Source organism: Pseudomonas sp. zfem005, from assembly GCF_032621735.1.
Taxonomy (GTDB): Bacteria; Pseudomonadota; Gammaproteobacteria; order Pseudomonadales; family Pseudomonadaceae; genus Metapseudomonas; species Metapseudomonas solani.
Genome location: NZ_JAVYJE010000001.1, coordinates 395,820 through 508,609 on the forward strand (window position 1 = coordinate 395,820; position 112,790 = coordinate 508,609).

The 112,790-nt window shown below is 67.0% G+C and carries 103 protein-coding genes and 1 other RNA gene (2 of these 104 cut by a window edge); 45 read left to right on the top strand and 59 right to left on the bottom strand.

Annotation, left to right across the window (positions count from 1 at the left end):
- Positions 1-563: the 5' portion of a substrate-binding periplasmic protein gene (locus tag RTW82_RS01805; protein WP_316924081.1), read on the bottom strand. 106 nt of this gene lie to the left of the window's left edge; 563 of the gene's 669 nt are visible here — the first part of the coding sequence; its start codon is at positions 561-563; the stop codon falls past the left edge of the window.
- A gap of 136 nt (positions 564-699) precedes the next feature.
- On the opposite strand from RTW82_RS01805, the gene RTW82_RS01810 reads away from it, so the two are divergent.
- Entirely contained in the window at positions 700-1,134 is a 435-nt protein-coding gene (locus RTW82_RS01810) for a DUF4399 domain-containing protein (RefSeq protein ID WP_021218285.1), read from the top strand.
- A gap of 308 nt (positions 1,135-1,442) precedes the next feature.
- On the opposite strand, the gene serA is transcribed toward RTW82_RS01810, so the two are convergent.
- Positions 1,443-2,672 (bottom strand): phosphoglycerate dehydrogenase, encoded by a 1,230-nt coding sequence (gene serA / locus RTW82_RS01815; RefSeq protein WP_021218284.1) that lies wholly within the window; start codon positions 2,670-2,672, stop codon positions 1,443-1,445.
- A gap of 177 nt (positions 2,673-2,849) precedes the next feature.
- On the opposite strand from serA, the gene RTW82_RS01820 reads away from it, so the two are divergent.
- The 4 genes from RTW82_RS01820 to RTW82_RS01835 all read left to right on the top strand — a co-directional run bounded on the left by RTW82_RS01820 (position 2,850) and on the right by RTW82_RS01835 (position 6,396).
- Complete coding sequence (locus tag RTW82_RS01820; RefSeq protein ID WP_021218283.1) at positions 2,850-4,241, top strand: FAD-binding oxidoreductase; 1,392 nt, start codon at positions 2,850-2,852, stop codon at positions 4,239-4,241.
- 62 nt (positions 4,242-4,303) lie between these two features.
- Positions 4,304-4,969 carry a fumarylacetoacetate hydrolase family protein gene (locus tag RTW82_RS01825; protein WP_021218282.1) on the top strand — a complete coding sequence of 222 codons (666 nt, stop codon included), beginning with the start codon at positions 4,304-4,306 and terminating at the stop codon, positions 4,967-4,969.
- Between the two features lie 68 nt (positions 4,970-5,037).
- Positions 5,038-5,955: an SdiA-regulated domain-containing protein gene (locus tag RTW82_RS01830; protein ID WP_148304384.1), complete on the top strand. Its 918-nt coding sequence runs from the start codon at positions 5,038-5,040 to the stop codon at positions 5,953-5,955.
- A 93-nt stretch (positions 5,956-6,048) separates the two neighbouring features.
- Entirely contained in the window at positions 6,049-6,396 is a 348-nt protein-coding gene (locus RTW82_RS01835; RefSeq protein WP_021218280.1) for a NirD/YgiW/YdeI family stress tolerance protein, read from the top strand.
- Positions 6,397-6,574: 178 nt separating this feature from the next.
- Here RTW82_RS01835 and RTW82_RS01840 read toward each other — a convergent pair whose 3' ends face one another.
- The 7 genes from RTW82_RS01840 to RTW82_RS01870 form a co-directional block, all read right to left on the bottom strand.
- Complete coding sequence (locus RTW82_RS01840; RefSeq protein ID WP_316924082.1) at positions 6,575-7,606, bottom strand: histone deacetylase family protein; 1,032 nt, start codon at positions 7,604-7,606, stop codon at positions 6,575-6,577.
- 39 nt (positions 7,607-7,645) lie between these two features.
- Positions 7,646-9,004, bottom strand: a complete 1,359-nt coding sequence (locus RTW82_RS01845; RefSeq protein WP_316924083.1) for an APC family permease — start codon at positions 9,002-9,004, stop codon at positions 7,646-7,648.
- 277 nt (positions 9,005-9,281) lie between these two features.
- On the bottom strand, positions 9,282-10,325 hold the full coding sequence (locus RTW82_RS01850) for an extracellular solute-binding protein (protein ID WP_316924084.1): 1,044 nt from the start codon (positions 10,323-10,325) through the stop codon (positions 9,282-9,284).
- A gap of 17 nt (positions 10,326-10,342) precedes the next feature.
- Positions 10,343-11,131: an ABC transporter permease gene (locus tag RTW82_RS01855; protein ID WP_316924085.1), complete on the bottom strand. Its 789-nt coding sequence runs from the start codon at positions 11,129-11,131 to the stop codon at positions 10,343-10,345.
- Entirely contained in the window at positions 11,128-12,042 is a 915-nt protein-coding gene (locus tag RTW82_RS01860; RefSeq protein WP_184488352.1) for an ABC transporter permease, read from the bottom strand. Before RTW82_RS01860 ends, RTW82_RS01855 begins: the two co-directional genes overlap by 4 nt.
- Positions 12,039-13,088: an ABC transporter ATP-binding protein gene (locus RTW82_RS01865; protein ID WP_316924086.1), complete on the bottom strand. Its 1,050-nt coding sequence runs from the start codon at positions 13,086-13,088 to the stop codon at positions 12,039-12,041. Before RTW82_RS01865 ends, RTW82_RS01860 begins: the two co-directional genes overlap by 4 nt.
- Before the next feature lie 204 nt (positions 13,089-13,292).
- Positions 13,293-14,126, bottom strand: a complete 834-nt coding sequence (locus RTW82_RS01870; RefSeq protein ID WP_021218273.1) for a MurR/RpiR family transcriptional regulator — start codon at positions 14,124-14,126, stop codon at positions 13,293-13,295.
- A gap of 197 nt (positions 14,127-14,323) precedes the next feature.
- On the opposite strand from RTW82_RS01870, the gene RTW82_RS01875 reads away from it, so the two are divergent.
- From RTW82_RS01875 to RTW82_RS01895, 5 genes are read left to right on the top strand one after another with little or no spacing between them, the layout of a single operon-like run.
- Complete coding sequence (locus RTW82_RS01875) at positions 14,324-15,382, top strand: spermidine/putrescine ABC transporter substrate-binding protein (protein WP_316924087.1); 1,059 nt, start codon at positions 14,324-14,326, stop codon at positions 15,380-15,382.
- Positions 15,383-15,425: 43 nt separating this feature from the next.
- Positions 15,426-16,541 carry an ABC transporter ATP-binding protein gene (locus tag RTW82_RS01880; protein ID WP_021218271.1) on the top strand — a complete coding sequence of 372 codons (1,116 nt, stop codon included), beginning with the start codon at positions 15,426-15,428 and terminating at the stop codon, positions 16,539-16,541.
- Positions 16,542-16,552: 11 nt separating this feature from the next.
- Positions 16,553-17,458 carry an ABC transporter permease gene (locus tag RTW82_RS01885; protein WP_316924088.1) on the top strand — a complete coding sequence of 302 codons (906 nt, stop codon included), beginning with the start codon at positions 16,553-16,555 and terminating at the stop codon, positions 17,456-17,458.
- Entirely contained in the window at positions 17,455-18,318 is an 864-nt protein-coding gene (locus tag RTW82_RS01890) for an ABC transporter permease (RefSeq protein ID WP_316924089.1), read from the top strand. The genes RTW82_RS01885 and RTW82_RS01890 overlap by 4 nt, the downstream gene beginning before the upstream one ends.
- Complete coding sequence (locus RTW82_RS01895) at positions 18,311-19,408, top strand: P1 family peptidase (RefSeq protein ID WP_316924090.1); 1,098 nt, start codon at positions 18,311-18,313, stop codon at positions 19,406-19,408. The genes RTW82_RS01890 and RTW82_RS01895 overlap by 8 nt, the downstream gene beginning before the upstream one ends.
- A gap of 179 nt (positions 19,409-19,587) precedes the next feature.
- On the opposite strand, the gene RTW82_RS01900 is transcribed toward RTW82_RS01895, so the two are convergent.
- Complete coding sequence (locus RTW82_RS01900; protein ID WP_316924091.1) at positions 19,588-20,517, bottom strand: LysR substrate-binding domain-containing protein; 930 nt, start codon at positions 20,515-20,517, stop codon at positions 19,588-19,590.
- Positions 20,518-20,890: 373 nt separating this feature from the next.
- Here RTW82_RS01900 and RTW82_RS01905 point away from each other — a divergent pair, with 373 nt between their 5' ends.
- The 12 genes from RTW82_RS01905 to RTW82_RS01960 all read left to right on the top strand — a co-directional run bounded on the left by RTW82_RS01905 (position 20,891) and on the right by RTW82_RS01960 (position 36,030).
- Positions 20,891-22,237, top strand: a complete 1,347-nt coding sequence (locus RTW82_RS01905; RefSeq protein WP_316924092.1) for an NAD(P)/FAD-dependent oxidoreductase — start codon at positions 20,891-20,893, stop codon at positions 22,235-22,237.
- Entirely contained in the window at positions 22,237-22,665 is a 429-nt protein-coding gene (locus tag RTW82_RS01910) for a RidA family protein (RefSeq protein WP_021218265.1), read from the top strand. Before RTW82_RS01905 ends, RTW82_RS01910 begins: the two co-directional genes overlap by 1 nt.
- A gap of 10 nt (positions 22,666-22,675) precedes the next feature.
- Positions 22,676-23,353, top strand: coding sequence for a DUF1028 domain-containing protein (locus RTW82_RS01915; protein WP_263400423.1), 678 nt, complete (start codon positions 22,676-22,678; stop codon positions 23,351-23,353).
- Entirely contained in the window at positions 23,346-24,509 is a 1,164-nt protein-coding gene (gene argE, locus RTW82_RS01920) for an acetylornithine deacetylase (RefSeq protein ID WP_316924093.1), read from the top strand. Before RTW82_RS01915 ends, argE begins: the two co-directional genes overlap by 8 nt.
- 1,158 nt (positions 24,510-25,667) lie before the next feature.
- Positions 25,668-27,158, top strand: a complete 1,491-nt coding sequence (locus RTW82_RS01925) for an aldehyde dehydrogenase (protein WP_316924094.1) — start codon at positions 25,668-25,670, stop codon at positions 27,156-27,158.
- A 146-nt stretch (positions 27,159-27,304) separates the two neighbouring features.
- Entirely contained in the window at positions 27,305-28,357 is a 1,053-nt protein-coding gene (locus tag RTW82_RS01930) for an ABC transporter substrate-binding protein (protein WP_316924095.1), read from the top strand.
- A gap of 123 nt (positions 28,358-28,480) precedes the next feature.
- Positions 28,481-29,914, top strand: coding sequence for an APC family permease (locus tag RTW82_RS01935; RefSeq protein WP_316924096.1), 1,434 nt, complete (start codon positions 28,481-28,483; stop codon positions 29,912-29,914).
- Between the two features lie 16 nt (positions 29,915-29,930).
- A complete protein-coding gene (locus tag RTW82_RS01940; RefSeq protein ID WP_316924097.1) occupies positions 29,931-31,313 on the top strand; it encodes an aspartate aminotransferase family protein in 1,383 nt (460 codons plus the stop codon).
- Between the two features lie 395 nt (positions 31,314-31,708).
- The gene (locus RTW82_RS01945; RefSeq protein WP_021218257.1) at positions 31,709-32,692 is read left to right on the top strand and encodes an ABC transporter substrate-binding protein; all 984 of its coding nucleotides are present in this window, start codon (positions 31,709-31,711) and stop codon (positions 32,690-32,692) included.
- An 11-nt stretch (positions 32,693-32,703) separates the two neighbouring features.
- Positions 32,704-33,507 (top strand): ABC transporter permease, encoded by an 804-nt coding sequence (locus RTW82_RS01950; protein WP_021218256.1) that lies wholly within the window; start codon positions 32,704-32,706, stop codon positions 33,505-33,507.
- Positions 33,495-34,331 (top strand): ABC transporter ATP-binding protein, encoded by an 837-nt coding sequence (locus RTW82_RS01955; RefSeq protein WP_316924098.1) that lies wholly within the window; start codon positions 33,495-33,497, stop codon positions 34,329-34,331. The genes RTW82_RS01950 and RTW82_RS01955 overlap by 13 nt, the downstream gene beginning before the upstream one ends.
- Positions 34,332-34,380: 49 nt before the next feature.
- On the top strand, positions 34,381-36,030 hold the full coding sequence (locus RTW82_RS01960; RefSeq protein WP_316924099.1) for a GMC family oxidoreductase: 1,650 nt from the start codon (positions 34,381-34,383) through the stop codon (positions 36,028-36,030).
- A gap of 101 nt (positions 36,031-36,131) precedes the next feature.
- Here RTW82_RS01960 and RTW82_RS01965 read toward each other — a convergent pair whose 3' ends face one another.
- From RTW82_RS01965 to RTW82_RS02005, 9 genes are all read right to left on the bottom strand, one after another.
- Positions 36,132-37,016: an ABC transporter permease subunit gene (locus RTW82_RS01965; protein WP_021218253.1), complete on the bottom strand. Its 885-nt coding sequence runs from the start codon at positions 37,014-37,016 to the stop codon at positions 36,132-36,134.
- On the bottom strand, positions 37,013-37,894 hold the full coding sequence (locus RTW82_RS01970) for an ABC transporter permease subunit (protein ID WP_316924338.1): 882 nt from the start codon (positions 37,892-37,894) through the stop codon (positions 37,013-37,015). The genes RTW82_RS01965 and RTW82_RS01970 overlap by 4 nt, the downstream gene beginning before the upstream one ends.
- A gap of 23 nt (positions 37,895-37,917) precedes the next feature.
- On the bottom strand, positions 37,918-39,060 hold the full coding sequence (potA, locus tag RTW82_RS01975; protein WP_316924100.1) for a polyamine ABC transporter ATP-binding protein: 1,143 nt from the start codon (positions 39,058-39,060) through the stop codon (positions 37,918-37,920).
- A 146-nt stretch (positions 39,061-39,206) separates the two neighbouring features.
- Positions 39,207-40,298: a polyamine ABC transporter substrate-binding protein gene (locus RTW82_RS01980; RefSeq protein ID WP_316924101.1), complete on the bottom strand. Its 1,092-nt coding sequence runs from the start codon at positions 40,296-40,298 to the stop codon at positions 39,207-39,209.
- Between the two features lie 74 nt (positions 40,299-40,372).
- Complete coding sequence (locus RTW82_RS01985) at positions 40,373-41,467, bottom strand: polyamine ABC transporter substrate-binding protein (RefSeq protein WP_410478740.1); 1,095 nt, start codon at positions 41,465-41,467, stop codon at positions 40,373-40,375.
- Positions 41,468-41,525: 58 nt separating this feature from the next.
- Entirely contained in the window at positions 41,526-42,626 is a 1,101-nt protein-coding gene (locus RTW82_RS01990; protein WP_316924102.1) for a polyamine ABC transporter substrate-binding protein, read from the bottom strand.
- 148 nt (positions 42,627-42,774) lie between these two features.
- The gene (locus RTW82_RS01995) at positions 42,775-44,145 is read right to left on the bottom strand and encodes an aspartate aminotransferase family protein (RefSeq protein WP_316924103.1); all 1,371 of its coding nucleotides are present in this window, start codon (positions 44,143-44,145) and stop codon (positions 42,775-42,777) included.
- A gap of 64 nt (positions 44,146-44,209) precedes the next feature.
- Positions 44,210-45,568 carry a glutamine synthetase family protein gene (locus RTW82_RS02000; RefSeq protein WP_021218246.1) on the bottom strand — a complete coding sequence of 453 codons (1,359 nt, stop codon included), beginning with the start codon at positions 45,566-45,568 and terminating at the stop codon, positions 44,210-44,212.
- Between the two features lie 42 nt (positions 45,569-45,610).
- Positions 45,611-46,363, bottom strand: coding sequence for a gamma-glutamyl-gamma-aminobutyrate hydrolase family protein (locus tag RTW82_RS02005; RefSeq protein WP_021218245.1), 753 nt, complete (start codon positions 46,361-46,363; stop codon positions 45,611-45,613).
- A gap of 276 nt (positions 46,364-46,639) precedes the next feature.
- Here RTW82_RS02005 and RTW82_RS02010 point away from each other — a divergent pair, with 276 nt between their 5' ends.
- Positions 46,640-48,016 carry a glutamine synthetase family protein gene (locus tag RTW82_RS02010; RefSeq protein WP_316924104.1) on the top strand — a complete coding sequence of 459 codons (1,377 nt, stop codon included), beginning with the start codon at positions 46,640-46,642 and terminating at the stop codon, positions 48,014-48,016.
- Positions 48,017-48,213: 197 nt separating this feature from the next.
- On the top strand, positions 48,214-49,272 hold the full coding sequence (locus RTW82_RS02015; protein ID WP_021218241.1) for a polyamine ABC transporter substrate-binding protein: 1,059 nt from the start codon (positions 48,214-48,216) through the stop codon (positions 49,270-49,272).
- Positions 49,273-49,277: 5 nt separating this feature from the next.
- Here the strand turns inward: RTW82_RS02015 and RTW82_RS02020 are convergent, their stop codons facing one another.
- The 9 genes from RTW82_RS02020 to RTW82_RS02060 all read right to left on the bottom strand — a co-directional run bounded on the left by RTW82_RS02020 (position 49,278) and on the right by RTW82_RS02060 (position 59,546).
- Positions 49,278-50,201 (bottom strand): CobW family GTP-binding protein, encoded by a 924-nt coding sequence (locus tag RTW82_RS02020; RefSeq protein ID WP_316924105.1) that lies wholly within the window; start codon positions 50,199-50,201, stop codon positions 49,278-49,280.
- Positions 50,198-51,943 carry an amidohydrolase gene (locus RTW82_RS02025; RefSeq protein WP_316924106.1) on the bottom strand — a complete coding sequence of 582 codons (1,746 nt, stop codon included), beginning with the start codon at positions 51,941-51,943 and terminating at the stop codon, positions 50,198-50,200. The genes RTW82_RS02020 and RTW82_RS02025 overlap by 4 nt, the downstream gene beginning before the upstream one ends.
- A gap of 84 nt (positions 51,944-52,027) precedes the next feature.
- Positions 52,028-53,209: a pyridoxal phosphate-dependent aminotransferase gene (locus tag RTW82_RS02030; RefSeq protein ID WP_184488319.1), complete on the bottom strand. Its 1,182-nt coding sequence runs from the start codon at positions 53,207-53,209 to the stop codon at positions 52,028-52,030.
- Positions 53,210-53,249: 40 nt separating this feature from the next.
- On the bottom strand, positions 53,250-53,939 hold the full coding sequence (locus RTW82_RS02035; RefSeq protein WP_021218237.1) for an ABC transporter permease: 690 nt from the start codon (positions 53,937-53,939) through the stop codon (positions 53,250-53,252).
- Positions 53,940-53,947: 8 nt separating this feature from the next.
- The gene (locus RTW82_RS02040) at positions 53,948-54,661 is read right to left on the bottom strand and encodes an ABC transporter permease (RefSeq protein ID WP_021218236.1); all 714 of its coding nucleotides are present in this window, start codon (positions 54,659-54,661) and stop codon (positions 53,948-53,950) included.
- 34 nt (positions 54,662-54,695) lie between these two features.
- The gene (locus tag RTW82_RS02045; protein ID WP_316924107.1) at positions 54,696-55,472 is read right to left on the bottom strand and encodes a transporter substrate-binding domain-containing protein; all 777 of its coding nucleotides are present in this window, start codon (positions 55,470-55,472) and stop codon (positions 54,696-54,698) included.
- A 39-nt stretch (positions 55,473-55,511) separates the two neighbouring features.
- Positions 55,512-56,315, bottom strand: coding sequence for an ABC transporter ATP-binding protein (locus tag RTW82_RS02050; protein WP_410478742.1), 804 nt, complete (start codon positions 56,313-56,315; stop codon positions 55,512-55,514).
- 14 nt (positions 56,316-56,329) lie between these two features.
- Positions 56,330-57,910 carry an amidohydrolase gene (locus RTW82_RS02055; RefSeq protein WP_316924108.1) on the bottom strand — a complete coding sequence of 527 codons (1,581 nt, stop codon included), beginning with the start codon at positions 57,908-57,910 and terminating at the stop codon, positions 56,330-56,332.
- 31 nt (positions 57,911-57,941) lie between these two features.
- Complete coding sequence (locus tag RTW82_RS02060; RefSeq protein ID WP_316924109.1) at positions 57,942-59,546, bottom strand: 5-guanidino-2-oxopentanoate decarboxylase; 1,605 nt, start codon at positions 59,544-59,546, stop codon at positions 57,942-57,944.
- 188 nt (positions 59,547-59,734) lie between these two features.
- Here RTW82_RS02060 and RTW82_RS02065 point away from each other — a divergent pair, with 188 nt between their 5' ends.
- Positions 59,735-60,664 carry a LysR substrate-binding domain-containing protein gene (locus RTW82_RS02065; RefSeq protein WP_021218231.1) on the top strand — a complete coding sequence of 310 codons (930 nt, stop codon included), beginning with the start codon at positions 59,735-59,737 and terminating at the stop codon, positions 60,662-60,664.
- Positions 60,665-60,714: 50 nt separating this feature from the next.
- On the opposite strand, the gene RTW82_RS02070 is transcribed toward RTW82_RS02065, so the two are convergent.
- On the bottom strand, positions 60,715-61,422 hold the full coding sequence (locus RTW82_RS02070) for a helix-turn-helix transcriptional regulator (RefSeq protein ID WP_316924110.1): 708 nt from the start codon (positions 61,420-61,422) through the stop codon (positions 60,715-60,717).
- A gap of 359 nt (positions 61,423-61,781) precedes the next feature.
- Between RTW82_RS02070 and RTW82_RS02075 the strand changes: the two genes are divergently transcribed.
- From RTW82_RS02075 to RTW82_RS02090, 4 genes are all read left to right on the top strand, one after another.
- Positions 61,782-62,054: a hypothetical protein gene (locus RTW82_RS02075; protein ID WP_021218229.1), complete on the top strand. Its 273-nt coding sequence runs from the start codon at positions 61,782-61,784 to the stop codon at positions 62,052-62,054.
- Positions 62,055-62,171: 117 nt separating this feature from the next.
- Positions 62,172-64,496 carry a tetratricopeptide repeat protein gene (locus tag RTW82_RS02080; protein ID WP_316924111.1) on the top strand — a complete coding sequence of 775 codons (2,325 nt, stop codon included), beginning with the start codon at positions 62,172-62,174 and terminating at the stop codon, positions 64,494-64,496.
- A gap of 128 nt (positions 64,497-64,624) precedes the next feature.
- Positions 64,625-64,927 (top strand): DUF2388 domain-containing protein, encoded by a 303-nt coding sequence (locus RTW82_RS02085; RefSeq protein WP_021218227.1) that lies wholly within the window; start codon positions 64,625-64,627, stop codon positions 64,925-64,927.
- Positions 64,928-65,149: 222 nt separating this feature from the next.
- Entirely contained in the window at positions 65,150-65,374 is a 225-nt protein-coding gene (locus RTW82_RS02090) for a hypothetical protein (RefSeq protein WP_316924112.1), read from the top strand.
- 45 nt (positions 65,375-65,419) lie between these two features.
- Here RTW82_RS02090 and gcvP read toward each other — a convergent pair whose 3' ends face one another.
- The 10 genes from gcvP to RTW82_RS02140 form a co-directional block, all read right to left on the bottom strand.
- Complete coding sequence (gcvP, locus tag RTW82_RS02095) at positions 65,420-68,296, bottom strand: aminomethyl-transferring glycine dehydrogenase (protein ID WP_316924113.1); 2,877 nt, start codon at positions 68,294-68,296, stop codon at positions 65,420-65,422.
- A gap of 129 nt (positions 68,297-68,425) precedes the next feature.
- Entirely contained in the window at positions 68,426-68,815 is a 390-nt protein-coding gene (gene gcvH, locus RTW82_RS02100; protein WP_316924114.1) for a glycine cleavage system protein GcvH, read from the bottom strand.
- 46 nt (positions 68,816-68,861) lie between these two features.
- Entirely contained in the window at positions 68,862-69,944 is a 1,083-nt protein-coding gene (gene gcvT / locus RTW82_RS02105) for a glycine cleavage system aminomethyltransferase GcvT (RefSeq protein ID WP_263400394.1), read from the bottom strand.
- A 190-nt stretch (positions 69,945-70,134) separates the two neighbouring features.
- Positions 70,135-71,754, bottom strand: coding sequence for an iron ABC transporter permease (locus tag RTW82_RS02110; RefSeq protein WP_316924115.1), 1,620 nt, complete (start codon positions 71,752-71,754; stop codon positions 70,135-70,137).
- A 68-nt stretch (positions 71,755-71,822) separates the two neighbouring features.
- The gene (locus RTW82_RS02115) at positions 71,823-72,824 is read right to left on the bottom strand and encodes an extracellular solute-binding protein (RefSeq protein WP_316924116.1); all 1,002 of its coding nucleotides are present in this window, start codon (positions 72,822-72,824) and stop codon (positions 71,823-71,825) included.
- A 115-nt stretch (positions 72,825-72,939) separates the two neighbouring features.
- The gene (locus RTW82_RS02120) at positions 72,940-74,157 is read right to left on the bottom strand and encodes a 2-octaprenyl-3-methyl-6-methoxy-1,4-benzoquinol hydroxylase (RefSeq protein ID WP_043244231.1); all 1,218 of its coding nucleotides are present in this window, start codon (positions 74,155-74,157) and stop codon (positions 72,940-72,942) included.
- A 9-nt stretch (positions 74,158-74,166) separates the two neighbouring features.
- The gene (locus RTW82_RS02125) at positions 74,167-74,649 is read right to left on the bottom strand and encodes a DUF4442 domain-containing protein (protein WP_263400391.1); all 483 of its coding nucleotides are present in this window, start codon (positions 74,647-74,649) and stop codon (positions 74,167-74,169) included.
- Between the two features lie 8 nt (positions 74,650-74,657).
- Positions 74,658-75,842, bottom strand: a complete 1,185-nt coding sequence (ubiH, locus tag RTW82_RS02130; protein ID WP_316924340.1) for a 2-octaprenyl-6-methoxyphenyl hydroxylase — start codon at positions 75,840-75,842, stop codon at positions 74,658-74,660.
- Entirely contained in the window at positions 75,842-77,176 is a 1,335-nt protein-coding gene (gene pepP, locus RTW82_RS02135) for a Xaa-Pro aminopeptidase (protein ID WP_271659622.1), read from the bottom strand. Before pepP ends, ubiH begins: the two co-directional genes overlap by 1 nt.
- Positions 77,177-77,220: 44 nt before the next feature.
- Positions 77,221-77,784 carry a YecA family protein gene (locus tag RTW82_RS02140; protein ID WP_263400390.1) on the bottom strand — a complete coding sequence of 188 codons (564 nt, stop codon included), beginning with the start codon at positions 77,782-77,784 and terminating at the stop codon, positions 77,221-77,223.
- 156 nt (positions 77,785-77,940) lie between these two features.
- Between RTW82_RS02140 and RTW82_RS02145 the strand changes: the two genes are divergently transcribed.
- From RTW82_RS02145 to RTW82_RS02160, 4 genes are all read left to right on the top strand, one after another.
- The gene (locus RTW82_RS02145; RefSeq protein ID WP_184488301.1) at positions 77,941-78,150 is read left to right on the top strand and encodes a TIGR02449 family protein; all 210 of its coding nucleotides are present in this window, start codon (positions 77,941-77,943) and stop codon (positions 78,148-78,150) included.
- The gene (locus tag RTW82_RS02150; RefSeq protein WP_111261123.1) at positions 78,147-78,461 is read left to right on the top strand and encodes a cell division protein ZapA; all 315 of its coding nucleotides are present in this window, start codon (positions 78,147-78,149) and stop codon (positions 78,459-78,461) included. The genes RTW82_RS02145 and RTW82_RS02150 overlap by 4 nt, the downstream gene beginning before the upstream one ends.
- A gap of 34 nt (positions 78,462-78,495) precedes the next feature.
- Positions 78,496-78,674: non-coding RNA, 6S RNA (gene ssrS, locus RTW82_RS02155), on the top strand.
- A gap of 8 nt (positions 78,675-78,682) precedes the next feature.
- A complete protein-coding gene (locus tag RTW82_RS02160) occupies positions 78,683-79,288 on the top strand; it encodes a 5-formyltetrahydrofolate cyclo-ligase (protein WP_021218213.1) in 606 nt (201 codons plus the stop codon).
- Positions 79,289-79,322: 34 nt separating this feature from the next.
- On the opposite strand, the gene RTW82_RS02165 is transcribed toward RTW82_RS02160, so the two are convergent.
- Positions 79,323-79,451, bottom strand: coding sequence for a hypothetical protein (locus tag RTW82_RS02165; protein ID WP_021218212.1), 129 nt, complete (start codon positions 79,449-79,451; stop codon positions 79,323-79,325).
- Between the two features lie 203 nt (positions 79,452-79,654).
- On the opposite strand from RTW82_RS02165, the gene RTW82_RS02170 reads away from it, so the two are divergent.
- Entirely contained in the window at positions 79,655-80,104 is a 450-nt protein-coding gene (locus RTW82_RS02170) for an EVE domain-containing protein (protein ID WP_316924117.1), read from the top strand.
- 23 nt (positions 80,105-80,127) lie between these two features.
- Here the strand turns inward: RTW82_RS02170 and RTW82_RS02175 are convergent, their stop codons facing one another.
- Positions 80,128-80,544: a flagellar basal body-associated FliL family protein gene (locus tag RTW82_RS02175; RefSeq protein WP_021218210.1), complete on the bottom strand. Its 417-nt coding sequence runs from the start codon at positions 80,542-80,544 to the stop codon at positions 80,128-80,130.
- Between the two features lie 189 nt (positions 80,545-80,733).
- Between RTW82_RS02175 and RTW82_RS02180 the strand changes: the two genes are divergently transcribed.
- Positions 80,734-81,711, top strand: a complete 978-nt coding sequence (locus RTW82_RS02180; protein WP_316924118.1) for an NADPH:quinone oxidoreductase family protein — start codon at positions 80,734-80,736, stop codon at positions 81,709-81,711.
- A 67-nt stretch (positions 81,712-81,778) separates the two neighbouring features.
- On the opposite strand, the gene RTW82_RS02185 is transcribed toward RTW82_RS02180, so the two are convergent.
- The 5 genes from RTW82_RS02185 to RTW82_RS02205 form a co-directional block, all read right to left on the bottom strand.
- Positions 81,779-83,239: an amidase gene (locus tag RTW82_RS02185; protein WP_316924119.1), complete on the bottom strand. Its 1,461-nt coding sequence runs from the start codon at positions 83,237-83,239 to the stop codon at positions 81,779-81,781.
- 64 nt (positions 83,240-83,303) lie between these two features.
- Positions 83,304-84,338, bottom strand: coding sequence for an extracellular solute-binding protein (locus tag RTW82_RS02190; RefSeq protein ID WP_263400385.1), 1,035 nt, complete (start codon positions 84,336-84,338; stop codon positions 83,304-83,306).
- A gap of 17 nt (positions 84,339-84,355) precedes the next feature.
- Positions 84,356-85,156, bottom strand: coding sequence for an ABC transporter permease (locus RTW82_RS02195; protein ID WP_316924120.1), 801 nt, complete (start codon positions 85,154-85,156; stop codon positions 84,356-84,358).
- The gene (locus RTW82_RS02200; RefSeq protein WP_316924121.1) at positions 85,156-86,082 is read right to left on the bottom strand and encodes an ABC transporter permease; all 927 of its coding nucleotides are present in this window, start codon (positions 86,080-86,082) and stop codon (positions 85,156-85,158) included. The genes RTW82_RS02195 and RTW82_RS02200 overlap by 1 nt, the downstream gene beginning before the upstream one ends.
- Positions 86,083-86,096: 14 nt before the next feature.
- Entirely contained in the window at positions 86,097-87,215 is a 1,119-nt protein-coding gene (locus tag RTW82_RS02205; protein ID WP_316924122.1) for an ABC transporter ATP-binding protein, read from the bottom strand.
- Positions 87,216-87,429: 214 nt separating this feature from the next.
- Here RTW82_RS02205 and RTW82_RS02210 point away from each other — a divergent pair, with 214 nt between their 5' ends.
- On the top strand, positions 87,430-88,326 hold the full coding sequence (locus RTW82_RS02210) for a LysR substrate-binding domain-containing protein (RefSeq protein ID WP_316924123.1): 897 nt from the start codon (positions 87,430-87,432) through the stop codon (positions 88,324-88,326).
- Between the two features lie 243 nt (positions 88,327-88,569).
- Here RTW82_RS02210 and RTW82_RS02215 read toward each other — a convergent pair whose 3' ends face one another.
- The 5 genes from RTW82_RS02215 to trxA all read right to left on the bottom strand — a co-directional run bounded on the left by RTW82_RS02215 (position 88,570) and on the right by trxA (position 96,476).
- Entirely contained in the window at positions 88,570-91,761 is a 3,192-nt protein-coding gene (locus RTW82_RS02215) for a PKD domain-containing protein (RefSeq protein ID WP_316924124.1), read from the bottom strand.
- 303 nt (positions 91,762-92,064) lie between these two features.
- Complete coding sequence (locus tag RTW82_RS02220) at positions 92,065-93,033, bottom strand: CDP-6-deoxy-delta-3,4-glucoseen reductase (protein WP_316924125.1); 969 nt, start codon at positions 93,031-93,033, stop codon at positions 92,065-92,067.
- Complete coding sequence (gene ubiD, locus RTW82_RS02225) at positions 93,033-94,499, bottom strand: 4-hydroxy-3-polyprenylbenzoate decarboxylase (RefSeq protein WP_184488293.1); 1,467 nt, start codon at positions 94,497-94,499, stop codon at positions 93,033-93,035. Before ubiD ends, RTW82_RS02220 begins: the two co-directional genes overlap by 1 nt.
- A 131-nt stretch (positions 94,500-94,630) precedes the next feature.
- Positions 94,631-95,890 carry a transcription termination factor Rho gene (gene rho / locus RTW82_RS02230; RefSeq protein ID WP_021218199.1) on the bottom strand — a complete coding sequence of 420 codons (1,260 nt, stop codon included), beginning with the start codon at positions 95,888-95,890 and terminating at the stop codon, positions 94,631-94,633.
- Between the two features lie 259 nt (positions 95,891-96,149).
- Complete coding sequence (gene trxA / locus RTW82_RS02235) at positions 96,150-96,476, bottom strand: thioredoxin TrxA (RefSeq protein ID WP_021218198.1); 327 nt, start codon at positions 96,474-96,476, stop codon at positions 96,150-96,152.
- A 363-nt stretch (positions 96,477-96,839) separates the two neighbouring features.
- Here trxA and ppx point away from each other — a divergent pair, with 363 nt between their 5' ends.
- A complete protein-coding gene (gene ppx / locus RTW82_RS02240; RefSeq protein WP_021218197.1) occupies positions 96,840-98,345 on the top strand; it encodes an exopolyphosphatase in 1,506 nt (501 codons plus the stop codon).
- A gap of 93 nt (positions 98,346-98,438) precedes the next feature.
- Here ppx and ppk1 read toward each other — a convergent pair whose 3' ends face one another.
- Positions 98,439-100,649, bottom strand: coding sequence for a polyphosphate kinase 1 (gene ppk1, locus RTW82_RS02245; RefSeq protein WP_316924126.1), 2,211 nt, complete (start codon positions 100,647-100,649; stop codon positions 98,439-98,441).
- Positions 100,650-100,668: 19 nt separating this feature from the next.
- Positions 100,669-101,682 carry a porphobilinogen synthase gene (gene hemB / locus RTW82_RS02250; protein WP_263400375.1) on the bottom strand — a complete coding sequence of 338 codons (1,014 nt, stop codon included), beginning with the start codon at positions 101,680-101,682 and terminating at the stop codon, positions 100,669-100,671.
- A gap of 235 nt (positions 101,683-101,917) precedes the next feature.
- Between hemB and RTW82_RS02255 the strand changes: the two genes are divergently transcribed.
- Positions 101,918-102,508: a DedA family protein gene (locus RTW82_RS02255; protein WP_162164732.1), complete on the top strand. Its 591-nt coding sequence runs from the start codon at positions 101,918-101,920 to the stop codon at positions 102,506-102,508.
- Positions 102,509-102,538: 30 nt separating this feature from the next.
- Here RTW82_RS02255 and RTW82_RS02260 read toward each other — a convergent pair whose 3' ends face one another.
- A complete protein-coding gene (locus tag RTW82_RS02260; RefSeq protein WP_316924127.1) occupies positions 102,539-103,774 on the bottom strand; it encodes a sterol desaturase family protein in 1,236 nt (411 codons plus the stop codon).
- 118 nt (positions 103,775-103,892) lie between these two features.
- Between RTW82_RS02260 and RTW82_RS02265 the strand changes: the two genes are divergently transcribed.
- The 3 genes from RTW82_RS02265 to RTW82_RS02275 all read left to right on the top strand — a co-directional run bounded on the left by RTW82_RS02265 (position 103,893) and on the right by RTW82_RS02275 (position 106,012).
- On the top strand, positions 103,893-104,726 hold the full coding sequence (locus RTW82_RS02265; protein ID WP_316924128.1) for a dienelactone hydrolase family protein: 834 nt from the start codon (positions 103,893-103,895) through the stop codon (positions 104,724-104,726).
- Between the two features lie 13 nt (positions 104,727-104,739).
- On the top strand, positions 104,740-105,405 hold the full coding sequence (gene elbB, locus RTW82_RS02270; protein ID WP_316924129.1) for an isoprenoid biosynthesis glyoxalase ElbB: 666 nt from the start codon (positions 104,740-104,742) through the stop codon (positions 105,403-105,405).
- Positions 105,406-105,541: 136 nt separating this feature from the next.
- Positions 105,542-106,012: a thioesterase family protein gene (locus RTW82_RS02275; protein ID WP_316924130.1), complete on the top strand. Its 471-nt coding sequence runs from the start codon at positions 105,542-105,544 to the stop codon at positions 106,010-106,012.
- Positions 106,013-106,024: 12 nt separating this feature from the next.
- On the opposite strand, the gene RTW82_RS02280 is transcribed toward RTW82_RS02275, so the two are convergent.
- The gene (locus tag RTW82_RS02280; RefSeq protein WP_021218189.1) at positions 106,025-106,477 is read right to left on the bottom strand and encodes a YaiI/YqxD family protein; all 453 of its coding nucleotides are present in this window, start codon (positions 106,475-106,477) and stop codon (positions 106,025-106,027) included.
- Between the two features lie 274 nt (positions 106,478-106,751).
- Between RTW82_RS02280 and RTW82_RS02285 the strand changes: the two genes are divergently transcribed.
- The 4 genes from RTW82_RS02285 to RTW82_RS02300 are packed head-to-tail and all read left to right on the top strand — an operon-like array spanning position 106,752 to position 109,870.
- Positions 106,752-108,146: a hypothetical protein gene (locus tag RTW82_RS02285; RefSeq protein WP_316924131.1), complete on the top strand. Its 1,395-nt coding sequence runs from the start codon at positions 106,752-106,754 to the stop codon at positions 108,144-108,146.
- Between the two features lie 9 nt (positions 108,147-108,155).
- Positions 108,156-108,515 (top strand): YcfL family protein, encoded by a 360-nt coding sequence (locus tag RTW82_RS02290; protein WP_316924132.1) that lies wholly within the window; start codon positions 108,156-108,158, stop codon positions 108,513-108,515.
- Between the two features lie 22 nt (positions 108,516-108,537).
- A complete protein-coding gene (gene lpoB / locus RTW82_RS02295; protein ID WP_021218186.1) occupies positions 108,538-109,131 on the top strand; it encodes a penicillin-binding protein activator LpoB in 594 nt (197 codons plus the stop codon).
- Position 109,132: 1 nt separating this feature from the next.
- Complete coding sequence (locus RTW82_RS02300; RefSeq protein WP_021218185.1) at positions 109,133-109,870, top strand: hypothetical protein; 738 nt, start codon at positions 109,133-109,135, stop codon at positions 109,868-109,870.
- Positions 109,871-109,914: 44 nt separating this feature from the next.
- Here the strand turns inward: RTW82_RS02300 and RTW82_RS02305 are convergent, their stop codons facing one another.
- The 4 genes from RTW82_RS02305 to RTW82_RS02320 form a co-directional block, all read right to left on the bottom strand.
- Positions 109,915-110,253: an enhanced serine sensitivity protein SseB C-terminal domain-containing protein gene (locus tag RTW82_RS02305; protein ID WP_021218184.1), complete on the bottom strand. Its 339-nt coding sequence runs from the start codon at positions 110,251-110,253 to the stop codon at positions 109,915-109,917.
- An 88-nt stretch (positions 110,254-110,341) separates the two neighbouring features.
- Positions 110,342-110,974: a homoserine/homoserine lactone efflux protein gene (gene rhtB / locus RTW82_RS02310; RefSeq protein ID WP_043244249.1), complete on the bottom strand. Its 633-nt coding sequence runs from the start codon at positions 110,972-110,974 to the stop codon at positions 110,342-110,344.
- A 79-nt stretch (positions 110,975-111,053) separates the two neighbouring features.
- A complete protein-coding gene (locus tag RTW82_RS02315) occupies positions 111,054-111,593 on the bottom strand; it encodes a mechanosensitive ion channel family protein (protein ID WP_184488287.1) in 540 nt (179 codons plus the stop codon).
- Positions 111,593-112,790, bottom strand: partial view of an ATP-binding cassette domain-containing protein gene (locus tag RTW82_RS02320; protein WP_316924341.1) — the 3' portion only. The gene runs 716 nt beyond the window's last position; only the last 1,198 of its 1,914 coding nucleotides appear in the window; the start codon falls outside the window, past its right edge; its stop codon occupies positions 111,593-111,595. The genes RTW82_RS02315 and RTW82_RS02320 overlap by 1 nt, the downstream gene beginning before the upstream one ends.

The window sequence follows — 112,790 nt, forward strand, 5'->3', positions numbered from 1 at the left end:
TTGCGCGACAGCTCGTCCAGACGCCCGCTACTCTTGAGCTTGTTCAGGGCATTGTTGAGGGCGCTGCGGAACGCCGGGTTCTCCTTGAGGAAGGGGATCGACTGCTCCTGCGGTTCCTGCTCGGTACTCTCCGTGCTTTTGTCCTGGGCCTGGCTGGGCGCCAGCGACTGGGTCAGCCCGCCGCTGTCGACGCCGCCGGCGATCTGCTGGCCGCCACCAACGCCATAGGGCTCGCTGAACTCCAGTTGCTGATCATCACGGGCGGCCTGGGCCTCGCGGCTAAGCACGATGTCTACACTGCCACTGCGCAGGCCATCGAGCAGCTTGTCGCGCGGCACGGGGATGAAATCCGCCTTGACGTTGAGCTCATCGGCCAGGGCGTGGCCAAGCTCCACCTCATAGCCGGTGAGCTTGTCGTCCTGTCGGAAGCTATAGGGCGGCGCGTCGTCCACCAGGGCGATCCGCAGGCTGCCACGCTCCCAGACATCGTCGATCAGGTCGGCCCGGGCCAGCGGCGCGGCGACCAGGGGAAGGAGAGCGAGCAGGCAGTGCAACAGGCGCATTTCAGGTAAACCTCTGGTTCTTCTTGATCGATGACCCGGGACGGTGGGTTCAGCGTAGACACAACCGGCAACGTCGGCCGCTGAACCTAACCCCCCATGCAGGGTCTGTGTGTTGCTTACCAACAAGGAGTCAGTCATGAAGCTTGCGTACGCTCCCCTGGGCCTTGCGGCCCTGCTGGCGGTGGTTTCCACCGCGTCGTTCGCCGAGATGCCACGTACCCCGGCACCCGAAGGCGCCAAGGTTTATTTCATCGAGCCCGCCGACGGCGCCACTGTGGACAAGACGTTTAGCGTCAAGTTCGGTTTGCAGGGCATGGGCGTCGCGCCCGCCGGGGTCGATTCTCCCGCCACCGGCCACCACCACCTGCTGATCGATGTCGACAAGGAGCCGGCGATGAACATGCCGCTGCCGATGACCGACAACCTCAAGCACTTCGGCAAGGGCCAGACGGAAACCCAGGTCACCCTGCCGCCGGGCAAGCACACCCTGCAGCTGCTGGTGGGCGACAAGAACCACGTGCCACTGGACCCGCCGGTCATCTCCGAGAAGATCACCGTCACCGTGAAATGAACGTGAAATCGCGGGCATGAAAAAGGGAGGCCAAGGCCTCCCTTTTTACTGTCCAGCTCCATCGTCAGGGCCCTAGGGCACACACTTACCCTGTCGAACCTCAGCTCGAATCATCAGATGAACCTGAAATCCCAGGCATGAAAAAGGGAGGCCAAAGCCTCCCTTTTCAGTGTCCATCTCCATCGTCAGGGCTCGCGAGCTAGAGCGAGACAAGGCGGGAATGGCCGAGAAGCGCGGAGTTCACATCTGTGAATGAGCACTTCGAGGCTGTTCCCAACGCCGTATCGCCGACGCGCAGCAGCCCTGGGTTAGAAGAGGACGCGGCTACGAATGGTGCCGTTGACGTGCTGCAGCTTCTCCAGCGCCAGGTCCGAGTACTCGGCGTCGACGTCGATCACCACGTAGCCGACCTTGGCATTGGTCTGCAGGTACTGGCCGGAGATGTTGATGCCATTGTCGGCGAACACCTTGTTGATTTCGCTCATCACGCCGGGAACGTTGGCGTGGATGTGCAGCAGGCGGTGCTTGCCGGGGTGCGACGGCAGGGCCACTTCGGGGAAGTTGACCGAGGACACGGAGGTGCCGTTGTCGCTGTACTTGACCAGTTTCTCGGCCACTTCCAGGCCGATGTTGGCCTGGGCCTCGGCGGTGGAGCCGCCGATGTGCGGGGTGAGGATCACGCGATCCAGGCCACGCAGCGGGCTTTCGAACTCTTCGTCGTTGGACTTCGGCTCGACCGGGAACACGTCGATGGCGGCGCCGATCAGGTGCTCGTCCTTGATGGCGGCGGCCAGGTGGTCCAGCTCGACCACGGTGCCGCGCGCGGCGTTGATCAGGATGCCGCCCTTCTTGATGGCACGGATTTCCTTCTCGCCGATCATCCACTGGGTGGAGGGCAGCTCGGGAACGTGCAGGGAGACGATGTCGGACATGCCCAGCAGCTCGTGCAGGTTGCCGATCTGGGTGGCGTTGCCCAGCGGCAGCTTGGTCAGGGTGTCGTAGAAGAACACCTGCATGCCCAGGGCCTCGGCCAGCACCGAGAGCTGGGTGCCGATGGAGCCGTAACCGACGATGCCGAGCTTCTTGCCACGGATCTCGAAGGAGTTGGCCGCCGACTTGATCCAGCCACCACGGTGGCAGGAGGCGTTCTTCTCCGGGATGCCGCGCAGCAGCAGGATGGCTTCGGCCAGAACCAGCTCGGCCACCGAGCGGGTGTTGGAATAGGGGGCGTTGAACACGGCGATACCGCGTTCGCGAGCAGCGTTCAGGTCGACCTGGTTGGTACCGATGCAGAAGCAGCCCACGGCGATGAGCTTCTTGGCGCAGTCGAACACTTCCTCGGTCAGCTGGGTGCGGGAGCGGATGCCGATGAAATGGGCATCAGCGATCTTTTCCTTCAGTTCGTCGTCCGAGAGCGCGCCCTTGAGGTACTCGATGTTGCTGTAGCCGGCGGCCTTCAGGGTGTCCACGGCGTTCTGGTGGACGCCTTCGAGGAGAAGGAACTTGATCTTGCTCTTGTCGAGGGAGGTCTTGCTCATCTGCGTACCTATTTGTCCCGGTAGAAAAGTTCAGAAGGCTGTGCTGCAGCTACCCCGCAAAACGCCTGTAAGGCATGATTCACGGGGTGCGTATGCTAGCATGTTCTCCTTTTTCCTTGCTCGGTTGCGACCTGAAACGTTCTCAGGGCGACCATGAATGATTCGAGAGTTCCCTTGATGACCAATGTTGCCCTGATCGAAGAGCTGAAGACCCTGGTTGAGCCTGGCAAGGTGCTGACCGACGCTGATTCCCTGAACGCCTACGGCAAGGACTGGACCAAGCACTTCGCGCCAGCACCTACCGCCATCGTCTTCCCCAAGACCACCGAGCAGGTGCAGGCCATCGTCCGCTGGGCCAACCAGCACAAGGTCGCCCTGGTGCCCTCGGGCGGCCGTACCGGCCTCTCCGCTGCCGCCGTCGCCGCCAATGGCGAGGTGGTCGTGGCCTTCGACTACATGAACCAGATCCTCGAATTCAACGAATTCGACCGCACCGCCGTGTGCCAGCCGGGTGTGATCACCGAGCAGCTGCAGAATTTCGCCGAGGACAAGGGCCTGTACTACCCGGTGGACTTCGCATCCGCAGGTTCCAGCCAACTTGGCGGCAACATCGGCACCAATGCCGGCGGGATCAAGGTCATTCGCTACGGCATGACCCGTAACTGGGTCGCCGGCCTCAAGGTCGTCACCGGCACCGGCGAGCTGCTGGAGCTGAACAAGGACCTGATCAAGAACGCCACCGGCTACGACCTGCGCCAGCTGTTCATCGGCGCCGAAGGCACCCTGGGCTTCGTGGTCGAGGCCACCATGCGCCTGGATCGTGCGCCGAAGAACCTCACCGCGATGGTCCTCGGCACCCCCGATTTCGATTCGATCATGCCGGTGCTGCACGCCTTCCAGAGCAAGCTGGACCTCACCGCCTTCGAATTCTTCTCCGACAAGGCCCTGGCCAAGATCATGGCCCGTGGCGACGTGCCGGCGGCCTTCGAGACCGAATGCCCCTTCTATGCACTGCTGGAGTTCGAAGCCACCACCGAGGAAGTGGCCAACGACGCCCTGGCCACCTTCGAGCACTGCGTGGAGCAGGGCTGGGTGCTGGACGGCGTGATGAGCCAGAGCGAGCAACAGCTGCAGAACCTGTGGAAGCTGCGCGAGTACATCTCCGAGACCATCTCCCACTGGACGCCCTACAAGAACGACATCTCGGTGACCGTTTCCAAGGTGCCGGCCTTCCTCAAGGACATCGACACCATCGTCGAAGCCAACTACCCGGACTTCGAAGTGGTCTGGTTCGGCCACATCGGCGACGGCAACCTGCACCTGAACATCCTCAAGCCGGACGCCCTGTCCAAGGACGAGTTCTTCGCCAAGTGCGCGACCGTCAACAAGTGGGTGTTCGAGACCGTGCAGAAGTACAACGGCTCGATCTCCGCCGAACACGGCGTGGGCATGACCAAGCGCGACTACCTCACCTACAGCCGCTCGGAGCCCGAGATCGCTGTGATGAAGGCCATCAAGGCGGTGTTTGATCCCAACGGGATCATGAACCCCGGCAAGATTTTCAATTGAGCAGGCAGGCGGTGGAGCGATCCCCCGCCTGTTTTGCATCCACACCGTTCAGGAGTCGGTAAATGAGCTATCAGCACCAGTACGTCGACGGCACCCGCATCCATTTCCCTCTCGGCAAGGTCGTGTGCATCGGCCGCAACTACGCCGAGCACGCCAAGGAACTGAACAACCCGGTGCCCACCGAGCCGCTGCTGTTCATCAAGCCGGCCTCCAGCGTGGTGCCCATCGAAGGCGGCTTCTCCATTCCCGAGGACCGTGGCGTGGTGCATTACGAAGCGGAGATCGCCGTGCTGATCGGCAAGCCGCTGTCGCGCAACCCCAGCCTGGAAGAAGCCCGTGACGCCATTTCCGGCTTCGCCCCGGCCCTGGACCTGACCCTGCGCGACGTGCAGGCCAAGCTCAAGGAGAAGGGCTGGCCCTGGGAAGTCGCCAAGGCCTTCGACGGCGCCTGCGTGCTGGCGCCCTTCGTGCCGGGCGATGCCATCGAGGAGCTGAGCGACATCGGCATCCGCCTGACCATCAATGGCGAAGTGCGCCAGGACGGCAACAGCAGCGACATGCTCAACCCGGTGCTGCCGCTGCTCCAGGCCATCAGCCAGCACTTCAGCCTGCAGCCGGGCGACGTGGTGCTGACCGGCACCCCGGTGGGCGTCGGCCCGCTGAACAAGGGCGATGCCCTGGTGCTGGAACTGGTCGGTCATTCTTCGTTCGACAGCGGCGTCATCTGAAGCCGCCAGGGAACTTCGGCGGTGGCAGACGATCTTACCGCCACCAGCCGAAGCCGTAGCCAATGGCCATGACCTTTCCCCGCCCCAATCTCCGCACCTGCACCCTTCTGGTCCTGTTCGCGGCCTGCGTCGCCTCCATCCGCTATCTGCACCTCGACGATCGCGCCTCCCTCTGGCTCAGCGAACGCAACCTGAGCAAGGGCGAGCGCGCCGCCAGCATCTGGCTGCCGGGCTACAAGGCGGTGCTGCAGGGCAAGCCCCTGGCGGGCCTGGAGAACGACGAAACCTCCGACCTGGCCTACAACCCGGTCACCGGCACCCTGTTCACCGTCACCGGCAAGGTGCCGCAACTGGTGGAGCTGACCCGTGAAGGCGACGTGCTGCGGCGCATTCCGCTCAAGGGTTTCTCCAACCCCGAAGGCGTGGCGGTGCTGGAGAACGGCAACGTCGCGGTGACCGACGAGCGCCGCCGCAGCCTGTCGATCTTCCGCCTCGACCCGTTGACCCGCGAGCTGGACGTGACCCAGGGCGACGAGTTCGACCTGGGCTTCCCGGATTCCGGCAACAAGGGCTTCGAAGGCATCGCCTGGGACCCGGCGCAAAGCCGCCTGCTGCTGGGCAAGGAACGCACGCCGGAGATGTTCAGCCTGAACAGCGACGGCAGCCGTCGCCTGGAAGGCGCCCTGCGCCCGCTCCCCGGCTACGGCCTGGGCATGCGCAACCTCTCGGCCCTCAGCGTCGACCCGCGCACCGGCCACCTGCTGGTGCTCTCGGCGCAATCGAACCTGCTGCTGGAGCTGGACGAGACCGGCGAGCCGGTGAGCTTCATCAGCCTGCTGGGTGGGCTCAATGGCCTGGCCAAGCGCATCCCCCGGGCCGAAGGCGTGGCCATGGACGAGCGCGGCGACATCTACATGGTCAGCGAGCCCAACCTCTTCTACGTGTTCCGCAAGGCCGACAACACAGACGCTCCTGAGCGTGGCTAACGGCATTCAGCTTCGCTTAAGGCTGTTTTAAGCCTGGCTTCAGCGCCGCGCCATAGCCTGATCCCGTCAACCACATCGAACGGGATCAACCCCATGAACGCCAAGTACCTCGCCCTGCTCATCGCCCCGCTGTTCTCCACCGCCGCCCTGGCCTCCAGCTACACCGGCCCCGGCTCCACGCCCCAGGTCACCACCGTGGCCGCCGCCATGGAAGCCGCCGACGACGCCGCCGTGGTGCTCCAGGGCCAGATCGTCAAACGCATCAAGGGCGATATCTACGAATTCAAGGACGCCACCGGCACCATCAAGGTCGAGATCGACGACGAAGACTGGCCGCCCCACGCCATCGACGACAAGGCCCAGGTCAAGCTCACCGGTGAAGTGGACCGCGACCTGATGGGCCGCGAGATCGACGTCGAGTTCGTCGAGCGGGTCAACTGATCCAACCCCCGCCCTCCAAACGGCCCCATTGCGGGGCCGTTTTTCGTTGGGGATTTGCTGTTGCGAAAGAGAGGAGGCGCATGCTGGGTAGGACCCAACGTGCCTGTGCATGATGGGTTTCGCTTCGCTCTACGCCATCCTACGAAAGCGGTCATCCGGGGCCCTAGCCGCGACGACCTCACGCCACCCCATCGAACCCCTGCAACACATTGATCGCGTTGATGCCAATCTCCTCCACCGCATAACCCCCCTCCATCACGAACAGGGTCTGCAGGCCGAGCTGGCCGATGATCTCGCCCATGCGCAGGTAGTCCGGGCTGTCGAGCTTGAACTGCGAGATGGGGTCCTCCTTGAAGGTGTCCACACCCAGGGACACCACCAGCGCGTCCGGGGCGAAGGCGGCGATCTGCCGGCAGGCGTCGGCCAGGGCCTGGCTCCATACCGCCCAGTCGCTGCCCTCGGCCAGCGGGTAGTTGAAGTTGAAGCCCCTGCCCGCGCCCTCGCCCTTCTCGTCGGCGAAGCCGAGGAAGTATGGGTATTCGAAGCGCGGGTCGCCGTGGATCGAGGTGAACAGCACATCGGCACGGTCGTAGAAGATGTCCTGGGTGCCGTTGCCGTGGTGGTAGTCGACATCGAGCACCGCCACGCGCTTGGCGCCCTTGTCCAGCATGGCCTGCACGGCGATGGCGGCGTTGTTCAGGTAGCAGTAGCCGCCCATGTAGTCGGCGGCGGCGTGGTGGCCCGGCGGGCGGCACAGGGAGAACACCCCGCGTGCGCCCTTGGCCAGTTCGGCCTGGCCGCTGAGGGCGACATTGGCCGAGCTGGTGATGGCCTGCCAGGTGCCGGCGGTGATGGGCGCGCCGGCGTCGAAGGAGTAGTAGCCCAGGCGACCGTCGATGTCGGTGGGCTCCACCTGGCGCAGGCGCCGGGTCGGCCAGGCGATGGGCAGCATGTCGTGGTGGCGGCCCTTGGCCTGCCAGTCGGCCCAGGCGTTCTGCAAAAAGCGCACGAAGCCTTCGCTGTGTACCCGCAGGATCGGCGCCAGGCCGAAGTCCTGCGGCGCCTGGATGGCGCCGAGCTGCACGGCCTTGGCGCGGTCCAGGACCATGTCGGCGCGGCTGGGCTTCTCGAAGCAGGGGGTGAACTGGCCGCCGATGAGTTCGTGCTTGCCGTGGTGCAGGTGATGGTCGTCGCTGTAGAGGGTCAGCATGTCCGGCTCCTTGGGAGGCTGGTGGGAGGGTCGGTTCAATCAGTGTTCGGAGAACTGCACCTGAGGCGCCGGCCGCCTGAAGCCGCCGGTGTGCCAGGCCAGGTAGATGAAGCCGGCGGCGAACCAGGCCAGGCCAATGCCCAGGGTCAGCGCCGAGAGGCTGGTCCACAGCCAGGCGATCAGGCCGAAGCCGATCAGCGGCATCAGCCCGTAGCGCAGCCTGTCGCCGAGGCCGTGGGGCTTGCCGTCCAGCAGGTGGCTGCGGATCACCGCCAGGTTCACCACCGAGAAGGCCACCAGGGCGCCGAAGCTGATCATCGAGGCCAGGGTGGTGAGGTCGATGACGATGGCCAGCAGCGAAACCAGGGACACCAGCAGGATCGACAGGGTGGGCGTGCGGTAGCGCGGCGAAAGGCGGCCGAACACGCGGCGCGGCAAGATGCCGTCGCGGCCCATGCTGAACAGGATGCGCGACACCGAGGCCTGGGACGCCAGGGCCGAGCCCGCGGCACCGGCCACATAGGCGGCAGTGAACAGCGCTTCGAGCAGGCCGCCGCCGGCCTTGAGCATCACCTCGGTGGCGGCCGCGTCCGGGTCCTTGAAGGCGCTGCCGGGGAACACCAGCTGGCTCACCAGGGCCAGGAGGATGAACAGCAGGCCGGCGGTGACGGTGGTCATGACGATGGCGCGGGGAATGTCACGGCGGGGGTCGCGGGCCTCCTCGGCCAGGGTGGACACCGCATCGAAGCCGAGGAAGGACAGGCACAGCACCGCCGCGCCGGCCATCAGCGGCGCCAGGCCGGGCTGGGTGCCATCGCCCAGCAGCGGCGCCATGAGGTCCACCTCGCCGCCGCCCAGGCTGCGCACGGACATCGCCAGGAACACCACGACGAACACCAGCTGCGCGCCGACGATGGCGTTGCTCATGCCCGACACCGAGCCGATGCCGCGCAGGTTGAGCAGGGTGACCAGGGCCACCGCCGCCACCACGAAGGTCCAGGCCGGCACGGCGGGGAAGGCGATGTTGAGGAACAGGCCGATCACCAGGTAGTTGATCATCGGCAGGAACAGGTAATCGAGCAGCAGCGACCAGCCGGCGAGGAAGCCCACCGCCGGCCCGAAGCTCAGGCTGGCATAGGAATAGGCCGAGCCCGCCACCGGGTACTTGCGCACCATGAAGCTGTAGGAGAAGGCGGTGAAGATCATCGCCGCCAGCGTGGCCACGTAGGCCAGCGCAGTGCGCCCGCCGGTGATCTCGGTGACCACGCCATAGGTGGTGAACACCGTCAGCGGCACCATGTACACCAGGCCGAAGAACACCAGGGCGGGCAGGCCGAGGATGCGCCGCAGGTGGGTGCCCTGGGCACTGTGGGTGAAATCGTCGAAGGCTTTGCTCATGGAAATACCTCGCGGGCACCTGCCAGGCAGGCGCTCAGGGGTGGATCGTCGGGCGCGTCGTGCGTCGATGGGCGGGCCGTATCGGCCCCGGGTCAGCTGGCGGGCAAGCGGCCGCTGCGGGGGATGGCGCTAAGGCAGGTGATGCGGGGCATGGCGGTTCACTCTCTTGTTCTTGTGCATGGGCGCCGGAGGGCGCAGGTGGCCGGCGCGTCGCTCCCGTCGACGCGCCAGGGGGCTCGGGGTGGTCCGGCCCGCCCGGCGGCGGGCCGGAAGCCGGTCATTTCTTCAGTTTGGTCCACACCTTGCTGCGCAGGCTCAGGGCCTTGGGCGAGCAGAGCTTGAAGGTCTTCAGGCGCTCCAACTTGTCCTGCGGGGTGTTGATCGCCGGGTCGTCGAACAGCTCCTTCTCCATGAAGGTGGCCGAGCCCTCGATGGCGTTGTTGTACTTGGCGAAGTTGGAGGCCGCGGCGATGTTCTCCGGCAGCATCATCCAGTTGATGAAGGCGTGGGCTTCCTCGACGTTGGCCGCGTCCTTGGGGATCACGAAGTTGTCGATGAACACGTGGATGCCCTCCTTCGGGTAGACGTACACCAGGCTGTCGCGCTGGGCGTGGGCGCGGTGGTAGGCGCCGTTCCACTGCATGTGCATGGCCACCTCGCCGGCGGCCATGCGCTCGATGGTGCCGTCGCTGTTGTACATGGCCAGCAGCGGTTTCTGCGCCAGCAGCAGGTCCTGGATCTTCTTCGCGTCCTTCGGGTCCTCGGTGCACTGGTCGATGGCCAGGTAGTGGGACGCGGCGATGTACAGGTCTTCGATGGAGTTGAGCGCCACCACCTTGCCCTTGAGCTCGGCCGGCGGTTCGAAGAAGGGCTTCCAGCTCTCCTCCAGGCTGCCGCCGGGCACCTGCTTGCTGTCGTAGCTGTAGCCGGTGGTGCCCCAGAGGTAGGGCACGCTGTAGTCGTGGCCCGGGTCGAAGTCGAGGTTCTGGAAGTTGGCCTTGAGGTTCTTCAGGTTGGGCAGCTTGGCCTTGTCGAACTTCTGCAGCAGGCCATCGGTGGCCATGATCTGGATGAAGCTGTCCGAGGGCACCACCACGTCGTATGCGCCGCCGCCGGCCTTGAGCTTGGCCAGCAGCGTCTCGTTGCTGTCGTAGGCGTCCAGGGTGGCCTTGATGCCGGTGTCCTTCTCGAACTTCTTCAGCAGCTCGGGCGGGAAGTAGTCCGACCAGTTGGCCAGGTGCAGGGTGCCGGCGGCCTGGGCGGTGCCGGACAGGCCCAGGGCGAGCAGCAGGGAGAGCGCGAGCGGTGTGGTGCGGGTCATGACGGGCTCCTTGGGGCTCAGCGCTTGCGCTGGCCGATGTAGTAGGACAACGCAACGAACGCTATGGAAATCACCAGGATGATCGAGGAAATCGCATTGATCTTCGGCGAGATGCCCATCCTGATGGAGCTGAAGATGTACACCGGCAGGGTGGTCGCGCCGGCCCCGGCGACGAAGTAGGTGATGACGAAGTCATCCATGGAAATGATGAACGCCAGCATCGCCCCGGAGAAAATGCCGGGCATCAGCAGGGGGAAGGTGATCTTCCAGAAGGCCTTCCAGGGCGAGGCGTAGAGATCGGCGGCGGCTTCGGCCAGGCGCGGGTCCATGCCCTCCAGCCGCGCACGGATCGGCAGGTAGGCGAAGGGGATGCAGAACACCACGTGGGCGATGAGGATGGTGAACAGCGACAGCTTCAGGCCGATGAAGGCGAAGAACATCAGCGTCGCCACGGCGGTGACGATCTCCGGCACCAGCAGCGGCAGGCCGAGCACGCCGCTCATGGCGGTCTGCCCATGGAAGGCGCGGCCGCGCATGCCCAGGGCGGCGAGGGTGGCCAGGGTGGTGGCGATCAGGGTGGCGAAGGTGGCCACCAGCAGCGAGTTCTTCGCCGCGCGGACGATCTCCGGGTCGTTGGCCACCACCGCGTACCACTTGAGGCTGAAGCTCTCCCAGATGGTCGCCGACTGGCCGCCATTGAAGCTCAGCGCCACCAGCACCAGGATCGGCACATAGAGGAAGGCGAAGAACAGCCAGGCAGTGGGGCGCACGCCGGTGAAGCGCCAGAGCGGGCCTTGCAGGTTCATGGGTGGCCTCCGGCGGTGCCCGGCTTGAAGCGCAGGCTGTAGAGCAGCATCGCCAGCAGCACGAAGCCGAGCAGGGCGAAGGACAGCGCTGCGCCCAGCGGCCAGTTGTGCGAGGCACCGAACTGCAGCTGGATGAGGTTGCCGATCATCAGCGACTTACCGCCCCCCAGCAGCTCGGGAATGATGTAGTTGCCCAGGGAGGGGATGAACACCAGGATCACCCCGGCCATCACCCCCGGCATCGCCAGCGGCAGGATGATCCGGCGCAAGGCCTGGAAGCGGTTGGCGCCCAGGTCGAAGGCCGCCTCCACCAGGCGCCAGTCGAGCTTCTCCAGGCTGGTGTAGATGGGCAGCACCATGAACGGCAGGAAGGTGTAGAGCAGGCCGATGATCACCGCGCCGTCGGTATAGAGGATGCCCAGCGCTTTGTCGGTCAGCCCCAGCCCGTGCAGGCCGCTGTCCACCAGGCCGCCGTTGCGCAGCAGCAGGATCCAGGCGTAGACCCGCACCAGCAGGTTGGTCCAGAAGGGCACGGTGACCAGGAACAGCAGCAGGTTGCGCTTGCGCTCGTTCTGCAGCGCCAGGTACAGCGCGGTGGGGAAGCCGATCAGCAGGCAGCCGGCAGTGGTCATCACCGACAGCCAGAAGGAGCGCTGGAAGATCTGCAGGTAGTCGGTGTTGAACACCAGGCTGTCGTCCAGGTCGCGCTCGTAGAGGAAGTTGACGTAGGCCTCCAGCGAGTACTGGCCCCACTTCACGCCGCCGTAATCCCCCGATTGCAGCAGCGAGACCAGCAGCATGATGCCCAGGGGCAGCAGCAGGAACAGGCCCAGGGTGAACATGGCCGGCGCGGCCAGCAGCAGGCGCCGGCGCAGCTGGCGGGCCTCGGCCTGGGCGCGCAGGCTGCTCATCGCGGCAGCACCCGCACTGCGCTGGCCGGTACCTGCAGGCGCACCCGGGTGCCGGCCTCCAGGCAGCCACCGGCGCCGTCGCGGTTCTGCCGGCGCACGCGGAAGCCGCTCTGCCCGGCCACGCGCAGCAGGTAGAGGGTGTCGGTACCGACGTAGACCACCGTCTCCACCTCCCCTTCGAGGTTGCCGTCCAGGTCGATGGCGATGCGCTCCGGGCGGATGGCCAGGGTCACCGGGCCACGGCGCTCGCCGGGGGCATCGAGCACCTGCCCGTCGGCCAGGCGCGCGCCGCTGTCCAGCGCCTCGGCATCGAGGAAGTTGGTCTCGCCGATGAAGTCGGCCACGGTGCGGTCCACCGGTGCTTCGTAGATCTCGGTCGGGCTGCCGACCTGGAGGATGCGCCCCTTGTGCATCACCGCGATGCGGTCGGACATGGTCAGGGCTTCTTCCTGGTCGTGGGTGACGAAGATGAAGGTGATGCCGGTCTCGTGCTGCAGGCGCTTGAGCTCGATCTGCATGTCCTTGCGCAGCTTCTGGTCCAGCGCCGAGAGGGATTCGTCCAGCAACAGCACCTTGGGCCGGCTGGCCAGGGCGCGGGCCAGGGCGATGCGCTGCTGCTGGCCGCCGGAGAGCTGGTCGGCGCGGCGCCGGCCCACGTCCGGCAGCTTCACCAGCTCCAGCATGCGCTGCACCGTCGCCTCGATCTCGGCCTTGGGGCGGCCCTGCATCTCCAGGCCGAAGCCGATGTTCTGCGCCACTGTCATGTGCGGGAACAGCGCGTAGCTCTGGAACACGGTGTTGACCGGGCGGCGGAAGGGCGGCAGGCCCTGCATCTCCTCGCCGTAGAGGCGGATGGCGCCGGAGCTGGGCTGCTCGAAGCCGGCGATCAGGCGCAGGAGGGTGGTCTTGCCGCAGCCGGAGGGGCCGAGAAGGGTGAAGAACTCGTTGGCGCGGATTTCCAGGGAAACCTCGTCCAGGGCGCGGACGCCCTGCCCCGGATCGCCGAATTCCATGCAGACACGGTCGATGCTGATCGCACTGGACATGCTTATCGCAAGCTCTAAGAGATTGTTCTTATTGGGCTTTTTCGCATGGCGCAAAGGCCCTCGACGCCTTTGATTCTGTCAGCGGGGGCGAAGGGGCAGAACGATATAAACGGACAAAAGGGGATAATTCCGGACAACTTGCGCAGCCACCTCCGGCTGGGCGCCAGCCGGGGTGAGCCGTGCCCGGCTCGGGCAACCGGGGTCTCAGGTGCGGTACAGCTGCAGGCTTTCCACCCGTGCGCGATAGGCGCCGAGGCGCTCCTTCAGCTCGCCCTTGCGCTGGGCGGCGACGCAGTGCAACAGCACGTTGAGGGCACTGGTGAGGCCGCCGGTGGATTCGAGGATCAGCCCCGTCTTGGTCTTCATGGTGACGATCCAGGGCGTGGAGATGTGCCGGGCGATGCCGTATTCGTCGGTGAACACCACCAGGTCGGTGTCTTCCTTGAGGGTGTTGGCGAAGGCGATGCCGACATCGGCATAGGGCGCGATATCGATCAGCACCACGCAGCAGCGCTCGTCGCGGCTGTCCACCCACTGGCCCAGCACGCCGCGGTAGAGGTCGAGGAACTCCACCCCCGAACGCACCAGGGACAGGCGGCTGGCGAAGTCCTCGGCCAGGCCGCGGATGGTCTGGAAGCCGCAGACGAACACGCGCTCGGCGCCGGCCACGCGGGTGACGATGTCCTGCCAGTGCTGGCTGTTGAGCTGGCTGCCGAAGCTGACCAGCGCATCGATCTCCTCGTTGAGGTGGGCGAGCAGGTCGTCCGGTTGCTTCTCCACCCGCTCGATCAGCGTGGTGTTGAGCAGCGACTGCACGCGGATGTCGTCGCGCAGCTCCTCCTTCAGGCTCTTCAGCCCCTTGTAGCCGAGGCGCCGCAGGAAGCGGCTGACGGTGTTGGGGCTGACCCCGCTCTTCTCCGCCAGGCTGGCGCCGCTCTCGAAGGCGATGGTTTCCAGGTTCGCCTGGATATAGGCCCACAGGGTGCGTTCGTTCGGCGTGAGCTTGCCGTCGATCTGCTCCACTTTGCTGTCCAGCATGCCCGGTTCCCTGTCGATTATTGGAAGATTAATGTCAACGTATTGATCAATGGAAGAAACATACTTTATGCTCCACGGCGAGGCAAAAAATAAAAACACCGATTCTTCCGCTTTCACTTCGGCCGCAAGGCCATGCAAGAGCTGCCCCAGCCAGGCCCGAGCCAAACCGCGCAGGGCCCAGAACGGAGAACAGGAACATGCCCGCTCCAACCTCGCGCCACTCCCTGCGACGCCTCGCGTCCCGCCTGCTCGCAGGCTCCCTGCTGCTGGTCGCCGGCAGCAGCCAAGCCGCCGAAGAACTGCACCTGTACAACTGGGGTGACTACATCAACCCCGAAGTCCTCAAGCGCTTCACCGCCGAAACCGGCGTCAAGGTCTCACTGGACACCTACGGCAGCAACGAGGAGATGCTCGCCAAGCTGCAGGCCGGTGCCACCGGCTACGACATCGTATTCCCCTCGGTGCACATGCACGACACCATGTCCGCCCTGGGCCTGCTGGAGAAGACCGACATCGGCGCCAGCCCGGCCTTCGCCAACATCGACCCGGCCTTCCTCCGCGCCAAGTCCGACCCCAAGGGCGAGCAGTGCCTGCCCTACGCCTGGGGCACCGTCGGCATCTTCTACAACAAGACCAAGGTGGATCGGCCGATCGAATCCTGGGCGGATTTCTTCGCCCTGGCCGAGTCCGGCAAGAAGGTCATCATGCTCGACGACATGCGCGAAACCCTCGGCGTCGGCCTGATCGTCAACGGCAAGTCGGTGAACACCACGGACGCCGCCGACCTCAAGGTCTCCGAGCAGTGGCTGCTGGAGCGCAAGCCGCTGGTCTCGGCCTTCACCTACGACAGCGTGCCCATGGTGCAGTCGGGCGACGTGGCCGCCGCACACTACTTCGTCGGCGCCATGATGTACGTGAAGCAGGACCCGAAAAACCTCGCCTACGTCATCCCCAAGGAAGGCGCGACGATGTACCAGGAAGACATGTGCGTACTCAAGAGCGCGCCGAACAAGGCCAACGCCAAGCGCTTCATGGAGTTCTTCCTCACCCCCGAGATCGCCGCCCTCAACACCCAGCAGCAGATGAACGGCACGCCCAACCGCGAAGCCCTGAAACTGCTGCCGGCCGAGCTGCGCGACAACCCGCAGGTCAACCCGCCGGCCGACGTCATGGCCAAGCTGCAGATCTTCAATGACCTGGGCAAGGACCTGAAGAAATTCGACCGCGCCTGGACCCGCGTGCGCACCGCCAACTGAGCCAGCAAGAGAGCGGGTGCGCCAGCACCCGCCGGAGTTCTCCATGACCTGCATCGTCAACAGTGCACCGGTGGTCCAGATCACCGCTGCGGTGAAGCATTACCGTGCCCCGGAGGGCCACGCCGTGCGCGCCCTCGATGGCGTCGACCTGTGCGTCGGCGGCAATGAATTCGTCACCCTGCTGGGCCCCTCCGGCTGCGGCAAGACCACCCTGCTGCGGGTGATCAGCGGCTTCGAGGCCCTCGACGGTGGCGAGCTGCGCATCCAGGGCCAGCTGATGAACGAGGTGCCCCCGCACCTGCGCCCGGTGCACACGGTGTTCCAGAACTACGCCCTGTTCCCCCACCTCAGCGTCGGCGACAACGTCGGCTACGCGCTGGACATCCGTGGCGTCGCCAAGGCCCAGCGCAACCGCCAGGTGGCCGACGCCCTGGAGCTGGTGGGCATGGCCGGGCTGGAGAAGCGCAAGCCCGGCCAGCTCTCCGGTGGCCAGCAGCAGCGCATCGCCCTGGCCCGCGCCATCGTCAACAAGCCGGCCCTGCTGCTGCTCGACGAGCCGCTCTCGGCCCTCGACCGCCAGTTGCGCCAGAGCATGCAGCGCGAGCTGAAGAACCTGCAGAGCGAGCTGGGCATCGCCTTCGTCTTCGTCACCCACGACCAGGAAGAAGCGCTGACCATGTCCGACCGCATCGTCGTGCTCAACGGCGGCCACGTGCAGCAGCTGGGCAGCCCCGAAGACATCTACGACCGCCCGGCCAACGCCTTCGTCGCCGGCTTCATCGGCGAGAGCAACCTGTTCGACGGCAGCGTCACCCGCCACCACGGCGACGCCGTGGAATTCCTTACCGCCCAGGGCGACACCCTGCGCCTGCGCCGCGCCGACCTGGCGCCGGGGCAGAAGCTCCAGGCCATGCTGCGCCCCGAGCAGTTCCACCTCGCCTGCCCGGGCGACCCGGCGCGCCACGCCTGCCTCGAAGGCCGCGTGCTGCAACAGGTGTTCATCGGCAAGGACTTCGAACTCAGCGTGCGCACCCAGCACGGCAGCCCGGTGAAGGCAGTGCTGCGCGCACCCTCGCGGGAGCTGATGGGCACGCTCGAAGCCGGTGCCCGGGTGCAGCTGTGGTACGCCACCGACGCCCCGCACCTGCTGCTGGCCTAGGAGAACCGCCCATGACTTCGCTTTCCCTCGCGGCCCGCACGCGCCTGCGCCTGGTCGGCCTGCTCAGCCCGGCGACCCTGGTGATCGTCGGCTTCTTCTTCGTGCCCATGGCCATCATGGCGCTCTACAGCCTGCTGGAACCGGGCATGTACGGCGGCGTGGAATGGTCCTTCTACCCGGACAACTTCGGCCGCATCCTCGGCTGGGCCGACGGCAGCAACGAAGAGTTCGACATCGTCTACCTGGAGATCCTGCTGCGCTCGTTCAAGCTGGCGGCGATGACCGTCGTGCTGACCCTCGCGGTCTGCTACCCGGCGGCCTTCTGGGTGGCGCGGCAGCCGGAGCGCCGACGCAACTTCTTCCTCTTCCTCATCACCCTGCCGTTCTTCACCAGCCTGATCGTGCGGCTCTACGCCTGGGTGCTGATCCTGCGCCCCACCGGCTTCCTCAACCTGGCACTGCAGGCCCTGGGCCTGGCCGACCAGCCGCTGAACCTGATCTACAGCGAAACCGCCGTGCTGATCGGCATGACCTACATCTTCATTCCCTTCATGTTCATGCCCATCTACGCCAGCGTGGAGAAGCTCGACCGCAAGCTCCTGGAAGCCTCCGCCGACCTCGGCGCCAGCCGCTGGCAGAGCTTCTGGCGCATCGTCTTCCCGCTGACCCTGCCGGGCATCGCCGCCGGCTCGATCATCGTCTTCATCCCCAGCCTGGGTAACTTCATCGTGCCCTCGCTGCTGGGCGGCGCGCGGGTGGTGATGATCGGCAACCTGGTGGAGCAGCAGTTCCTCGCCGCGCGCAACTGGCCCTTCGGCGCCGCCCTGGCGATGCTGATCATGGCCGCGATGCTGGTGTTCCTGCTGCTCCACGTGCGCTGGCAGTCACGCGCCCAGGGCAGGGAGGGTCTGGTATGAATGCCCTCATCGCCCGCCTGGGGCGCGGCCTGCTCGGCGGCTACAGCCTGGCCTTCTTCGCCTTCCTGTACCTGCCCATCGCCCTGATCGTCGCCTACTCGTTCAACGCCAACCCGGTGAACATGATGATCTGGAGCGGCGCCAGCCTGGACTGGTACCGCACCCTGTTCGGCTTCTCCAGCTCGCTGAACGAGAACGCGCTCTACGTGGAATCCACCGACCAACTGGTGGCCGCCCTGCGCACCAGCCTCACGGTGGCCCTGAGCACCACGGTGATCTCCACCCTGGTCGGCACCCTCACCGCCCTCGCCCTGGCGCGCTACCGCTTCCGCCTGCAGGGCTTCTACCGGGTGCTGCTGTTCCTGCCGATGCTGATGCCGGACATCGTCCTCGGCATCGCCCTGCTGATCTTCTTCGTCAACAGCGGCATCCCCCTGGGCAAGACGTCGATCATCATCGGCCACTGCACCTTCCTCATCAGCTACGTGTTCCTCATCGTCAGCGCCCGCCTGGCGGGGATGGACACGCGCCTGGAAGAAGCCTCGGCCGACCTCGGCGCCTCGCCCTGGACCACCTTCCGCCGCATCACCCTGCCGCAGATCCTTCCCGGCGTGCTCGGCGGTGCGCTGCTGGCCTTCATCATCTCGATGGACGACCTGGTGATCACCTACTTCATCTCCGGGGTCGACTCCACCACCTTGCCGGTCTTCATCTACGGAATGATCCGCCGCGGCATCAAGCCCGAGATCAACGCCATCGCCACCCTGCTGCTGATCGCCTCGCTGGTCATCGCTTCCCTCGGGCTCTACCTGCGCAACCGCAAGCCCGCCACTTCCCCTGCCGAGAATGCCCATGGCTAAACCACGCGCCCGTGAACTCGGGCTGGCCGTCCCCGGCCGGCCCGGCCCCAACAACGCCATCACCGACGTACCCGGCGTGCGCGTCGGCTACCGCACCCTCGACGGCGTCGCCGCCAACGGCAAACCCATCAAGACCGGGGTCACCGCCATCCTCCCCCGTGGCCTGGAGCCCGAGCCGCAGCCGGTGTGGGCCGGCTTCCACGCCCTCAACGGCAACGGCGAGATGACCGGCACCCACTGGATCGAGCACGGCGGCTACTTCGTCGGCCCGGTGTGCATCACCAACTCCCACAGCGTCGGCATCGTCCACCACGCCGCCACGCGCTGGACCATCGACCACTACGCGCAGGCCTGGGATGCCAGCCACCTGTGGGCGATGCCGGTGGTGGCCGAGACCTACGACGGGGTGATCAACGACATCAACGGCCAGCACGTCACCGAGGCCGATGCCCTGGCCGCCCTGGCCGACGCCCGCGACGGCGCCATCGCCGAAGGCAACGTCGGCGGCGGCAACGGCATGATCTGCTACGGCTTCAAGGGCGGCACCGGCACCGCCTCGCGGGTGCTGGAGATCGACGGCCAGGCCTACACCCTGGGCGCCCTGGTGCAGGCCAACCACGGCCAGCGCGACTGGCTCAAGGTGCTCGGCGTGCCGGTGGGCAAGGCCCTGGGCGAGCAGCCCCGGGGGCTGGACCGCGAGCGCGGCTCGATCATCGTCGTGCTCGCCACCGATGCCCCGCTGCTGCCCCACCAGCTGCGCCGCCTGGCCCAGCGCGCCGGCCTCGGCGTCGGCCTTGGCGGCACCCCGGGGGGCAACAACTCGGGGGACATCTTCCTCGCCTTCAGCGTCGCCAACCCGCGCGCCCTGCCCCAGCTCACCCCCGGTGGGCGCTTCAGCCTGGAATGCCTCAACGACGAGCACATCGACGCCCTCTACCTGGCGGCTGTGGAAAGCACCGACGAGGCCATCCTCAACGCCATGCTCGCCGCCGAGGATGCGGTGATGCAGAAGCCGCAAGGCATCTGCCCGGCGCTGGACGGCGAGCGGTTGAAGGCGTTGCTGGAGGATGCGGGGCGGGTTGAGGCGTGACGGGCGGCCCTGCGGGCCGCTTTCGCGAATGAATTCGCTCCCAAGCTCACCTCATGCCGGGTGCCTCGTAACCGCATGGGATTCGCTCCGCTCTTCCCATCCTACGAACTGGCTGGGACGAAGCTCCACGTAGGATGGGTAGAGGTACGAAACCCATCAATGCGGAGTACGCCCGGCCGTCAATCCGGGGCGGGCACCGGCGCGCTGCCGCCGGGCAGGTGTTCCTTGCAGTAGTCGACGAACATCTGCGCCGGCTTGGTCAGCTGGGCGCGCTTGAGCCAGGCGGCCACCAGGCCGGAGCCGGTCACGGCTTCGGCGATGTCCACCATCACCACCTTCTTGCCGTCGTAGGTGCATTCGGAATGGGGCCGGGTGACCAGCACCGAGAAGCCGAAGCCCTGGCCGACCATGCCGCGCACCATCTCGATGGAGGGCGAGCTGAAGCCGATATTCGGGGTCAGGCCGAGCTCCTCGAAGAGGCTGACGAAGTAGGTCCGGCTCGGCTGCACGTCCAGCAGGATCATCGGCTCCAGCACCAGGTCACGCAGGGAAACCTCGGCCTGGCGGGCGAAGCGGTGGTTCTCCGGCAGCAGCGCATAGGGCCGCTGCGGCGGCATCAGCGGGTCGGTCTCGATGGTGGCGTCCAGCTCGTGCTGGTAGAGGATCGCCAGGTCGAAGCGCCCGGCGGTGAGCCCCTGCACCAGCTCCTGCTGCTCGCCGTCGCCGATGCGGATCTCCACCCCCGGGTAGCGCTCGCGGAAGCCCGCGATCAGCCCCGGCAGGTACAGCGGCGCCACCGTCTCGAAGCAGCCGATGTCGATCTGTCCGGCCACCACGTCGTTCACTGCCAGGGCGTTCTGCTCGAACTCCCAGGCCATGCGCAGCAGGTCCTGGGCCTTGCGGTAGAAGCGCGAGCCGCTGGGGGTCAGCGACACGCCCTGGGCGTGGTGGCGGATGAACAGCTGCACGCCGAAGCTTTCCTCCAGCCCCTTGATGGCGGTGGAGATGGACGGCTGCGCGATGTACAGCTTGCGCGAGGCCTCGGCCACGCTGCCGCACTCCACCGTCGTCACGAAGTACTTGAGTTGTCGCAGGGTGTAGTTCGCCACGGGGCACCTCGGCATGTCGCTCGCCGCCTCGGTCATGGCCGTGCGGCTGGTTCTTATGGGTGGGAGCAATCCCTCGGTGAAACATACCCCAGGCGCCGCTGCGGAAGGGTCTGCCCTGCCGAGCTTTTTCTTATCCAGCGAGCATATTTTTAATAATTTTCCTCGGCACCGCTCTATCGCACCATCCACTGCACTCGACTCACAAAGCCTGGACCGCGCAGACGGTCGACGAGGACGTGCAGCATGCCCCACCCGCGCCCCGTCGCTCCTCCCGCCCCCGGCCCGCGTCACCGTCGAACCCGCTTCCGGCACTGAACAGCGTGCACGCAGCACCGCCCCGACAACCGCGAATCGCCTGCAGAAGGACAGAGACATGACAGTTGAAACCATAGAAATCGATACGCTCGTGGTTGGCGCGGGCCAGGCCGGCGTGGCCATGAGCGAACACCTGGGCAAGCTCGGCGTGCCGCACCTGGTGCTGGAGCGCAAGCGCATCGCCGAAGCCTGGCGCACGGGCCGCTGGGATTCCCTGGTGGCCAACGGCCCGGCCTGGCACGACCGCTTCCCGGGGCGCGAATTCGACGTCGGCCCGGACGACTTCCCCGGCAAGGAGCAGGTGGCGGACTACTTCGTCGCCTATGCCCAGCAGATCAACGCGCCGATCCGCACCGGCGTCGAGGTGAAGAAGGTGGTGCGCAACCCCGACCGCCCCGGCTTCACCGTCGAGACCTCCATCGGCGTGATCCAGGCCAACCGCGTGGTCTCCGCCACCGGCCCCTTCCAGCGCCCGGTGATCCCCGCCATCGCACCGGCGGAAGGCAGCATCCAGCAGATCCACTCGGCCGCCTACTACAACCCGCAACAGCTGCCCGCCGGCGCCGTGCTGGTGGTGGGCGCCGGCTCCTCCGGCGTGCAGATCGCCGACGAGCTGCAGCGCGCCGGGCGCCAGGTCTACCTCTCGGTGGGCGCCCACGACCGCCCGCCGCGCTCCTACCGCAACCGTGACTTCTGCTGGTGGCTGGGGGTGCTCGGCCTGTGGGACGCGGAAGCCGCGCAGCCGGGTCGCGAGCACGTCACCATCGCCGTCAGCGGTGCCCGCGGCGGCCACACCGTGGACTTCCGCGCCCTGGCCCAACAAGGCATCACCCTGGTCGGCCTGACCCAGTCGTTCGCGGGCGGCAAGGTGCGCTTCCAGGCGGACCTGGCGGAGAACATCGCCCGGGGCGACGAGAACTACCTGTCGCTGCTGGACGCCGCCGACGCCTACATCGCCCGCAACGGCCTCGACCTGCCGGAAGAGCCGGAGGCGCGGCGCACGCTGCCGGACCCGGAATGCATCACCCGGCCGATCCTCGAACTGGACCTGGCCGAGGCCGGCATCACCTCGATCATCTGGGCCACCGGCTACGCCGTGGACTTCAGCTGGCTGCAGGTGAACGCCTTCGACGACAAGGGCAAGCCCAAGCACCAGCGCGGCGTCTCCAGCGAACCGGGCGTGTACTTCCTCGGCCTGCCCTGGCTGTCGCGCCGGGGCTCCACCTTCATCTGGGGCGTGTGGCACGACGCCAAGCACATCGCCGGCCACATCGCCACGCAACGCAAGTACCTCGAATACCGCGACGCCTCGCAGCGCCAGGCAGATGCCAGCCTCAACGGCAGCAGCCAGGACGGCTACCGCGAGCCGCAAACCCCTAAAGCCAGCATCATGGGAGTCAGCTGATGCCCACCCATACCCGCATCCGCATGTTCAACACCAAGGACACCTACCCCAACCAGACCCTGGACAACGACCTCTGCCAGGCCGTGCGTGCCGGCAATACCGTGTACGTGCGCGGCCAGGTCGGCACCGACTTCGAGGGCAACCTGGTGGGCCTGGGCGACCCGCGCGCGCAGACCGAGCAGGCCATGAAGAACCTCAAGCAGCTGCTGGAGGAAGCCGGCAGCGACCTCTCGCACATCGTCAAGACCACCACCTACCTGATCGACCCGCGCTACCGCGAGCCGGTGTACCAGGAAGTGGGCAAATGGCTGAAGGGCGTGTTCCCCATCTCCACCGGCCTGGTGGTCTCGGCCCTGGGCCAGCCCCAGTGGCTGATGGAGATCGATGTGATCGCGGTGATCCCGGACGACTGGCAGCCCAAGGGCTGAGGAGCGAACCATGACCTTCTCCATCGTTGGCCGCTGCGCGGAAACCGGGCAGCTGGGCATCGCCATCAGCTCCTCCAGCATCGCCGTCGGCGCCCGCTGTCCCTGGGTGCGCGCCGGCGTCGGCGCCGTGGCCACCCAAAACATCACCCTGCCGGCCCTGGGCCCGCAGATTCTCGACCTGCTGGAGCACCAGCACCTGGAACCGCAGGCAGCCCTGAGCAAGGCGCTCGGGAGCAATGGCTGGAGCCAGTACCGCCAGGTGACGGTGATCGACGGCGCCGGGCGCACCGCCCTGTTCAGCGGCAAGGAGGCCCTCGGCCTGCACAACGCCGTGGCCGGCGAACAGTGCGTGGCGGCCGGCAACCTGCTCTCCGGCACCGAGGTGATCGACGCCATGGTCCATGCCTTCGAGCAGACCCCGGGCCTGCTCGCCGAACGCCTGCTGGCGGCCATGCACGCGGCGATGGCCGCCGGTGGCGAAGCCGGGCCGGTGCACTCGGCGGCGCTCAAGGTGGTGGACGACCTCACCTGGCCCATCGTCGACCTGCGCGTGGACTGGGCCGACGAAGACCCCATCGGCCAGCTCGACGGCCTCTGGCAGGCCTACCGCCCGCAGATGCAGGACTACGTGACCCGCGCCCTGGACCCCACCGCAGCGCCCAGCTACGGGGTGCCCGGCGATGAATGAGACGAACAGCCGCGACCTGCTGGAGCGGCTGATCGGCTTCGCCACCGTCAGCCGGGACTCCAACCTGGAGCTGATCGCCTTCATCCGCGACTACCTGGCCGCGCACGGGGTGGAGAGCGAACTGTTCCACAACCCCGAAGGCACCAAGGCCAACCTCTTCGCCACCCTCGGTCCCCGCGACCGGGGCGGCGTGGTGCTGTCCGGCCACACCGACGTGGTGCCGGTGGACGGCCAGGCCTGGACGGTGGAGCCGTTCCGCCTCAGCGAGCGCGACGGCCGCCTGTACGGGCGCGGCACCGCCGACATGAAGGGCTTCATCGCCTCGGTACTGGCAGCGGTGCCGCGCTTCCTCGAACGCCCGTTGAAGCTGCCGCTGCACCTGGCCTTCTCCTATGACGAGGAGATCGGCTGCCTCGGCGTGCGCCCCATGCTCGCGGAGCTGGAAAAGCGCCCGCACAAGCCGCTGCTGTGCCTGATCGGCGAGCCCACCGAGCTCAAGCCGGTGCTCGGCCACAAGGGCAAGCTGGCCATGCGCTGCCAGGTGCGCGGCGCCGCCTGCCATTCCGCCTACGCGCCCTATGGGGTCAACGCCATCGAATACGCCGCGCGACTGATCGGCAAGCTGGGCGATATCGGCACGCGCCTGGCCCATGTCGAGCACCATGACCCGCGCTTCGACCCACCCTTCTCCACGGTGCAGACCGGGGTGATCAAGGGCGGCCGGGCGCTGAACATCGTCCCGGCGGAATGCGAGTTCGACTTCGAGGTGCGCGCCCTGCCCGGCTTCGATGCCCAGCAGGTGGCGGACGAGCTGCAGCGCTACGCCGAAGGCGAGCTGCTGCCGCAGATGCAGGCGGTGCAGGCCGATACCGGCATCCAGCTGCAGCCCCTGAGCGCCTACCCCGGCCTCGCCACCCCGCCCGACAGCGACGCCGCGCGGCTGCTGGCGCGGATCGCCGGCTCCAGCGCGTTCGGCACCGTCGCCTTCGGCACCGAGGGCGGGCTGTTCGACCAGGCCGGCATCCCCACCGTGGTCTGCGGGCCCGGCAGCATGGACCAGGGGCACAAGCCCGACGAATTCATCAGCCTCGAACAGCTCCACGCCTGCGACGCCATGCTCCTGCGCCTGGCCGACTACCTGGAGAACCCGGGCTGATCCAACTTTCACGCACCCGCAACCGTAGGGTGGGCCGGGCGGCGCTCCGCTTCAGCCCACCGGCGAGCCCATCGCGGATGAATCCGCTCCCACAGTGCAGCCTGTAGGTTGCGGGCGAATGAATCAGCCACCTCCACCGCGTGGGTTTCGCTCCGCTCTACCCACCCTACGAAAAGCCGTGCGCACCACGTCGTGACGCGCTGGGCGAAGAAAGTTGGAGCAGCCGCCAACGCCCCTCCAGGAGGCCGAACGCAGTCGTTGCGCAGGGGGACGAGTGGCATGGATGCCACGAGAGGCGCGACTGGCCATGGATGGCCCTTCGCGCCGGCCCCTGGAGCGACGATGGAGTGAGGGCACCCGACGCAGTCGGGCCGGATGATGGGGCAAGCCCTTTTGGTTCCTTTTAAGTGGTTCGGCATTCCGACGATTGTTAAAAGGGACTCGCCCGGGTGGGCGAAACCAGAAGCACCAGCAAAGCTCGGCAATCAACTGGGCTTAAAGCCTTCTAGCAGCACTTATCGCCGACATAGCCAATGAGTCCCCTCCCACAGGGCAGCCTGTGGCTGCGGGCGAATGAATTGGCTCTGTCTGCGTTAGCTGTTGTGATTTTAACGCAGGCGCTCAAGCACGGCCCTTTTCGGGCGCCCGAGGGTTTGCGCTACCTCCACCGCATGGGTTTCGCTTCGCTCTACACCATCCTACGAAAGCCCGTGCGCACCTGCCCCCAGAGCAACGATGGAGTGAGGGAACCCCGGCGAAGCCGGGGCCGGATGATGGGGCAAGCCCTTTTGGTTTCTTTTGGGGCGACTGCCAAAAGAGACTCGCCCGGGAGGGCGAAACCAGAAACATCACCAGAGCTCGGCAATCAGTTGGGCTCAAATCCTCTAGCAACACTTAACGCAGACAGAGCCAATGAATTCGCCCCTACGGGCGCCCTTTTTTCCGGGGTTTTCGCACCCCTATGGCGCACCCTGCAGGCCCGCAGCCCCAGGCTGGAGCCAAGGGCGGGAGGGCGCTGCATGCGTGCTTCCGCTACCGAGCTTTTTCTTATCCAGCGAGCATATTTTTAATAATTTTCCTAAGCCGAACTCTGTCGCACCATCAAGCCCAGTCACGAATAACAACCAGACCGCGAAGACGGTCGAGTGGGAGTGCAGCGTGTTCGATCTCGATTACTGGCAGCAGCGAGCTGCCCGGCAGGCATTCATCGACAAGGCACTGATCGGCGGCCATCAGGTCTCGGCCGCATCCGGTGCCACCTTCGACTCCATCAACCCCGCGACCAACCAGCTGCTGGCCCGCGTCGCCGCCTGCGGCGAGGCCGAGGTGGACCTGGCCGTGCGCAGCGCGCGCCGCGCCTTCGACCAGGGCCCCTGGGCACGCATGGCGCCGGTGGAGCGCAAGAAGGTGCTGCTGCGCCTCGCCGAGCTGATGATGGCCCACCGCGAGGAGCTGGCCCTGCTGGACTCCCTCGACATGGGCAAGCCGGTGATGGACGCCTACACCATCGACGTGCCCGGCGCCGCCAACGTCTTCGCCTGGTACGGCGAGGCGCTGGACAAGCTCTACGACCAGGTGGCGCCCACCGCCCCCGGCAGCCTGGCCACCATCACCCGCGAAGCGCTGGGCGTGGTCGCCGCCGTGGTGCCCTGGAACTTCCCCCTCGACATGGCCGCCTGGAAGCTGGCCCCGGCCCTGGCCGCCGGCAACAGCGTGGTGCTCAAGCCCGCCGAGCAGTCGCCCTTCTCCGCCCTGCGCCTGGGCGAGCTGGCCCTGGAGGCCGGCATCCCCGAGGGCGTGCTCAACGTGGTGCCGGGCCTGGGCGAAAGCGCCGGCAAGGCCCTCGGCCTGCACCCGGACGTGGACTGCCTGGTGTTCACCGGCTCCACCCAGGTGGGCAAGTACTTCATGGGCTATTCGGCCCAGTCCAACCTCAAGCAGGTGTGGCTGGAGTGCGGCGGCAAGAGCCCGAACCTGGTGTTCGAGGATTGCCGCGACCTCGACCTCGCCGCCGAGAAGGCCGCCTTCGGCATCTTCTTCAACCAGGGCGAGGTGTGCTCCGCCAACTCGCGCCTCTACGTGCAGCGCTCCATCCAGGACGAATTCATCGAACGCCTGCTGGCCAAGGCCCGCGACTGGATGCCCGGCGACCCGCTGGACCCCGCCAGCCGCGCCGGCGCCATCGTCGACGCCGCGCAGACCGGCCGTGTCATGGGCTTCATCGAAGGCGCCCAGGGCGAGGGCGCACGCCTGCTGGCCGGTGGCCGGCGCCTGACCTTCAACGGTTCGAGCAACTTCGTCGAGCCCACCCTGTTCGCCAACGTGCGCGGCGACATGACCCTGGCCCGCGAGGAAGTCTTCGGCCCGGTGCTGGCCATCAGCGCCTTCGACACCGAGGAGGAGGCCATCGCCCTGGCCAACGACAGCGTCTACGGCCTGGCCGCCTCGCTGTGGAGCGACGACCTGCGCCGCGCCCACCGCGTCGCCCGCGCGCTCAAGGCGGGCACCGTATCGGTGAACACCGTGGACGCGCTGGACGTCACCGTGCCCTTCGGCGGCGGCAGGCAATCCGGCTTCGGCCGCGACCTCTCGCTGCATTCCTTCGACAAGTACAGCCAGCTGAAGACCACCTGGTTCCAGCTGCGCTGAGGTCGCGATGACGACCCGGCCGCGCCTCGCCGCGCGGCCGCCATGACAAGAAAACCATCCGCGCCCGTGCACGCGCGGATACCCGGCCCCAAGGCCACAACTGCCTCGACAACTGAACACAACTGAAAAGTAGTGAGGGAGTTCTCATGTCCAGATCCTTGCGTACCACCCTGCCCGCCACCCTCGGCCTCGCCCTGCTGACCACGGTCGGCGCGGCCCAGGCCCAGCCCGGGACGCTCACCGTGATCTCCTTCGGCGGCGCCACCAAGGCCGGCCAGGATGCCGCCTATTTCCGCCCCTTCGAACAGAGCGGTGCGGCCAAGGTGGTGGCCGGCGAATACAACGGCGAGCTGTCCAAGGTGAAGGCCATGGTCGACATCGGCCAGGTCAGCTGGGACCTGGTGGAAGTGGAAAGCCCCGAACTGCTGCGCGGTTGCGAGGAAGGCCTGTTCGAACCCATCGACCCGGCCCTGCTCGGCGATGCCGCGCACTTCATCCCCGGCACCCTCAGCGAGTGCGGCGTGGCCAGCTACGTGTGGTCCATGGTGCTGGCCTACGACGCCGGCAAGCTGGCGGCGGCGCCCACCTCTTGGGCCGACTTCTGGGACGTGCAGCGCTTCCCCGGCAAGCGCGGCCTGCGCAAGGGCGCCAAGTACACCCTGGAAGCCGCGCTGCTGGCCGATGGGGTGAAGCGCGAGGACCTCTACACCCTGCTGGCGACCCCGGAAGGCGTCAGCCGCGCCTTCGCCAAGCTCGACCAGATCAAGCCGAACATCCAGTGGTGGGAGGCCGGCGCCCAGCCGCCGCAATGGCTGGCGGCCGGCGACGTGGTGATGTCCGCCGCCTACAACGGCCGCATCGCCGCCGCGCAGAAGGAGGGCTCCAAGCTCGCCATCGTGTGGAACGGCAACCTCTACGACCCGGACCACTGGGCCATCGTCCGTGGCAGCCCGAACAAGGCCCTGGCCGAGCGCTTCATCGCCTTCGCCAGCCAGGCCGAGACGCAAAAGAGCTTCTCCAGCCAGATCCCCTACGGCCCGGTGCACAAGGACGCCCTGGCGCAGCTGCCCGCCGCCACCCAGGCGCAACTGCCCACCGCGCCGGCGAACCTGGCCGAAGCCCAGTTGGTGGATGCGGAATTCTGGGTCAACCACGGCGAGGAGCTGGAGGAACGCTTCAACGCCTGGGCGGCGCGCTGAGCCATGGTTCCGTCCGCGCCGGGAAAGCTGGGCGCGGGCGGGGCTGAACGACGGGTGCACCCCGTCACACCAGCCGGCGGCCCCTGAGCCGTCGGCGGATAACAAGAAGATCGGGAGAGCGTCATGAGTGCGAGTGTTTCCATCCCTGCCACGGGACAAACCAGCGGCCTGCGCCGCGTTCTCGGGCTGGGCCCGCTGGTGGCGGTGGCCGTCGGCCTGGTGGTGTCCCAGGGCGTGATGGTGCTGATGCTGCAAGGGGCCGGCCTGGCCGGGCTGGGCTTCATCATTCCCCTGGGCATCGCCTACCTGCTGGCGCTGACCTATGCCCTGTCGTTCTCCGAACTGTCGCTGATGATCCCCCGCGCCGGCAGCCTGAGCAGCTACACCGAGGTCGCCATCGGCCACTTCCCGGCCATCCTCGCCACCTTCTCCGGCTACATGGTGGTGGCCATGTTCGCCCTCTCGGCGGAGCTGCTGCTCCTCGACCTGATCATCGGCAAGGTCTACCCCGGCGCGCTGCCGCCGATGCTGGTGGCCTATGGCGTGCTCGCCCTGTTCACCGTCTTCAACCTGCTGGGCATCGACGTCTTCGCCCGCCTGCAGAGCGCCCTGGCCCTGGTGATGGTGGTGACCCTGCTGGCCCTCGGCATGGGCGCCATCAGCAGCGACATGGCCACCCTGGCCACGCCCCTGGACCAGGGCTGGAACCCGCTGGAAGCCGGCGCGCTGACCCTGGCGGCCATGGCCATCTGGGGCTTCGTCGGCGCCGAGTTCGTCTGCCCGCTGGTGGAGGAAACCCGCCGGCCGGAGCGCAACATCCCGCGCTCAATGATCATCGGCCTGACCCTGATCTTCGGCATCATCATCCTCTACTGCCTGGGCGCGCTGCTGTGCATCCCCCGCGAGCAACTGGCCGCCGACCCGCTGCCACACTTCCTCTTCGCCACCACCGTATTCGGCGAGGCCGGCAAGCTGTTCCTGGTGGCCGCTGCGGTGACCGCCACCTGCAGCACGGTGAACTCCTCCCTCGCCGCCCTGCCGCGCATGCTCTACGGCATGGCCCAGAACGGCCAGGCCTTCCCGCAGTTCAAGCGCCTCAGCCAACGCACCCGCACGCCCTGGGTGGCAGTGCTGTTCATCGCCGGCATCACCGGCCTGCCGATCCTCCTGCTGGGCCAGGACCCGGACTCCATCAGCCTGTTGCTGCTGGCCGCCGCGCTGGCCTGGCTGCTGGCCTACATCATCGTGCACGTCGACGTGATCGCCCTGCGCCGCCGCTACCCGCACATGGCCCGGCCGTTCCGCTCGCCCTTCTACCCCTGGCCCCAGGTGCTCGGCATCGTCGGCATGCTCTTTGCCATCTACCACGTCTCCCCGGCCCCGGAGATGACCGCGAGGATCTTCGGCACCGCCGGCGTGGTGCTCGGCCTGATCTCGGTGATCGCCATCGCCTGGATCAAGCGGGTGATGCGCAAGCCGCTGTTCGTGCCCGAGCCGCTGACCCCTTCCGAGCCGGCGCCGGTCATCCGCGCCGCCCTTTCCCCCGAACCCCTTTGACGAGCAGGAGAAGACCATGACCGCTCCCATCACCCCGCAGCGCAGCACCGAGGACTACCAGGCAGCCGATGCCGCGCACCACATCCACGCCTTCCTCGACCAGAAGGCGCTGAACGCCGAAGGCCCGCGCGTGATGGTCCGTGGCGAAGGCCTGCACCTGTGGGACAACGACGGCAAGCGCTACCTCGACGGCATGTCCGGCCTGTGGTGCACCAACCTGGGCTACGGCCGCAAGGACCTGGCCGCCGCCGCCAGCGCCCAGCTGGAGCAGCTGCCGTACTACAACATGTTCTTCCACACCACCCACCCGGCGGTGGTGGAGCTCTCCGAGCTGCTCTTCAGCCTGCTGCCGGCCCACTACAGCCACGCCATCTACACCAACTCCGGTTCCGAGGCCAACGAGGTGCTGATCCGCACCGTGCGCCGCTACTGGCAGATCCTCGGCAAGCCGCAGAAGAAGGTGATGATCGGCCGCTGGAACGGCTACCACGGCTCCACCCTGGCAGCCACCGCCCTGGGCGGGATGAAGTTCATGCACGAGATGGGCGGGCTGATCCCCGACGTCGCCCACATCGACGAGCCCTACTGGTTCGCCCAGGGCGGCGACCTGACCCCGGCGGAGTTCGGCCTGCGCTGCGCCCGCCAGCTGGAGGAGAAGATCCTCGAACTGGGTGCCGACAATGTCGCCGGCTTCATCGCCGAGCCCTTCCAGGGCGCGGGCGGGATGATCTTCCCGCCGGAGAGCTACTGGCCGGAGATCCAGCGCATCTGCCGCCAGTACGACGTGCTGCTGTGCGCGGACGAGGTGATCGGTGGCTTCGGCCGCACCGGCGAATGGTTCGCCCACCAGCACTTCGGCTTCCAGCCCGACACCCTGTCCATCGCCAAGGGCCTGACCTCCGGTTACATCCCCATGGGTGGCCTGGTGCTGGGCAAGCGCATCGCCGAGGTGCTGGTGGAACAGGGCGGCGTGTTCGCCCACGGCCTGACCTACTCCGGGCACCCGGTGGCCGCCGCCGTGGCCATCGCCAACCTCAAGGCGCTGCGCGACGAGGGTGTGGTCACCCAGGTGAAGAACGACACCGGCCCCTACCTGCAGCAATGCCTGCGCGAGGTGTTCGGCAAGCACCCGCTGATCGGCGAGATCCAGGGCACCGGCCTGGTGGCGGCCCTGCAGTTCGTCGAGGACAAGGCCACGCGCAAGCGCTTCGACAACGAGAACGACATCGCCTGGCGTTGCCGCACCCTCGGCTTCGAGGAGGGCGTGATCATCCGCTCCACCCTGGGCCGGATGATCATGGCGCCCGCCCTGGTGGCGACCCGCGCGGACATCGACGAACTGATCGACAAGACCCGCCGCGCGGTGGAGCGCACGGCCCAGGAGATCGGCCGCGGCTGAACAAGAACTGTAGGGGTGGGCTTCAGCACCGTAGGGTGGGCTTCAGCCCACCAGCGATGCATTGACCCGCGACGGAGCCACAGCCGTGCCCCGTCCTTCCAAACGGCTAGATAAACCGGGGCCATCTCCAGGCCCCGGTGCAGGAGGAAACGGTGGGCTGAAGCCCACCCTACGACCGAGTACAGCGTAGGTGGCGGCCCTCGAGGCCGGCGCCGCGATTGCCCGGTCCCGCTCCACGGCGATGCGCCGCATCAGATGCACCCAACGACACAGGGCCCATGGAAGGGGCCGCAGCAGAACAGGACCCCGAGCCCACGCAGGCCCGGGGCGCGGAACGAATTCGGCCAATGGCCCGTACTGCCCAGCAATTCCAACAACTAATGCGGGAGTGTTCCATGATCAAGTCCTTGCTACGTCGCTTCACCCTTCCCCTGACCTGCACCGCGTTGGCGGTCGGCGCCGCCGGCGCCCAGGCGGGCACCCTGTCCATCGGCCATACCACCTGGGTCGGCTACGGCACGCTGTACCTGGCCCGCGACCTGGGCTACTTCAAGGAGCTGGGCCTGGACCTAGAGCTGACCACCATCGAGGAGGCCTCGATGTACATGGCGGCCCAGGCCTCCGGGAAGCTGTCCGGCTCGGCCTCCACCATCGACGAGGTGCTCAAGTACCGCTCCAAGGATTTCTGCTTCAAGGCGGTCGCCGCGCTGGACGAAAGCTACGGCGGCGACGGCGTGCTGGTGGGCAAGGAGGTCACCAGCCTGAAGGACCTCAAGGGCCAGTCGGTGGCGGTGAACGAGGGCTCGGTCTCGCAGTTCTGGCTGTCCTACCTGCTCAAGCACAACGGCATGACCATGGCCGACCTGGATATCCAGAACATGACGGCCGACGACGCCGCCACCGCCTTCATCGCCGGTCGCGTGCCCGCCGCCGTGACCTGGGAGCCGCACCTGTCGCTGGTGCGCCAGAAGGGCGAAGGCAAGGTGCTGGTGGACAGCAGCACGACCCCCGGCGTGATCGTCGACGTGGTGGCGCTGTCCTGCGATGTGATCGACAAGCAGCCCGAGGACGTGAAGGCGCTGGTCAAGGGCCTGTACAAGGCCGTGCAGTTCACCCAGGACAACCCCGAGAAGGCCCACGAGATCATGGCCAAGGGCGTCGGCGGCTACCTGGCCGACCCGGTGGAGCTGGCCAACGCCGCCAAGGGCGTTCGCTTCTACGACCAGGCCATGAGCGAGAAGCTGCTTGGCGTGCCCGGCAAGCCCGGTGACATCAAGGGCGTGATCCGCCTGGCCAACGAGACCTGGAGTGCCCTGCAGGGCAAGCGCTACGAGGTCAGCTACGACGACCTCGTCGACACCCGCTTCGTCAGCCAGTAAGGGAGCCGACCATGCCTTCTCGACACTCCTGGCTGAACCGCTGCCTGACCCCCAAGGTCGAGCTGCCGGCGAAGCTGATACTCGGTGCGGGCAGCCTCGGCTGGCTGCTGGTGCTCGGCCTCTGGGCCGGGCTTTCCTACGGCGGCGTGGTGCCGGCGATGTTCCTGCCCACCCCGGGCGCGGTGCTGGAGGCGGCTGCGCGGCTGGCCGGCGACGGCACCCTCGGCAAGCACGTGCTGGCGAGTGTCGAGGTGGTGCTCATCGGCTTCGCGGTGTCGTCCCTGGTGGCGGTGCCGCTGGGGCTGCTGATGGGCAGCTTCCGCATCGTCCAGGCCTTCCTCGAACCGCTGGTGAACTTCGTCCGCTACCTGCCGGTGACCTCCTTCGTGCCGCTGTTCATCCTGTGGATCGGCATCGGCCTGGAGCAGCGGGTGACGGTGATCATCTTCGGCGTGTTCTTCCAGCAGCTGGTGATGATCGCGGACGTTTCCAAGGGCGTCTCGCGGGACCTGATCAACGCCTCCTACACCCTGGGTTCGAGCCGCCGCGACGTGGTGCTCCATGTGCTCGGCCCGGCCTCCCTGCCCGGCGTGCTGGACACCCTGCGGGTGACCATGGGCTGGGCCTGGACCTACCTGGTGGTGGCCGAGCTGGTGGCCGCCAGCAGCGGCCTGGGCTACATCAGCCTGAAGGCCATGCGTGGCTTCCAGGTGGACGTGATCTTCCTCGCCATCGCCATCATCGGCCTGCTCGGGCTGGTGACCGATCAACTGTTCCGACTCCTCCGACTGAAGGTGGCCTCATGGGCGCAGTAGCAGCCATGCACGATCAGACCCTGGCCGCCCCCGCTGCGGCCGCAACCCCCACTGAACGCCTGCGGGTGGAGAACGTCTGCCTGCGCTACCAGAGCCCGGGCGGCAAGACCTTCGCCGCGCTGGAGAACGTCTCCCTGAGCGTGCCGGACCAGCAGTTCGCCGTGCTCGTGGGCCCCTCCGGCTGCGGCAAGTCGAGCCTGCTGTACCTCACCGCCGGCCTGGCCGAACCCACCTCGGGGGAGATCTACGTCGGCGGCAAGCGGGTCGACGGGCCCGGCGCCGATCGCGGCATGGTGTTCCAGGGCTACACCCTGTTCCCCTGGCTCAACGTGCGCGAGAACATCGAGTTCGGCCTCAAGCGCAAGGGCATGCCCAAGGGCGAACGCCAGGAGATCGTCGACTTCTACCTGGCCGAAGTGGGCCTGGCGCCCTTCGCCGGGCATTACCCCAAGCAGCTTTCCGGCGGCATGATGCAGCGCGTGGCCATCGCCCGCGCACTGGCCAACGACCCGCAGATCCTGCTGATGGACGAGCCCTTCGGCGCCCTCGACAGCCAGACCCGCATGCAGATGCAGAAGCTGTTGCTGCGGGTGTGGGAGCACAGCAAGAAGACCGTGGTGTTCGTCACCCACGACATAGACGAAGCCATCCTGCTGGGCGACCGCATCTACGTCATGGGCGCCCGCCCCGGCCACATCAAGCGCGAGCTCGACGTGCCCATCCCCCGCCCGCGCGAGCTGGACATGGTGATGGACCGCGCCTTCATCGAGATGAAGCGCGAGATCCTCGGCCTGCTCCACGACGACCTTGAAGAGATGCACTGACCGCCCTGGGGCGGCGCGCCCGCCCCGGCACCATCGCAAGGAGGGCCCCATGCCCGCTTCGACTCCATCCCCCCAGCGTTACGACTACCTGGTGGTCGGCGCCGGATCGGCCGGCTGCGTCCTGGCCAACCGCCTCAGCGCCGATCCCGGCGTGCGCGTCTGCCTGATCGAGGCCGGCGGCAGCGACGCCAGCCCGCGCGTGCAGACGCCGGCCGGCACCATCACCCTGTACAAGAGCCGGCGCTTCAGCTGGAACTTCTTCTCCGCGCCCCAGCCACGCCTCAACGGCCGCCAGCTGCACTGCCCACGGGGCAAGGCACTGGGCGGCTCCAGTTCGATGAACTCGATGATCTACATCCGTGGCGACGCCTCCGACTACGACCGCTGGGCCGAACTCGGTTGCGACGGCTGGAGCTGGCGCGAAGTGCTGCCGCTGTTCAGGAAATCTGAGGGCAACCGCCTGGGCCAGGACCTGGCCTACCACGGCACCCGGGGCGAGCTGCTGGTGGACCGCGCCCGCGATCCCAACCCGCTGTCGTCGCTGTTCATCAAGGCGGCGGAAGCCATCGGCCTGAAACGCAACGACGACTTCAACGGCGGCCAGCTGGAAGGCGTCGGCATCTACAACCTGACGCAGAAGGAGGCACAGCGGCTGTCCAGCTACCGCGCCTTCGTCGCGCCGGTGCGCGAGCGGCCGAACCTGCAGGTGCTGACCGGCTGCAAGGTGCTGTCGCTGCTGCTGGAAGACGGCGCCGCCAAGGGCGTGCTGATCGAACGTGACGGCGTGGAGCAACGCCTGGAGTGCGGGCGCGAGGTGATACTCGCCGCCGGCGCCATCGGCTCGCCGCAGGTGCTCCTGGCTTCCGGCATCGGCCCCAGGGCGGAGCTGGAGGCCGCCGGCATCGAGGTGCGTCACGACCTGCCCGGCGTCGGCAAGAACCTGCAGGACCACCTCGACGGCCTGGTCACCGTGCGCTCGCCGAGCCCGCTGACCCTGGGCTTCTCCTGGGGCTCGCTGCCCAGCGTGCTGCTGTCGCCCTTCAAGTACCTGGCGCAGCGGAAGGGCTGGCTGACCACCAACTACGTGGAGGCCGGCGGCTTCGCCCGCACGCCCCTGGCCGGTGCGCTGCCGGACGTGCAGTTCCACTTCGTGCCGGGCTACCGCAGCCACCGCGGCCGCCTGTTCGAGTGGGGCCACGGCTACGCGGTGCACACCTGCGTGCTGCGCCTCGGCAGCATCGGCGAGCTGCGGGTGAAGGCGCGAGGGGAGATCGAGATCGACTACAACTTCCTCGCCGACCCCCAGGACGCCCGGGTGCTGGTGGAGGGCATCCGCCTGGCGCGGCGCATCCTCGCCGGTGCCGCCTTCGATGGCCTGCGTGGCCAGGAGATGCTGCCCGGCGCCGAGGTGCAGAGCGACGAGCAGTTGCTGGCGTACATCCATGAGCACGCCGCCACGGTGTTCCACCCGGTGGGCACCTGCAAGATGGGCGTGGACGCCATGAGCGTGGTGGACCCGCAGCTGCGGGTGCGCGGCGTGAGGGGCCTGCGCGTGGCCGATGCCTCGATCATGCCGACCCTGGTCAGCGGCAACACCAATGCGCCGTGCATCATGATCGGCGAGAAGGCCGCGCAGATGATCCTGCAGGGTGGAGCGGCCGAGATGGAAGCCGTGGAGGATGTCGCGGTGGCGGTCTAGGCCGTGCCGGTGGTTCCCGGGCTGAAGCCCGGGCTACGGCTGGCGCTGCGAACGGAAATGAAAAGGCCACCCGAGGGTGGCCTTTTCCGTTACCGCGAGGCTCAAGCCGGTTGGCTGGCCCCACCGCGCTTGTTGCTGGACGCGGCTTCGGCAGCCATGGATTCCATGGCCTCCTGGATGGCGCGCTTGCGGCGCTCTTCGGCCTGGCGGCTGAAGTACCAGGCGAAGAAGGTGAACAGCGACACGGTCAGCAGGATCAGGCTGGCCACGGCGTTGATCTCCGGTTTCACCCCCAGGCGCACGGCGGAGAACACTTCCATCGGCAGGGTGGTGGAACCGGGGCCAGAAACGAAGCTCGCCAGCACCAGGTCGTCCAGGGACAGGGCGAAGGACATCATGCCGCCCGCCGCCAGCGACGGCGCGATCATCGGGATGGTGATCAGGATGAACACCTTCCACGGACGCGCCCCGAGGTCCATGGCGGCCTCCTCGATGGACAGGTCCAGCTCACGCAGGCGCGCCGATACCACGATGGCCACGTAGGCCGAGCAGAAGGTGGTGTGGGCGATCCAGATGGTGACGATGCCACGCTCCTGGGGCCAGCCGATCAGTTGCGCCATGGCCACGAACAGCAGCAGCAGCGACAGACCGGTGATGACCTCGGGCATGACCAGCGGCGCGGTGACCAGGCCGCCGAACAGCGTGCGGCCACGGAAGCGCGGGATGCGGGTCAGGACGAAGGCCGCCAGGGTGCCCAGCGCCACCGCCGCGATGGCGGTGTAGCAGGCGATCTCCAGGGAGCGCATCACCGAGTTCATCAGCTGGGAGTTGTCCAGCAGGCCGACGTACCACTTCACCGACCAGCCGCCCCAGACCGTTACCAGCTTGGAGGCGTTGAACGAGTAGATGACCAGGATGAGCATCGGCAGGTAGATGAACAGCAGGCCGACCCAGAGCATCACGTTGGAGAAACTGAAGCGCTTCATACCTTGCCCTCCAGTTCCTTGGCTTGGTTACGGTTGAACAGGATGATCGGGACGATGAGGATCGCCAGCATCACCACTGCCAGCGCGGACGCCACCGGCCAGTCGCGGTTGTTGAAGAACTCCTGCCACAGCACCTTGCCGATCATCAGGGTCTCCGGGCCGCCGAGCAGTTCGGGGATGACGAACTCGCCCACCACCGGGATGAACACCAGCATGCTGCCGGCGATGATGCCGTTCTTGGACAGCGGCACGGTGATCTTCCAGAAGCTGTTGAAGTTGCTCGAACCGAGGTCCGATGCGGCTTCTAGCAGGCTCTGGTCGTGCTTCACCAGGTTGGCGAACAGCGGCAGGATCATGAACGGCAGGTAGGAATAGACCACGCCGATGTAGACCGCGGTGTTGGTGTTGAGGATCTGCAGCGGCTCGCTGATCAGGCCGATGCCCATCAGGAAGCTGTTGAGCAGGCCGTTGTTGCTGAGGATGCCCATCCAGGCGTAGACGCGGATGAGGATGGCGGTCCAGGTCGGCATCATGATCAGCAGCAGCAGCACGGTCTGGGCTTCCTTGCCGGCACGGGCGATGGCGTAGGCCATCGGGTAGCCGATCAGGAGGCACAGCAGGGTGCTGAAGAAGGCCATCTTCAGGGAGCCCAGGTAGGCGGCCAGGTAGAGTTCGTCCTCGCTCAGCATAAAGTAGTTGCCGAGGTTGAGGACGATCTGCAGCTGGTTGTCGGCCCAGGTGTAGATCTCGGTGTAGGGCGGGATCGCCACGTCCGCTTCCGCGAAGCTGATCTTCAGCACGATGGCGAAGGGCAGCAGGAAGAACAGGAACAGCCAGACGAAGGGAATCCCGATCACCGCGTGCCGGCCCGTGGGCAGGCGCTTCTTTATGCTGGATATTTTCATGAGCGCAGCACCACCCCGCTGTCGTCCTCCCACCATACGAAGACTTCATCGTCCCAGGTCGGACGCGCGCCGCGACGCTCGGCGTTGGCGACGAAGGACTGGACGATGGAGCCGCCGGGCAGCTTGACGTAGAACACCGAGTGACCGCCCAGGTAGGCGATGTCGTGGATCTTGCCGCGCGACCAGTTGTACTCGCAGGTGGGCTGCTCGGTGGTGACCAGCAGCTTCTCGGGGCGCAGGGCGTAGGTGATGCGCTTGTCCTGCACCGAGGTGGTGACGCCGTGGCCGACGTAGATCGGACGCTCCAGCTCGGGGCAGGCGATCAGGGCGTGGGCCTCGAGGTCTTCCACCACTTCGCCGTCGAACAGGTTGACGTTGCCGATGAACTCGCACACCAGGCGGCTGATGGGGGTCTCGTAGATGTCCACCGGGCTGCCGATCTGCTCGATGCAGCCCAGGTGCATGATGGCGATGCGCTGGGCCATGGTCATGGCCTCTTCCTGGTCGTGGGTCACCATGACGCAGGTCACGCCGACGCGCTCGATGATCTCCACCAGTTCCAGCTGCATCTGCGAACGCAGCTTCTTGTCCAGGGCGCCCATGGGCTCGTCGAGCAGCAGCAGCTTGGGCCGCTTGGCCAGCGAACGGGCCAGGGCCACGCGCTGACGCTGGCCACCGGAGAGCTGGTGCGGCTTGCGCTTGGCGTACTGGGTCATCTGCACCAGCTTGAGCATCTCGGTGACACGCTCATCGATCTCGGTGCTGGAGAGACGATCTTGTTTGAGTCCGAAGGCGATGTTCTGCGCAACAGTCATATGCGGGAAGAGCGCATAGGACTGGAACATCATGTTGATCGGCCGCTCGTAGGGCGGCATGTCGGTGATATCGACGCCGTCGAGGAAGATGCGACCTTCAGTCGGACGCTCGAAACCCGCCAGCATGCGCAGCAGGGTCGACTTGCCCGAGCCGGAACCACCCAGCAGGGCGAAGATCTCGCCCTTGTTGATGGTCAGCGAAACGTCGTCCACCGCAAGGGTCTCGTCGAACTGCTTGGTCACCCGGTCGATCTTGACCAGCACCTCTTTGGGTTGCTGGTTGCCCTCGAGGGCTTTCTTGTAGGCACCGGAGGCTATTGCCATTACCACACTCCCAATTCTTGCTAGCCGACCATTATGGCCGGTTGCGTTGAGTATCGCTCGTTAGGCGCGAGACGCGCGTCCTGACCCGCTCGTCGCCCGCTCTGGTGCGGGGCCGCGCAACCCCAAGCCGCGCGGCCCGCCCCCGATCATTTGCCCGACTTGACCTTGGTCCAGCTACGGGTCATCAGCCGTTGCACCTTCGGAGGCAGTTCCTCCGAGACGTACAGCTTGTCCAGCACCGCTTGTGGCGGGTACACGGACGCGTCGTCACGCACTTCCTGATTCATGAATTCGCCCGACTTGGTGTTCGGGTTGGCGTAGCCCACGTAGTCGCTGACCTTGGCGATGACTTCGGGGCGCAGCAGGTAGTCGATGAAGGCGTGGGCTTCCTTGACGTTGGCGGCATCGGCCGGCACGGCGACCATGTCGAACCAGAGGTTGCCGCCCTCTTTCGGGATCGCATAGGCGATCTCGACGCCCTTGCCGGCTTCCTCGGCGCGCGCGGCGGCCTGGAAGATGTCACCGGAGAAGCCCGCCGCGACGCAGATATCGCCGTTGGCCAGGTCACCGATGTACTTGGAGGAGTGGAAATAGGTGATGTAGGGGCGTACCTCCATCAGCTTGGCCTCGGCTTTCTTGTAGTCGTCCGGGTTCTTGCTGTTGGGGTTCAGGCCCAGGTAATTGAGCATGGCCGGAATCATTTCGTCGGCCGAGTCGAGGAAGGCCACGCCGCACTGGCTGAGCTTCTTGATGTTCTCGGGTTCGAAGATCACCGACCAGGAGTCGATCTTGTCGACGCCGAGCACGGCCTTGACCTTCTCGGCGTTGTAGCCGATGCCGTTGGTGCCCCAGAGGTAGGGGACGGAGTACTGGTTGCCGGGGTCGTTGGCTTCCAGGCGCTTGAGCAGCGCGGGGTCGAGGTTGTCCCAGTTCTTCAGCTGGCTGCGGTCCAGTTTCTGGAAGGCGCCGGCCTTGATCTGCTTGCCGAGGAAGTGGTTGGAGGGGACCACCACGTCATACCCGGTGCGACCGGCCAGGAGCTTGCCTTCGAGGGTTTCGTTGGAGTCGAAGACGTCATAGACGGGCTTGATGCCGGTCTCTTTCTGGAAGTCCGCCAGGGTGGTCTCGCCGATGTAGTCGGACCAGTTGTAGATGTGCACCGTCTGCTCGGCGTGGGCCTGTGAAGCCAGGGTCAGCACGGCGGCGGTGATCAGGGTTTTGCAGAAGGAAACTCGCACACTTTAATCCTCTTGATATGCCGGGCCGCTGGCGCACCGGGGCGCGCTGCGGAGTTTCTTATCGGGTTGTCGCTTCAACGACCGCTTTTTATCCGGGTCCAGTCACGGGTCAGCCAGCGCTGGACATCGCGCGGGCGCTCCCGGGCCACATAGAGCTTGGCCATCACTTCCGGCGAGGGGTAGACGCCGGGGTTCTCGCGCACGCTGGCATCCACCAGCGCGGTCGCATCCTTGTTGGCATTGGCATAGGAAACGTAGTCGCTGATCTTGGCGATCACATCCGGGCGCATCAGGTAGTTGATGAAGATATGCGCCTCTTCCACGTGCTTGGCGTCCCGGGGGATGGCCAGCATGTCCGCCCACATGGCGGTGCCTTCCTTGGGGATGACGTAGATGATCTCGTCCTTGCGCCCGGCCTCTTCGGCGCGGCTGGCGGCCTGGAGCATGTCGCCGGAGTAGCCGAAGGCGATGCAGATGTCGCCGTTGGCCAGGTCACCGATGGACTTGGAGGAGTGGAAGTAGGTGATGTACGGGCGCACCTTGAGCAGCTGGGCGGTGGCCTTGTCGTAGTCGGCGCGCTCGTGGGTGTGGGGCGAGCCGCCGAGGTAGTTGACCATCTGCGGCATGACTTCATCGCCGGAATCGATCAGGGCGACGCCGCACGGGGTGAGCTGCTTGACCACCTCGGGGTCGAACAGCAGCGACCAGGAGTCGAGCTTGGCATCGGCACCGAGGATGGCGCGCACCTTGGTGGCGTTGAGGCCGATGCCGTTGGTGCCCCACATGTAGGGCACGGAGTATTCGTTGCCCGGATCGCCGCCCGCGAGGTTCTTCAGCACGGCAGGGTCCAGGTGGGAGAGGTTCGGCAGCTTGGACTTGTCCAGCTTCTGGTAGGTGCCGGCCTTGATCTGCTTGGCCAGGAAGTGGTTGGTGGGGACCACCACGTCGTAGCCGGATTGCCCGGTGGCGAGCTTGCCATCGAGGGTTTCGTTGGAGTCGAAGACGTCGTAGACCACCTTGATCCCGGTTTCCTTCTGGAAGTTCTCCAGGGTGTCCGGTGCGATGTAATCGGACCAGTTGTACACGTGCACGACACGCTCCTGCGCCTGTGTCATGGACACGACGAAGAAACTGGCCAGCAACCCGTACAGCCAGGGGCGATTGCGCATGAGGAGGTCCTCTTGGGGTGGTTCACCCTCCGGCGAGCGCCGGAGGGTGGGTGGCGGCTTACTTGCCCGACTTGATGGTGGTCCAGGTACGGGTCATTACGCGCTGCACCTTGGCCGGCAGGTCCGGGAAGGCGTAGAGCTTGGCCATGGTCTCCTTGCTCGGGTAGATGCCCGGGTCGGTGCGGATCGCCTCGTCCACCAGCGGGGTGGCGGCGGCGTTACCGTTCGGGAACTGCACGAAGTTGGTGATCTCGGCCATCACCTCCGGCTTCATCAGGAAGTTCATGAAGGCGTAGGCGGCGTCCGGGTTGGCGGCGTCGGCGGGGATCGCGACCATGTCGAAGAAGGTGCCGGCACCTTCCTTCGGAATGTTGTAGGCGACCTTCACGCCAGCCTTGGCCTCGTCGGCACGGGACTTGGCCTGGTACACGTCACCCGAGTAGCCCACGGCCACGCAGAGGTTGCCGTTGGCCAGGTCGGAGATGTACTTGGAGGAGTGGAAGTAGGTCACGTGCGGACGGATCTTGAGGAACAGCGCCTCGGCTTCCTTGAGCTGCTTGGGGTCCTGGCTGACCGGGCTGTAGCCCAGGTAGTGCAGGGCGATCGGCAGGATTTCGGTCGGCGAGTCGAGGAAGGAAACACCGCAGGATTTCAGCTTCTCGATGTTCTCGGGCTTGAACAGCAGGTCCCAGGAATCCACCGGGGCCTTGTCGCCGAGCACGGCCTTGACCTTGTCGACGTTGTAGCCGATGCCGATGGAGCCCCACATGTAGGGGAAGGCGTACTGGTTGCCCGGGTCGGACACTTCGACGGTCTTCAGCAGGTTCGGGTCCAGGTTCTTCCAGTTCGGCAGCTTGGACTTGTCCAGCGGCTGATAGACCTTGGCCTTGATCTGCTTGGCCAGGAAGTTGTTGGACGGCACCACGATGTCGTAACCGGACTTGCCGGCCAGCAGCTTGGCTTCCAGGGTCTCGTTGGAGTCGAAGACGTCGTAGACGACCTTGATCCCGGTTTCCTTGGTGAACTTCTCGACGGTTTCCGGGGCGATGTAGTCAGACCAGTTATAGACGTGCAGCACCTTGTCTTCTGCCTGCGCCACACCAGCCACAGCGCCAGCGAGCGTCATGGCGAGCAAGGTCTTGCCGAAGGTTTTGAACATGCGGGTAGCTCCATTTGTTGTTTAAGTGTCCGAGCGGCGTCGCCACCGCCCGGTGAGCCTGGCCAACGCACTGGCGCAGTCTGGCAAGGTCAGGGGCGCGCTTACAACAGCTCGCGGGATGCGATTGTTTGCAAACTCGCCCAATTGCTCAACCCAGAACTGCACTCGCGGTGAGATCGAGGCATTTGCGGGCCTTGGTCACCAGTTCGTCGATCTCGTCCTTACTGATCACCAGCGGCGGCGACACAATCATAGTGTCCCCGACCGCACGCATGATCAGGCCATTACGGAAGCAGTGCTCGCGGCACTGCATGCCCACGCCCAGATCGGTGAAACGCTCACGGGTCTTCTTGTTCTTGACCAGTTCCAGGGCGCCAACCATGCCGACCCCACGCGCTTCGCCAACCAGGGGATGGTCAGCCAGCTCCTGCCAGCGTTGTTGCAAATACGGTGCCGTTTCCGCCTTCACTTTCTCGACGATCTTCTCTTCGCGGAGGATGCGGATGTTTTCCAGCGCCACCGCAGCGGCAACCGGGTGACCGGAGTAGGTGAAGCCGTGGTAGAACTCGCCGCCCTGGTTGAGCACCTCGACCACCTCGTCACGGACGATCACGCCGCCCATGGGGATGTAGCCGGAGGTCAGGCCCTTGGCGATGGGCATCAGGTCCGGGGCGTTGCCGTAGTACTGGCTGCCGAACCACTCGCCGGTACGGCCGAAGCCGCAGATGACTTCGTCGGCGATGAACAGGATGTCGTAGCGGGCGAGGATCTCGCGGATCTTCGGCCAGTAGGTTTCCGGCGGCACGATCACGCCGCCCGCGCCCTGGATGGGCTCGGCGATGAAGGCGGCGACGTTCTCTTCGCCGACTTCGAGAATCTTCTTCTCCAGCTGCTCGGCGGCCCAGACGCCGAACTCCTCGGGGGCCATGTCGCCACCCTCGCCGAACCAGTAGGGCTGGGCGATGTGGGTGATCCCCGGGATCGGCAGGTCGCCCTGCTCGTGCAGCGCCTTCATGCCGCCGAGGCTGACGCCGGCGACGGTGGAGCCGTGGTAGCCGTTCCAGCGGCCGATGACCACTTTCTTCTTCGGCTGGCCCTTGGTCGCCCAGTAGTGGCGGACCATGCGCAGCACGGTGTCGTTGGCTTCGGAACCGGAACCGGTGAAGAACACGTGGTTCATGCCCTCGGGCGCCAGCTCGGAAATGGCCTTGGCCAGTTCGATGACGGGCGGGTGGGCGGTCTGGAAGAACAGGTTGTAGAAGGGCAGCTCGCGCATCTGGCGGGTGGCCGCCTGCACCAGTTCCTCGCGGCCGTAGCCGACGTTGACGCACCACAGGCCGGCCATGGCATCGAGGATCTTGTTGCCCTCGCTGTCCCAGATGTAGACGCCGTCGGCTTTGGTGATGATCCGCGCGCCCTTGGCATTCAACGCCTGATAGTCGGTGAACGGCGGCAGGTGGTGGTCGCGACTGAGTGCCTGCCACTCAAGGGTCTGGGGGTTGGTCACTGGGCTCTTCATTATCTACACCTCTATGCAAATCTGGGTTGGCGTGCCGCGCCACGAACGCGGCACGCCGTTTGGATCAGACGGAAAGCAGCAGGAATTCACGCTCCCAGGAGCTGATGACCCGCTTGAAGTTCTCGTGCTCGGCGCGTTTCACCGCGACGTAGGCGCTGATGAACTTGGCACCCAGGAATTTCTCCAGGGGCTTGCAGTTCTCCAGGCGCTCGAGGGCGTCTTCGAGGGTCAGCGGCAGACGCAGGTTGCGACGCTCGTAACCACGGCCCTTCACCTGTGCGCTCGGCTTGATCTGCTCGACCATGCCTATATAGCCGCACAGCAGGCTGGCGGCGATCGCCAGGTAGGGGTTGGCATCGGCACCGGCCAGTCGGTTCTCCACGCGGCGGTTCTGCGGGGTGGCATCCGGGACGCGCAGGCCCACGGTGCGGTTCTCCTCGCCCCATTCCACGTTCACCGGCGCCGAGGTGTCGGGCAGGAAGCGGCGGAAGGAGTTCACGTTCGGGGCGAACAGCGGCAGCAGCTCGGGGATGAACTTCTGCAGGCCACCGATGTGGTGCAGGAACAGCTCGCTCATGGAGCCATCTTCATTGGAGAAGATGTTCTTGCCGGTCTTGATGTCCACCACGCTCTGGTGCAGGTGCATGGCACTGCCCGGCTGGTCGGTGATCGGCTTGGCCATAAAGGTGGCGGCGACGTTATGTTTCAGCGCGGCCTCGCGCATGGTGCGCTTGAACACGGTGATCTGGTCGGCCAGGGACAGGGCTTCGCCGTGACGGAAGTTGATCTCCATCTGCGCCGGGCCTTCCTCGTGGATGAGGGTGTCCAGGTCCAGGTCCTGGGCTTCGCACCAGTCGTACATGTCCTCGAACAGCGGGTCGAATTCGTTCGCCGCGTCGATGGAGAAGGACTGGCGGCCGGTTTCCGGACGGCCGGAACGACCGATCGGCGCCTGCAGCGGGTAGTCGGGGTCGTCGCTGCGCTTGGTCAGGTAGAACTCCATCTCCGGCGCGACGATCGGGCGCCAGCCCTTGTCGGCGTAGAGCTTGAGCACTTTCTTGAGGATGTTGCGCGGCGACAGCTCGATGGGGTTGCCCATCTTGTCGAAGGTGTCGTGGATCACCATCGCGGTGGGTTCCAGCGCCCAGGGCACGAGGAACACGGCGTTCTCGTCCGGGCGGCAGACCATGTCGATGTCGGCAGGGTCCAGCAGCTCGTAATAAACGTCGTCCTCGACATAGTCGCCGGTGACGGTCTGCAGCAGCACACTCTCGGGGAGGCGCATGCCCTTTTCGTCGAGGAACTTGTTGGTCGGCGAAATCTTGCCCCGGGCAATGCCGGTAAGATCGCTGATCAAGCATTCAACTTCGGTGATTTTGCGTTCTTTCAACCAGCTTGTGAGCTGGTCCAACTTGGTAGTCATAAAGACCTCAGGGTGTGAGAGCTGCAACTGGTATAGCTGAGCTCAGCGTTGCCCCGCCCTCTTCCTGCAAGCCTCACCAAAGGCCTGGAAGATGGCGAGATAATCGGGATTGGAACGAACCTGCCACTCGGGGTGCCACTGTACTCCGAGCGCGAAACTCTTCGCGCCGACGACCGAGCAGGATTCGACCAACCCGTCAGGCGCCAGCGCTTCTACGTGAAGGCCCGGCGCCAGACGTTCAACGCCCTGGCCATGAATGGAATTTACGAGAATCTCCGCCGGCAAGCCGATGCCCGCGAGGATGCCACCCGGCTGGATCTGCACGGGGTGGCGGGGTGCATACTGCACCTCGAGCGGCTCATCGGCCGGCTCGCGGTGATCCATGAGGCCTACGACCGCATGCACCTTCTGGTGGAGGGTGCCGCCGAAGGCCACGTTCATTTCCTGGAAGCCCCGGCAGATGCCGAGCACGGGCACACCGGCGGCCACGGCGGCGCGCATCAGCGCAAGCGTGGTGCCATCGCGCTGCGGGTCGTGGAGGGTGCCGGGCTCGCTGGCCGGGCCTGAATAAAGATGGGGTTCGACGTTGGAAGGTGAACCGGTGAACAGCAAGCCGTCTAGACTGGCCAGAAGGGATGTCGTGTCGAGGAGCTCGCCGAGAGCCGGAATAATCAGCGGAACCCCGCCGGCGCCAAGGGCTACCGCACGAAGGTACTTGTCACCCGCTATATGGTAGGGATGCAGACCGATCTGCTTGGTGCAGGCGGTGACGCCGATGAACGGCAGGCGAGACATGAGACACCCGTTTTATTGCTGTTATGGGTTGCGACCGAGCTTAGCGTTGTTCATTTTTTTACACAATAGGGCTGTAAAAAATCGAACACACCTCGCTGAGCGCCCCGCCGCCCATGGTCCCGAGAGGGGTTCCAAGCCCTCTAAACGCCCCAAAATTGGCCATATGGCCCTGTTTTAGGGCAAAATGGGGCGCTATTGACATCGTTAGGGGTTTCGGATTGACTCACACCCCAGCGAACGTGTGATTGATATTTTTAACAAGAAAGGTGTTGCATCATGTCGGTACCCCCGCGTGCCGTTCAGCTTCAAGAAGCGAACGAGTTCCTTAAGGAACATCCTGAGGTCCAGTTCGTCGACCTCCTGATCGCAGATATGAATGGAGTAGTACGAGGCAAGCGAATCGAACGCGCCAGCCTCCACAAAGTTTACGAAAAAGGCATCAACCTCCCCGCTTCCTTATTTGCCCTCGATATCAACGGTTCCACCGTTGAGAGCACCGGCCTCGGCCTGGATATCGGCGACGCCGACCGCATCTGCTACCCGATCCCCGGCACCCTGTGCGACGAGCCCTGGCAGAAGCGCCCCACCGCGCAACTGCTGATGACCATGCACGAAATGGAAGGCGAGCCCTTCTTCGCCGACCCGCGTGAAGTCCTGCGCCAGGTCGTCGCGAAGTTCGACGCACTCGGTCTGACCATCTGCGCTGCATTCGAGCTCGAGTTCTACCTGATCGACCAGGAGAACGTGAACGGCCGTCCGCAGCCGCCGCGCTCCCCCATCTCCGGCAAGCGTCCGCAGTCCACCCAGGTGTACCTCATCGATGACCTCGACGAATACGCCGACTGCCTGCAGGACATCCTCGAAGGCGCCAAGGTCCAGGGCATCCCGGCCGACGCCATCGTCAAGGAAAGCGCTCCGGCCCAGTTCGAGGTGAACCTCCACCACGTGGCGGACCCGATCAAGGCCTGCGACTACGCCGTGCTGCTCAAGCGCCTGGTGAAGAACATCGCGTATGACCACGAGATGGACACCACCTTCATGGCCAAGCCCTACCCGGGTCAGGCCGGCAACGGTCTGCACGTCCATATCTCGCTGCTGGACAAGCATGGCAAGAACATCTTTGCCAGCGAGGATCCCGAGCAGAACGCCGCATTGCGCCATGCGCTCGGCGGTGTGCTCGAGACCCTACCCGCTTCCATGGCCTTCCTCTGCCCGAACGTGAACTCCTACCGCCGCTTCGGCGCGCAGTTCTACGTGCCGAACGCACCGAGCTGGGGTCTGGACAACCGTACCGTCGCCCTGCGCGTGCCCACCGGCAGTGCGGATGCGGTGCGTATCGAACACCGCGTAGCCGGTGCCGATGCCAACCCGTACCTGATGATGGCGTCGATCCTGGCGGGCGTGCACCACGGCCTGACCAACCAGATCGAACCCGGCGCCCCCATCGAAGGCAACTCGTACGAGCAGTTGGAGCAGAGCCTGCCGAACAACCTGCGCGATGCCCTGCGCGAGTTGGACGACAGCGAAATCCTGGCCAAGTACATCAGCCCGGATTACATCGACATCTTCGTCGCGTGCAAGGAAAGCGAGCTGGAGGAATTCGAACACTCCATCTCCGACCTCGAATACAACTGGTATCTGCATACCGTGTAAGCGAGTCGAAAGACGCCGGCCCCAGGGCCGGCGTTTTTTTGTCTGCGATTCACCCCTTCCTCCCACCCGAGATCTCGGAAGGGCGCTGTGAGAACCGCGCAAAGGCCCGATCCAGAGAGGCCCAGCCGCTGACATGCATCAACCTGCTGAAACATTTGCGCCGCAATAATGCGGCGTCAACCATCAGGGAGGACTCCATGCCCCGCTTCCTCGCACCGCTGCTGTTCGCGCTGCTGCCGACCCTGGCCAGCGCTGAAGACACCATCCGCGTCTACAACTGGAACGACTACATCGCCCCCCAGGTGCTCAAGGACTTCGAGCAGCAGACCGGCATCCGCGTGGACTACCACACCTTCTCCAGCGCTGAAGAGCTGCAGAAGATCATGGCAAGCGGCGAGGCCATCGACATCGTCGTGCCCTCCCACAACAACCTCCCCGAACTGATCAAGGCCGGGCGCCTGCAGGCCCTGGACTTCAGCCGCCTGCCCAACCGCCAGCACCTGGACAAACAGCTGCTGAGCAAGCTCGCCGCCGTCGACCCCAACAACCAGCACGCCGTGCCCTACCTCTGGGGCGCCGTGGGCCTCGCGGTGAACACGCCCCAGGCCGAGAAGGCCTATGGCGGGCCGCTGCCGCCGAGCTGGAGCGTGCTTTTCGAGCCGGAGCAGAGCAAGCGCCTGGCCAGCTGCGGCATGAGCGTGCTCGACGCCCCGGACGAAGCCCTGTCCATTCTCATGACCTACCAGGGCCGCACCCTCGCCCGCACCGCCCCCAGCCGCCTCAAGCGCTCCGCCGAACTGCTCACCGGCCTGCGCCCGAACCTGCGCTACATCGACAGCGAGCGCTACATCGAAGACCTCAACAAGGGCCAGCTGTGCGTCGCCATGGCCTGGGTCGGCGACGCCCTCAACGCTGCGGCCGCCGGCCAGCCGGTGCGCTTCGTGGTGCCCGACGAGGGCTCGGTGCTGTTCATCGACAACCTCGCCATCCCCACCAGCGCCAACCGCGCCGACCTCGCCCACCGCTTCATCGACTTCATGATGCAGCCCAAGGTCGCCGCGCAGATCACCACTGAAACCCTCTACCCCAACGGCAATGCCGACGCCCGCGAATTCCTCGCCGCCGGCCTGCGTGACCAGCCCGGCCTCTACCCGGACAAGGAAACCAAGCGCCGCCTGTTCGCCCTGGAATCCCTGCCCGACAAGCTCGGTGCCACCCGTGACCAGGTCTGGGCCGAGTTCCGCGACGGCCACTGATCCCGTTAGCGCAGGCAGGCGCGCAAGCCGCTCTCCAGCGCCTCGCGCCCGGCGAACCCACGCCGGGCGATGAACACCAGGCGCATGCCGTCGTCCACCGTCCCGCTCACCGGGCTGAACTGGCTGCGCCGGCCCACCTGCTGCAGCCACAGCGGCCCCTCGCCAGCCCCCAGGCGCACCCAGCCCTTGAGGCGGAACAGCGCGTCCGGCAGGTCGGCCAGCCAGGCCTTCAGGCACTGGGCATCCAAGCGCCCCTCGTCTTCCCAGACCCAGGATTCGAACAACTGCCCATGGTCCGCCGTCGCCACCGGCGTCAGTGCGCCGGGCGTACGGTTCGGCGCGCCAGCGTCCAGCCACAGCGCATCCGGCAGATCGGCCTGCACCCCGACGTGCAGCAACGCCCGCGCCGGCAGCGCCTCGCGCAGGCGCTCCAGTGCGTCCGCGCCCACCAGGTCGGTCTTGTTCAGCAGCAGCACGTCGGCCGCCGCCACCTGGGCGCGGGCCAGCCGCGCGTATTCGCCGTCCAGCTCCAGGTGCCGGGTGGCGTCCACCAGAGTGATCACCAGGTCCAGCCGCAGCAGGCTGCGCAGCTGTGGATAAGCCAGGGTCTGCACGATGCGCTGCGGGTCGGAGACGCCGCTGCACTCGATGACGATGCGCTGCAGGCGCGGCTGCAACCGCGCCAGGCTGGCGAGCTGGGCCAGCAGGTCCTCCTGCACCGTGCAGCAGATGCAACCGTTCTGCAGGCTGTACACCGCATCGGTGACCTCGGCCACCAGCGCCGCATCGATGTTCAGCGCACCGAAGTCGTTGACGATCACCGCCAGCCGGCTATCCCCCGCGCGCTGCACCATGCGATTGAGCAAGGTGGTCTTGCCGGCACCGAGAAAGCCCGCCACCACCGTGACCGCGATGCGCTCGTCCATCATTGCTGCGCCTCGATCACCGGCGGCTCGCCGCTCCAGACCGCCTTCAGGCCAAGCCCGGCCAGCGCCTCCTCGCGGTCGTAGACCAACTGCCCCTCGACGAAGGTCAGCTGCACCCGGGTGCGGTGGATGTAGTTGCGTGGCGGCTGGGCGAACAGGTCGCGGTCGAGCACGATCAGGTCCGCCGCCTTGCCCGCTTCCAGGCTGCCGGTGCTGCCCTCCAGGCCCATGGCGATGGCACCGTTGCGGGTGGCCACGCGCAGCGCCTGCTGCAGGGTGATCGGCTCGCCGAAGCACGCCGGGTCGTCGTTCCAGGGGTTCTGCCGGGTGACCATGGTTTCCAGCGCCAGCCAGGGGTCGATGGACGCCACCGGCCAATCGGTGCCGAACACCGCCGTGCCGCCCGCCTCCAGCACGCCCTTGAAGTCGTAGATGCGCTTGAGGCGCTCCTGCCCATAGCCCGAACGGGCGCCGGTGGCGAAGGGCGTCGGGTACCAGGCGGCGGGCGAGAACTCGGCGATCACCTGCAGATCCTGGAAGCGCTTGAGGTTGCCGGGGTGCAGCAGCGTGCTGTGGGCGCACTGGTGGCGCACGCCACTGAAACCGTTGCGTCGGCGCGCCTCGGCCACCGCATCGAGGAACACATCGGAGGCACCATCGCCGGTGCAGTGGGCGATGACGCGGATGCCCCGGCTGTCCATGTCCACCAGCATGTCGGTGATGTGCTCGGGGGTGAGGTTGAGCTTGCCGCGCCAGTCCGCTTCGTTGGGCCAGGGCGTGAGCAGGAAGGACGAGCGCGGCTCCACGGTGCCGTCGAAGTGGAACTTCACCGCGTTGGCGCTGAGGCGGGCGCTGCGGTAGTAGTGACGCTCGCCGCTGAGCAGCTCCCAACGCCGACGCACCGGGAAGATATCGTCCTGCCAGCTGATCGCCGCCTCGATGCGCACCGTCAGCTCACCGGCGTCATCCAGCTCCTTCAGCGCCTGCAGGCGATGCTCGCAGACGTGCACGTACTTGCTCGCCGTCACCCCCCGCGTGCTCTGGAAATGCACGCCATCGCGGTAGGCCCGGCGCAGCACCGCCACCGGGGTCGGCGGCATGGCGGCGTGGATCATCGCGTAGGCGCCATCGATCATCAGGCCGGTGGGTTCACCGGTGAGCTCATCGCGCTCCAGGTAGCCATTGCGCGGGTCGGGGGTGTGGCGATCGATGCCGGCCAGCTGCAAGGCCTTGGAGTTGACCATCATGGTGCCCCACATGCGGTCCAGCAGCGCCACCGGGCGGTCCGGCATTACCTGGTCGAGCCAGGCCCGCCCGGGCACCAGCCCCGCCTCGCGGAAGGTGTAGCGCACCCAGTACTGGCCGTGGATCCAGCCATCACCGGGGTGGGAATCGGCGTAGGCATGGATCGCCGCCTCCAGTTGCGCGGGCGTCGGGTCTTCGATGCCGACGTCCAGGTCATCGCTGTAGCGCGGCGCCAGGGCCAGGTCCGGGTGGGTGTGCATGTCGTGCAGGCCGGGCATGCAGAACGCGCCGCCGAGGTCATGCACGCGGGTGGCCGGTCCCTTGTAGGCCTGCACGGCGGCGCGGCTGCCCACGGCGAGCAGGCGGCCATCGCGGATGGCCACCGCCTCGGCCCAGGGCTGCGCCGGGTCCATGGTGCAGATGCGACCGTTATCGAGGATCAGGTCGGCAAAATGGCCAGTGGCCGAATGGGTCGAGGTGAAGTTGTCGGCGTCAGTCATGGCGGCACCTTGTGATTTTCGGGCGTGGCCAGGCCCGGCGCAGAAATGCGCCGTGAGCCTGGTTCGGTCAGGGGTTGCGGTGGGTCAGCGCTGGCGTTGCAGGCGCTCGATGAAGCCGGCGATGCGTCGGCAGGCCTCTTCCAGCTCGGCATCGGAGACGGTGAACGAGAGCCGCACGAAGCCCCGGCAGCTGGCGCCGAAGGCTTCGGCGTCGAGCACCGAGACCCCGGTCTCGCGGAACAGCTGCCAGGCGAAGTCCATCCCCGAGAGGCCGGTGCCGCGCACGTCCACCAGCATGAACATGCCGGCCTCCGGCACCTTGCAGTGCAGCAGCGGCACATCGGCCAGCGCGCTGGCCACCAGGTCGCGGCGGCGGCGATACAGCGTGCGGGCCGCGCCGACGATCTCCTCGTCCAGCTCCAGGGCCTTCAGCGCGGCGGCCTGGATGAAGCCCGGCAGGCCGTAGATCATGCACAGCATCAGGTTGTCGAGGTGGCCGATCAGCTCGCTCGGGGCCACCACCCAGCCCACGCGCCAGCCGGTCATGGCGTGGGATTTCGACAGGCTGTTGAGCACCACGGTGCGCTCGGCCATGCCCTCCAGGGTGGCGATGCTGCGGTGCGGGCGGTCGTAGGTGAGCTGGCCGTAGACCTCGTCGGACAGCACCCAGAGATCATGGCGCCGGGCGACCTCCGCCACTGCCTCCAGCTCCTCCAGGGTGTAGACGTTGCCGGTGGGGTTGTTCGGCGTCGCCAGGGCGATGCCCCGGGTGCGTTCGGTAAGCACCGCCTCCAGCGCCTCGACGGTAAGGCGGAAGTCCCCCTCCGCCGGCTGCGCGATGCTCACCAGGCGCGCGCCGGATGCCTGGATGCTGGCGGCGTAGGTCAGGTACATCGGTTCCGGCACCAGCACCTCGTCACCGCCCTCGAACAGGCACATGGCGGTGGCATAGAGGCCGTTCTGCGCCCCGGCGACCACGGCGACATTGTCCACTTCCACGGGGATGCCCAGCAGCGTGCGTTGCTTGGCGGCGATGGCCTCGCGCAGCGGCGTGCGGCCGATCACCGCGCTGTAGTGGGTGTCGCCCTGGCCCAGGGCCTCGACGGCGGCGGCGCAGATCGGCTCGGCGGTGGCGAAGTCCGGGTCGCCGATGCTCAGCACGATGGCGTCCTCGCCCCGCTCCTGGGCTTCGCAGGCGGCGTAGTGGATATCCCAGGCGCTGACGGTTTCGCCACTGATGCGCTGGACCAGGGATGAGTAGTTCATGCAGTGCTCCTCGCCGGCTCGCGCCGGCGTGCAAAGGGGTTCAGGCCTGGCGCTGCGGCGTCCTGCCGACGCGCGCGAAGCCCTGTTCGATAAGGAAGGCCAGGACGATGTAGACCACCGCCACCACCAGCAGCGGCTCGTAGACGCGCAAGGTCTGCGAGCGCACCAGGTTGGCCGCGCCGAGCAGGTCGGTGACCGCCACGGTGGAGGCCAGGGCGGTGGACTTGAGCAACATCACGCTCTCGCCAGCCAGGGTCGGGCGCAGCATCTGCAGCGCGCGGGGCATCCACACCCGGCGCAGCACCTGCCAGGGGCGCATGCCATAGGCCCGCGCCGCCTCCAGCTCGCCCCGGGGCACCGCGCGCAGGCCGCCGCGCAACACCTCGCCGACATAGGCGCCGACGCTCAGGGTCAGGGCGAAGGCGACATACCAGAAGCCTTCGCGCAGGTAGGGCCAGAGCAGGCTGTGGCGGATCAGCGGGAAAGTGGCGAAGACGCTGCCGACGCCGTAGTAGAGGATGTAGATCTGCACCAGCAGCGGCGTGCCCCGCAGCACGCTGGTGTAGAAGCGCGCGCCACCCGACAGCAGCGGGTTGCGCGACAGCCGTGCCAGGGCCACGGCCATCGCCAGCAGGAAGCCGAAGAAGGCCGAGATCAGCAGCAACTGCAGGGTCAGCACCGCGCCGCGCGTCAGCTCACCGGTAAAGCCATTCAACCAGGTGAAGTCCATGAGCCCTCCTAGGCGAGCCGCGGCATCCAGCGTTCGAAGCGAGCCTCGAAGCGCCGGAACACCAGGCTGGAGACCAGCGTAATGAGGTAGTAGAAGGCCGCCACCGCCAGGTAGAACATCAGGTAGTGCTTGGTCGACGCGGCAGCCTGGCGACCGGCGCCCAGCAGCTCGCTATAACCCACCACGCTGATCAGCGCGCTGTCCTTGACCAGCACCAGCCACAGGTTGGACAGGCCGGCGACCACGTGGGGCAGCATGCTCGGCACCAGCACCCGCCGCAGCACCATGAAGGGCTTCATGCCGTAGGCCCGCCCGGCCTCGATCTGGCCCACGGGGATGGCCTCGATGGCGCCACGGATGATCTCCGCCGAATAGGCGCCCTGGACGATGCCCAGCACCACGATGGCGGCGAGGAAGCCATTGACCTCCACCGGCGGCTGGCCCATGGAGGCCATCAGCAGGTTGAGCAGGTCGGAGCCGGCGTAGTACAGCAGCAGGATCAGCAGCAGCTCGGGCACCGCGCGGTACAGCGTGGTGTAGCAGTTGGCCCAGATCACCAGCCAGCGCGGCCCCCAGAGCTTGACCAGGGCGACGACCAGGCCCAGGGACAGGCCGAGCACGAAGGCCCCGACCGAGATGCCCAGGGTCTTCACCGCACCCTGGGCCAGGGCCTGCAGCCAGCCATCGGCGAACAGCAGCCGTTGGATTTCGATAGCGGTCATGAATGCACCTGCGAGGAAAAGGACCGAGTGCGCATCACTGCCGGGCCGAGATGTCGGCCTTGAAGTAGCGCCCGCGAATGGCGTCGTAGGTGCCGTCGTCGCGCAGCGCCTGCAGGGCCTGGTTCAGGCGCTCGCGCAGGGCGTCGTTGCCCTTGCGCACCGCAGCGCCCACGCCCTCGCCGAACAGCGGGTCATGGGGTGCCACGCCCTTGCTGGCGAGCATCGAATTGTCCGGCAGGTCGAGCAGCGGCTCCACGGCCAACTGGTCGGCGAGCATGATGTCGATGCGACCGCTGCGCAGGTCGGCGAGGATGTCGTCCTGGTCGTTGTAGTAGCGCACGGTGGAGTCCTTGCCGAAGTACTGCTTGGCGTAGGCGGAGTGGTTGGTCGAGCCCTGCACGCCGATGATCAGGCCCTTCAGGCCTTCGGGGGTGGGCTGCACGTCCAGGCTGCTGTCGGCGACCCAGAGGGCGGGCGTGAAGAAATAGGGCTCGCTGAAGTCCACCACCTGGCGCCGCTCGGGGGTGATCGACAGCGAGTTCAGCACCACATCCACCTGCTGCGCCTTGAGCGCGGGGATGAGGCCGTCCCAGGCCATCTCGTTGAGTGGGCACTGCGCCTGCAGGCGTTCGCACACGGCCCGGATCAGCTCCGGCTCGAAGCCACTCCACTCACCCTTGCCGCTCTTGAAGGAGAAGGGTGGGTAGGGCTCCAGGGCGATGCCGAAGACGATCTTTTCCTGGGCCACGGCGGCGCTGGCGACGCTGGCCAGCAAGGCGGCCTGGAGCAGGGCGAGAAGGCTTTTTTTCATGGTGGGTCCCTCGTTGTGGTTTTTGTATTGGCTAAGGGTTCAGCGGTTGTCCTGGGCCATCACGAACTGCCGGCAGCGCTCGCTGCGCGGGTCCAGCAGCACCTGGGAAGGCGGGCCCTGTTCCTCGATGCGGCCCTGGTGGAGGAACACCACCTGGCTCGAAACGTCCCGGGCGAAGGCCATCTCGTGGGTGACCAGGATCATGGTCCGGCCCTCCTCGGCGATGCCGCGGATCACCCGCAGCACATCGCCCACCAGCTCGGGGTCAAGGGCCGAGGTCGGCTCGTCGAAGAGCAGCACCTGCGGCCGTACCGCCAGCGCCCGGGCGATGGCCACGCGTTGCTGCTGGCCGCCGGAGAGGAAGGCCGGGTAGACATCGCGCTTCTCCGCCAGGCCGACCCGCTCCAGCAGTTGCTCGGCGTGGCCGATGGCGTCCTGGCGCTTTTCGCCGAGCACATGCACCGGCGCCTCGATGACGTTCTCCAGCACCGTGCGGTGCGGCCACAGGTTGAAGTTCTGGAACACCATGCTCAGGCGGGTGCGCAGGCGCTCCACCTGGCGCGGGTCGCCGATGCGGCCGTGGCCGGCGCGGTCACGCTTGAGCGCCACCTTCTCGCCGTTGATGTGCAGGCTGCCGGCATCCGGGATCTCCAGCAGGTTGATGCAGCGCAGCAGGGTGCTCTTGCCCGAGCCGCTGGCGCCGATCAGCGACACCACGTCGCCCTCGCGGGCCTCCAGGGAAATGCCCTTGAGCACATGGTGCTCGGCGTAGCTCTTGTGCAGGTCGTCGATGGCGACCACGGGTGAAGTCGTCGCCACGGCGGCGGCAGGTATCGGGTTCATCTCGTTGCTCCCCATCATTCGTCGTCCCGTGCGGGAATCCACCACTCTTCGCCCCGCACCGTGCGGATGTACTCCGGCCAGCGGAAGCGATGGGGTGCCTGGAAGTCCTTCGGCAGCAGCGGCGCCTGCCACTGCTCGCCACCGATGCCGCCGCCGGTGCGCTGCTCGAACTCGGCCTTGGCCGCCGCCAGCAGCTCGGGCCGGGTGAACAGGTCGACCAGGGTCGCGGCGATGGTGCTGGCGGCCACCTGGACCATCGGGTCGATGGTTTCGCGGATGCCACCCAGGGCATTGGCGACCCAGTCCGGGTAGACGTAGCCCGCAGGGGCCGAGAGCATTGGCCGGGCCACCAGCAGGCGCACGGTGGGGCAATGCCAGGTGTATTCGGGGTAGTCGTCCGAGGTCAGGTACTTCTGCCAGGCCGGCATCTGCAGGCGCAGCTGGCGCTCGCATTCCTGGGGCTCGATCAGTTCCTCGGTGGCCGGGAGGAAGGGCCGGTCCATGGGCTCCAGGCCCAGGTTGGCCTGGATCTCGCGGCCGACGGCTATGGCCTCCTCGCCCCAGCGCGGCGCGCCGATGGCGGCGAGGTTGTCGTAGGTGGCCTGGGCCAGCACGTGGTTGGCCAGGCCGCCACGGGACTTGCACACCCAGGTCTTCTTCCACTGGCAGCCGGTGGCCAGCGCGGCAGCGGCGGCGTTGTTGTCCATCACCTTGGCGACGGTCTCGGCCTGCTCGATGGAATCGCAGCGCAGCAGGTACTGGATCTGCGCCAGGTGCGGCGGCAGGTTGTCGGCGGTGGCCTGGCCGGCGGTGAGGATCGCCTCGTTGTAGCTCCACAGGCCGGTGAACGGCAGGGTCGAGCGGCGCAGGCTCTCGTTCAGGGTGTAGAAGTGCACCAGCGCGTCGTTGGCGCCCGGCGCCCGCGCGGCCAGGTGGTTCTGCGGGATCGGGCTGTAGCTGTCGGCGGCGATCCAGTTCTGCGGGTCAGCGCAGGTGAAGCTGTAGATGTAGGCGTAGGCGATGCCGCAGTGGGTGTCCCAGGTGGTGGTGTTGTTCAGCGGCAGCATGTAGGTGGGGTGGAAGCTGATGGCCGCATCGAGGTCGTCGTAATAGCCCTTGGCGGCGTGCACCGGCTTGGAGGCGCGCAGCTTTTCCGCCGGCTCGCCGAAGAAGCGGAGGGTGCCCTGGATGCCGAACGCCAGCATCGCCGCCTTGGCCGCCAGGACCCCACCCAGGGCGCTGATGCCCAGCGCCGAATGGGGGTCGGTGTGGCCGGGGGCGAAGCGCGACAGGCCGTCCCTGGGCATCTGCCGGGTGGTGGCGGCCTGGCAGTTGCCCGGCACCGCGTCGTACTCGGCGTAGGTCGCCAGCAGCGGGCCCTCGCCGTTGCTGAAGGTGGCGCAGAAGGCGGTGGGCATGCCGCCGCTGCCCTCTTCCACGGTGAAGCCTTCCTCGCGCAGCTTCTCGACGTACCAGGCGCAGGACTTGTACTCACGGAAGGCCGGCTCGGCGAAATGCCAGATCACCTGGTGCCAGTCGGACAGCTGCTGGCCGTGGCGCTCGACCCAATCCAGGGCGAACTGCTTGTGGGGCATGTGCGGAATCCTCGTTGTCAGGGCGACGGGCTCAGGCCGGCAGGAAGTCGGCGGCGTCGAGCTCGATCAGGTGCGGTTCGCGGGTGTCGGCCAGGCTGCCGAGCAACTCGCGCAGGCCATCCAGGCTGCGCACCGCGTGGTGCTGCACGTGGCAGGCCCGGGCCAGGGCGGGGAAGTCCGGGGCGAGGATGTCGACGCCCAGGGGCGGCACCTCGCGGGCCACCATGTAGTCGCGGATTTCGCCGTAGCAGTGGTTGTTCCACAGCACCAGCAGCACCCCGATCCCCGCCTCGCGGGCGGCGATCAGTTCGGCGCTGGAGAACTGCACGCCACCGTCACCGGCCAGGGCCAGCACCGGGCGCGCGGGCAGCGCCAGCTTGGCGCCGATGGCCGCCGGCAGGGCGTAGCCGAGGGTGCCGTAGCCGGTGCCGGCGTTGAACCAGCTGCCGGGAGCCGGGGCGCGGTAACCCAGGGCGCCCTGGTACACCGGCTGGGTGGAGTCCCCCACCAGCACCGGTGCCGGCAGGCTGTCACGCAGGGTATCGAGCAGCGCTTGCATGGCCCGCTGCCGGGGGCTCCAGCCCTCCCGTTCGGCGGCATTCACCCGGCGCACGCCGGCAAGGGCCCAGTCGCTGTCGCGCAGGGTTTCGGGCAGCGCCTCCAGCAACGCGTGCAGACCGAGAGCGGCATCCCCCAGCAGGCCGACTTCGGCCCGCTGCACACCGAGGATCTGCAGCGGGTCGATGTCCAGGCGGATCACCGGCACAGCGAGCGAGAAGGGCCCGAGGCCGAAGAAGTCGTAGTCGGTCTCACCCAGTTCGGTGCCCACCGCCAGCACCACGTCGGCCTCGGCGAACAGGGCACGGCCATGGGCGGATGACTGCACGCCATCGAGCAGCAGCGGGTGGGTCGGCGCCAGCAGACCACGGGCATTGGTGGTCAGCGCCACCGGCGCCTGCAGGCGCTCCGCCAGGGTGCGCAGGGCCTCACCGGCACCGCGCGCGCCACCGCCGGCGAGGATCAGCGGCTTGCGTGCCTGCTGCAGCAGGGCAGCGGCTTCGGCCACGGCAGCGGGCGCCGGGGCGGCGGCCTGGGGTAACGCGCGGGGGCGCAGGTCGAGGCCGTCGGCGGGCAGCTCCAGCACATCCAGGGGGATTTCGATATGCACCGGGCGGGGCCGGGCGCAGCGGAACAGGGCAAAGGCCCGGGCCAGCACTTCCGGCAGCTCCGCAGGGCGCTGCAGGGTGTGGCTGAAGGCGCAGACGCCGGCGACCATGGCGCGCTGGTCCGGCAGCTCGTGGAGGAAGCCGTGGCCCAGGCGCTGGTGCTCGCGGCGGCTGGTGGTGGAGATCACCAGCATCGGCACCGAGTCGGCATAAGCCTGGCCCATGGCGGTGAGGATGTTGGTCATGCCCGGGCCGGTGATGATGAAGCACACCCCCGGCTTGCCGCTGGCACGGGCGTAACCATCGGCCATGAAGCCGGCACCCTGTTCGTGGCGCGGGCTGATATGACGCAGGCGACTGCCGTCGAGGCCGCGATAGAGCTCCACCGTGTGCACGCCGGGGATGCCGAAAACGGTCTCCACGCCATAGCCTTCGAGCAACTGGACGAGCGCCTGGGCGCAACTGGTCATGCGAGCACCTCTTGTTATGGGTATGGGCTCCCGACGCAGGGCCGGAGGGCAAGCCGGGCCAAAAAGGCGCGGCGGAATGGCCCCCAGTATTGGTGAATCTCGCGCTACAACAATCGAATTGTTTTTGCCGTATTGTTCAATTCAGCTCAACATTCAAACCCCTGGCCACGCTCCCGGAAGGAGACCCCATGCGCTTCCCCTCGATGACCGCCATCCGCGCGCTGGACGCCATCGCCCGGCTGGGCAGCGTCTCCGCCGCCGCCCGCGAGCTGAGCCTCACCCGCAGCGCCATCAGCCACCAGGTCAGCAGCCTGGAGCAGAGCCTCGGCTTCGCCCTGACCGAGCGCATCGGCCGCGGCATCGGCCTCACCTACCAGGGCGTGCGCTACGCCCGGGAAGTGCACCGGGCGCTCTCCACGCTTCAGGAGGCGGCCCTGGGGCTCGACGAGCAGCAGGTCTCCGGCCGGCTCTGCGTGAGCTGCAACCCGGGCTTCGCCACCTACTGGCTGTGCCACCACATCGGCGCCTTCCACCGCCAATACCCCCAGGTGCAGTTGCAGGTGATCTCGCCCCGGGCGCCAGACGACACCAGCAACACCAGTGCCGACCTGTTCATCGCCTACGGCATCGGCGACTGGCCGGACCAGTGGGTGGAGCAGATCGTCGCGCTGCGCTTCTTCCCGGTGTGCAGCCCACGCCTGATCAACGCCCAGGGCGGGCTCAAGAGCCCCCAGGAGCTGGGTGCCCTGCCCTTGCTGCACATGAACGATCACACCGACTGGCGGGTTTGGCTGGCCACGGCGGGCGCCTCGAACATCGACGCCTCCACCGGCATCGTCTTCTCCGATGCCCACTGCGCGCAGTCGGCCTGCATCGCCGCCCAGGGCGTGGCCATCGGCGACAACCTGCTCAGCGGCGACGCCCTGGCCCGTGGCCTGCTGGTGCGCCCCTTCGAAACCAGCATCGACTCCCACCGCGGCTATTACCTGGTGGCCGACCCGCTGAAAGCCGAACGCCCCGCCGTGCAGGCCTTCAGCAATTGGGTGAAGCACCAGTTGCAGGTCAGTATCCCGGGGCTGAAGAAACGCAATGACGCGCTGCTGGATCACGCCCGCTGAGGCAGGCCGGGGCACAGGGGGAGGCGCAGCGGTTGCGCGGGATGGGCGGGTTACCAGAGCACCGAGGACCAGAACACCTGCCCGATCACCTGGATTCCGGCCTGGGGGCGCTCTTCGTCGGGGTACTCCTCGCGCTTGTAGCTGCGCAGGCGAATCTGCCCGGCCGGAAGGCGGTGCAGGACCTTGATCCTCAGCATGCCCTCGTCGACCAGGGCATAGACCTTGCCATCCACCACCTCGCAACGCCCACGGTCGATGCCGAGGACCGCGCCGTCGGGAAAGACGGGTTCCATGCTGTCGCCGCTGACGATGACGCAGGCCACCTGTTCCGGTTCTATCTGGCGCTGCTTCAAGGCATGTCGGCTGAAGCGAATTCCCGAGTAGTCCAATTCCTCCAGCGCGGTGGCCGGGTCCGGATCGCCCTCGGCCTCGCGCAGCAGCGGAAGCTCGATCTCGTACTCGTAGCGGGATGAATCCGATTCTCTGATGGTCATAGGGGCCACGCCATCCGGGGCGTCTGCGTCCTGCCTGCCATCGTCGGGCGCCGTGGACGATTGCACGGCCTGCCCGCCGATGCTCAGCGGAGGCATGTGCAGCGCGCCGAGTATCTGGTTGATACGGGTCAACCCGGGCTCCCGGCGCCCTCCCAGCCAGTGCGCCACGGCGCCCTGGGTCACGTGCAGGCGTTCGGCCAGTTGCTCCTGGGTGACACCGAGATCTTTCATCCTGGCCTTGGCCAGCAGGTTCCATTTCTTCATGGGCGCGACATTACGCGCCGTATTGCCGGCGGCCAGTAACCCAATGTAATACAGGCTATAGGACGTAATTACTATATGTAGTATGCGCACCCAGGGCACTCCTCTGCGCCAGCGTTCGGACGCCACTCCGACGGTGGCTCGCGGGATGCCCCGGGTTTCCCTCCCTCCGCCCGAGCGCGCGGCCATGATCCACTTGTGGCCCGGCCGCCAGAACGGCCAAGCGCCAGGAAGAGCGCAGGCCGTCGGCTCGGTCCAATGGCCCCCACATGGACGCGCAGGGCGGGGGGAGGTTTTTCACGTGCTATCGGCCCGGATGGGCAGGTGCCCGAAGGCACCCTTGCGCAATAAGGAGATGCGACATGCAGTTTCAACTCACCGTTCTATGCCTCGGTATCTATCGTCACGTCGTCGAGGGGCAGGACCAGTGTTATGCGGTCATCGCCAGGCAGCCTGAGAACGAGGATGAGCGTGACCAGCATCGGGGCTACCTGGTGCAGCAGGTGACCGCCGAACCCCGCCTGTTCGAGCAGATGACCTGGCTGAACGCCCCGGCCACGCTGAGTTTCCTCTGCACCATCAGCGCAGAACCCGGCAGCCACTACCGGCCGCACCTGCTGGGCCTCTGCCACTGAGCGTCGCCCTGGCCGGCAAGGAAGGCAGGGCGCCAAGCGGCGCTGGTTTGACAGCTTCGGGCGCATTCACGGAAGCTGCGTGCTTCCGTGAGTCCATGCACCACAGCGGACGTCTGCATGCCGAAACACCCGAACGCCCCCGATTCCCCCGCGAGTCCGCCCAGCCGCCCCAGTTACGTCCTGCCCGTGCTCGCCGCGCTGCTGTTGCTGGTGGGCCTGGGCGGCTGGCTGTGGGTGCAGGGCGGCAAGCCCTACGTGCCGACGCGGGGGCCGGGGCCGAGCCTGGCGGACCAGGGGCCGGCGCAGATGGTCGACGAGCAGCAATGCGGCACCTGCCACGCGCCCCAGGCGAAGGCCTGGAAGGGCTCGCACCATCAGCTGGCGATGCAGGACGCCTCGCCGCGCTCGGTGCAGGGGGACTTCGACGACGCCCGCTTCGAGGCCGAAGGGGAAAGCACGCGCTTCTTCCGCAAGGACGACGGCTACTGGGTCAACACCCCCGGCCCCGACGGCCAGCCGGCAGACTTCAAGGTGGCCTACGCCTTTGGCGTGGAGCCGCTGCAGCAGTACCTGCTGGAGCTCCCCGGCGGGCGCCTGCAAGCCTTCGGCATCGCCTGGGATACGCAGAAGAAGGCCTGGTTCCACCTCGCGTCCGGCCAGGGCATCGACTTCCGCAACCCGCAGCACTGGAGCAAGCCGTCGCAGAACGCCAACTTCCAGTGCATCGACTGCCACAGCACCGGCTACGTCCGTGGCTATGACGACGCCACCGGTACCTACGCCAGCCACTGGGCCGCCCCCGGCGTCGGCTGCCAGGCCTGCCACGGCCCGGCCTCCCTGCACCTGGAATGGGCGCGTTTCAAGGGCCTGCACTCCCAGGCCGGCTTCACCCTGGACCTGGCCCGCACCAGCAACCGCCTGCAGGTGGAAACCTGTGCCCGCTGCCACGCCCGTCGCGTGCCCCTGGATGGCGACCACGCCTTCGGCAAGCGCCTGATGGACGACTACCTGCCCAGCGCGCTGACCCGCGAACTGTACGAGCTGGACGGCAAGTTCAAGGAGCAGGTCTACGAGTACGGCTCCTTCACCCAGAGCCGCATGTACGCGCGCGGGCTCAGCTGCAGCACCTGCCACGACCCCCACAGCGGCGGCGTGCGGGTGGAGGGCAACGGCCTCTGCACCCGGTGCCACAACCCCAGCGGCAAGAGCACCGTGGCCGGCATCGACGACAGGGGCCTGAAGGCACGCGACTACGAGGCCCCCGAACACCTGCACCATGCCGCCGGGCAACCCGGCTCCCAGTGCGTGGACTGCCACATGCCGGGCAAGACGCTGCTGGGCAACGACTACCGCCACGACCACGGCTTCAGCCTGCCCAACCCCGGCCGCGCGCTGAAGCTGGGCACCCCCGATGCCTGCCTGGGCTGCCACAAGGATGTCGCCGGCCAGGCCGTGGCCGAGCAGTTCGAACACTGGTACGCCCAGGGCAAGGACCCGGCACCCCGCTACGACGAGAGCCTGGCGCTGATCCGCAACGGCCGCCCGGGCGCCTCGCGGGCCTTGTTCCAGCAACTGGAGCGTGGCGACCTGCCGGCCATCCGCCGCGCCACCCTGCTCGCCGAGCTGCCCGGCTACCCCAGCGAGCGCGCGCTGAACCTGGCCGCCAACGACCTCAACCACGCCGCGCCCCAGGTACGCGAAGCGGCGGTGCGCGCGGTCAACGCCCTGTTGCCGCCCGAGCAGCGCCGCGACCTGCTGGCGCCCTTGCTCACCGACCCGGTGCGGGCCGTGCGCATCATCGCCGCCCGTGGCCTGCTGGGCATGGGCAGCACCGGCCTGGGCAACTACGAGAAGGCCTGGGACAAAGCCATCGCCGAATACGAGGCGGTACAACTGAGCCTGGCCGAGCGCGCCGAAGCCAACCTCAACCTGGCGTCCCTCTACCAGGGCAACGGCCGCGCCGACCAGGTAGAAGGGCGCCTGCGCACCGCCATCGAACGCGACCCCGACTTCCTCCCCGCGCGGGTCGCCCTGGTGCAATGGCTCGACGCCAACTACCGCTGGGAAGAGGGCCAGAAGGTGCTGGCCGAGGCGCTGCGCGAACACCCCGCGGCAGCCCTGCTGCACCACGCCCAGGGGCAGGCGGCCCTGCGCAAGGGGGAGCGCCAGGCCGCCATCGCCGCGTTCCGCGAAGCGGTGCGCCTGGAACCCGGCAACGCCCGCTACGGCCACGCCCTGGCGGCCGCGCTGCACGATGACGGCAAGCTGGAGGAAGCCTGCCGCCGCCTGGAGCAGGTATTGGAGAGCAACCCCGTCAACCGCGAGGCACGCCTGGCGCTGATCGGCTACTGGCGCGAAGCGGGGCAGATCCAGAAGGTGCAGGCCCTGCTCGCCGAGCTGGAGCAGCTCAACCCCGACGACCCGGCGCTGAAGCGGGAATAGCGCCCGCCGGGCCGAACCACTGGCCAGCTGCCATGACCGGTCGGCGGCCACTTGGCCTGTATACGGAACTCCCCGGGGCCGCCCGGAATCTCAGTTGCAGGTCCCCCACAACAACCTGGAGTCATCCCATGCGTACCACAGTAGCTGCCGCTGTCATCGCCCTGGCCGCCATCCCTGCTGGCTCGGCCATGGCGGATACCTTCTGGCGCAACGTGCTGTCCTCCGGCGCCACCACCGCCTCCACCTACGTGACCTTCAAGGACCACAAGCTGATCGTCGCCGCCCGCGAAGATGCCAGCAGCTTCGTCGCCAGCGACGGCGCCATCCGTGGCCCCTTCCTGGAAGCAGCGCTGAAGCAGGTGCGTGCCGACAACCCCGGCATCCAGGCCAGCGACGAGGAACTGGCGACCGCCATCCTCGCCAACGAATAAAGGGAAACCCGCAGGCGCGGGCGCTTGCAGCGCGGCATGGAATGCATCGAGGGCCCCCAACCCGGCCAGGTTGGGGGCCCTTTCTTATCCACCGATTGAAAGCGCTACCCAGGCCGCATCCAGGGCACGCCAGGCTTGCGGGAAGTCCGGCGCTCGGGCACAACCTTCCTGCCGGCGTCACCTTTACCGGCCCTCTTCTTCTCACCTACAAGGATGTCCCCCATGGGTAACCCCATTCCCACGCTGAAGATCGTGCTGATCCTGATGATCGTCATCGACCTGTTCTGGTTCAGCGAGCGCGTGCTCTCCCTGCTCGACTTCAGCTTTTTCGATTTCCTCCCGTCCAAGCTGATCAGCGTCGTCGGCCTGGCCAGCAGCCTGCTGCTGATCGTCTTCAACGTACTGCTGATCGGCCTGCTCGGGCGCCTGCAGTTCAAGGCCGAATAACCCGGCGCCCGGGAGCGACTGCTGGGCGCCTCTAAGAGAGATGCCCTACTCGCGGTAGTCCTCCAGGGGCACACAGGCGCAGAACAGGTTGCGGTCGCCGTAGACGTTGTCGACGCGGTTCACCGTGGGCCAGTACTTGTGCGCCCGGGTGTGGGCGGTGGGCGTCACCGCCTGCTCGATGCTATAGGGCCGCTCCCAGAGGCCCACCACGTCGGCCAGGGTGTGCGGCGCGCGCTTGAGCGGGTTGTCCTCGGCCGGCCACTCGCCGGCCTGCACCTTGGCGATCTCCGCGCGGATGCCGAGCATGGCTTCGATGAAGCGGTCCAGCTCGTGCTTGGACTCGCTCTCGGTGGGCTCGACCATCAGGGTGCCCGGCACCGGGAAGGACATAGTCGGTGCGTGGAAGCCGTAGTCCATCAGGCGCTTGGCCACGTCCTCCTCGCTGATGCCGGTTTCCGCCTTGAGCGGGCGCAGGTCGAGGATGCACTCGTGGGCGACCCGCTCGTTGCGCCCGGTGTAGAGCACCGGATAGGCGCTGCCGAGGCGCTTGGCCAGGTAGTTGGCGTTGAGGATGGCCAGCTCGGTGGCATCCGCCAGCTGCGGGCCCATCATGGCGATGTACATCCAGCTGATGGGCAGGATGCTGGCGCTGCCCCAGGGCGCCGCGCTGACCGCGCCATTCTCCGGGTTCGGCCCCTTGAGCTCGATCACCGGGTGGTTGGCGACGAAGGGCGCCAGGTGCGCGCGCACGCCGATCGGCCCCATGCCCGGGCCACCACCACCGTGGGGGATGCAGAAGGTCTTGTGCAGGTTCATGTGCGAGACGTCGGCGCCGATGTCCGCCGGGCGCGCCAGGCCGACCTGGGCGTTGAGGTTGGCGCCGTCCATGTAGACCTGCCCGCCCTGGGCATGGATCACCTCGCAGATCTCGCGGATGCCCTCCTCGTACACGCCGTGGGTCGAGGGGTAGGTGGCCATCAGGCAGGACAGCTGCGCCCCCGCCTCCGCCGCCCGGGCCTTGAGGTCGTCGAGGTCGACGTTGCCGGCCTTGTCGCACTCGACTATCACCACGCGCATGCTCGCCATCTGCGCCGAGGCCGGGTTGGTGCCGTGGGCCGAGGCGGGGATCAGGCAGATGTTGCGGTGCGCCTCGCCCCGGCTCTCATGGTACTTGCGGATCGCCAGCAGCCCCGCGTATTCGCCCTGGGCGCCGGAGTTGGGCTGCATGCAGATGGCGTCGAAGCCGGTGATTGCCCGTAGCCATTCCTCCAGCTCGGCGATCATCGCCTGGTAGCCCTGGGTCTGCTCCAGCGGCGCGAAGGGGTGGATGGCGGCGAACTCCGGCCAGGTGATGGGGATCATCTCGCTGGTGGCGTTGAGCTTCATGGTGCAGGAGCCGAGGGGGATCATCGACTGGTTGAGCGCCAGGTCCTTGTTCTCCAGCTGCTTGAGGTAGCGCAGCATCTCGGTCTCGCTATGGTGGGTGTTGAACACCGGGTGCTGCAGCACGGCCGAGCTGCGCGCCAGCTCCGCCGGAATGCCCGGCACCAGCACCCCGGCGTCCAGCTCGTCCACCGACAGGCCGTGGTCGGCGCCAAGGAAGACGCTCCACAGCTGCTCGACGGTGGCGGCGCTACTGGTCTCGTCGAGGCTCAGCCCGAGCCGGCCACGACCGAGGATGCGCAGGTTGATGCGCGCCGCCTGGGCCGATTCGATGATCGCCGTCTGGCTGCCGCCCACCTCCAGGGTGAGGGTGTCGAAGTAGTGCTGGTTGAGCCGCTGCATGCCCTTGCGTGCCAGCCCCTCGGCGAGGATGGCGGTGAGCCGGTGCACGCGCTGGGCGATGCGCTTGAGCCCTTCCGGGCCGTGGTAGACGGCGTAGAAGCCGGCGATGTTGGCCAGCAGCACCTGGGCCGTGCAGATGTTGGAGTTGGCCTTCTCGCGGCGGATGTGCTGCTCGCGGGTCTGCAGGGCCATGCGCAGGGCGAGGTTGCCACGGGCGTCCTTGGAGACGCCGATGATGCGCCCGGGCATGGCGCGCTTGAACTCGTCGCGGGTGGCGAAGAAGGCCGCGTGGGGGCCGCCGTAGCCCATGGGCACGCCGAAACGCTGGGCCGAGCCGAACACCAAGTCGGCACCCAGCTCGCCGGGGGGCGTCAGCAGCAGCAGGCCGAGCAGGTCGGCAGCCACGCAGGCCAGCGCCTGCTGGCTGTGCAGGTGCTCGATCAGCGGGCGCAGGTCGCGGATCTCGCCGTGGGTGTCCGGGTATTGCAGCAAGGCACCAAACACCTGGTGCGAGGGCAGGTTCTCCACCGCGTCCACCACCAGCTCGAAACCGAAGGCCTCGGCGCGGGTGCGCACCACGGAAAGGGTCTGCGGGTGGCAGTTCTGGTCGGCGAAGAACAGGTTGCTCCTGGCCTTGGCCACGCGCTTGGCCAGGGCCATGGCCTCGGCGGCGGCGGTGGCTTCATCCAGCAGCGAGGCGCTGGCCAGCTCCAGGCCGGTGAGGTCGATGGTCATCTGCTGGAAGTTCAGCAGCGCCTCCAGGCGGCCCTGGGCGATCTCCGGCTGGTAGGGCGTGTAGGCGGTGTACCAGCCGGGGTTCTCCAGCACGTTGCGGAGGATCACCGCCGGGGTCAGGGTGCCGTGGTAACCCATGCCGATCAGGCTGGTCCACACCTCGTTGCGCTGGGCATGGGCACGCAGTTTCGCCAGGGCCGCCTCTTCGTCCAGGGCGGCCGGCAGTTCCAGGGGGCGGTTGAGGCGGATCGCCGGTGGCACCGTCTGCACGATGAGCTCATCGCGGTCGGCGAGGCCGAGGGCGTCGAGCATGGCCTGCTGTTCGGCCTGGTCCGGGCCCAGGTGGCGGCGGAGGAAGGCGTCAGGCTGTTGCAGCTGGGACAACGGGGGGATGTGCGACATGGGATCGGCCTCTGGAAATGGCCCAATAAGCTTAGGCAAGCATTTCCAGGATGGCCGGCCGGCTGGTCGGAGGACCGGCCGGAGGGGCATCGGCCGCCATCCCGGGCGGGGCGGCGAGCCGTTGTAGCGTCAGGCGTCGGAGTCGGCGGATGCCTTGTAGGCGGCGGCGTCCAGCAGCTTGTCCAGCTCGGCGGTGTTGGCCGGCTTGAGCTTGAAGAACCAGGCGCCGTAGGGATCGTTGTTGACCTCTTCAGGGGAGTCGGTCAGCAGCTGGTTGACGGCGATCACCTCACCGGAAACCGGCGAGTAGATGTCGGAAGCGGCTTTCACCGACTCGACGACACCGGCTTCCTCGCCCGCGGCCAGGGTCTTGCCGACATCCGGCAGCTCGACGAAGACCACGTCGCCCAGGGCTTCCTGGGCATGGTCGGAAATGCCCACGGTAACGCTGCCATCGGCTTCCAGGCGGGCCCACTCGTGGCTGGGGGCGTAACGCAGATCGGCGGGGATATTGCTCATTGTTCAGGCTCCTCAAGGACGGCGGCGGTCGGCCCGCCAGGAAAATTTAGATCAAGGCTTTGCCATTGCGTACAAAGTTCGGCTGGACGACGCGAACCGGGTACCACTTACCGCGAATTTCCACTTCGGCGCGCTCGCAGGTCCCCGCCGGCAGGCGGGCCAGGGCGATGGACTTGCCCAGGGTGGGCGAGAAGCTGCCGCTGGTGATTTCACCGTCGCCCACGCCTTCCACCCGCACCACCTGGTGGGCGCGCAGCACGCCGCGCTCCTCCAGCACCAGGCCGACCAGCTTGGGTTGGGCACCACCGGCGCGCTGGGCTTCCAGCACGTCACGGCCGATGAAGTCGCGGCCGGCGGGCTCCCAGGCGATGGTCCAGGCGAGGTTCGAGGCCAGGGGCGAATTGTCTTCGTCCATGTCCTGGCCGTAGAGGTTCAGGCCCGCTTCCAGGCGCAGGGTGTCGCGGGCGCCGAGGCCGATGGGCGCGATACCGGCACCCACCAGCTCGTTGAGGAAGCCGGCCGCCTGGTCACGGGGCAGCATGATTTCCAGGCCATCCTCGCCGGTGTAACCGGTGCGGGCGATGAACCAGTCGCCCTCGGGCAGGCCCTGGAAGGGCTTGAGTTCGTGGATCAGGGAGGCGCGGGCGCTGCTCACCAGCTCGGCGGTGCGGTGGCGGGCGGCGGGGCCCTGGATGGCAAGCATGGCCAGTTCGCTGCGCTCGTCGAGGCGCACGTCGAAGCCGTCGGCCTGCTTGTGCATCCAGGCCAGGTCCTTGTCGCGGGTGGCGGCGTTGACCACCAGGCGGTAGCCACTGGTGGTGAGGTAGACGATGAGGTCGTCGACCACGCCGCCACGCTCGTTGAGCATCGCGCTGTAGAGGGCTTTTCCGGGGGTCTTGAGGCGCTCGACGTCGTTGCTCAGCAGGCGCTGGAGATAGGCCAGGGCCTGGCTGCCGGCTACGTCCACCACCGTCATGTGGGACACATCGAAGACGCCGCAATCGGTCCGCACCTGATGGTGCTCATCGACTTGCGAGCCGTAGTGCAGCGGCATGTCCCAGCCACCGAAATCGACCATCTTGGCCCCCAACGCCAGGTGCAGATCGTAGAGGGGGGTACGCTGTCCCATGGGTTTCTCCTTCCGGGCTTGGCGAAGATGCGGACGGGCGCTGGAACCCTTGTCGGGCCTGGCTTTCCGTGGCCTCGACGGCAGGTCGTGACGCCCTTTCAAGCAGACGCGCCGCAACGAATGGCGCGCATTGTAGCCGCAAGGCGGAAGACTGGACACCCGACGGCTGACCCAGCGGTCACGTCATGTTTCAGCGCCCGAAGCCCCGGGCGGAACGGCGGATCAGGCCGATGACCGGCAGCAGCCCGACCAGCACCAGGCTCAGGGCCGGCAGCGAGGCGCGGGCCCATTCGCCTTCGCTGGTCATCTCGAAGATGCGCACCGCCAGCGTGTCCCAGCCGAAGGGGCGCATCAGCAGGGTGGCGGGCATTTCCTTGAGCACGTCGACGAACACCAGCAGCGCCGCACTCAGGGCGCCCGGCACCAGCAGCGGCAGGTAGACCCGCAGGAACAGCCGTGGGCCACCCACGCCGAGGCTGCGCGAAGCCTCCGGCAGCGACGGCCGGATGCGCGCCAGGGCACCTTCCAGCGGCCCGTGGGCCACCGCCATGAAGCGCACCAGGTAGGCCAGCAGCAGCGCCGTCAGGCTGCCCAGCAGCAGCGGCTTGCCGGCGCCACCGAGCCAGCCGGAAAGCGGCACCACCAGCTCGCGGTCGAGCCAGCTGAAAGCCAGCATGATGGCCACCGCCAGCACCGAGCCCGGCAGCGCGTAGCCCAGGTTGGCCAGGCCCACGGCGGCGCGGATCGGCCGGGTCGGCTCCAGGCGCCGGGCGAACACCAGCAGCAACGCCACCGAGACCGTGATCAGCGCGGCCATGGCGCCCAGGTAGAGGCTGTGCAGCACCAGCCCCAGGTAGCGCTCGTCGAGGTCGAAACGGCCGCGCTGCCAGCACCAGGCGAGCAGCTGCAGCAGGGGGATGACGAAGGCGCAGGCGAACACCAGGCCGCACCAGGCGCTGGCCGCCCAGGCACGAACGCCGCGCAGGTGATACAGGGCGGCGCCACGGGGCCGTTCGCTGGCCGGCCGGGTCACGCCCCGGGCGCGGCGCTCGCCATAGAGCACCAGGCACACGCCGAGCAGCAGCAGGCTGGCCAGCTGGGCCGCCGTGCCAAGGCTGAAGAAGCCGTACCAGGTCTTGTAGATGGCGGTGGTGAAGGTGTCGAAGTTGAACACCGAGACGGCACCGAAATCGGCCAGGGTCTCCATGATTGCCAGGGCCAGCCCGGCGCCGATGGCTGGCCGCGCCATGGGCAGGGCCACGCGCCAAAACGCCTGCCAGGGGCTGAGCCCGAGGGTGCGTGCAGCTTCCATCAGCCCGCGCCCCTGGGCCAGGAAGGCGCTGCGCGCCAGCAGGTAGACGTAGGGGTAGAACACCAGCACCAGCACGGTGATCACGCCGCCGGTGGAGCGCACCCGGGGCAGGCGCACGCCGCTGCCGAACCACTCGCGCAGCTGGCTCTGCACCGGCCCGGCGAAATCGAACAGGCCGATGAAGACGAAGGCCAGCACGTAGGCGGGGATGGCGAAGGGCAGCATCAGCGCCCAGTCCAGCCAGCGCCGACCGGGGAATTCGCAGAGGCTGGTGAGCCAGGCCAGGCTGACGCCCAGCAGCGTCACCCCGAGGCCGACACCGAACACCAGCACCAGGCTGTTGCCCAGGAGGCGCGGCAGCTGGGTGTCCCACAGGTGCGCCCAGATCTCCCGGTGCACCTCGTGCCAGGACAGCACCAGCACGCAGAGCGGCAGCAGCACCAGGGCGGCGATGGCGAAGGTGACGGGGTACCAGCGGCGCTGGGCGGGACGCTTCAAGCGGAACTCTCGGGCAGAGCGGGAAGGGGGATGACACGGGGCGCCCGGGTGAGCGCCCCGTGGAGGGGTCAGTGCCAGCCGACCCGGTCCATCATGCGGATGGCTTCGGCCTGGCGCTTGCCGGTGACTTCCACCGGTACGTCGTCAGCCTTGAAGGCCCCCCAGGCGGCCACTTCGGCCGAGGGTTTCACCGCCGGGTTGGCGGGGAATTCCTGGTTGACCCCGGCGAACAGGCTCTGCGCCTCGGGGGTGGTCATCCACTCCACCAGCGCCTTGGCCGCTTCGGGATGGGGCGCGTGGCGGGTCAGGCCGATGCCGGAGAGGTTGACGTGCACGCCACGGTCGGCCTGGTTGGGCCAGAACAGCTTGGCGCGCAGCTGCGGGTTCTGCTGGTGCAGGCGCCCGTAGTAGTAGGTGTTGACGATGCCGACGTCGCACTGGCCGGCGTCCACCGCCTGGATCACCGCGTTGTCGTCGGCGAAGGGGTCGGTGGCCAGGTTGTTGACCCAGCCCTTGAGCACCTTCTCCGCCTCGGCGACACCGCGCGCCTCGATCAGGGTGGCGGTCAGCGACTGGTTGTAGACCTTCTTCGAGGAGCGCAGGCACAGGCGGCCTTCCCAGTTGGCGTCGGCCAGGGCCTCGTAGGTGGAGAGCTCTTCCGGTTTCACCCGGTCGGTGGAGTAGACGATGGTGCGCGCGCGCAGCGAGAGGCCGGCCCAGCTGTCGCTGCCGGAGCGGTATTGCGCGGGGATGTTGGCCTTGATGGCGGGGGAGCTGAAGGGCTGCAGGATGCCCATCTGCTCGGCCTGCCAGAGGTTGCCGCCGTCCACGGTGAGCAGCAGGTCGGCCACGCCGTTCTCGCCCTCGGCCTTGATGCGCTGCATCAGCGGGGCTTCCTTGTCGGTGATGAACGTGATGGGGACGCCGGTCTTCGCGGTGTAGGCGTCGAACACCGGCTTGATCAGCTCGTCGATGCGTGACGAATAGACCACCACTTCATCGGCCGCCTGGACGGAGGTGGCACCCAGGCCGATGGCCAGGAGCGTGAGCAGGGAGTTGCGCGCCTTCATTTGCGAATGCCTCGCGATAGACAAAAAGGAGCCAGATGATAATCAACCTCAGTTGGCATCCGGCTCCGCTTTGTATGACGAGGTGTTTCGCCCGGGCCGCGAGCGCGGCCCGTGATCAGACGCGGGCGAGCTCCGGCAGGTCGCCGGACAGGCCCAGGGCCTGGCGCACGAACAGCGCCTTGGCCTCGGGCAGGCCGTCCACCAGGCCCAGCCCGGCGTTGCGCAACCAGCGCAGGGGCAGCGGGTCGGCCTGGAACAGACGCTGGAAGCCTTCCATCGCCGCCATCATCCCCAGGTTGTGCGGCATGCGTCGGCGCTCGAAGCGGCTGAGCACACGTTCATCCGCCAGGCGCTCGCCACGTCCATGGGCGTGCAGCAGCACCTCGGCCAGCACCGCAGCGTCGAGGAAGCCGAGGTTGACGCCCTGCCCGGCCAACGGGTGGATGGTGTGGGCGGCGTCGCCGACCAGTGCCAGGCCCGGTTCCACGTAGCGCTTGGCGTGGCGCTGGCGCAGCGGGATGCACAGGCGCGGGTCGGCGGCCTCGATACGACCGAGGCGATGCTCGAAGGCCTTGCCCAGTTCGACGCGGAAGGCCTCGTCGTCCAGCGCCATCAGGCGCGTGGCCTGCTCGGGCGTGGTGGACCAGACGATGGAGCACCAGTGCTCGTCGCCCTGGCGGTCCAGGGGCAGGAAGGCCAGCGGGCCGTCGTCGGTGAAGCGTTGCCAGGCGGTGCGGCGGTGCGGTTGCTCGCAACGCACGCTGGTGACGATGGCGTGGTGCAGGTAATCCCACTCGCGGGTGGCGCAGCCGGCCAGGCGGCGCACGGCGGAGTTGGCGCCGTCGGCGGCGATCACCAGCGGGGCACGCAGCTCGCGGCCGTCCACCAGGGTCAGCAGCCAGTCATCGCCGGAGCGGCGCAGGTTTTCCAGGCGGGCATTGGGCAGCAGGCCGACGCCGCTGTCGTGCAGGGGCTCCAGCAGGGCCTCCTGGATCACCCGGTTCTCGACGATGTGGCCGAGCACCTCGGCATGCACGCTGGCGGCGGAGAAGTGGATGTTGCCGGTGCCGGAACCGTCCCAGACCTGCATCTCGCCATAGGGGCTGGCGCGGCGCGCGGCGACGCCGTCCCAGGCGCCGAGGCGCTGGAGGATGCGCTGGCTGGCGACGGACAGGGCGCTGACCCGGGGCTCGAAGGCGGCCTCGGCGTCGAAGGGCTTGATGCTCAGGGGGCTGCCGTCGATCAGGATGATCTCCAGGCCGCTGTCCTTGAGCGCCAGGCCGAGGGCACTGCCCACCATGCCGGCACCGACGATGATCAGATCCGCTTGCATGTGCATTCCTTAGGCGGCTTGCCGCGCGCGCGGCTTGAGCCGCACATAGAGTGTCTTGTGCACCCTGGCGACCAGGGTGCCTTCGCCGTCGTGCACGTCGACGTGCAGCTCGGGCAGGTATTTGTCACCGTCAGCGGTGTGCTGGCGGATGCGTTCCAGCAACCCGTCGTCGACCCGGAACTCGGCGTAGACCGGGCCTTTGCCGGGGGAGACGAAGTCGATGCTGGCGGCCTTGTCCCAGACGATGTAATCGCGCCCGAGCAGGTTCATCAGCATCAACATGAAGAAGGGGTCGGTCATGCTGTAGAGCGAACCGCCGAACTGGGTGCCGACGTAGTTGCGGTTGTACCAGCCCAGCGCCAGTTTGACTCGTACCAGACGGAAGTCTGCGCTGATCTGCCGCACACGAACACCCGCCCCGAGGTAGGGCGGGTAGATGTTCAGCGCCCAGCGCAGGAAGCGCGCCTTGCGCGCCATTGAACGGTCCTGCATGACGCGGCTCAGATGGGGCGGGTGCCCAGGCCCATGGCCTGGCGGGCGAACCAGCGCTTGGCGGGCGGCAGCAGGTCGAGCCCGAGCAGCCCCAGGTTGCGTCCACCGGCCAGCAGCGGCTCCTTGTTGGAGAACAGGCGGGTCACCTGGTCGGAGAAGCCGACGGTGAGGTCCTGGTCCAGGCGCTGGCTGTCGAGGTAGCGCTGCAGGGTGGCGAAGTCGCCCAGGGGCGCCTCGCTGGCCAGCAGCGTCTCGGCCAGGGCCACGGTGTCACGCAGGGACAGGTTGTAGCCCTGCCCGGCGATGGGGTGCAGGCTGTGGGCGGCGTTGCCCAGCACCACCAGGTTGGCGCGCACCTGCTCCTCGGCTTCCACCAGGGTCAGCGGGTAGAGGTGCCGCGCCCCCACCTGGTTGAAGGCGCCCAGGCGGTAGCCGAAGGCTTCCTGCAGCTCGGCGAGGAAGGCACGGTCGTCGAGGCGCGACAGGCGCTCAGCGTCCTTGCCCGGGCGGGTCCAGACCAGCGCGCAGCGGTTGTCCGCCACCGGCAGCATGGCCATCGGGCCTTCGTCGGTGAAGCGTTCGAAGGCCTGGCCGCGATGGGCTTCCACGGGGCTGACGTTGGCGATCAGCGCGGTCTGCCCATAGGGGTTGCGCTTGACGCCGATGCCCAGCTGCTCGCGCAGGCCGGAGCGGCCGCCATCGGCCAGCACCGCCAGGTCGCAATCGAGCTGGGTGTCATCGTTGAGGCTGAGGCGATAGCCGTCCGCCAGGGGCTCCATGCGCACCACCTCGGCGGGGCATTGCCAGGTGACCACATCGGCATCCAGCGCCTGCCACAGGCACTGGCCGAGCCAGGCGTTCTCCACCACGTAGCCGAGCGCCGGGACGCCCTCCTCGATGGCCGCCAGGCGCGCGGCGCCGAAGCGGCCGCGATCGGACACGTGGATCTGCAGGATCGGCTCGGCGCGGCGGGCGATGGCCTGCCAGAGGCCGAGGCGCTCGTAGATCTGCCGGGTACCGAAGGACAGTGCGGAAGAGCGGGCGTCATAGCTCGGCTGGTAGCTGTCGCCCGGGGCGAAGGGTTCGATCAGGGTGATCTTCCAGCCACGCGCCTTGGCGCCTTCCTGCAGGGCCAGGGCCAGGCTGGCGCCTACGAGGCCGCCGCCGATGATTGCCAGTTGGGTGCGTTGCATCATGCGGCCTCGGTACGTGCGGCGGCCATCAGGGCCTCGATTTCGGCGACCGTCTTGGGTACGCCACCGGTGAGGATCTCGCAGCCCTTCTTGGTCACCACCACGTCGTCCTCGATGCGCACGCCGATGCCGCGCCACTTCTTCGCCACGTTCTGGTTGTCCACGGCGATGTAGATGCCAGGCTCGACGGTCATGGCCATGCCGGGTTCGAGCACGCGCCACTCGCCGCCGACCTTGTATTCGCCGACGTCGTGCACGTCCATGCCAAGCCAGTGGCCGGCACGGTGCATGTAGAAGGGTTTGTAGGCTTCGCTGGCGATCAGCTCGGCGACATCGCCCTGGAGCAGGCCGAGCTCCACCAGCCCGGCGGTGATCACCCGCACGGTGGCTTCATGGGCTTCGTTCCAGTGCTTGCCGGGGGCGATCTCGAGGAAGGCGGCTTCCTGGGAGGCCAGCACCAGCTCGTAGATGGCCTTCTGCTCGGGGCTGAAGCGGCCGCTGACGGGGAAGGTGCGGGTGATGTCGCTGGCGTAGCAGTCCAGCTCGCAGGCGGCGTCGATCAGCACCAGGTCGCCGTCCTTCAACTGCGCGTCGTTCTCGCGGTAGTGAAGGATGCAGGCGTTCTTGCCGGCGGCGACGATGGAGCCGTAGGCCGGCATCTTCGCGCCGCCCTTGCGGAACTCATATTCCAGCTCGGCTTCCAGGCTGTATTCGTAGAGGCCGGCACGGGCGGCCTGCATGGCACGCACATGGGCACGGGCGGAGACCTCGCCGGCCTCGCGCATGACCTTGACCTCGGCGGCCGACTTGTACAGGCGCATGTCGTGCAGCAGGTGGTCGAGGGCGACGAATTCGTTCGGCGGCTGCGCACCCTGGCGCGCCTTGGAGCGGATCACGTTGACCCACTCCATCAGGTGCTGGTCGAACTCGGGGTTGGTGCCGATGGAGTAGTAGACGCGCTCGCGGCCTTCGATGAGGCCGGGGAGGATGTCGTCGATATCGCCGATGGGGAAGGCGTCGTCGGCACCGTACTCGCCGATGGCGCCGTCCTGGCCGGCACGCAGGCCGTCCCAGAGCTCGCGCTCGGGATCGCGTTCACGGCAGAAGAGCACGTACTCGCCATGCTCGCGACCGGGGATCAATACCAGCACCGCCTCGGGCTCGGGGAAGCCGCTGAGGTACTGGAAGTCGCTGTCCTGGCGGTACACGTGCTCGACGTCACGGTTGCGGATGTGAACCGGCGCCGCGGGCAGGATGGCAATGCTGTTGGGCACCATCTGCGCCATCAGCGCCTTGCGGCGACGGGCGAATTCGGACTTCGGGATACGGGTCATGCGCGCTCCTTACCAAGGGGCGCCCATGCGCCCGTGACGCGGGTTCAATGCAGAGAGGTTTTCGGCGCTGGAGCCACCGGCGCGGGCTTGCGGGCACACTCGCTGAACAGCAGCAGGGGCGCCACGCGCAGGTACTCCATCACTTCCATGTAGTCGGTCTCGCCGTCCTCGGAATCTTCCAGGGCGCTTTGCACCTGGGCGATGGAGGCGAGGTCCTGAAGCACTTCGACCGCCTCGCCGGACAGCGCGCCTTCGCGAGCGGTCAGGCCGAAGCCGCCGAGGAAGCCCTGGCACCATTGGCCAAGGGCGGCGGCACGCTCGCCCAGCGGCGTTTCGTCATCGGGCAGCAGCAGCACGACGGCCATCTCGGTGCCGGTGAGCTCGCCCTTGACCATCTCCTGCAGGCCGATCAGGGCCTGGCGCAGGTTGTCCTGTGGCTCAGCGCCGAGCAGCTCGGCGGCATCCTCCAGCCAGGGCTCGGGATCGAAGCCGGCGCCGGCGCAGCTGCGCCCCAGCAGAAGGCCATGGAGCTCGGCAGGGGAGACGGGCTGACCGCTGGTGGCGATCAGGGCGGCAAAAGCGGAATACGGGGAATTGGAACTGGGCATGGGTGGCTAGGCGCCAGAGGGCGCAATCACTAGAATGACGGCCTCGTATCCTAGCATCGGCATGCGCGCCAAGACCATCGACCGCCGCCGACGGGTTTGACCCTGGATCGGGCCGTTCCTATATAGTCCGATCCTTCATCGCGAAGTAGAGAGCCCATGGAAGACGCGGAACTGCAAGCCCTCACCGCCAAGCTGGAGCTCCTGATCCAGCGCGTGGGGCAGCTCAAGTCGCAAAACCGGCAACTGCTAGCGGCTGAAAAGGCCTGGAAAGAAGAACGCGCCCATCTGATCGAAAAGAACGAAATGGCCCGGCAGAAGGTCGAAGCGATGATTTCGCGCCTGAAAGCCCTGGAGCAGGATTCATGACCCAGCCGAACACCGTCACCGTCCATATCCTCGACAAGGAATATTGCATCGCCTGTCCCTCGGACGAGCGCGCCAACCTGGAGAGCGCAGCCCGCTACCTGGACGGCAAGATGCGCGAGATCCGCACCAGCGGCAAGGTCATCGGCGCCGACCGCGTCGCCGTGATGGCGGCTCTCAACATCACCCACGAACTGCTGCACAAGCAGGAACGCCTCGACCAGGAAGCCACCTCGACCCGCGAGCGCGTGCGTGACCTGCTGGAGCGTGTCGATCATGCGCTCGCCGCTGATCCGGATGGACACGAAGCCTGACGCCAGAGCCTTCTGTTGGGGTATACTCGCCGGCAGCTCCCTGGTGTGTTTGCCAGTCGGTGATGTCCCTGAGCCGATACGCACAACCACGGGGGTTGTAAGTGGGGCCGGTGTGCATGTCCGCCTGACGGAAAGCCTTAACGCCTCCTGCAACCTCCACCTTGAACTTTCGGGTTCAAGGGCTAAACCGACAGCGGCATAACCGGGGAGTCGTACCCTTCATGATCAGCGCCGGCACTCTCTCCCGCCCGGCCCTGCGGCGCCTACTCAGGCAGACACGCCGCACGCTTTCCCCCCTCGAACAGCAACGCGCCGCCCGCGCCCTCTATCGCCAACTGGCCCAGCATCCGCTGTTCCGCCGTGCGCGCCATGTGGCGCTGTACCTGCCGGCCGACGGCGAGATCGACCCGCGCCCATTGCTGCGTGAAGCCCAGAAGCGCGGCAAGGCCACCTACCTGCCGGTGCTCAAGGCCTGGCCGCCGACGCGCATGGTGTTCCAGCGCCTGCGCCCGGGCGAGCGCCTGGTGCGCAACCGCTTCCGTATTCTCGAGCCCCGCGCCAATCAGTCGCAGCAACGGCCGGTCTGGACGCTCGACCTGGTGCTGCTGCCGCTGGTGGGTTTCGACGAGGAAGGCGGGCGCCTGGGGATGGGGGGCGGTTTCTATGACCGCAGCCTGGCATACCGCGCGCGGCGCAAAAATTGGCAGAAGCCGACGCTGCTGGGGCTGGCCCATGAATGCCAGAAGGTGGATCGCTTGCCGTTGGCCAGCTGGGATGTGCGCCTGCAGGCGACGGTGACGGACGGGGACTGGTATCGCGGAAACTGAAGCGGCGCCGCGTTCCTTGCGGCGCCCTCGGAAATCAGGGCTGCTGGATGCTGACCGGCGCGCCTTGGCGCTGTTCCCACAGGCTTTGGGTGTAACCCGTGGTAACCACGCCCAGGCCGAAGAGTATGACCAGTACCCAGAGAAGATCGGGTTTGCGTTTCATCGGATTGCCTCCCCCTTCAAGGCAAACGTGCCGCGATGACTTGCGGCGGGTGCTTTTAATTATGGGCTGCCTGGCGGCATCCGGCTTAAAGTGCGGCATTCTCCGGCAACGATGGAGAACACGCAATTTATGACGCCAGCCGACCGTCGGCCCGTTGGTGATTTTTCGTCCGCGACAAGGACCGGACGGCAGGAGCAAAGTTCATGCCTTATTGGTTGATGAAATCGGAACCCGACGAACTGTCGATCCATGACCTGCAACGACTGGGTCGTGCACGCTGGGATGGGGTGCGCAATTACCAGGCGCGCAACTTCATGCGTGCCATGCAGGAGGGCGAATTGTTCTTCTTCTACCACTCCAGCTGCCCGGAACCGGGCATCGCCGGGATCGCCCGCATCGTCGGCGCCACCTACCCGGACCCGACGGCGCTGGACCCGCAAAGCCACTACTTCGACGCCAAGGCCAGCCACGAGAAGAACCCCTGGAGCGCCCTGGACGTCGAGTTCGTCGAGGCGTTCCCAAGGGTCATCCCGCTGGCGACGCTGAAGGCGCAAGCGGCACTGGAAGCGATGCCGCTGGTGCAGAAGGGGTCGCGCCTCTCGGTGATGCCGGTGCGCGACGAGGAATGGCAGGCGGTGCTCGCGCTGCGCTGAGCGCGAGCCCAGGCCCGGTCAGCTCAGGGCTGGATGATCAGGTTGTTGAACAGCAGGTCGTCCACCAGGGGCTTGCCTTCTTCCTGCTGCAGCACCTGCTGCACCTGCTTGAGCGCTTCCTGGCGCAGCTTCTCCTTGCTGTCCGGCGTGGCCAGGCTGTCGTCGGTCTGCTGGGAGAAGAGCATCACCAGCTGATTGCGGATCAGCGGCTCGTGGTACTCCACCGACTTGGCCGCGTCCGCGCCCGCCACCTGCAGGGAGATATCGGCCTTGTAGTACTTCAGCTTGGGGCCCGCCCCGTAGTTGCCCACCAGCGCTGGCGTCAGGCCGACGTAGGCGATCTTCGGGGCTTCGCCCTCCTTGGGTTCTTCCTTCTCCTCGTTGGCCAGGGCGGCGAAGGGGATGAGCAGGGCCAGCAGCAGTGCGAGGGTGGTTTTCACGGGTGTGATTCCTGAATAAGCGTGCGACTAGCATAGCCAGACCTGCTCGCCGGCCCAAGCCCGACGCTTATGCACGGCTATCAGGCCAGGCCATGCTCGTTGACCCACCGGGCGGGCTACCTACACTGCCAAGCCATCAGGCCAACCTGCCGCGCCCTTCGCGCCGGCATCCACGTTGAGGAAGCGTCCATGAAAGCCGTCCTGTGCAAAGCCTTCGGCCCAGCCGAAACCCTGGTGCTCGAAGAGGTTGCCAGCCCCGAGCCGAAGAAGAACGAAGTGCTGATCGACGTGCATGCCGCCGGGGTCAACTTCCCCGATACGCTGATCATCGAGGGCAAGTACCAGTTCAAGCCGCCGTTCCCCTTCTCCCCGGGTGGCGAGGCCGCCGGCACCGTCGCCGCCGTCGGCGAGAAGATCACCCACCTCAAGCCCGGTGACCGGGTCATGGCGCTGACCGGCTGGGGCAGCTTCGCCGAGCAGGTGGCCGTGCCCGGCTACAACGTGATGCCGATCCCCAAGGGCATCGACTTCAATTCCGCCGCCGCCTTCGGCATGACCTATGGCACCTCCATGCACGCCCTCAAGCAGCGCGCCAACCTGCAGCCGGGCGAGACCCTGCTGGTGCTGGGCGCCTCCGGTGGCGTCGGCCTGGCGGCGGTGGAGATCGGCAAGGCCATGGGCGCCAAGGTGATCGCCGCCGCCAGCAGCGCCGAGAAACTGGAAGTGGCCAAGGCCGCGGGCGCCGACCTGCTGATCAACTACAGCGAGTCCAGCCTCAAGGAGAAGGTCAAGGAGCTGACCGGCGGCCAGGGCGCGGACGTGATCTACGACCCGGTCGGCGGCGACCTGTTCGACGAGGCCATCCGCTCCATCGCCTGGAACGGCCGCCTGCTGGTGGTCGGTTTCGCCAGCGGCCGCATCCCCGAGCTGCCGGTGAACCTCACCCTGCTCAAGGGTGCCGCGGTGGTGGGTGTGTTCTGGGGCTCCTTCGCCCAGCGCCAGCCCCAGGACAACCTGGCCAACTTCCAGCAGCTGTTCGCCTGGCACGCCGAAGGCAAGCTCAAGCCGCTGGTCTCCCAGGTGTTCCCGCTGGAGAAATCCGCCGACGCCATCAACGCCCTCGGCCAGCGCAAGGCCGTCGGCAAGGTGGTAGTGAAGGTCCGCTAGTCAAACGAGCAGTACTGGGCCCGCCCCCGCCACGAAACGGGGGCGGGCCCTTTTCTTTCCGGGTGCCTTAACCGGCCGCCAGCAGCGGCGCCGGACGACGACGGAACCAGTCGCTGGCCTGCTCGTAGGCATGGGCCAGTTGCAGCACCGCCATGTCCTTCTGGTGCGGGCCGATGATCTGCAGCCCCATGGGCAGGCCGTCGCCGTTGAACCCCGCCTGCACATTGGCCACCGGGCAGCCCGACAGGGTTCCGGGGATCACCACTTCCATCCAGCGGTGGTAGGTGTCCATCGCCACGCCCTCGATCGCCTGCGGCCAGTGCTGTGTCTTGTCGAAGGGGAACACCTGGGCGCTGGGCAGCAGCAGGTAGTCGAAGCGCTCGAACAGCCGGCTGATGGCGCGGTACCAGTCGCTGCGGGCGGCCGAGGCGCGGTAGACCTGCTGGCCGGTCAGGCGCTGGCCGTTCTCCACTTCCCAGCAGGCTTCCGGCTTGAGCTGCGCGCGCGTCGCCGGGTCGTCATAGGCCGCCCCCAGGCCCCCGGCCACCAGCCAGTGGCGCAGGGTCAGCCAGGTGTCCCAGAGCCGCTCGCGGGGGAAGCCCAGGCTGGTCTCCTCCACCACGCAGCCCAGCGCCTCGAAGTCCTTCAGGGCGGTGCGGCACAGCTCCAGCACGCCACGCTGCATCGGCAGCTGGCCGTCGAGGTCGCCCAGCCAGCCCAGGCGCGCACCCTTGAAGTCGCGCTGCAGCGAGCCGGCGAAGGCCGCGCCATCGCCGGGGATGGACAGCGGCGCACGGGCATCGCCGCCGGCCTGCACCGAGAGCAGCAGGGCCACGTCGCGCACGCTGCGGCCCATCGGCCCCTCGTAGCCGAGCTGGTCGAAGAACAGGTCGGCGCTGTCGTCGAAGGGCACGCGGCCCTGGGACGGGCGGAAGCCGATGATGTTGTTGAAGGCCGCCGGGTTGCGCAGCGAGCCCATCATGTCGCTGCCATCGGCCACCGGCACCAAGTGCAGCGCCAGGGCCGCCGCCGCGCCGCCGCTGCTGCCACCGGCCGTGCGGCTCGGGTCGAAGGCGCAGCCGGTGGCGCCGAACAGCGGGTTGTAGCTCTGCGAGCCGAGGCCGAATTCCGGCGTGTTGCTCTTGCCGATGAAGATCGCCCCGGCGGCGCGCAGGCGCTCGGCCATGATGCCGTCACGTGCCGGCACATGGTCGCGGAACAGCGGCGAGCCGTAGGTGGTGGTGATGCCCTTGACCGCCGACAGGTCCTTCACCGCATGGGGCAGCCCGTGCATCCAGCCCCTGTGGGTGCCACGCGCCAGCTCGGCGTCGCGCTCGTCGGCCTGGGCCAGCAGCGCGTCCGCCGGCTGCAGGCTGACCAGCGCATTGACCGCCGGGTTGAAGCGCTCGATATGGGCCAGGTAATCCAGCATCACCTCGCGGCAGGACACATCGCGCGTGCGGATGCGCTCGGCCAGCTCGGCGGCCGGCAGCCGCACCAGTTCGCTGATCGGGGTTGCATGACTCATGGGCAGTGATCTCGTTCCGTCTCGTTCTGGTTATGCGCCCCCGCACCGGCGGGGGCGGTGTTCATCAACGCATCAGGTTGGTCCACAGGCGGTCGGCCAGGCGGATGGCGCCGGCGCCGCAGGTCTGGCTGAACACCACCTTGGTACCCTCGGGGATGTGCAGCTCGGGCGCGTCCTTGAGGCCCGGCTCGAGGTAGGGCTCGACGCCCTGCACCGGGCTCTGGTGCTTGAGGAAGTTCTGCGTCAGCGCGGCGTTCTCCGGCTGGCTGAGGAAGGCGATGAAGGCCTTGGCGTTATCGAGGTTGCGCGCACCCTTGGGGATCACCAGGTTATCCACCCAGGCCATCACGCCCTCCTTCGGGTACAGGTATTCGAGGCTCGGCTTCATCTCCCGCGCGCGCAGCGAGGAGCCGCCCCAGAACATCGACATGTCCAGCTCGCCGGCCGCCAGGCTCTCGCGGATGGCACCGGCCTTGGAGCTGTAGGTGCGCACATGGGGCTTCTGCTCCTTGAGCAGCGCCAGCACCTGCTGCATCTGCTTGGGGTCCTCGCTGCACAGCGGGATGCCCAGGTAGAGGCTGGCGGTGTCGATCACCTCGCTGACCGAGTCGAACATGTTGATGCGCCCCTGCAGCTCCGCCGGCGGCTTGAACAGCAGCGCGTAGCTGTCCGCCTCGCCCTTGTAGCGCTCGCGGTTGACCACCACGCTGGTGGTGCCCCAGATGAAGGGCGCGGCGTAGGCGCCTTGCGGGTCCCAGGCGGGCTTCTGCAGGTTGGCGGTGAAGCCCTGGTAGTAGGCCTCCTTGCCGGGCTCGAAGCGCTCCAGCAACTGCTCCTGGATGAGGATCGGCACGAACTGGTGGGAGGGGATGGCGACGTCGTAGCCGGCGCCGCCCTGCTTGAGCTTGGCCAGCAGCGTCTCGTTGGAATCGTAGGAGTCCACCGTGACCTTGATGCCGCTTTCCTTCTCGAACTTCTCCAGGATCTGCGGCGAGAAGTAGCCGCTCCAACTGATGACGTTGAGCGTGCCGGCGGCCTGCACGTTGGCGGCCAGGGCGAGGCCCAGCGAGGTACCCAGAACAGCGATCAGCTTTTTCATGCGTCAATTCTCCAGGGTCAGGTTCTTTGCCTGCCAAGCAGGTAGGACAGGGTCACGAAGAGCACGGAGACGCCGAGGATCAGCGTCGACACGGCGTTCACGTCGGGCGTCACGCCCATGCGCAGCAGGCCGAAGATGAAGATCGGCAGCGTGGTGGTGCCGGCCTGGGAGACCATCATCGAGATCACGAAGTTATCCAGCGAGACGATGAAGGCCAGCATCAGCCCGGAGAAGATCCCCGGCATCAGCAGCGGCAGGGTGACCTTGCGCAGGGTGCGCCAGGGCCCGGCGTAGAGGTCCGCGGCGGCCTGCTCCAGGGACAGGTCCATGTCGTTGAGGCGGGCGCGGATCGGCAGGTAGGCGAAGGGGATACAGAACACCGTGTGGGCGATGATCAGGTTGCCGTAGCCCAGGGACAGGCCAAGGGTGGAGAACAGCGCCAGGGTGGCGACGCCGACCACGATCTCGGGCAGCACCAGCGGCAGCATGATGGTCCCAATCGACAGCCGCAGGCCCTTGAAGCGTGCGCCGCGCGAGGTGGCCAGGGCCGCCAGGGTGGCGATCACGGTGGCAATCAGGCTGGCGCACAGGGCGATCAGCAGGCTGTTGCCAGCGGCCTGGCGCAGCGCCTGGTTGGCGAAGGCGGCGCGGTACCAGTCGAGGCTGAAGCCGCTCCAGACCGTGGCCGACTGGTTGGCGTTGAACGACAGCACCACCAGCACCAGGATCGGCGCGTAGAGGTAGAGATAGAACAGCAGGCTGAAGCCGCCGAAACCGGGGAAGTGGTGGACGCCGAGGCGGCGCTTGAACAGGTTCATCACACACCTCCCCGGGCGATGCGCACGCGCTCGGCGCGCAGTGCGTAGAGGGTCAGCACCAGCATCACCGCGGCCATCAGCACCAGCGCCAGGGCGGAGCCGAAGGGCCAGTTACGGGCGTCGCTGAACTGCCGGAAGATCAGGTTGCCGAGCATCATCCGCGTGCCACCGCCGAGCAGCTCCGGGGCCACCATGGCGCCGAGGCAGGGCACGAAGGTGAGGATGGCGCCAGCGAGGATGCCCGGCCGGGCGATGGGCAGCACCACCTTGCGCAGGGTGCGCCAGCGGCCGGCGTAGAGGTCCTGGGCCGCCTCCAGCAGGCGCATGTCCATCTTCTCCAGGGTCGCGTAGATGGGCAGCACCACGAAGGGCGCGTAGGTGTACACCAGCCCCAGCAGCACCGCGCCGTCGGTGTAGAGCAGTTGCAGCGGCTGGTCCACCAGCCCCAGGCCCATCAGCGTGCCGTTGACCACGCCGGTCTCGCGCAGCAGCAGGATCCAGGCGTAGGTGCGGATCAGCAGGTTGGCCCAGAACGGCACGGTGATGAGGAAGATCAGCAGGCCGCGCTTGTGCGGCGGCTGCATGGCCAGCCACACCGCCACCGGGAAGCCGATCAGCAGGGTCACCAGCGTGGTCGCCGCGGCGATGCCGATGGAGCGCAGGGCGATCAGCAGGTAGGCGTCGACGAAGGCCAGGCTGTCGTCCAGTTGCCGCTCGAACAGCAGCGACAGGTAGGACTCGGTGCTGAACACCGGCTCGACCCCGCCGTAGGGGTTGGCCTCCATCAGCGAATAACCGACCACCAGCAGGATGGGGACGATCAGGAACAGGCCGATGGCCAGGAGTGCCGGGCTGACGCCGAGCAGGTTGCGCAGGGATTGCCGGCGCTCGTGCAGGGCGGCGCCGGAGCGTGTCGATCGATGCATGTCTGCCTCCGGGCTCAGTCCAGCAGGACGCTGGCGCTGCCGTTCTCGAACTGCAGCGCGGCCCGCTCGCCGACGCCGAAGCGCGGGTGGCGCTCCAGGCTGTTGGGCATGCGCACGGTCAGCCGGGTGCCGTCGTCGAGGCTCACCCGGTACTGCAGGTCGGTGCCCAGGTACACCTGCGCCTCCACCCGGCAGGGCAGCGCGCCGGCGGTATCGACGCCGCCCAGGTGCACGCGCTCGGGGCGGATCGACAGGCTGACCCGGCTGCCCGGCAGCACGCCGTCGACGGATTCGGCCTGGAACGGTTGCCCGCCCGGCCCCTGGCACAGCGCCCGGGTGCCATCGAGGCTAAGCACCTGGGCATCGAGGAAATTGGTTTCGCCGATGAAGTCGGCGACGAAGCGGTTGCGTGGGCGCTCGTAGATTTCCTGCGGGGTGCCCACCTGCTGCACCTGGCCCTCCGAGAACACCGCGATGCGGTCGGATAGGGTCAGGGCCTCTTCCTGGTCGTGGGTGACGAAAATGAAGGTGATGCCGGTCTTGGCCTGGATCGCCTTGAGCTCCTCGCGCATCGCCTGGCGCAGCTTGAGGTCGAGGGCCGAGAGCGGCTCGTCCAGCAGCAGGACACGGGGATGCGGCGCCAGCGCGCGGGCCAGAGCCACACGTTGCTGCTGGCCGCCGGAAAGCTGCATCGGGCGACGGTCGGCGAAGCGCTCCATCTGCACCAGGGCGAGCATATCGGCCACGCGCTCGGCGACCTGCACGCGGCTCATGCTCTTGCCCAGCGGCCGGGACTCGAGGCCGAAGGCGAGGTTCTCGGCGATGGTCATGTGGGGGAACAGCGCGTAGTGCTGGAACACCGTGTTGACCGGGCGCGCGTAGGGCGGCAGGTCGGCGATGTCTTCGCCGTAGAGGTGGATGCTGCCGGCGCTGGGGTATTCGAAGCCGGCGATCATCCGCAGCAGGGTGGTCTTGCCGCAGCCGGATGGGCCGAGAAGGGTGAAGAACTCGTTGTCGCGGATTTCCAGGTCGACGTGCTTGAGGGCGACGGGCCCGGATTGCGGATCGCCGTAGACCTTGCGTACCGCGCGGATGGATACCGCTGCGGTCTGCACTGCATGCAGGGCGTTCATGGCCTTACCTCCGTGTCCTCGCCGCGTGTTGTCCGCTGGCGGGACTTCTAGTTGTTCTGGGCAGGACTGAGGGCTCGTGGCGAGCGGGTGGCGCGGGCGCGCTGGTTGTCGTTATGGCGCTGCCTGGGCCGGATACTCGGCCAAATACCCGCGACAGGAAACTTCAATTTCCTTACATTGGCTGTTAAGAAAATTAACAGCCAGGAGCCCCGTGATGGCCGAACCACGCCTGCCGCCGCTCAACGCCCTGCGCGCCTTCGAAGCGGCCGCACGTCTCGGCAGCTACGTTGCCGCGTCACGGGCGCTGCATGTCACCCAGCCGGCCATCGGCCGCCATGTGCGCTTGCTGGAGGACTGGCTCGGCGTGCAGCTGCTGGAACGCACGCCGCGTGGCATGGTGCTCACCGAGGCCGGGCGGCGCTACCACGCCAAGGTGTCGCGGGCGCTGCGGCAGATCGCCGAGGCCGGCGCCGAGGTGGCGGCCAGCGACGCCCCGCGCTGGTTGCGCATCCTCGCCGTGCCGGCCTTCGCCAAGCGCTGGCTGATGCCGCGCATGGAGTCGCTGCGCCAGCTGCGGCCGGGGCTGAAGATCGCCATCGAACCCAACCCCACCTTCACCGCCGTGGACGGCCAGGGTGCCGACCTGGGCATCGTCTACGGCATGCCCGGGCAGTACCCGCAGTGCCAGGCCACCCTGCTGCAACCCAATGTGTTCCCGGTGTGCTCGCCGGACTACCTCGCCGCCCACGGCCCCATCGCCGGACCGGACGAACTGGCGCGGCACAAGCTGATCCACGTGGACGACGGCGAGTGGTGGAATGCCTGGTTCGCGGCCGTGGGCTGCGCAGTGCGGGTCAGTTCCGATGTGCTCTACGTGAGCAACGACCATGCCCTGAGCATGGCCGAGAAGGGCCACGGCATCGCCCTGGCCAACGAGGTGCTGGTGAGCCAGGAGCTGGCCGCCGGCCTCCTCGTGCGCCCCGTGCAGCGCCAGGCGCCGCTGGAGAGCTACCAGGCGCTGCTGCCCACCGAGCAGGCCAGCGCCGATATCCAGTGGTTCCTCGACTGGCTGGCGGCCGAGTTGCGCGCGGAATTCCCCGAGCTGGCGTGATCCCCGGTCGGTTGACCGTAGGATGGGTAGAGGTACGAAACCCATCAAGCGGCCTTCCCGGCGAGCACCCTGCCCGGGCTTACCGCATGGGTTTCGCTTCGCCCTACCCATCCTACGGGCCGCCCGGCTTATGCCGGATTCGGTGCGCCCCAGGCTGACGACAACGATGGATGTCGCCAACCCGGGACCCGGAAGTACCGGTTAGCACACGCCGATCGGCGCGCTACCGGTCACCGGAGCGCATCAGTTGCAGGAGCCCGCATCCCGCCAGACCTTGCCGCTGCCTTCGCCACCGACAGTGGCGGCAGTGGGCTCGTTGCCTTTGGTCCACCAGCGGGCGATGTAGAAGCGGCCCTTGTGGCTGACCTTGTCATTGAGCCAGTAGGTGCCCTGAGCGCTCCAAGCGCCCTGGCAGCCGGCGGGGGTTTCCACCTTGTCCGCCAGGACAGTCACGCTGTGCTCACGGCGGGCCACGTGGGTGCCGTTGCTCAGATTCAGGGTGAAGCGATAGCTGATGTCCATGTCGCTCTTGGGTGCGACAAAATTCAGCTTCGACCCCGAGGCCTGGAAGGCGACACTGGGCGTCACACTCCACTGGTAGCTCAGCGCCAGGCCGGCTGGATCGCTGGAGCCCGCGGCGTCCAGGGTCACCGTTTCGCCGCCCTTGGCCTGGCTGGCGCCAGCGATGTTCGCCAGCGGCGGCTTGACCGTTTCCGCTGTCTCCGCCAGTACCTTGACCTGATGGGTGCGGGTTGCGCTGTGCTTGCCGTTGTTCACCGTCAGGCTGACGTTGTAGGTCACGTCCTGGGCGGCCCTCGGGGCGACGAACTTCATCAGGTTGCCAGCGGCCTCGAAGACCACGCCGGGGCTGACGCTCCAGCTGTAGCTGAGCTTCAGCCCGGCCGGATCGCTGGACCCCGAGGCGTTGAGGTGGACGGTTTCGCCCGGCTTGGCCTCGTTTGCACCGCCAATCACCGCTACCGGCGGCTTGACCTCTTCCACCGGCGGCTCGACCGGCTTCTCGCCGCCGCTCTGGCAGGAACCCAGGTCACGCCAGACCTTGCCGGCGCCGTCCGGGCCGGTGGTGCTGGCCAGCCCCGGCTCGGCACCGGAGGTCCACCAGCGGGCCTGATACTGACGCCCTTTCCACTGCACCGTGTCGTTGCCGACATAGGTGCCCCTCACGGTCCATTCCGGCTTGCAACTGGCGCTGGCGGCCTTGCCCTTGATCAGCACTTCGTGGGTCCGGGTGCTGCTCTGCTTGCCGTTGCTCAGGGTCAGGGTGAAGCGATAGCGGGTGTCTGCCTGCAGTTCCGGCGCGGTGAAGCTGATGCGCGCACCGTCGTAGTCGAAGTCCAGGCGCGGCGAGGCCTCCCAGGCGAAGCTCAGGGCATTGCCCTGGGGATCGCCGGAAGCGGAGGCATCCAGGACGATCTTGTCCCCGGCGTTGGCTTCGGTCTTGCCGCTGATCATCGCCAGCGGAGGTTGACCGGCACTCACCGGTTTGAGGGCTGTGGCCTTGATGTCGTTGTCGGCGCTGAATTCGCCATCGGCCAGCAGGTTCCAGCCGCCATTGACGCTGCTGCTGCCATAGACCTGATAACCCTTGATGTTGCCGCTCAGGCCTGCGTCCTGGCGGGGCAGATAGTGCAGTTGCGAGAAGCGGCTGTCGGCTCCCAGGTCGATCACCATTTCATGGGGGTAGCGCGCACCCGCCGCGGTACTCCAGTAGGAGTTGGGGTTGCCGTCGATGGCGTGGTTGCCAACCGCCGCGCCAGGTACCGCACTGCTGGTGGACAGTATTGTCCAGCTTTCGCGGGGTAGGACCTTGCCCTTGGCATCCACCAGCAGCAGTTCGGCGACACTGGCGGTGTCCTGGCCGTCCACCGCCGAGGTGGCGACCAACTTCAGGTAGCGGCCCTGGGCGGTGTCCTGGGTGAGGCCGTAGGCGTGGGCTTCGAGCACCTGGTCCTGGGTGGCGCGGTTGTCGGTGTTGATCGCCAGGTACCAGCGCCCCGGCTGTGGGTCGTTAACCCCCAGGGAGACGTTGTGGCTACGCGCCGAGCGGTAGTCGTAGCTGGCGCCACTGGGCTGTGCGCCGCGCTTGAGCAACAACTGGACCTGGCCGGCCTTCTCGGTGAGTTCACCGTCTATCACGCTGAACACCAGGCGGCGGGTACCTTCGGGGATATCCACCGGGAAGTAGCGCGTCTGGCCGCTGCTCAGGCTGACTTTCTGGCTGAGGATCGAGGTGACCTGCTCCTCGTCGAGGGGCACCACGGAAGGGCTGTAGGCCGACATCCGCGCCGCTCTTTCCCGCCAGACCCGGGCCATGTTGGCGGTGTCCGCGTCACCCAGCGGCACGCCCCGGCTGTCCTTGACGTCCGGGTTGGAGAAGTAGCCCACATGGTTGCCGCAGAGGATGGTGCCGACCCGGCCGTTGTTGTAGCCCCAGATGTAGCTCTTGCCATCGGAGCAGTGGCCGCCGCCGATGTTGTGGCCCAACTCGTGGCGGAACACCGTGGACGACTTGATGGAGTTGATGGTGTAGCGCCCGGGCATGTGGCCCCAACCCACGGCAGTGTCCACGCCAGGGGTGCCAATGACGAAGCTGGCGACTACGTCGGGGCTGTAGCGACGCATGCCATCGGCGAAGACGTTACGAACCTGGCTCAGGCTGGGACCGGTGATCGTGGCATCCAGGGGCACAACTTGAGTGCCCACCAGACGCAGGCGCACGCCCTGCACCTTGGACTGTTGCAAGGCGCGGTTGACCGAAGCCACCTGAGCCAGGGCAAAGGCTTCATGGTCACCGATGTAGTCGGCTGCAGCCTGGGAGAACCCGGCCAACAGGTCGATCACGGTTTCGCCCTGGATGCTGCGGGTGACCTGGAATGTGCGCTGGCCGCTGCGCGATTCCTTGAAGGCCGGCGGCTCGCTGTCGTCACCGGCGATGTAGTCGACGCCGTCCGGCGCGAAGGCAGTGCCCGGATCGAACCGGATCATCGACTGCCGGCCGCTGGCGTCGCCGCGGACGATGGCGTTGGCATCCGGCAGCAGCGCAACGAAGCTGCCGTCGGGCCGCGCGGCCAGCGTCATTTCCCCCGGGGCGCTGAGGGTGCGCGCGCGCCCTTCGAGTTGCCCGGTCATGACCTGCTGGTCCTTGAATGCACCGCCGGCCTGCGGAGTGAGGCTGCGGACGCGCATCCCGGTTTCCTGCTCCAGTTGCTCGGTTCCGGCCTCGGCGGCACTGAACGGGGTCGCCCTGGCATTCGATAACTGGAGGTTGATGAAATGCCCCTGGATGACTGACTCGGTGCCTTGCTGGCTGTCATCAGCCAGCGTCATGCCGCTCGGCAGAAGCAGGGCCGCTCCCAGGCTGGCACTCCATCGGCGGGTGGCACGGGAAATGGCGTTCAATCGGAAGCTCGACATAACTGTTCCTCGATAGTCACGGCGCGGCACGAGCCCAGGCGAACAGGACCGCTGAAGCGGACGCGCGAGTGATGAGATAGGGAGTTTTGCCGGCAGCCGGGATCATAGGCAGGGCGCGTATGGCCGTACATGAAAAGGCGGTGTTTTCGTACCTGTCCTAGGCGGATAGGTGCGAACGCCTTGGCAGGCGTCGCGTCGAGAGCGGGCAGTTCGTGGCCGAGACGGGCCCGCTGGAGGCAGTGCACGTCTAATCGGCCTCCGCCAGAAGTGCGCAGGCCCTCGCGAGGGTGGCTGGGGTGGGGGTCACGCCCTGGGGGCGTAGGCGAAGACGTCAGCGCGCATCTGGTGGGGGTCCATCCCCGCCGCCACCAGGGCGTCGAGGGTGCCGTAGACCATAGCGGGCGAGCCGCTGGCGTAGACGTGCAGCGGCTTGAGGTCGGGGAAGTCCTCGCTCACCGCTTCGTGCAGCATTCCGCAACGGCCTTGCCAGCCACATTGGTCGCTGACCACCTGGTGCAGGGTGAGGTTGGCCAGGCTTTGCCAGTCCGCCCAGTGCGGCAGTTCGTAGAAGTCCTCCGGCCGCCGCGCGCCCCAATACAGGTGAACCGGGTGGGGGAAACCCGTGGCGCGGCAGTGCTCGATCAGGCTGTGCATCTGCGCCATGCCGGTGCCGGCAGCGATCAGCACCAGGGGGCCGTCGGGCAGCTCGGCAAGGTGGGTATCGCCGAAGGGCAGCTGGACCCGGGCGATGCCGGTGCGCTGCAGCTGCTCCAGCAGGGCCAGGGCACTGGGCTCGCGAGCAAGGATGTGCAGTTCGATGTCGCGCCCTTCGCTGGGCGCCGAGGCCAGGGAGAAGGCCGAGGACTCGCCGTCCTCGCGCTCCACCAGCAGGTATTGCCCGGCGTGGTAGCGCGGCGGCTTGCCGGCCGGGGCACGCAGGCGCACGCGCCAGACGTCGCCACCGGCGTCGATGCAGGCACTGACCTGGCAATTGAGCTTGCGCAGCGGCAGCTCGCCCGGGGCGAGCACGCCATCCCAGTGCAGCACGCAATCCTCCAGGGGCTCGGCCAGGCAGGTGAAGAGTTCGCCGTGGTCGAGTTCGGCGCCGGCCTGGCGCACCCGGCCTTCCACCAGCAGGGCGGCACAGATGTGGCAGTTGCCGTTGCGGCAGCTCTCCGGGCATTCGTAGCCGAGACGACGGGCGCCGGCGAGGATGTTCTCGCCAGCCTGGATCTCCAGCACCGCGCCGGATGGTTGCAGCGTGACCCGCATCAGTCGATACCCAGGCTGGACCAGAGTTCGTCCACGCGACGGGTCACCGCCTCGTCCTTGACGATTACGCGGCCCCACTCGCGGGTGGTCTCGCCCGGCCATTTGTGGGTGGCATCCAGGCCCATCTTCGAGCCCAGGCCGGAAACCGGCGAGGCGAAGTCGAGGTAGTCGATGGGCGTGTTGTCGATCATCACCGTGTCGCGCTTGGGGTCCATGCGCGTGGTGATGGCCCAGATCACGTCGTTCCAGTCGCGGGCGTTGATGTCGTCGTCGGTGACGATGACGAACTTGGTGTACATGAACTGCCGCAGGAAGGACCAGACGCCGAGCATCACGCGCTTGGCGTGGCCGGGGTACTGTTTCTTCATGGTCACCACCGCCATGCGGTAGGAGCAGCCTTCGGGCGGCAGGTAGAAGTCGGTGATCTCGGGGAACTGCTTCTGCAGGATCGGCACGAAGACTTCGTTGAGCGCCACGCCGAGGATGGCCGGCTCGTCCGGCGGGCGGCCGGTGTAGGTGCTGTGGTAGATCGGGTCGCGGCGGCGGGTGATGCGCTCGACGGTGAACACCGGGAAGCGGTCCACCTCGTTGTAGTAGCCGGTGTGGTCGCCGTAAGGGCCTTCATCGGCCATCTCGCCGGGGTGGATCACCCCTTCGAGGACGATCTCGGCGCTGGCCGGCACCTGCAGGTCGGAGCCTATGGCCTTGACCAGTTCGGTGCGGTGCCCGCGCAGCAGGCCGGCGAAGGCGTATTCGGAGAGGGTGTCCGGCACCGGGGTGACCGCGCCGAGGATGGTGGCCGGGTCGGCACCGAGGGCGACGCAGACCGGGTAGGGCTGGCCGGGGTGCTTCTCGCACCACTCGCGGTAGTCCAGCGCACCGCCACGGTGGCTGAGCCAGCGCATGATGACCTTGTTGCGGCCGATCACCTGCTGGCGGTAGATGCCGAGGTTCTGCCGTTCCTTGTTGGGACCACGGGTGATGGTCAGGCCCCAGGTGATCAGCGGTGCCACGTCGCCCGGCCAGCAGTGCTGGATGGGCAGCTTGCCGAGGTCGACGTCGTCGCCTTCCTCGATCACCTCGTGGCAGGGGGCATCCTTGAGCACCTTGGGCGCCATGCTGATGACCTTCTTGAAGATCGGCAGCTTGGACCAGGCGTCCTTGAGGCCCTTGGGCGGCTCGGGCTCCTTGAGGAAGGCCAGCAGCTTGCCGATCTCGCGCAGTTCGGAGACGTCGTCCGCGCCCATGCCGAGGGCCACGCGGCGCGGCGTGCCGAACAGGTTGCCGAGCACGGGGATGTCGTAGCCGGTGGGCTTCTCGAAGAGCAGCGCCGGGCCTTGCTTGCGCAGGGTGCGGTCGCAGATTTCGGTCATCTCCAGCACCGGGGACACCGGGGCGGCGATGCGTTTCAGCTCGCCGCGCTCTTCCAGGCCACGGATAAAGTCGCGCAGATCGCGATACTGCATGCTTGAGCCTCGCATGGGGCGTGCAGGTCGGGGCGCAAAGTTTAGCGCCGAACTGGGTTATTCAGAAGGCCGCGCGAATCGCGCAAACGCAAAGGCCGGGTTTCCCCGGCCTTTTTGCTGCGAACCAAACGTTACTTGCGCTTCATGGACATGAAGAATTCGTCGTTGGTCTTGGTGTCCTTGAGCTTGTCGAGCAGGAACTCGATGGCAGCGATCTCGTCCATCGGGTGCAGCAGCTTGCGCAGGATCCACATGCGCTGCAGCTCGTCGTCGGCAGTCAGCAGCTCTTCGCGGCGGGTACCGGACTTGTTGATGTTGATGGCGGGGAACACGCGCTTCTCGGCGATGCGGCGGTCCAGCGGCAGCTCCATGTTGCCGGTGCCCTTGAACTCCTCGTAGATCACCTCGTCCATCTTCGAGCCGGTCTCGACCAGCGCGGTGGCGATGATGGTCAGCGAACCGCCTTCCTCGATGTTACGGGCGGCACCGAAGAAGCGCTTGGGCTTCTCCAGGGCGTGGGCGTCGACACCACCGGTCAGCACCTTGCCGGAGCTCGGGATCACGGTGTTGTAGGCACGCGCCAGGCGGGTGATGGAGTCCAGCAGGATGACCACGTCCTTCTTGTGCTCGACCAGGCGCTTGGCCTTCTCGATCACCATCTCGGCGACCTGCACGTGGCGGGTCGGCGGTTCGTCGAAGGTGGAGGCGACCACTTCGCCGCGCACGGTGCGCTGCATCTCGGTCACTTCTTCCGGGCGCTCGTCGATCAGCAGGACGATCAGGTGGCACTCGGGGTTGTTGCGGGTGATGTTGGCCGCGATGTTCTGCAGCATGATGGTCTTGCCCGCTTTCGGCGGGGCGACGATCAGGCCGCGCTGGCCCTTGCCGATCGGCGCGCAGAGGTCGATCACGCGGCCGGTGAGGTCTTCGGTGGAGCCGTTGCCGGCCTCCATCTTCAGACGCTCGTTCGGGAACAGGGGCGTCAGGTTCTCGAACAGGATCTTGTTCTTGGCGTTTTCCGGACGATCGAAGTTGATCGAGTCCACCTTGAGCAGGGCGAAGTAACGCTCGCCTTCTTTCGGCGGGCGGATCTTGCCGATGATGGTGTCGCCGGTACGCAGGTTGAAGCGGCGGATCTGGCTGGGCGAGACGTAGATGTCGTCCGGGCCGGCCAGGTAGGAAGAGTCTGCGGAGCGCAGGAAGCCAAAACCGTCCTGGAGAATCTCCAGCACGCCGTCACCGGAGATTTCCTCGCCGCCTTTCGAGTGCTTTTTCAGCAGGGCGAAGATCACGTCCTGCTTGCGCGAACGGGCCATGTTCTCGAGGCCCATCTGTTCGGCCATTTCCAGCAGATCGGCAATCGGCTTTTGCTTGAGTTCGGTCAGATTCATAGGAATGACGTAAGTATCAGAAATGATAGGAAGGAAAGCGTTGAGCTTTAGAGGCCGCGCCGCAGAGATGCGACAGGATCGCTGTGCTTATTCGAGTTGGAATGCGTCGGCGGCGGCTTGCGAAGGGCAACGGAATAGCGTTGCGGACCCGAATTTAACACCAGCATTCGGGGGAGTCTAGTGCCGATTCATCAAAAAACCCCGCAAAGTGCGGGGTTTCTCGAAACTGTCCGAAAGCTCGCCGGAGGCCCGGCCAGGCTCAGATGTTGGCGTCGAGGAAGGCCGCCAGCTGGGACTTCGACAGGGCGCCGACCTTGGTCGCTTCGACGTTGCCGTTCTTGAACAGCATCAGGGTCGGGATACCGCGTACGCCGTATTTCGGCGGGGTGTCCTGGTTCTCGTCGATGTTCAGTTTGCAAATCTTCAGCTTGCCCTGATAGTCCTTGGCGATCTCGTCGAGGACGGGGGCGATCATCTTGCACGGGCCACACCACTCGGCCCAGTAATCGACCAGCACAGCGCCTTCGGCCTTGAGCACGTCCTGCTCGAAGCTGGCGTCGCTAACGTGGGAGATGAGTTCGCTCATGGATGTTCTCCGTGGGTTCGGATGCGGAAATTGGCGGCCATCATAGCCCGGCTTTTCCCGGACCGAAAGCCGCTGGCAATTGAGCCTTTCTATGGATGCACCCGGGAAAACTGATGGATAACCGGTTCCGCGTCAATCCGCCGCGGCCATTTATCGCCTCGCTCGGCAGCCATCGCGAATGCCCCTGCGCCGATGCCTGCACGCCGCCTATAGTAAGGAGGCGGCCGTCATGAAGCGGAAACTTCACCGTGGCATTCTGCGCAGCCGCCTTCCTTTCCCTTGCACGAGCGTTCCACGACTCGCGTTGGCGCAACGTGACGATCGTGGCAGGATGGCGCCGTTCAGAAACGAGACACCAAGACCATGCCCTCGACCCGTCGCGCCGAAACACCTTCCCTGATCGCAGCCATCGACCTGGGCTCCAACAGCTTCCACATGGTCCTGGCCAAGGCCGATCATGGGGAGATCCGCATCCTCGAGCGCCTCGGCGACAAGGTGCAGCTCGCCGCCGGCCTGGATGACGAGCGCATGCTCAGCGAGGAGGCCATGCAACGCGGCCTCGACTGCCTGCGTCGCTTCGCCCAGATGACCAACAGCCTGCCCGAAGGCGCCGTGCGCGTCGTCGGCACCAACGCCCTGCGCGAGGCCCGCAACCGCGCCGACTTCATCCGCCGCGCCGAGGCCATTCTCGGCCACCCGGTGGAAGTGATCTCCGGCCGTGAGGAAGCGCGCCTCATCTACCTGGGCGTGTCCCACAGCATCGCCGACACCCCCGGCAAGCGCCTGGTGGCCGATATCGGCGGCGGCAGTACCGAATTCATCATCGGCCAGCGCTTCGAATCCCAGCTGCGCGAAAGCCTGCAGATGGGCTGCGTCAGCTACACCCAGCGCTACTTCCGCGACGGCAAGATCACCCCCGCCCGCTATGCCCAGGCCTATACCGCAGCGCGTCTGGAACTGATGGGCATCGAATACAGCCTGCGCCGCCTCGGCTGGCAGCAGGCGGTGGGCGCCTCGGGCACCATCCGCGCCGTCGGCCTGGCGATCCAGGCGGCGGGCATGGGCAGCGGCGAGGTCAACCCGGAAGGCCTGGCCTGGCTCAAGCGCAAGCTGTTCAAGCTGGGCGAGGTGGAGAAACTCGACCTCGACGGCATCAAGCCCGACCGCCGTGCCATCTTCCCGGCCGGGCTGGCGATTCTCGAGGCGATCTTCGACGCCCTCGAACTCAAGCACATGACCCACTCCGAAGGCGCCCTGCGCGAAGGCGTGCTCTACGACCTGCTGGGCCGCCACCACCACGAGGACGTGCGCGAGCGCACCCTCAGCGCGCTGATGGAGCGCTGCCACGCCGACACCGAGCAGGCCGCCCGGGTCGAAGCCAAGGCCCTGGAGGCCCTGGAGCAGGTGGCGGACGACTGGCAGCTGGATGACGAGTGGCACCGCGACCTGCTGGTCTGGGGCGCCCGCGTCCACGAGATCGGCATGGACATCGCCCACTACCAGTACCACAAGCACGGAGCCTACCTGATCGAGCATTCCGACCTGCCGGGCTTCTCCCGCCAGGACCAGCAGATGCTGGCGCTGCTGGTTCGCGGCCACCGCCGCAACATCCCCAAGGACAAGTTCGCCGAGTTCGGCGACGAAGGCGTCAAGCTGATCCGCCTTTGCGTGCTGCTGCGCTTCGCCATTCTCTTCCACCACATCCGCACCAGCCACGAGACCCCGGCGGTGCAGCTGAAGGTCGGCCCGCAGAGCCTCGCCGTGCAGTTCCCCGACGACTGGCTGGCGGCCAACCCGCTGACCCAGGCCGACTTCGAGCAGGAAGCCGAATGGCTCAAGCGCATCGACTTCAGCCTACAGGTGAGCTGAGGCGGAACGCGGCGAGCGGACATGAAAACGGGGCCCCAAGGGCCCCGTTTTCATTGCGGCGGTTTTGTCGGCAGCACGCCGCCCCGTGACCGATCAGCGAGCGCTGATCGGTGGGTTGAGCAGCTTGTCCAGCAGGATGGCCTGCGCATTGCGTGGGTTCTGGTTGCCGCTGGGGCTGTTGCGCAGGTAACGGCCGTCGGCCTGCAGCGCCCAGCTGTGGGTGTTGTCGGCGAGGTAGGTTTCCAGCTCCTTCTTGACCCGGGTGATGAGCTTCTTGCCCTCCACCGGGAAGCAGGTCTCCACGCGCATGTCGAGGTTGCGCTCCATCCAGTCGGCGCTGGAGAGGTAGAGCAGCTCGTCGCCCTCGTTGAGGAAGTAGTAGATGCGGCTGTGCTCGAGGAAGCGGCCGATGATCGAACGCACCTGGATGTTGTGCGAAACACCGGGGATGCCCGGGCGCAGGCAGCACATGCCACGCACCACCAGGTCGATCTTCACGCCGCTCTGGCTGGCCTTGTACAACGCGCGGATGATCTTCGGGTCGGTCAGCGAGTTGACCTTGGCCATGATGTGCGCCGGCTTGCCCTCGGCGGCGTGCTGGGCCTCCTTGGCGATCATGTCCAGCAGCGACTTCTTCAGGGTGAAGGGCGCGTGCAGCAGCTTCTTCATGCGCAGGGTCTTGCCCATGCCGATGAGCTGGTTGAACAGCTTGTGCAGGTCCTCGCAGAGCGCGTCGTCGGCGGTGAGCATGCTGTAGTCGGTGTACAGGCGCGCGTTGCCGGCGTGGTAGTTGCCGGTGCCCAGGTGGGCGTAGCGGCGCAGCTCGCCGTCCTCGCGCCGCAGGATGAGCATCATCTTGGCGTGGGTCTTGAAGCCGACCACGCCGTAGATCACCACGGCGCCGGCAGCCTGCAGGCGGCTGGCCAGCTGCAGGTTGGATTCCTCGTCGAAGCGCGCGCGCAGCTCGATCACCGCAGTGACCTCCTTGCCGTTGCGCGCAGCTTCCACCAGGGCGTCGACGATCTCCGAGTTGGCACCGGCGCGGTACAGGGTCTGTTTGATGGCCAGGACGTTGGGGTCCTTGGCCGCCTGGCGCAGGAAGTCGATCACCGGGGTGAAGGACTCGAAGGGGTGCAGCAGCAGGATGTCCTGCTTGCCCACCACGTTGAACAGGTTCTCGGCCTTCTGCAGCAGCTTGGGGATCACCGGGGTGAAGGTGGGGTGCTGCAGCTCGGGGTGGCTGTCGAGGCCGGTGATGCTGAACAGGCGGGTCAGGTTGACTGGGCCGTTGACCTGGTACAGCTCGCTCTCCGCCAGGCCGAACTGCTTGAGCAGGTAGTCGGACAGGTGTTTCGGGCAGGTGTCGGCCACCTCCAGGCGCACTGCATCGCCATAGCGGCGCGAGAACAGCTCGCCGCGCAGGGCGCGGGCCAGGTCCTCGACGTCCTCGGTGTCCACCGAGAGGTCGGCGTTACGGGTCAGGCGGAACTGGTAGCAGCCCTTGACCTTCATGCCGGGGAACAGGTCGTCGGCGTGGGCGTGGATCATCGACGACAGGAACACGAAGTTGTCGCCGGGGCCGCTGATGTCTTCCGGCACGCGGATCACCCGCGGCAGCAGGCGCGGCGCCGGGATGATCGCCAGGCCGGAGTCGCGGCCGAAGGCATCGACGCCCTCCAGCTCGACGATGAAGTTGAGGCTCTTGTTCACCAGCAGCGGGAAGGGGTGCGTCGGGTCGAGGCCGATGGGGCTGATGATCGGCGCGATCTCGTCGCGGAAGTAACGACGCACCCAGGTCTTCAGCTTCGGCGTCCAGTAGCGACGGCGAATGAAGTTGACCTGGTGCTTGGCCAGCTCCGGCAGCAGCACATCGTTGAGGATGCTGTACTGCCGCGCCACCTGCTCGTGCACCAGCTCGCTGATGCGCGCCAGGGCCTGGTGCGGCAACAGGCCGTCGGCACCGGCCTGTTCGCGGGCGAAGGTGATCTGCTTCTTCAGGCCGGCGGCGCGGATCTCGAAGAATTCGTCCAGGTTGCTGGAGAAGATCAGCAGGAACTTCAGGCGCTCGAGCAGCGGGTAGGACTCGTCGAGCGCCTGCTCCAGGACACGGATGTTGAACTGCAGCTGCGACAGCTCCCGGTGGATGTACAGGCTGCTGTCATCCAGGCCCGGAATCACCGGCGCCGGCACAGGGGCGGGCGGCGGCGTTTCGACGGGGGCCGGAGCGGGGGCCTCGGCGACCGGTTGCTCCGGTACGGGCTCTTGTTCGGGGTTCGACGCTTGGTTCAGACCATCGGTGTTCATCTGGTTTCCTGCTGGGGAGTCAGGCTCCCGCTTTGAGCATTTCTGCGGCACGCACGGCGAAGTAGGTAAGGATGCCATCAGCGCCCGCACGTTTGAATGCGGTCAGCGACTCGAGTATGACCGCCTCGCTCAGCCAGCCGTTCTGGATGGCCGCCATGTGCATGGCGTATTCGCCACTGACCTGGTAGGCGAAGGTCGGTACACGGAAGGCTTCCTTCACGCGCCAGACGATGTCCAGGTAGGGCATGCCCGGCTTGACCATGACCATGTCGGCTCCTTCGGCGAGGTCGCTGGCCACTTCGTGCAGGGCCTCGTCACCGTTGGCCGGGTCCATCTGGTAGCTGGCCTTGTTGGCCTTGCCGAGGTTGGCGGCGGAGCCCACCGCATCGCGGAAGGGGCCGTAGTAGGCGCTGGCGTACTTGGCCGAGTAGGCCATGATCCGCACGTTGGGGAAGTCGGCCAGTTCCAGGGCCTCGCGGATCGCCTGGATGCGGCCGTCCATCATGTCCGAGGGCGCCACGACCTGGGCACCGGCGGCGGCGTGGGACAGCGCCTGCTTGACCAGGGCGTCCACGGTGATGTCGTTCTGCACATAGCCGTCGGCGTCGAGGATGCCGTCCTGGCCATGGGTGGTGAAGGGGTCCAGGGCCACGTCGCTGATCACCCCCAGCTCCGGGAAGCGCTCGCGCAGGGCGCGGATGGCGCGCTGGGCGATGCCTTCGGGGTTCCAGGCCTCGGCGCCGTCGAGGGATTTGTTCTCCAGCGGGGTCACCGGGAACAGCGCCAGCGCGGGGATGCCCAGCGCCACCCAGCCAGCCGCCGCTTCCAGCAGCAGGTCGATGGACAGGCGCTCGACGCCCGGCATCGACGGCACCGCCTCGCGGCGGTTCTCGCCGTCCAGCACGAACACCGGCAGGATCAGGTCGTCGACGGTCAGGGTGTTTTCACGCACCAGGCGGCGGGAGAAATCATCACGGCGGTTACGGCGCAGGCGGGTGGCGGGGAACAGGCGATTGGCGGGGGTAAAGCTCACGACAGACTCCAGGGTCCAAAGGAGGACACAGTGCGACATTTATAAGCGGCAATTATGACCGAATGGTAACAATGCGTGACAGCGACGCTCTGTCGCGTTCACTGAATTTTCCGAGGCCCCACTAGGGCTGGCCGTGAACCAGTCGACCCTCGACTGGCGGTTCGCCAACCTTTAGAGCTTTTCGCGCGCGTTCAACCCGGTTAGGCTTCGCGTTCATTTTTGCCGCGCTGCCAAACTGATGCTGCAACAATTTCTCCAGGACTTCGGCTATTTCGCCCTCTTCCTCGGCACCTTCTTCGAGGGCGAGACCATCCTGGTCCTGGCCGGCTTTCTCGCGTTCCGCGGCTACATGGATATCAATCTGGTGGTGATGACGGCGTTCTTCGGCAGCTATGCCGGCGACCAGCTGTGGTACTACCTCGGTCGCCAGAAGGGCCGCCAGATCCTGGCCAAGCGTCCGCGCTGGCAGGCCATGGGCGACAAGGCCCTGGAGCACATCCGCCGCCATCCCGACATCTGGGTGCTGAGCTTCCGCTTCGTCTACGGCCTGCGCACCGTGATGCCGGTGGCCATCGGCCTGTCGGGCTACCCGCCGCTGCGCTACCTGATCCTCAACGGCATCGGCGCCATCGTCTGGGCCCTGGCCCTGGGCTTCGCCGCCTTCCACTTCGGCGCCGTGCTCGAAGGCATGCTGGGCAACCTCAAGCGCTACGAGCTGATGGTGCTTGGTGCGCTGGTGGTGATCGGCGGCCTGCTCTGGCTGCGTCGCCGCCTGCGCAACAGCCGCGAAGCCAAGGCGAACGCCGAGCAACCGCCGCAGCCGTAACCCGGGCCTCAGCCCGGGAACACGCCCGCCTCAGACCGCCAACGCCGCCTGCCGCCGCCCCAGGGCGACCAGCGCCAGCACGCTGACCAGACCATGCACACCCAGCACCAGCCAGGCCAACGGGCTGGCCGGCAGCATGCCGAGGGCGTCCGCCAGCCAGAGCACCGGCAGGTTCAGCGCCAGCCGCGCCAGCTCCAGGCGCAGTGCCCAGGGGCGGTTCTCCAGCCAGGCACCGATGACGAACAGGCCGAACGCCACCCAGCCCCAGCCCAGCAGCACGGCGCCCAGGGACATGCCTTCGCCGGCGCCCAGCAGATAGCTGCCGCCCACCACATAACCGACGAACTGCAACGCCGCATACAGGGTGCGACCGCCCGACAGCGGCACCTCGAACTTGGCGAAGCGGCTCAGGTCCGGCTTCGCCTGGGGGTATTTGCGCGCCACGTCCTCGGGGCGCCAGCCGGTGCGCATGAACCAGATGCGCAGGCGATCCCACCAGGACTCGGCGCGCACCGCGTCCTGCCACAGCACCGAGTAGAACTGCAGGTTGGCCCAGAGCGGGTTCCAGCTGGCCAGGGGCGTGGTCACGCCGAACACCACCGGCTCCTCGTCCAGCTCCTCCTGGAAGGTGCCGAACAGACGGTCCCAGAGGATGAATACGCCACCGTAGTTGCGATCCATGTACACCGCGTTCTGCGCATGGTGCACGCGGTGGTTCGACGGGCTGATGAAGAACCACTCGAACCAGCCGAGCTTGGGCACGTGGCGGGTGTGCACCCAGAACTGATAGAGCAGGTTCAGCGCCGCGACGGTCAGGAACACCAGCGGCGGCACGCCGGCCACCGCCATCGGCAGGTAGAAGATCCAGCCGAAGAGGAAGCCGGTGCTGGTCTGGCGCAGGGCCGTGGAGAGGTTGTACTCCTCGCTCTGGTGGTGCACCGAATGGGCGGCCCAGAGCACGTTGCGCTCATGGCCCAGGCGGTGGTTCCAGTAGTAGCAGAAGTCGTAGAAGACGAAGGCGAACAGCCAGACCCAGAGGCTGTCTGCGCGCAGCTCGAACAGCGCCAGGTGCTGCCAGGCATAGGTGTAGGTGAGCAACCCGACCGCCTTGGTCAGCAGCCCACTGGTGGTGGACAGCACGCCGGCGCTGAGGCTGTTGATGGCATCGGCGGTGCGGTAGGTACGCACCCCGCGCCAGCGATCGGCCAACAGCTCGATGCCGATCAGCAGGAAGAAGAAAGGGACCGCGTAGAGGACGTAATTCATGATGTCAGCCGTATCGTTATGCCGATCAAGGGACTAGGATTGCCAGCCTCGATGCTACGCCCGTGCCTCCCCGGAGCCCCTGGCGCCGCATGCCAGCCCAACCGGCATATGACGACACATGCGCATAACCACAAGACGCACGCTCTCCATCCTGTTGATCCTGATCGCCGCAGCCGCCCTCCTGGGACTCTATCCCTATCGCGCCGCGCTGCTGCCGGCCGCCGACGACCTGGCGGCGGCGAAAACCCGCCTGGCGCCCCACGTCAGCCTGTTCACCCCCGAGGGTGAAGGCCCATTCCCCACCGTGCTGGTGTTCCACGGCTGCAGCGGGCAGAGCCCCGGCTTCGTGCGTAACGTCAGCGACTGGCTGCTGCCCCAGGGTTTTGCCCTGCTGTTCGTCGACAGCCTGGCCGCCCGGGGCATCGACGACTGGCACCCGGTGTGCGATGGCAAGCGGCTGTGGGGCAACGAACGCGCCCTGGACGTCTACGCCGCCCTCGACCTGGCCCGCGCCATGCCGCAGCTGGACCACCAGCGCATGGCCCTGCTCGGCTACTCCCACGGCGGCTGGAGCATCCTCGACGCCCTGGCCTACGACGGCGCCGCCGGCCACGGTTTCCCCGGCATCGGCCAGCAGGCGCTGGACGGTGTGCGCGGCGCCATCGCCTTCTACCCTTACTGTGGGTTCCCCGCGCACCTGCGCCAGGGCAAGGGGCGCGACCTGCCGGTGCTGATGTTTCTCGGTGGCAAGGACAGAATCACTGACCACCTTCAGTGTCTATCAGCTATGGACGCGCTCGATTTCGAACAACTGCAACTGGTGCAATATGGCGGAGCCGACCATGTTTTCGATCAGCGCAGCGACCTGAATACCTACCAACCCAGGCTGGCCAAGGATGCCCACCAGCATGCCCAGGCATTCCTCGAGGAGACCCTGAAGGCGGCCCAGTGAAGCGGAGAACGCTATGAACAAAAAAGTTGCTGTGATCCTTTCCGGCTGTGGCGTGTACGACGGCGCGGAGATCCACGAAAGCGTGATCACCCTGCTGCGCCTGGACCAACGGGGTGCACAGGCACAGTGCTTCGCGCCCAACATCGCCCAGCACCACGTGATCAACCACCTCACCGGCGAAGAGATGCCGGAGAGCCGCAACGTGCTCACCGAATCCGCGCGCATCGCCCGTGGCGCGGTGAAGGACGTGCGTGAGCTGAAGGCCGAGGACTTCGATGCGCTGATCATCCCCGGCGGTTTCGGTGCGGCGAAGAACCTCTCCGACTTCGCCATCAACGGCGCCGACTGCAGCGTGCAGCCCGACGTGCTGGCCGCCGCCCAGGGCTTCGCCGCCGCCGGCAAGCCGGTGGGGCTGATCTGCATCTCCCCGGCCATGGCCGCGAAGATCTACGGCGAGGGCGTGGTCTGCACCATCGGCGACGACGCCGACACCGCTGGCGCGCTGCAGAAGATGGGCGCCGAGCACGTCGAATGCGTGGTCAGCGAGATAGTCGAGGACAAGCCGCGCAAGCTGGTCACCACCCCCGCCTACATGCTCGCCCAGTCCATCAGCGAAGCCGCCTCGGGCATCTACAAGCTGGTCGACCGCGTGCTGGAACTGACCCACGCCGACCATTGACGGCGCAGGCGGGCGGCCCCGGTCGCCCGCCTCTGCAAGCCGCTCCCGCCAATCCGCGTGCCATTTGGGCCGCGCCCCTGTTCAAGCGCCCCGCGCTGCGTCAGCGTCGCCTTTTCGACCCAGATGCAGGTGCAGCATGAGCGATAACGAATTCGTCCTGACCCCGGAACTGCAACAGGCGGTCCGACGCTTCTTCGAACGCATCCCCTTCAACCAGGTGCTCGGCATCCAGCTGGGCGAGCTGTCGCCGCAGCAGGTGACCATGCACCTGCCGATGAAGGACGAACTGATCGGCAACTTCGTCCACGGCATCCTTCACGGTGGGGTGATCTCCACGCTGCTGGACGTCACCGGCGGCGCCATGGCGCTGATCGGCGCCTTCGAGCGGCACCAGGGGCTGTCCACGGGTGAGCGCATGGAGCGCCTGTCCAAGCTGGGCACCATCGACCTGCGTATCGATTACCTGCGCCCGGGGCGGGGCCGCTCCTTCACCGCCACGGCGGTGCTGCTGCGCTCGGGCAACAAGGTCGCGGTGGTGCGTTCGGAACTGCACGCCGACGACGGCACCCTGGTGGCGGTCGGCACCGGCACCTACCTCTGCGGCTGAGGGATTCCGGCCTCAGCCCCGGCTGAGGCGGGTGAGCAAGCGGTCCAGCGAATTGGAGAAGGCCTGGCGGTCCTTCTCGCTGTAGGCCGCCTGGCCGCCGCCCATCTGCCCCTGGTCGCGCAGGTCGGTGAACAGGTTGCGCACCGCCAGCCGCTCACCCATGTTGCGCTCGTCGAACTCCCGGCCACGGGGGTCGAGCGCCGCCACCCCCTTCTTCACCAGGCGATCGGCAAGCGGCACATCGCTGCAGATCACCAGGTCGCCGGGCTCGGCCTGCTCCACCAGGTGATCGTCCGCCGCATCCGGCCCGCTCGGCACCACCACCAGGCGCACGCAGGCGAAAGCAGGCTTCACCTGGCTCTGCCCGGCCACCAGCACCACCTCGAACTTGCGCTTGAGGGCGAACTTGATGACCTGGTCCTTGGCGGCACGGGGGCAGGCGTCGGCGTCGATCCACACACGCATGGGCTTGGGCTCCGGAAAAGTGGCGGGCGCGCAGTATGCCAGCCGCGACCGGGGCCCGCTCGCTGCGCCACCATGCCGCAGGCTGGGCGAGGTCAAAATGATCTCATTGCGCCATCTATTTTCGCCGATATTCCCCTATAATCGCCTGCCCTTCCCGCACCTTCGGGTCCCGAGGGAGGCCCCACGGGGGGATTGGCAGGACGCCGCTACATGCCAGTGCACGCCTGGATCAGCCGGAAACGGCTGGCAGTATCAAGGATTCGACGAGGAACACATGGCATCCCGCGCCGTTACCGCTCTGGCGGTCTGCTTCGCCCTGCAGCTTGCCGGCTGCTCGGTTTTCCGCAGCTACGAACACGAACTCACCGAGACCAGCCAGCACCTCGCCCGCGGCGAAGTCGATGCCGCACTGGGCGTGCTGGAAGCCAACAACGACAGCGCCGACAAGGACCTTCTCTACTGGTTCGAGAAGGGCGAACTGCTGCGCTCGAAGGGTGACCTGGCGGCCAGCCAGAAAGCCTGGCGCCAAGCCGACGGCATCATCTTCCAGTGGGAAGAGGCGATGAAGGCCGACCCCGGCCGCTACCTGGCCGAAGCCGGCGCCTACCTCGCCAACGACCGGGTCCGCCGCTACCAGGGCTACGACTACGAGAAGGTGATGCTCACCACTCAGATGGCCCTCAACGACCTGGCGCTGAACGACTTCGACGCCGCGCGCACCGAGATCCGCAAGACCCACGAACGCGAAGCGCTGATCGCCGAACTGCGCGACCAGCAGTACCTCGACAGCGAAGAGGAAGCCGAGCGCCAAGGCATCAGCACCCGCTTCGAAGACCTGCGCGGCTACCCGGTGGCCTCCCTCGACGCCCCCGAGGTGGTCAACCTGAAGAACAGCTACCAGAGCGCCTTCAGCCACTACCTCGCCGGCTTCGTCTACGAGGCCCTGGGCGAGAAGGGCCTGGCCGCTCCCGGCTACCGCCAGGCCGCCGAACTGCGCCCCGGCACCCCGCTGCTGGAACAGGCCCTGCTGGACCTGGACGCCACGCCCGCCGCAGACGCCGGCAGCGACGTGCTGCTGGTGCTGCAGAGCGGCCTGGCGCCGGCCCGCGACTCGCTGCGCATCCCGCTGCCGGTGCCCCTGGACTCCGGGATGATCATCAGCACCCTGTCCTTCCCGCTGCTGCGCGACGACACCAGCACCCTGACACCGGGCTTCATCGAGGTGGATGGCGCGCCCGCCGCCCTCACCGAACTCAGCAGCCTGCGTGCCATGTCGCACCGCGCCCTGCGCGACGACATGCCCGGCATCATCCTCCGCACCACCATCCGCGCGGTGACCCGGGGCGCCCTGCAGAAGCAGCTCAACGACAACGGCAACCCCCTGGCCAGCCTGGCCGTGGGCATCATGTCGGTGGCCAGCGAAGGGGCCGACGAACGCACCTGGCGCACCCTGCCCGGCAGCATCAGCGTCGCGCGGGTGCGCCTGGCCATGGGCGAACACCGCCTGGCCCTGCCCACCGCCTATGGCGTGCGCGAATTCACCCTGAAGATCGATCGGCCCCACCAGGTGGTCCCGCTGCGGATGGTGGCCGGCCAGGTCTACGCCCAGGGCGCCGTCACCCCGACCCTACCTGGCCCACGTACCCTGGCCAGCAACCAGACTCCCTGAGGAACACACATGCGCAAGCTGCTCGTCGCCGGGCTCGCCCTGGCCCTGCTCGCCGGCTGCTCCAGCCGCGAAACCGCCTCCAGCAAGGTGGCGCCCATGGGCGATGTGGAAGACATCGAAGTGGACACCATGCGGGTCGCCCGCGATAACGGCTTCCTCACCGTCAAGGTGAAGCTGACCAACACCTCCAGCCATAACCGCACCCTCTACTACCGCTTCGCCTGGCTGGACAGTGACGGTTTCCCCGTCGCCGACGAGGAAAGCTGGAAGGCCCTGCCCATCTACGGTACCCAGACCACCTACCTGCCGGCCATCGCGCCGGTGCCCAAGGCGACCGACTTCCGCCTGGAAATGAACACCCCCGACTGATCACGAGAAAGCGAGTATTCCCATGCGCCTTGTCCGCACCACTTGCATCGCCGCCCTGGCCCTGGCCGCCGCCGGCTGCTCCAACAACCCGTCGCCGGTGCTCGGTGGCGGCAACATCAGCTACGGCGACAGCAAGGCCGTCGAACTGATCACCAACGAGTTCGGCTCCACCGACCTGCAGATGATCGCCGAATCCATGACCCGCTCCCTGGCCCAGTCCGGCGTGCTCCAGGGTCGCCCGGTGGTCCAGGTCTACGACGTGAAGAACAAGACCAGCGAGTACATCGATACCCGCGAGATCACCACCTCGATCAAGACCCAGCTGATGAAGACCGGCACCGCCCGCTTCGCCAGCGACAACACCGACATGCAGAGCCAGGTCGACCAGCTGAAGCTGCAGAACCAGAGCGGGCTGTACAAGAACTCCACCGTGGCCAAGACCGGCAACATGATCGCCGCCAAGTACCGCCTGGAGGGCTCCATCAGCTCAATCGTCAAGCGCAGCAGTGACTACAAGGACGTCTTCTACAAATTCAGCCTGCAACTGGTCGACGTCGAAAGCGGCCTGGCCGAGTGGATGGACGAGAAAGAAATCCGCAAGACCACGGAGCGTTGATATGCGCGCATTGATCGGCCTGTTCGTCGCCAGCCTGGCATTCGCCAGCCAGGCGGCCCCCAAGGTGGCGGTGACCGACCTCGCCTACGAGGAACGCGTCCGCGAGTACATCCACACGGTGAACGCCCAGAGCGCCTCGCAGGTGAGCGGCTTCTCCGGCAGCGCCTCCAGCAGCTACTCGGAAGAAGAAGGTACCTACAGCTACATCGAACGCGGCGAGCTGCGCAAATTCACCGGCGACATCAAGGGCGAGATCCTCAAGTCCGGCACCTTCCAGTTGATCCAGGGCCGCCCCTTCGCCAGCGACAACGAAGGCCTGCACGACGTGATCGGGCGCATCGCCCAGGGCCAGTTCCAGGGCGCGGACTATGTATTGTTCGGCTCGGTCTCGGACGCCGACTTCCGCCAGGACGTCAACGCCATCGACAACACCGACAGCTACTCCACGGTGCTGGGCCTGACCCTGGTGGCCGACTTCAGCCTCATCGACACCCGCACCCACGAGGTGAAGGCGGCGTTCACCGCCATGGGCGAAGCCCAGGACGTGAAGCTGGTGAAGGGCAACGACAGGCGCGTCACCCCAAACCGCGGGCGCGTGGTGCGCGAGGTGTCGAAGGCCCTCGGCGAAGACGTCGCGCGACAGCTGCAGGAACAGCTCGGCGTCGGCCCGGCAGCGGTCACCGACAACGGCCGCTACGGCGCGCTGCCACCGGATGAGCCGGCGAAGATACTGCATTGAACCAAGCGGCCTGCGGGCCGCTTTTCTTTTGCCGCAACCTGGGCTCAGCGCTGGTAGAACGCCTCGCAGCGCTCGCGCAAGGCGCGGGACAGGCTGTCGTCGTCCAGTTCGATGAGATCGAGTTCGAGGTCGTCGGGCAGCAGTTCGGCGACCAGCGCAGCGAGGCGGCGGCGACCGGCGAGATCGGTGCCGGAAACGCCCAGCAGCAAGCGCGGCTGCGGGCCGAGCGCGGGGTCGCGCAGGGCGGCGAGAAAGGCTTCGTGGATATCGAGCTCGCTGCAGGCGGCGCTCAAGGCCTGCTCCAGCGGAGGGTGACGCAGGGGTGCGATGGCGAGGTCCGGCGAGTCGCCGTAGACCCCGTCCCGGCTGTTGGATGGCGGCATGCCGATGCTCCTTGTGGGAAGACCGGCAGCCTATTGCCCAGGCACCGCGCTGTCGCGGCGCCGGGTCACGTTCAGGCCATCGACTGGGTCACGCCGGGACGCGGCGCACCGTGGCCAGCAGGGCGGCGGCGCCGACGAAGAGCACGGCGAAGCCCCGGTTCATGGAACGCTGCTGGCGCGGCGAGCGCAGCACCCGCAGGACCTTGGCGGCGAGCCCGGTGTAGCCGGCCATGACGATCAGGTCGACGGTGATCATGGTCGCGCCCATCACCAGGTACTGCTGCACCAGCGGCGCGTGCGGGTCGATGAACTGCGGCAGCACGGCGAGCATGAAGACGATCGCCTTGGGGTTGCTGACGTTCACCAGGAAGCCGCGCAGCACCATGGTCAGCGGCCGGCCCAGGGGGCGCTCGGCGGAATCGGCGGCCAGGTCGCTGGGCAGCGCACGCCATTGGCGCACGGCCAGGTACACGAGGTAGACGACGCCGAACCACTTGATCGCGCTGAAGGCCAGGGCCGAGGTGGCGAGGATGGCACCGACGCCGGCGGCGACGATGGCGATCTGCAGGGCCAGGCCCAGTTGCAGGCCGATGGCGTTCCAGTAGCCGCGCAGGAAGCCGTACTGCAGCCCCGAGGACATGGAGGCGATGGCGCCGGCGCCAGGGGAAAGGCTGATCACCCAGCAGGCGACCAGGAATGCGAGCCAGGTGTGCATGGCCATGGCGTGGTCCTCGGAAATACGGAAGGGGGGCGAGCAGACTACCCGCTGCGCTTAGCGCTGCACAGCCCCGGCCGGCGCCTCAGCGCCAGCGGCGTACCGCCTTCTGGAAGAACAGGCTGTTGGGCACCTGCACCAGCGCGCCGTCGGCGTTCTCGCTGAGGTCCTGCAGGGTGGTGTAGAAGAGGTTGATGGCCACCACGCGGCCCTTCACACCGGGCTTGTCGGCGCTCTCCACCACCTCCACCACGTCACCCATGCGGAACGGCCCGAGGGAGAAGATCAGCACCGCGCAGAACATGTTGGACAACACGCTCCAGATGGCGAAGAACGCCACTGCGGCGACGGCGGTGAAGCCGGTCAGCGCCGCCCACAGGACTTCGGCGGAAACGCCGAGGCGCTCCAGCACCAACATGAAGGCGCTGCCGAGGATCAGCCAGCGCAGCAGGCCGCGCAGGGGCAGCAGGAGCTCCTGGGGCAGCTGTGGATAACGTGCGCCGAGGCGGGTGATGCCCCGGGTGAGAACGCGTTGCGCGAGCCAGGCGAGGAACAGCACCAGGAGCACCTGCGCCGCACGGATCAGCGGCTCGCTCCAGGCCGTCAACAGGACCAGGTCTTCCATCAGTCACTGGCCTCCAGCTGGCTCTGCAGGTTTTCCAGAAGCTCGAGGGCCTCCAGCCATTTCTCTTCCAGCTCGGCCTCACGGGTCTTGAGTTTCGCCTGCTCGGCGAGCAGGTCGCGCAGCTCGTCCTTGCGCGAGGCCTCGTAGACACCGGCGTCGCCCAGGCGGGTTTCCACGGCAGCGAGCTTCTCGTGCAGGGTGCCCAGTTCCTTCTCCAGCTTCTCGGCTTCGCGCTTGTGCGGCGCCAGTTGCTGGCGCAGCGCCGCAGCGGCCTGGCGCTGGGCACGCTTGTCGGTGCCGGCACCGCTGCCACCGGCCGGGTTGCTCACCGGCGCCTGACGGGCGCGGTAGTCCACCAGCCAGCGGGCGTAGTCGTCGAGATCGCCATCGAAGGGCTGGATGCGCCCGTCCGCCACCAGGAGGAATTCGTCGGTGGTGCTCTTGAGCAAATGACGATCGTGGGAAACCACCAGCACCGCACCGGCGAAGTCCTGCAGGGCCATGGTCAGCGCCAGGCGCATTTCCAGGTCCAGGTGGTTGGTGGGTTCGTCGAGCAACAGCAGGTTGGGCTTCTGCCAGGCGATCAGCGCCAGGGCCAGGCGCGCCTTCTCGCCACCGGAGAAATTCAGCACCGGCTCGTCGCAGCGGTCGCCACGGAAGTCGAAGCCGCCGAGGAAGTCGCGCAGGGTCTGCTCGCGCTCGGTCGGGGCCAGGCGCTGCAGGTGCAGCAGCGGGCTGGCCTTGGGATCGAGGGAGTCCAGCTGATGCTGGGCGAAGTAGCCGATGGCGAGGTTCTCGCCCCGGGACAGGCGCCCGGCGACAGGCGCCAGCTCACCGGAAAGGGTCTTGATCAGGGTCGACTTGCCCGCGCCGTTGGGACCGAGCAGGCCGATGCGCGCACCGGGAACGAGCTGCAGCTTGACCTGCTGCAGCACCACCTTGTCGCCATAGCCGAGCTGGCCTTCGGCGACATCCAGCAGCGGGCTGGAGATCTTGTCGGCTTCGCGGAAGACGAAGTCGAAGGGCGAATCCACGTGGGCGGGCGCCAGCTCTTCCAGGCGCTCCAGGGCCTTGATCCGGCTCTGGGCCTGGCGGGCCTTGGTGGCCTGGGCCTTGAAGCGGGCGATGTACTTCTCCATGTGCGCACGCTGGGCCTGCTGTTTCTCGTAGGCCTGTTGCTGCTGCGCCAGGCGCTCG

Coding starts and splice junctions, on each gene's coding strand:
- RTW82_RS01915 (WP_263400423.1), top strand. CDS start 22,676: ATGACCTTCTCCATCGTTGGCCGCTGCGCGGAAACCGGGCAGCTGGGC.
- RTW82_RS02275 (WP_316924130.1), top strand. CDS start 105,542: ATGAGCGATAACGAATTCGTCCTGACCCCGGAACTGCAACAGGCGGTC.
- gcvP (WP_316924113.1), bottom strand. CDS start 68,296: ATGTCGCACATCCCCCCGTTGTCCCAGCTGCAACAGCCTGACGCCTTC.
- RTW82_RS02165 (WP_021218212.1), bottom strand. CDS start 79,451: ATGAAACGCAAACCCGATCTTCTCTGGGTACTGGTCATACTCTTCGGC.
- RTW82_RS02020 (WP_316924105.1), bottom strand. CDS start 50,201: ATGATGGACGAGCGCATCGCGGTCACGGTGGTGGCGGGCTTTCTCGGT.
- ubiD (WP_184488293.1), bottom strand. CDS start 94,499: ATGCAGTATCGCGATCTGCGCGACTTTATCCGTGGCCTGGAAGAGCGC.
- RTW82_RS01840 (WP_316924082.1), bottom strand. CDS start 7,606: ATGCTGACCCTCTACAGCGACGACCATCACCTGCACCACGGCAAGCAC.
- RTW82_RS01820 (WP_021218283.1), top strand. CDS start 2,850: ATGACCAATGTTGCCCTGATCGAAGAGCTGAAGACCCTGGTTGAGCCT.
- RTW82_RS01865 (WP_316924086.1), bottom strand. CDS start 13,088: ATGTCCAGTGCGATCAGCATCGACCGTGTCTGCATGGAATTCGGCGAT.
- serA (WP_021218284.1), bottom strand. CDS start 2,672: ATGAGCAAGACCTCCCTCGACAAGAGCAAGATCAAGTTCCTTCTCCTC.
- ubiH (WP_316924340.1), bottom strand. CDS start 75,842: ATGCAACGCACCCAACTGGCAATCATCGGCGGCGGCCTCGTAGGCGCC.
- ppk1 (WP_316924126.1), bottom strand. CDS start 100,649: ATGAACACCGATGGTCTGAACCAAGCGTCGAACCCCGAACAAGAGCCC.
- RTW82_RS01890 (WP_316924089.1), top strand. CDS start 17,455: ATGAATGCCCTCATCGCCCGCCTGGGGCGCGGCCTGCTCGGCGGCTAC.
- RTW82_RS01850 (WP_316924084.1), bottom strand. CDS start 10,325: ATGACCCGCACCACACCGCTCGCGCTCTCCCTGCTGCTCGCCCTGGGC.
- RTW82_RS02200 (WP_316924121.1), bottom strand. CDS start 86,082: ATGCATCGATCGACACGCTCCGGCGCCGCCCTGCACGAGCGCCGGCAA.
- RTW82_RS02120 (WP_043244231.1), bottom strand. CDS start 74,157: ATGCAAGCGGATCTGATCATCGTCGGTGCCGGCATGGTGGGCAGTGCC.
- RTW82_RS01870 (WP_021218273.1), bottom strand. CDS start 14,126: ATGCTGGACAGCAAAGTGGAGCAGATCGACGGCAAGCTCACGCCGAAC.
- RTW82_RS01910 (WP_021218265.1), top strand. CDS start 22,237: ATGCCCACCCATACCCGCATCCGCATGTTCAACACCAAGGACACCTAC.
- trxA (WP_021218198.1), bottom strand. CDS start 96,476: ATGAGCGAACTCATCTCCCACGTTAGCGACGCCAGCTTCGAGCAGGAC.
- RTW82_RS02050 (WP_410478742.1), bottom strand. CDS start 56,315: ATGAACCCGATACCTGCCGCCGCCGTGGCGACGACTTCACCCGTGGTC.
- lpoB (WP_021218186.1), top strand. CDS start 108,538: ATGCGCCTTGTCCGCACCACTTGCATCGCCGCCCTGGCCCTGGCCGCC.
- RTW82_RS01940 (WP_316924097.1), top strand. CDS start 29,931: ATGACCGCTCCCATCACCCCGCAGCGCAGCACCGAGGACTACCAGGCA.
- RTW82_RS02035 (WP_021218237.1), bottom strand. CDS start 53,939: ATGGACTTCACCTGGTTGAATGGCTTTACCGGTGAGCTGACGCGCGGC.
- argE (WP_316924093.1), top strand. CDS start 23,346: ATGAATGAGACGAACAGCCGCGACCTGCTGGAGCGGCTGATCGGCTTC.
- RTW82_RS02145 (WP_184488301.1), top strand. CDS start 77,941: ATGGAAGACGCGGAACTGCAAGCCCTCACCGCCAAGCTGGAGCTCCTG.
- RTW82_RS01995 (WP_316924103.1), bottom strand. CDS start 44,145: ATGAAGAGCCCAGTGACCAACCCCCAGACCCTTGAGTGGCAGGCACTC.
- RTW82_RS02015 (WP_021218241.1), top strand. CDS start 48,214: ATGCCCCGCTTCCTCGCACCGCTGCTGTTCGCGCTGCTGCCGACCCTG.
- elbB (WP_316924129.1), top strand. CDS start 104,740: ATGAACAAAAAAGTTGCTGTGATCCTTTCCGGCTGTGGCGTGTACGAC.
- RTW82_RS02025 (WP_316924106.1), bottom strand. CDS start 51,943: ATGACTGACGCCGACAACTTCACCTCGACCCATTCGGCCACTGGCCAT.
- RTW82_RS02215 (WP_316924124.1), bottom strand. CDS start 91,761: ATGTCGAGCTTCCGATTGAACGCCATTTCCCGTGCCACCCGCCGATGG.
- RTW82_RS02290 (WP_316924132.1), top strand. CDS start 108,156: ATGCGCAAGCTGCTCGTCGCCGGGCTCGCCCTGGCCCTGCTCGCCGGC.
- ppx (WP_021218197.1), top strand. CDS start 96,840: ATGCCCTCGACCCGTCGCGCCGAAACACCTTCCCTGATCGCAGCCATC.
- RTW82_RS02040 (WP_021218236.1), bottom strand. CDS start 54,661: ATGACCGCTATCGAAATCCAACGGCTGCTGTTCGCCGATGGCTGGCTG.
- RTW82_RS02195 (WP_316924120.1), bottom strand. CDS start 85,156: ATGAACCTGTTCAAGCGCCGCCTCGGCGTCCACCACTTCCCCGGTTTC.
- rho (WP_021218199.1), bottom strand. CDS start 95,890: ATGAATCTGACCGAACTCAAGCAAAAGCCGATTGCCGATCTGCTGGAA.
- RTW82_RS02260 (WP_316924127.1), bottom strand. CDS start 103,774: ATGAATTACGTCCTCTACGCGGTCCCTTTCTTCTTCCTGCTGATCGGC.
- RTW82_RS02000 (WP_021218246.1), bottom strand. CDS start 45,568: ATGACTACCAAGTTGGACCAGCTCACAAGCTGGTTGAAAGAACGCAAA.
- RTW82_RS02085 (WP_021218227.1), top strand. CDS start 64,625: ATGCGTACCACAGTAGCTGCCGCTGTCATCGCCCTGGCCGCCATCCCT.
- RTW82_RS02300 (WP_021218185.1), top strand. CDS start 109,133: ATGCGCGCATTGATCGGCCTGTTCGTCGCCAGCCTGGCATTCGCCAGC.
- RTW82_RS02060 (WP_316924109.1), bottom strand. CDS start 59,546: ATGACCAGTTGCGCCCAGGCGCTCGTCCAGTTGCTCGAAGGCTATGGC.
- RTW82_RS01860 (WP_184488352.1), bottom strand. CDS start 12,042: ATGAGCAGCCTGCGCGCCCAGGCCGAGGCCCGCCAGCTGCGCCGGCGC.
- RTW82_RS01950 (WP_021218256.1), top strand. CDS start 32,704: ATGCCTTCTCGACACTCCTGGCTGAACCGCTGCCTGACCCCCAAGGTC.
- RTW82_RS01985 (WP_410478740.1), bottom strand. CDS start 41,467: ATGCGCAATCGCCCCTGGCTGTACGGGTTGCTGGCCAGTTTCTTCGTC.
- potA (WP_316924100.1), bottom strand. CDS start 39,060: ATGGCAATAGCCTCCGGTGCCTACAAGAAAGCCCTCGAGGGCAACCAG.
- RTW82_RS02045 (WP_316924107.1), bottom strand. CDS start 55,472: ATGAAAAAAAGCCTTCTCGCCCTGCTCCAGGCCGCCTTGCTGGCCAGC.
- RTW82_RS02070 (WP_316924110.1), bottom strand. CDS start 61,422: ATGAAGAAATGGAACCTGCTGGCCAAGGCCAGGATGAAAGATCTCGGT.
- rhtB (WP_043244249.1), bottom strand. CDS start 110,974: ATGGCCATGCACACCTGGCTCGCATTCCTGGTCGCCTGCTGGGTGATC.
- RTW82_RS01990 (WP_316924102.1), bottom strand. CDS start 42,626: ATGTTCAAAACCTTCGGCAAGACCTTGCTCGCCATGACGCTCGCTGGC.
- RTW82_RS02265 (WP_316924128.1), top strand. CDS start 103,893: ATGCGCATAACCACAAGACGCACGCTCTCCATCCTGTTGATCCTGATC.
- pepP (WP_271659622.1), bottom strand. CDS start 77,176: ATGACCCGTATCCCGAAGTCCGAATTCGCCCGTCGCCGCAAGGCGCTG.
- RTW82_RS02190 (WP_263400385.1), bottom strand. CDS start 84,338: ATGAAAAAGCTGATCGCTGTTCTGGGTACCTCGCTGGGCCTCGCCCTG.
- RTW82_RS02150 (WP_111261123.1), top strand. CDS start 78,147: ATGACCCAGCCGAACACCGTCACCGTCCATATCCTCGACAAGGAATAT.
- RTW82_RS01845 (WP_316924083.1), bottom strand. CDS start 9,004: ATGAGCAAAGCCTTCGACGATTTCACCCACAGTGCCCAGGGCACCCAC.
- RTW82_RS01885 (WP_316924088.1), top strand. CDS start 16,553: ATGACTTCGCTTTCCCTCGCGGCCCGCACGCGCCTGCGCCTGGTCGGC.
- RTW82_RS01855 (WP_316924085.1), bottom strand. CDS start 11,131: ATGAACCTGCAAGGCCCGCTCTGGCGCTTCACCGGCGTGCGCCCCACT.
- RTW82_RS02005 (WP_021218245.1), bottom strand. CDS start 46,363: ATGTCTCGCCTGCCGTTCATCGGCGTCACCGCCTGCACCAAGCAGATC.
- RTW82_RS02010 (WP_316924104.1), top strand. CDS start 46,640: ATGTCGGTACCCCCGCGTGCCGTTCAGCTTCAAGAAGCGAACGAGTTC.
- RTW82_RS01825 (WP_021218282.1), top strand. CDS start 4,304: ATGAGCTATCAGCACCAGTACGTCGACGGCACCCGCATCCATTTCCCT.
- RTW82_RS02065 (WP_021218231.1), top strand. CDS start 59,735: ATGCGCTTCCCCTCGATGACCGCCATCCGCGCGCTGGACGCCATCGCC.
- RTW82_RS01830 (WP_148304384.1), top strand. CDS start 5,038: ATGACCTTTCCCCGCCCCAATCTCCGCACCTGCACCCTTCTGGTCCTG.
- gcvT (WP_263400394.1), bottom strand. CDS start 69,944: ATGGGACAGCGTACCCCCCTCTACGATCTGCACCTGGCGTTGGGGGCC.
- RTW82_RS02080 (WP_316924111.1), top strand. CDS start 62,172: ATGCCGAAACACCCGAACGCCCCCGATTCCCCCGCGAGTCCGCCCAGC.
- RTW82_RS02090 (WP_316924112.1), top strand. CDS start 65,150: ATGGGTAACCCCATTCCCACGCTGAAGATCGTGCTGATCCTGATGATC.
- RTW82_RS01810 (WP_021218285.1), top strand. CDS start 700: ATGAAGCTTGCGTACGCTCCCCTGGGCCTTGCGGCCCTGCTGGCGGTG.
- RTW82_RS01905 (WP_316924092.1), top strand. CDS start 20,891: ATGACAGTTGAAACCATAGAAATCGATACGCTCGTGGTTGGCGCGGGC.
- gcvH (WP_316924114.1), bottom strand. CDS start 68,815: ATGAGCAATATCCCCGCCGATCTGCGTTACGCCCCCAGCCACGAGTGG.
- RTW82_RS02055 (WP_316924108.1), bottom strand. CDS start 57,910: ATGCCCCACAAGCAGTTCGCCCTGGATTGGGTCGAGCGCCACGGCCAG.
- RTW82_RS02075 (WP_021218229.1), top strand. CDS start 61,782: ATGCAGTTTCAACTCACCGTTCTATGCCTCGGTATCTATCGTCACGTC.
- RTW82_RS01875 (WP_316924087.1), top strand. CDS start 14,324: ATGCCCGCTCCAACCTCGCGCCACTCCCTGCGACGCCTCGCGTCCCGC.
- RTW82_RS01945 (WP_021218257.1), top strand. CDS start 31,709: ATGATCAAGTCCTTGCTACGTCGCTTCACCCTTCCCCTGACCTGCACC.
- RTW82_RS01880 (WP_021218271.1), top strand. CDS start 15,426: ATGACCTGCATCGTCAACAGTGCACCGGTGGTCCAGATCACCGCTGCG.
- RTW82_RS02185 (WP_316924119.1), bottom strand. CDS start 83,239: ATGAGTCATGCAACCCCGATCAGCGAACTGGTGCGGCTGCCGGCCGCC.
- RTW82_RS02205 (WP_316924122.1), bottom strand. CDS start 87,215: ATGAACGCCCTGCATGCAGTGCAGACCGCAGCGGTATCCATCCGCGCG.
- RTW82_RS02315 (WP_184488287.1), bottom strand. CDS start 111,593: ATGGAAGACCTGGTCCTGTTGACGGCCTGGAGCGAGCCGCTGATCCGT.
- RTW82_RS02285 (WP_316924131.1), top strand. CDS start 106,752: ATGGCATCCCGCGCCGTTACCGCTCTGGCGGTCTGCTTCGCCCTGCAG.
- RTW82_RS01935 (WP_316924096.1), top strand. CDS start 28,481: ATGAGTGCGAGTGTTTCCATCCCTGCCACGGGACAAACCAGCGGCCTG.
- RTW82_RS02030 (WP_184488319.1), bottom strand. CDS start 53,209: ATGAACTACTCATCCCTGGTCCAGCGCATCAGTGGCGAAACCGTCAGC.
- RTW82_RS02125 (WP_263400391.1), bottom strand. CDS start 74,649: ATGCAGGACCGTTCAATGGCGCGCAAGGCGCGCTTCCTGCGCTGGGCG.
- RTW82_RS02160 (WP_021218213.1), top strand. CDS start 78,683: ATGATCAGCGCCGGCACTCTCTCCCGCCCGGCCCTGCGGCGCCTACTC.
- RTW82_RS02220 (WP_316924125.1), bottom strand. CDS start 93,033: ATGCGGGTCACGCTGCAACCATCCGGCGCGGTGCTGGAGATCCAGGCT.
- RTW82_RS02170 (WP_316924117.1), top strand. CDS start 79,655: ATGCCTTATTGGTTGATGAAATCGGAACCCGACGAACTGTCGATCCAT.
- RTW82_RS02280 (WP_021218189.1), bottom strand. CDS start 106,477: ATGCGTGTGTGGATCGACGCCGACGCCTGCCCCCGTGCCGCCAAGGAC.
- RTW82_RS02140 (WP_263400390.1), bottom strand. CDS start 77,784: ATGCCCAGTTCCAATTCCCCGTATTCCGCTTTTGCCGCCCTGATCGCC.
- RTW82_RS02210 (WP_316924123.1), top strand. CDS start 87,430: ATGGCCGAACCACGCCTGCCGCCGCTCAACGCCCTGCGCGCCTTCGAA.
- RTW82_RS01835 (WP_021218280.1), top strand. CDS start 6,049: ATGAACGCCAAGTACCTCGCCCTGCTCATCGCCCCGCTGTTCTCCACC.
- RTW82_RS02180 (WP_316924118.1), top strand. CDS start 80,734: ATGAAAGCCGTCCTGTGCAAAGCCTTCGGCCCAGCCGAAACCCTGGTG.
- RTW82_RS01960 (WP_316924099.1), top strand. CDS start 34,381: ATGCCCGCTTCGACTCCATCCCCCCAGCGTTACGACTACCTGGTGGTC.
- RTW82_RS01955 (WP_316924098.1), top strand. CDS start 33,495: ATGGGCGCAGTAGCAGCCATGCACGATCAGACCCTGGCCGCCCCCGCT.
- RTW82_RS01965 (WP_021218253.1), bottom strand. CDS start 37,016: ATGAAGCGCTTCAGTTTCTCCAACGTGATGCTCTGGGTCGGCCTGCTG.
- RTW82_RS01895 (WP_316924090.1), top strand. CDS start 18,311: ATGGCTAAACCACGCGCCCGTGAACTCGGGCTGGCCGTCCCCGGCCGG.
- RTW82_RS01930 (WP_316924095.1), top strand. CDS start 27,305: ATGTCCAGATCCTTGCGTACCACCCTGCCCGCCACCCTCGGCCTCGCC.
- RTW82_RS02305 (WP_021218184.1), bottom strand. CDS start 110,253: ATGCCGCCATCCAACAGCCGGGACGGGGTCTACGGCGACTCGCCGGAC.
- RTW82_RS02115 (WP_316924116.1), bottom strand. CDS start 72,824: ATGAAGGCGCGCAACTCCCTGCTCACGCTCCTGGCCATCGGCCTGGGT.